This is a genomic window from Paenibacillus sp. FSL L8-0333 (assembly GCF_037965665.1).
Lineage (GTDB): Bacteria > Bacillota > Bacilli > Paenibacillales > Paenibacillaceae > Paenibacillus_AQ > Paenibacillus_AQ odorifer.
Map to the genome: position 1 here is coordinate 6054681 of NZ_CP150186.1, position 115343 is coordinate 6170023.

The 115343-nt window shown below is 43.6% G+C and carries 101 protein-coding genes, 14 tRNA genes, 4 rRNA genes, 1 riboswitch and 1 other annotated feature (2 of these 121 cut by a window edge); of the genes, 16 read left to right on the top strand and 103 right to left on the bottom strand.

Features of this window, described 5'->3' with window-relative positions:
• Positions 1-1861, top strand: partial view of an S-layer homology domain-containing protein gene (locus NYE72_RS26945; protein WP_339210818.1) — the 3' portion only. The gene continues 1256 nt to the left of window position 1, outside the view; the window shows 1861 of its 3117 coding nt (coding positions 1257-3117); the start codon falls outside the window, past its left edge; its stop codon occupies positions 1859-1861.
• Between the two features lie 430 nt (positions 1862-2291).
• On the opposite strand, the gene NYE72_RS26950 is transcribed toward NYE72_RS26945, so the two are convergent.
• The 3 genes from NYE72_RS26950 to NYE72_RS26960 form a co-directional block, all read right to left on the bottom strand.
• Complete coding sequence (locus NYE72_RS26950; protein ID WP_339210819.1) at positions 2292-2429, bottom strand: hypothetical protein; 138 nt, start codon at positions 2427-2429, stop codon at positions 2292-2294.
• Between the two features lie 63 nt (positions 2430-2492).
• Positions 2493-3776 carry an ArsB/NhaD family transporter gene (locus NYE72_RS26955; RefSeq protein WP_036680299.1) on the bottom strand — a complete coding sequence of 428 codons (1284 nt, stop codon included), beginning with the start codon at positions 3774-3776 and terminating at the stop codon, positions 2493-2495.
• A 163-nt stretch (positions 3777-3939) separates the two neighbouring features.
• Positions 3940-5292, bottom strand: coding sequence for a PQQ-binding-like beta-propeller repeat protein (locus tag NYE72_RS26960; protein WP_339210821.1), 1353 nt, complete (start codon positions 5290-5292; stop codon positions 3940-3942).
• A gap of 245 nt (positions 5293-5537) precedes the next feature.
• On the opposite strand from NYE72_RS26960, the gene NYE72_RS26965 reads away from it, so the two are divergent.
• Entirely contained in the window at positions 5538-6623 is a 1086-nt protein-coding gene (locus NYE72_RS26965; RefSeq protein WP_339210822.1) for an LLM class flavin-dependent oxidoreductase, read from the top strand.
• A 61-nt stretch (positions 6624-6684) separates the two neighbouring features.
• Here the strand turns inward: NYE72_RS26965 and NYE72_RS26970 are convergent, their stop codons facing one another.
• On the bottom strand, positions 6685-6924 hold the full coding sequence (locus NYE72_RS26970; RefSeq protein ID WP_076273497.1) for a hypothetical protein: 240 nt from the start codon (positions 6922-6924) through the stop codon (positions 6685-6687).
• Positions 6921-7928 carry a TIR domain-containing protein gene (locus NYE72_RS26975; RefSeq protein ID WP_175617364.1) on the bottom strand — a complete coding sequence of 336 codons (1008 nt, stop codon included), beginning with the start codon at positions 7926-7928 and terminating at the stop codon, positions 6921-6923. The genes NYE72_RS26970 and NYE72_RS26975 overlap by 4 nt, the downstream gene beginning before the upstream one ends.
• A gap of 149 nt (positions 7929-8077) precedes the next feature.
• Between NYE72_RS26975 and NYE72_RS26980 the strand changes: the two genes are divergently transcribed.
• On the top strand, positions 8078-9226 hold the full coding sequence (locus NYE72_RS26980) for an N-acetylmuramoyl-L-alanine amidase (protein ID WP_339210824.1): 1149 nt from the start codon (positions 8078-8080) through the stop codon (positions 9224-9226).
• Positions 9227-9322: 96 nt separating this feature from the next.
• On the opposite strand, the gene NYE72_RS26985 is transcribed toward NYE72_RS26980, so the two are convergent.
• The 4 genes from NYE72_RS26985 to NYE72_RS27000 all read right to left on the bottom strand — a co-directional run bounded on the left by NYE72_RS26985 (position 9323) and on the right by NYE72_RS27000 (position 15357).
• The gene (locus NYE72_RS26985) at positions 9323-10615 is read right to left on the bottom strand and encodes an Nramp family divalent metal transporter (RefSeq protein ID WP_051491117.1); all 1293 of its coding nucleotides are present in this window, start codon (positions 10613-10615) and stop codon (positions 9323-9325) included.
• Positions 10616-10823: 208 nt separating this feature from the next.
• The gene (locus tag NYE72_RS26990) at positions 10824-12503 is read right to left on the bottom strand and encodes a glutamine--tRNA ligase/YqeY domain fusion protein (RefSeq protein ID WP_339210827.1); all 1680 of its coding nucleotides are present in this window, start codon (positions 12501-12503) and stop codon (positions 10824-10826) included.
• A gap of 81 nt (positions 12504-12584) precedes the next feature.
• Positions 12585-12845: a binding site (T-box leader), on the bottom strand.
• Positions 12846-12890: 45 nt separating this feature from the next.
• The gene (locus NYE72_RS26995) at positions 12891-14447 is read right to left on the bottom strand and encodes an SAM-dependent methyltransferase (RefSeq protein WP_339210829.1); all 1557 of its coding nucleotides are present in this window, start codon (positions 14445-14447) and stop codon (positions 12891-12893) included.
• Between the two features lie 55 nt (positions 14448-14502).
• Entirely contained in the window at positions 14503-15357 is an 855-nt protein-coding gene (locus tag NYE72_RS27000) for a copper amine oxidase N-terminal domain-containing protein (protein ID WP_076128771.1), read from the bottom strand.
• A gap of 164 nt (positions 15358-15521) precedes the next feature.
• On the opposite strand from NYE72_RS27000, the gene NYE72_RS27005 reads away from it, so the two are divergent.
• Positions 15522-16706: an oxalate decarboxylase family bicupin gene (locus NYE72_RS27005; RefSeq protein ID WP_339210831.1), complete on the top strand. Its 1185-nt coding sequence runs from the start codon at positions 15522-15524 to the stop codon at positions 16704-16706.
• A gap of 18 nt (positions 16707-16724) precedes the next feature.
• Here the strand turns inward: NYE72_RS27005 and arsC are convergent, their stop codons facing one another.
• The 13 genes from arsC to NYE72_RS27070 all read right to left on the bottom strand — a co-directional run bounded on the left by arsC (position 16725) and on the right by NYE72_RS27070 (position 31378).
• Entirely contained in the window at positions 16725-17144 is a 420-nt protein-coding gene (arsC, locus tag NYE72_RS27010) for an arsenate reductase (thioredoxin) (RefSeq protein ID WP_036680313.1), read from the bottom strand.
• A gap of 21 nt (positions 17145-17165) precedes the next feature.
• Positions 17166-18455, bottom strand: a complete 1290-nt coding sequence (locus NYE72_RS27015; protein ID WP_076128777.1) for an arsenic transporter — start codon at positions 18453-18455, stop codon at positions 17166-17168.
• Between the two features lie 128 nt (positions 18456-18583).
• Positions 18584-18910 carry a metalloregulator ArsR/SmtB family transcription factor gene (locus tag NYE72_RS27020; protein WP_076128778.1) on the bottom strand — a complete coding sequence of 109 codons (327 nt, stop codon included), beginning with the start codon at positions 18908-18910 and terminating at the stop codon, positions 18584-18586.
• 338 nt (positions 18911-19248) lie between these two features.
• Positions 19249-20592: a HAMP domain-containing sensor histidine kinase gene (locus NYE72_RS27025; RefSeq protein WP_076277125.1), complete on the bottom strand. Its 1344-nt coding sequence runs from the start codon at positions 20590-20592 to the stop codon at positions 19249-19251.
• Positions 20593-21261 (bottom strand): response regulator transcription factor, encoded by a 669-nt coding sequence (locus NYE72_RS27030; protein ID WP_076128780.1) that lies wholly within the window; start codon positions 21259-21261, stop codon positions 20593-20595.
• A gap of 28 nt (positions 21262-21289) precedes the next feature.
• Positions 21290-23251, bottom strand: coding sequence for an ABC transporter ATP-binding protein/permease (locus tag NYE72_RS27035; protein ID WP_076146287.1), 1962 nt, complete (start codon positions 23249-23251; stop codon positions 21290-21292).
• Between the two features lie 367 nt (positions 23252-23618).
• Positions 23619-24137: a DinB family protein gene (locus NYE72_RS27040; RefSeq protein WP_339212116.1), complete on the bottom strand. Its 519-nt coding sequence runs from the start codon at positions 24135-24137 to the stop codon at positions 23619-23621.
• A gap of 169 nt (positions 24138-24306) precedes the next feature.
• A complete protein-coding gene (locus NYE72_RS27045) occupies positions 24307-24963 on the bottom strand; it encodes a response regulator transcription factor (RefSeq protein ID WP_038573390.1) in 657 nt (218 codons plus the stop codon).
• Entirely contained in the window at positions 24941-27322 is a 2382-nt protein-coding gene (locus tag NYE72_RS27050) for an ATP-binding protein (protein ID WP_339210833.1), read from the bottom strand. The genes NYE72_RS27045 and NYE72_RS27050 overlap by 23 nt, the downstream gene beginning before the upstream one ends.
• Positions 27323-27459: 137 nt before the next feature.
• Entirely contained in the window at positions 27460-28260 is an 801-nt protein-coding gene (locus NYE72_RS27055; RefSeq protein WP_339210835.1) for a CPBP family intramembrane glutamic endopeptidase, read from the bottom strand.
• 771 nt (positions 28261-29031) lie between these two features.
• Positions 29032-30264 (bottom strand): glycosyl hydrolase family 8, encoded by a 1233-nt coding sequence (locus tag NYE72_RS27060; protein ID WP_256715445.1) that lies wholly within the window; start codon positions 30262-30264, stop codon positions 29032-29034.
• 237 nt (positions 30265-30501) lie between these two features.
• Positions 30502-31038 (bottom strand): DUF2812 domain-containing protein, encoded by a 537-nt coding sequence (locus NYE72_RS27065; protein WP_036681393.1) that lies wholly within the window; start codon positions 31036-31038, stop codon positions 30502-30504.
• Between the two features lie 16 nt (positions 31039-31054).
• Positions 31055-31378: a PadR family transcriptional regulator gene (locus NYE72_RS27070; RefSeq protein ID WP_339210837.1), complete on the bottom strand. Its 324-nt coding sequence runs from the start codon at positions 31376-31378 to the stop codon at positions 31055-31057.
• Between the two features lie 137 nt (positions 31379-31515).
• Here NYE72_RS27070 and NYE72_RS27075 point away from each other — a divergent pair, with 137 nt between their 5' ends.
• Positions 31516-31686, top strand: a complete 171-nt coding sequence (locus NYE72_RS27075) for a hypothetical protein (protein ID WP_155288200.1) — start codon at positions 31516-31518, stop codon at positions 31684-31686.
• 84 nt (positions 31687-31770) lie between these two features.
• On the opposite strand, the gene NYE72_RS27080 is transcribed toward NYE72_RS27075, so the two are convergent.
• The 14 genes from NYE72_RS27080 to NYE72_RS27145 all read right to left on the bottom strand — a co-directional run bounded on the left by NYE72_RS27080 (position 31771) and on the right by NYE72_RS27145 (position 56401).
• The gene (locus tag NYE72_RS27080) at positions 31771-32814 is read right to left on the bottom strand and encodes a globin-coupled sensor protein (RefSeq protein WP_306019577.1); all 1044 of its coding nucleotides are present in this window, start codon (positions 32812-32814) and stop codon (positions 31771-31773) included.
• A 174-nt stretch (positions 32815-32988) separates the two neighbouring features.
• On the bottom strand, positions 32989-33318 hold the full coding sequence (locus tag NYE72_RS27085) for a four-helix bundle copper-binding protein (protein ID WP_076296881.1): 330 nt from the start codon (positions 33316-33318) through the stop codon (positions 32989-32991).
• Between the two features lie 106 nt (positions 33319-33424).
• Positions 33425-33745 carry a metal-sensitive transcriptional regulator gene (locus NYE72_RS27090; RefSeq protein WP_036681383.1) on the bottom strand — a complete coding sequence of 107 codons (321 nt, stop codon included), beginning with the start codon at positions 33743-33745 and terminating at the stop codon, positions 33425-33427.
• Positions 33746-33819: 74 nt separating this feature from the next.
• Positions 33820-34851: a cation diffusion facilitator family transporter gene (locus NYE72_RS27095; protein ID WP_339210839.1), complete on the bottom strand. Its 1032-nt coding sequence runs from the start codon at positions 34849-34851 to the stop codon at positions 33820-33822.
• 230 nt (positions 34852-35081) lie between these two features.
• Positions 35082-41894, bottom strand: coding sequence for an S-layer homology domain-containing protein (locus NYE72_RS27100; protein WP_339210841.1), 6813 nt, complete (start codon positions 41892-41894; stop codon positions 35082-35084).
• Between the two features lie 301 nt (positions 41895-42195).
• Positions 42196-42912 (bottom strand): purine-nucleoside phosphorylase, encoded by a 717-nt coding sequence (gene deoD, locus NYE72_RS27105; RefSeq protein WP_036681380.1) that lies wholly within the window; start codon positions 42910-42912, stop codon positions 42196-42198.
• Between the two features lie 116 nt (positions 42913-43028).
• Positions 43029-43850 carry a methyl-accepting chemotaxis protein gene (locus NYE72_RS27110; protein WP_076099899.1) on the bottom strand — a complete coding sequence of 274 codons (822 nt, stop codon included), beginning with the start codon at positions 43848-43850 and terminating at the stop codon, positions 43029-43031.
• Positions 43851-44117: 267 nt separating this feature from the next.
• A complete protein-coding gene (gene ahpF / locus NYE72_RS27115) occupies positions 44118-45647 on the bottom strand; it encodes an alkyl hydroperoxide reductase subunit F (RefSeq protein WP_036681374.1) in 1530 nt (509 codons plus the stop codon).
• Between the two features lie 14 nt (positions 45648-45661).
• A complete protein-coding gene (ahpC, locus tag NYE72_RS27120; protein ID WP_036681373.1) occupies positions 45662-46225 on the bottom strand; it encodes an alkyl hydroperoxide reductase subunit C in 564 nt (187 codons plus the stop codon).
• Positions 46226-46474: 249 nt separating this feature from the next.
• A complete protein-coding gene (locus NYE72_RS27125) occupies positions 46475-47353 on the bottom strand; it encodes an aminoglycoside phosphotransferase family protein (RefSeq protein WP_339212117.1) in 879 nt (292 codons plus the stop codon).
• 93 nt (positions 47354-47446) lie between these two features.
• Entirely contained in the window at positions 47447-50998 is a 3552-nt protein-coding gene (locus NYE72_RS27130; RefSeq protein WP_339210843.1) for an alpha-amylase family glycosyl hydrolase, read from the bottom strand.
• A gap of 253 nt (positions 50999-51251) precedes the next feature.
• Positions 51252-52238 carry a phosphotransferase gene (locus NYE72_RS27135; RefSeq protein ID WP_339210845.1) on the bottom strand — a complete coding sequence of 329 codons (987 nt, stop codon included), beginning with the start codon at positions 52236-52238 and terminating at the stop codon, positions 51252-51254.
• A gap of 85 nt (positions 52239-52323) precedes the next feature.
• On the bottom strand, positions 52324-54066 hold the full coding sequence (gene thiC, locus NYE72_RS27140; protein WP_339210847.1) for a phosphomethylpyrimidine synthase ThiC: 1743 nt from the start codon (positions 54064-54066) through the stop codon (positions 52324-52326).
• A gap of 102 nt (positions 54067-54168) precedes the next feature.
• Positions 54169-54278, bottom strand: a riboswitch (TPP riboswitch).
• 71 nt (positions 54279-54349) lie between these two features.
• Positions 54350-56401 (bottom strand): beta-galactosidase, encoded by a 2052-nt coding sequence (locus NYE72_RS27145; RefSeq protein WP_339212118.1) that lies wholly within the window; start codon positions 56399-56401, stop codon positions 54350-54352.
• 170 nt (positions 56402-56571) lie between these two features.
• Here NYE72_RS27145 and NYE72_RS27150 point away from each other — a divergent pair, with 170 nt between their 5' ends.
• Positions 56572-57405, top strand: a complete 834-nt coding sequence (locus NYE72_RS27150) for an AraC family transcriptional regulator (protein ID WP_111505655.1) — start codon at positions 56572-56574, stop codon at positions 57403-57405.
• A 55-nt stretch (positions 57406-57460) separates the two neighbouring features.
• On the opposite strand, the gene NYE72_RS27155 is transcribed toward NYE72_RS27150, so the two are convergent.
• The 10 genes from NYE72_RS27155 to NYE72_RS27200 all read right to left on the bottom strand — a co-directional run bounded on the left by NYE72_RS27155 (position 57461) and on the right by NYE72_RS27200 (position 63749).
• Positions 57461-57985, bottom strand: a complete 525-nt coding sequence (locus NYE72_RS27155; RefSeq protein ID WP_339210849.1) for a hypothetical protein — start codon at positions 57983-57985, stop codon at positions 57461-57463.
• Between the two features lie 30 nt (positions 57986-58015).
• The gene (locus NYE72_RS27160; RefSeq protein ID WP_052097341.1) at positions 58016-58516 is read right to left on the bottom strand and encodes a hypothetical protein; all 501 of its coding nucleotides are present in this window, start codon (positions 58514-58516) and stop codon (positions 58016-58018) included.
• A gap of 40 nt (positions 58517-58556) precedes the next feature.
• Positions 58557-59420, bottom strand: coding sequence for a hypothetical protein (locus tag NYE72_RS27165; RefSeq protein ID WP_339210851.1), 864 nt, complete (start codon positions 59418-59420; stop codon positions 58557-58559).
• A 24-nt stretch (positions 59421-59444) separates the two neighbouring features.
• The gene (locus NYE72_RS27170; RefSeq protein WP_038573402.1) at positions 59445-59966 is read right to left on the bottom strand and encodes an AAA family ATPase; all 522 of its coding nucleotides are present in this window, start codon (positions 59964-59966) and stop codon (positions 59445-59447) included.
• A gap of 102 nt (positions 59967-60068) precedes the next feature.
• Positions 60069-60521, bottom strand: a complete 453-nt coding sequence (locus NYE72_RS27175; protein ID WP_339210853.1) for a hypothetical protein — start codon at positions 60519-60521, stop codon at positions 60069-60071.
• Positions 60493-61473 carry a phosphotransferase gene (locus NYE72_RS27180; protein ID WP_076273175.1) on the bottom strand — a complete coding sequence of 327 codons (981 nt, stop codon included), beginning with the start codon at positions 61471-61473 and terminating at the stop codon, positions 60493-60495. The genes NYE72_RS27175 and NYE72_RS27180 overlap by 29 nt, the downstream gene beginning before the upstream one ends.
• Before the next feature lie 249 nt (positions 61474-61722).
• Positions 61723-62094, bottom strand: coding sequence for an iron chaperone (locus NYE72_RS27185; protein WP_036681355.1), 372 nt, complete (start codon positions 62092-62094; stop codon positions 61723-61725).
• Positions 62095-62152: 58 nt separating this feature from the next.
• Positions 62153-62587 (bottom strand): hypothetical protein, encoded by a 435-nt coding sequence (locus NYE72_RS27190; RefSeq protein ID WP_076105562.1) that lies wholly within the window; start codon positions 62585-62587, stop codon positions 62153-62155.
• Positions 62571-62789 carry a helix-turn-helix transcriptional regulator gene (locus tag NYE72_RS27195; protein ID WP_038573407.1) on the bottom strand — a complete coding sequence of 73 codons (219 nt, stop codon included), beginning with the start codon at positions 62787-62789 and terminating at the stop codon, positions 62571-62573. The genes NYE72_RS27190 and NYE72_RS27195 overlap by 17 nt, the downstream gene beginning before the upstream one ends.
• Before the next feature lie 471 nt (positions 62790-63260).
• The gene (locus NYE72_RS27200; RefSeq protein WP_076225266.1) at positions 63261-63749 is read right to left on the bottom strand and encodes a DUF2199 domain-containing protein; all 489 of its coding nucleotides are present in this window, start codon (positions 63747-63749) and stop codon (positions 63261-63263) included.
• A gap of 234 nt (positions 63750-63983) precedes the next feature.
• On the opposite strand from NYE72_RS27200, the gene NYE72_RS27205 reads away from it, so the two are divergent.
• Entirely contained in the window at positions 63984-65186 is a 1203-nt protein-coding gene (locus tag NYE72_RS27205; RefSeq protein ID WP_339210857.1) for a polysaccharide deacetylase family protein, read from the top strand.
• A 176-nt stretch (positions 65187-65362) separates the two neighbouring features.
• Here the strand turns inward: NYE72_RS27205 and NYE72_RS27210 are convergent, their stop codons facing one another.
• Together NYE72_RS27210 and NYE72_RS27215 are read right to left on the bottom strand one after the other, a co-directional pair.
• Positions 65363-65767 (bottom strand): GNAT family N-acetyltransferase, encoded by a 405-nt coding sequence (locus tag NYE72_RS27210; RefSeq protein WP_339210858.1) that lies wholly within the window; start codon positions 65765-65767, stop codon positions 65363-65365.
• 425 nt (positions 65768-66192) lie between these two features.
• On the bottom strand, positions 66193-66987 hold the full coding sequence (locus tag NYE72_RS27215) for a MerR family transcriptional regulator (protein ID WP_339210860.1): 795 nt from the start codon (positions 66985-66987) through the stop codon (positions 66193-66195).
• 256 nt (positions 66988-67243) lie between these two features.
• Between NYE72_RS27215 and NYE72_RS27220 the strand changes: the two genes are divergently transcribed.
• Positions 67244-67918 (top strand): DUF4097 family beta strand repeat-containing protein, encoded by a 675-nt coding sequence (locus tag NYE72_RS27220; protein WP_339210862.1) that lies wholly within the window; start codon positions 67244-67246, stop codon positions 67916-67918.
• A gap of 475 nt (positions 67919-68393) precedes the next feature.
• Here the strand turns inward: NYE72_RS27220 and glmS are convergent, their stop codons facing one another.
• The 8 genes from glmS to NYE72_RS27260 form a co-directional block, all read right to left on the bottom strand.
• Complete coding sequence (gene glmS, locus NYE72_RS27225) at positions 68394-70226, bottom strand: glutamine--fructose-6-phosphate transaminase (isomerizing) (RefSeq protein WP_036681297.1); 1833 nt, start codon at positions 70224-70226, stop codon at positions 68394-68396.
• A 640-nt stretch (positions 70227-70866) separates the two neighbouring features.
• Entirely contained in the window at positions 70867-72207 is a 1341-nt protein-coding gene (gene glmM, locus NYE72_RS27230) for a phosphoglucosamine mutase (protein WP_036681292.1), read from the bottom strand.
• A gap of 88 nt (positions 72208-72295) precedes the next feature.
• Entirely contained in the window at positions 72296-73756 is a 1461-nt protein-coding gene (locus NYE72_RS27235; RefSeq protein WP_051491181.1) for a CdaR family protein, read from the bottom strand.
• Positions 73749-74579, bottom strand: coding sequence for a diadenylate cyclase CdaA (gene cdaA, locus NYE72_RS27240; RefSeq protein WP_036681290.1), 831 nt, complete (start codon positions 74577-74579; stop codon positions 73749-73751). Before cdaA ends, NYE72_RS27235 begins: the two co-directional genes overlap by 8 nt.
• Positions 74580-74793: 214 nt before the next feature.
• On the bottom strand, positions 74794-75408 hold the full coding sequence (locus NYE72_RS27245; RefSeq protein WP_036681404.1) for a zf-HC2 domain-containing protein: 615 nt from the start codon (positions 75406-75408) through the stop codon (positions 74794-74796).
• Positions 75409-75529: 121 nt separating this feature from the next.
• Entirely contained in the window at positions 75530-76096 is a 567-nt protein-coding gene (sigW, locus tag NYE72_RS27250; protein WP_036681288.1) for an RNA polymerase sigma factor SigW, read from the bottom strand.
• A gap of 514 nt (positions 76097-76610) precedes the next feature.
• The gene (gene ppc, locus NYE72_RS27255; RefSeq protein ID WP_036681287.1) at positions 76611-79403 is read right to left on the bottom strand and encodes a phosphoenolpyruvate carboxylase; all 2793 of its coding nucleotides are present in this window, start codon (positions 79401-79403) and stop codon (positions 76611-76613) included.
• Positions 79404-79637: 234 nt separating this feature from the next.
• Positions 79638-80531 (bottom strand): LysR substrate-binding domain-containing protein, encoded by an 894-nt coding sequence (locus tag NYE72_RS27260; RefSeq protein ID WP_036681285.1) that lies wholly within the window; start codon positions 80529-80531, stop codon positions 79638-79640.
• A gap of 165 nt (positions 80532-80696) precedes the next feature.
• Here NYE72_RS27260 and NYE72_RS27265 point away from each other — a divergent pair, with 165 nt between their 5' ends.
• The 4 genes from NYE72_RS27265 (at position 80697) to NYE72_RS27280 (ending at position 85827) form a co-directional block, all read left to right on the top strand.
• Positions 80697-81665: an ABC transporter ATP-binding protein gene (locus NYE72_RS27265; protein WP_076099886.1), complete on the top strand. Its 969-nt coding sequence runs from the start codon at positions 80697-80699 to the stop codon at positions 81663-81665.
• A 90-nt stretch (positions 81666-81755) separates the two neighbouring features.
• Complete coding sequence (locus NYE72_RS27270; RefSeq protein ID WP_339212119.1) at positions 81756-82835, top strand: ABC transporter substrate-binding protein; 1080 nt, start codon at positions 81756-81758, stop codon at positions 82833-82835.
• Positions 82836-82840: 5 nt separating this feature from the next.
• Positions 82841-84520, top strand: a complete 1680-nt coding sequence (locus NYE72_RS27275; protein WP_339210864.1) for an iron ABC transporter permease — start codon at positions 82841-82843, stop codon at positions 84518-84520.
• Positions 84517-85827 carry an MBL fold metallo-hydrolase gene (locus NYE72_RS27280; RefSeq protein ID WP_339210866.1) on the top strand — a complete coding sequence of 437 codons (1311 nt, stop codon included), beginning with the start codon at positions 84517-84519 and terminating at the stop codon, positions 85825-85827. The genes NYE72_RS27275 and NYE72_RS27280 overlap by 4 nt, the downstream gene beginning before the upstream one ends.
• Before the next feature lie 104 nt (positions 85828-85931).
• On the opposite strand, the gene NYE72_RS27285 is transcribed toward NYE72_RS27280, so the two are convergent.
• The 24 genes from NYE72_RS27285 to NYE72_RS27400 all read right to left on the bottom strand — a co-directional run bounded on the left by NYE72_RS27285 (position 85932) and on the right by NYE72_RS27400 (position 102175).
• Positions 85932-86213, bottom strand: coding sequence for a holin (locus NYE72_RS27285; protein ID WP_339210868.1), 282 nt, complete (start codon positions 86211-86213; stop codon positions 85932-85934).
• 12 nt (positions 86214-86225) lie between these two features.
• Positions 86226-86918 carry a M15 family metallopeptidase gene (locus tag NYE72_RS27290; RefSeq protein ID WP_036681277.1) on the bottom strand — a complete coding sequence of 231 codons (693 nt, stop codon included), beginning with the start codon at positions 86916-86918 and terminating at the stop codon, positions 86226-86228.
• Positions 86890-87279, bottom strand: coding sequence for a hypothetical protein (locus NYE72_RS27295; protein WP_036681275.1), 390 nt, complete (start codon positions 87277-87279; stop codon positions 86890-86892). Before NYE72_RS27295 ends, NYE72_RS27290 begins: the two co-directional genes overlap by 29 nt.
• On the bottom strand, positions 87272-87472 hold the full coding sequence (locus tag NYE72_RS27300) for a hypothetical protein (RefSeq protein ID WP_036681274.1): 201 nt from the start codon (positions 87470-87472) through the stop codon (positions 87272-87274). Before NYE72_RS27300 ends, NYE72_RS27295 begins: the two co-directional genes overlap by 8 nt.
• A 2-nt stretch (positions 87473-87474) precedes the next feature.
• Positions 87475-87756, bottom strand: a complete 282-nt coding sequence (locus NYE72_RS27305) for a hypothetical protein (RefSeq protein ID WP_036681272.1) — start codon at positions 87754-87756, stop codon at positions 87475-87477.
• Positions 87757-87850: 94 nt separating this feature from the next.
• Positions 87851-88069, bottom strand: coding sequence for a hypothetical protein (locus tag NYE72_RS27310; protein ID WP_036681268.1), 219 nt, complete (start codon positions 88067-88069; stop codon positions 87851-87853).
• 25 nt (positions 88070-88094) lie between these two features.
• The gene (locus NYE72_RS27315; RefSeq protein ID WP_036681266.1) at positions 88095-88535 is read right to left on the bottom strand and encodes an XkdW family protein; all 441 of its coding nucleotides are present in this window, start codon (positions 88533-88535) and stop codon (positions 88095-88097) included.
• 18 nt (positions 88536-88553) lie between these two features.
• A complete protein-coding gene (locus NYE72_RS27320; RefSeq protein ID WP_036681265.1) occupies positions 88554-90050 on the bottom strand; it encodes a hypothetical protein in 1497 nt (498 codons plus the stop codon).
• Positions 90051-90061: 11 nt separating this feature from the next.
• Positions 90062-90673: a putative phage tail protein gene (locus tag NYE72_RS27325; RefSeq protein WP_076105556.1), complete on the bottom strand. Its 612-nt coding sequence runs from the start codon at positions 90671-90673 to the stop codon at positions 90062-90064.
• 3 nt (positions 90674-90676) lie between these two features.
• On the bottom strand, positions 90677-91012 hold the full coding sequence (locus NYE72_RS27330) for a hypothetical protein (protein ID WP_076099872.1): 336 nt from the start codon (positions 91010-91012) through the stop codon (positions 90677-90679).
• A gap of 11 nt (positions 91013-91023) precedes the next feature.
• Positions 91024-92046 carry a DUF2793 domain-containing protein gene (locus NYE72_RS27335; RefSeq protein ID WP_339210871.1) on the bottom strand — a complete coding sequence of 341 codons (1023 nt, stop codon included), beginning with the start codon at positions 92044-92046 and terminating at the stop codon, positions 91024-91026.
• Position 92047: 1 nt separating this feature from the next.
• Positions 92048-92461: a hypothetical protein gene (locus NYE72_RS27340; protein WP_036681259.1), complete on the bottom strand. Its 414-nt coding sequence runs from the start codon at positions 92459-92461 to the stop codon at positions 92048-92050.
• Between the two features lies 1 nt (position 92462).
• Complete coding sequence (locus tag NYE72_RS27345) at positions 92463-93521, bottom strand: baseplate J/gp47 family protein (protein WP_038573430.1); 1059 nt, start codon at positions 93519-93521, stop codon at positions 92463-92465.
• The gene (locus tag NYE72_RS27350; protein WP_076147401.1) at positions 93514-93945 is read right to left on the bottom strand and encodes a DUF2634 domain-containing protein; all 432 of its coding nucleotides are present in this window, start codon (positions 93943-93945) and stop codon (positions 93514-93516) included. Before NYE72_RS27350 ends, NYE72_RS27345 begins: the two co-directional genes overlap by 8 nt.
• Complete coding sequence (locus tag NYE72_RS27355; RefSeq protein WP_036681399.1) at positions 93942-94238, bottom strand: DUF2577 domain-containing protein; 297 nt, start codon at positions 94236-94238, stop codon at positions 93942-93944. The genes NYE72_RS27350 and NYE72_RS27355 overlap by 4 nt, the downstream gene beginning before the upstream one ends.
• A gap of 5 nt (positions 94239-94243) precedes the next feature.
• Positions 94244-95206 carry a hypothetical protein gene (locus NYE72_RS27360; RefSeq protein WP_036681255.1) on the bottom strand — a complete coding sequence of 321 codons (963 nt, stop codon included), beginning with the start codon at positions 95204-95206 and terminating at the stop codon, positions 94244-94246.
• 9 nt (positions 95207-95215) lie between these two features.
• The gene (locus NYE72_RS27365; protein ID WP_076147399.1) at positions 95216-95968 is read right to left on the bottom strand and encodes a LysM peptidoglycan-binding domain-containing protein; all 753 of its coding nucleotides are present in this window, start codon (positions 95966-95968) and stop codon (positions 95216-95218) included.
• Between the two features lies 1 nt (position 95969).
• A complete protein-coding gene (locus NYE72_RS27370) occupies positions 95970-98015 on the bottom strand; it encodes a hypothetical protein (protein WP_339210875.1) in 2046 nt (681 codons plus the stop codon).
• Positions 98016-98209: 194 nt separating this feature from the next.
• Positions 98210-98632, bottom strand: coding sequence for a phage portal protein (locus tag NYE72_RS27375; protein ID WP_339210877.1), 423 nt, complete (start codon positions 98630-98632; stop codon positions 98210-98212).
• Between the two features lie 126 nt (positions 98633-98758).
• Positions 98759-99229, bottom strand: coding sequence for a phage tail tube protein (locus tag NYE72_RS27380; protein WP_339210879.1), 471 nt, complete (start codon positions 99227-99229; stop codon positions 98759-98761).
• Between the two features lies 1 nt (position 99230).
• On the bottom strand, positions 99231-100553 hold the full coding sequence (locus NYE72_RS27385; RefSeq protein ID WP_339210881.1) for a phage tail sheath family protein: 1323 nt from the start codon (positions 100551-100553) through the stop codon (positions 99231-99233).
• Entirely contained in the window at positions 100553-100732 is a 180-nt protein-coding gene (locus NYE72_RS27390) for a hypothetical protein (RefSeq protein ID WP_036681241.1), read from the bottom strand. The genes NYE72_RS27385 and NYE72_RS27390 overlap by 1 nt, the downstream gene beginning before the upstream one ends.
• A complete protein-coding gene (locus NYE72_RS27395) occupies positions 100729-101142 on the bottom strand; it encodes a DUF6838 family protein (protein ID WP_038573440.1) in 414 nt (137 codons plus the stop codon). Before NYE72_RS27395 ends, NYE72_RS27390 begins: the two co-directional genes overlap by 4 nt.
• Positions 101143-101674: 532 nt before the next feature.
• Positions 101675-102175 carry an ArpU family phage packaging/lysis transcriptional regulator gene (locus tag NYE72_RS27400; RefSeq protein WP_094902361.1) on the bottom strand — a complete coding sequence of 167 codons (501 nt, stop codon included), beginning with the start codon at positions 102173-102175 and terminating at the stop codon, positions 101675-101677.
• A 285-nt stretch (positions 102176-102460) separates the two neighbouring features.
• On the opposite strand from NYE72_RS27400, the gene NYE72_RS27405 reads away from it, so the two are divergent.
• Both NYE72_RS27405 and NYE72_RS27410 read left to right on the top strand, forming a co-directional pair.
• Entirely contained in the window at positions 102461-102892 is a 432-nt protein-coding gene (locus NYE72_RS27405; RefSeq protein WP_076147395.1) for a transcriptional regulator, read from the top strand.
• A gap of 28 nt (positions 102893-102920) precedes the next feature.
• Positions 102921-103334 carry an ImmA/IrrE family metallo-endopeptidase gene (locus NYE72_RS27410; RefSeq protein ID WP_036681396.1) on the top strand — a complete coding sequence of 138 codons (414 nt, stop codon included), beginning with the start codon at positions 102921-102923 and terminating at the stop codon, positions 103332-103334.
• A gap of 100 nt (positions 103335-103434) precedes the next feature.
• Here NYE72_RS27410 and NYE72_RS27415 read toward each other — a convergent pair.
• From NYE72_RS27415 to NYE72_RS27510, 20 genes are all read right to left on the bottom strand, one after another.
• A tRNA-Pro gene (locus NYE72_RS27415) sits at positions 103435-103508 on the bottom strand.
• Positions 103509-103522: 14 nt separating this feature from the next.
• Positions 103523-103596: transfer RNA gene (locus tag NYE72_RS27420), tRNA-Gly, on the bottom strand.
• 11 nt (positions 103597-103607) lie between these two features.
• Positions 103608-103681: transfer RNA gene (locus NYE72_RS27425), tRNA-Pro, on the bottom strand.
• A 32-nt stretch (positions 103682-103713) separates the two neighbouring features.
• Positions 103714-103790 (bottom strand) — tRNA-Arg (locus NYE72_RS27430).
• Positions 103791-103797: 7 nt separating this feature from the next.
• Positions 103798-103872 (bottom strand) — tRNA-Gly (locus NYE72_RS27435).
• A gap of 6 nt (positions 103873-103878) precedes the next feature.
• A tRNA-Leu gene (locus tag NYE72_RS27440) sits at positions 103879-103962 on the bottom strand.
• Positions 103963-103978: 16 nt separating this feature from the next.
• Positions 103979-104051 (bottom strand) — tRNA-Lys (locus NYE72_RS27445).
• A 5-nt stretch (positions 104052-104056) separates the two neighbouring features.
• Positions 104057-104131, bottom strand: a tRNA-Gln gene (locus NYE72_RS27450).
• Positions 104132-104174: 43 nt separating this feature from the next.
• Positions 104175-104250 (bottom strand) — tRNA-Val (locus NYE72_RS27455).
• 40 nt (positions 104251-104290) lie between these two features.
• Positions 104291-104365: transfer RNA gene (locus tag NYE72_RS27460), tRNA-Glu, on the bottom strand.
• Positions 104366-104376: 11 nt separating this feature from the next.
• Positions 104377-104452, bottom strand: a tRNA-Thr gene (locus NYE72_RS27465).
• Position 104453: 1 nt separating this feature from the next.
• Positions 104454-104529: transfer RNA gene (locus NYE72_RS27470), tRNA-Asn, on the bottom strand.
• A 6-nt stretch (positions 104530-104535) separates the two neighbouring features.
• Positions 104536-104652, bottom strand: a 5S ribosomal RNA gene (gene rrf / locus NYE72_RS27475).
• A gap of 73 nt (positions 104653-104725) precedes the next feature.
• A 23S ribosomal RNA gene (locus tag NYE72_RS27480) occupies positions 104726-107651 on the bottom strand.
• Positions 107652-107821: 170 nt separating this feature from the next.
• A tRNA-Ala gene (locus tag NYE72_RS27485) sits at positions 107822-107897 on the bottom strand.
• A gap of 24 nt (positions 107898-107921) precedes the next feature.
• Positions 107922-107998, bottom strand: a tRNA-Ile gene (locus NYE72_RS27490).
• A 46-nt stretch (positions 107999-108044) separates the two neighbouring features.
• Positions 108045-108161 (bottom strand): 5S ribosomal RNA (rrf, locus tag NYE72_RS27495).
• Between the two features lie 124 nt (positions 108162-108285).
• Positions 108286-109843, bottom strand: a 16S ribosomal RNA gene (locus NYE72_RS27500).
• Together the 16S, 23S and 5S rRNA genes with 14 tRNA genes alongside form the textbook arrangement of a ribosomal RNA operon.
• A 360-nt stretch (positions 109844-110203) precedes the next feature.
• Positions 110204-110434 (bottom strand): hypothetical protein, encoded by a 231-nt coding sequence (locus tag NYE72_RS27505; RefSeq protein ID WP_036680631.1) that lies wholly within the window; start codon positions 110432-110434, stop codon positions 110204-110206.
• A 252-nt stretch (positions 110435-110686) separates the two neighbouring features.
• A complete protein-coding gene (locus NYE72_RS27510) occupies positions 110687-111298 on the bottom strand; it encodes a stage II sporulation protein M (RefSeq protein WP_036680630.1) in 612 nt (203 codons plus the stop codon).
• Positions 111299-111406: 108 nt separating this feature from the next.
• On the opposite strand from NYE72_RS27510, the gene pdaB reads away from it, so the two are divergent.
• Positions 111407-112210: a polysaccharide deacetylase family sporulation protein PdaB gene (pdaB, locus tag NYE72_RS27515; protein WP_036680629.1), complete on the top strand. Its 804-nt coding sequence runs from the start codon at positions 111407-111409 to the stop codon at positions 112208-112210.
• A 50-nt stretch (positions 112211-112260) separates the two neighbouring features.
• Here the strand turns inward: pdaB and NYE72_RS27520 are convergent, their stop codons facing one another.
• Entirely contained in the window at positions 112261-113082 is an 822-nt protein-coding gene (locus tag NYE72_RS27520) for a PPK2 family polyphosphate kinase (RefSeq protein ID WP_339210883.1), read from the bottom strand.
• 243 nt (positions 113083-113325) lie between these two features.
• Positions 113326-113916, bottom strand: a complete 591-nt coding sequence (locus tag NYE72_RS27525) for a KinB-signaling pathway activation protein (RefSeq protein WP_038574906.1) — start codon at positions 113914-113916, stop codon at positions 113326-113328.
• 131 nt (positions 113917-114047) lie between these two features.
• Between NYE72_RS27525 and gerD the strand changes: the two genes are divergently transcribed.
• Entirely contained in the window at positions 114048-114734 is a 687-nt protein-coding gene (gene gerD, locus NYE72_RS27530; RefSeq protein WP_036680627.1) for a spore germination lipoprotein GerD, read from the top strand.
• A 59-nt stretch (positions 114735-114793) separates the two neighbouring features.
• Here the strand turns inward: gerD and NYE72_RS27535 are convergent, their stop codons facing one another.
• Positions 114794-115343, bottom strand: partial view of an Mrp/NBP35 family ATP-binding protein gene (locus tag NYE72_RS27535; RefSeq protein ID WP_036680625.1) — the end only. It continues 560 nt past the right edge of the window; only the last 550 of its 1110 coding nucleotides appear in the window; its start codon lies off the right edge, out of view — the gene reads right to left on this strand; its stop codon occupies positions 114794-114796.

Genomic DNA, 115343 nt, shown 5'->3' on the forward strand with positions numbered 1-115343 from the left:
ACCGACTCCTAGTCCGACTCCGGTGCTGACTCCGAGCCCTACTCCGGTGCTGACTCCTGAGCCTACTCCAGTAGCGACTCCTGAGTCTACTCCGGTAGTGACTCCTAGTCCTACTCCGGTAGCCACTCCTGAGCCTACTCCCGTAGCGACTCCTAGTCCTACTCCGGTGACGACTCCTGAGCCTACTCCGGTCGCGACTCCGGAGCCTACTCCAGTGACGACTCCTAGTCCTACTCCAGTAGCGACTCCTAGTCCTACTCCGGTGACGACTCCTAGTCCTACTCCGGTGACGACTCCTAGTCCTACTCCGGTGACGACTCCTAGTCCTACTCCGGTGACGATTCCTAGTCCTACTCCGGTGACGACTCCTGAGCCTACTCCGGCGCTGACTCCTGAGCCTACTCCCGTAGTGACTCCTAGTCCTACTCCGGTCGCGACTCCTAGTCCTACTCCTACTCCAGTAGCGACTCCGGAGCCTACTCCGGTCGCGACTCCTGAGCCTACTCCCGCAGTGACTCCTAGCCCTACTCCGGCGCCGACTCCGGTGAACCATGCACCAGTCGTGCAAAATAATATTGATCCAATGTCTGCTCTGATCACAAGTGGTGTCCAAAACGTCGACATCAGTAATGTGTTCATTGATCCGGACGGCGACCCGCTTACATTCGCAGCTGCATCCTCTGACGCTAGCGTTGCCACTGTATCTGTAAATGGGAATCATCTCAACCTTGTGCCGGTCGATTCAGGTACAGCCATGATTACAATAACAGCAATGGACGGCCAAGGTGGCGTTAACACTGCTACTTTTGCATTCACTGTAACGTCTAATCAGCCACCAATTGCGATATCTGGAATCACTACTCAACTCTTAACACCAGGTATCACGGCACCACGTACATTTGATCTGGCCCAGCTTTTTCAAGATCCAGACAATGACATGCTTACTTATTCAGCTTCTATAGATAACGTAAATGCTGGTACACTTAGCCTTAATGGCAACACTCTGACGATAACTCCGGCAGCTAATAGTTCAGCGAGTGGTTTAGTGACCCTCACAGCAACGGATGATAAAGGAGGTTCAGCTACCTCAACTTTCACCTTGATTACAGCCCAGCTTGTAAACAACGGCTTTGTGCCAATAACCACCAAGCAAGGTGTATCCAATATTTCCTTCGATATTTCCAAGCTGATTCCTAATCAGAGTCAATTTAAAGTGTATACAGAAAGCAGCACAGGTTCATTGAGCGGACCTGTAACTCTGAATGGAGCTATATGGAATGGTCCTACAAGTCCAGGAACGGTATGGATAGTAGGTTCTGATGGCAAAGCGGTTGTATTATCTATAAGTGTGGCTTCACAGGGTACCTCCGAGCTATTCTTCTCAGAGTATCTGGACGGCGGTGACGGCAGAATCGCAGTTGAGCTGTACTATAAAGGAAATGGTAATCCCGCAGGAAAAGCAGAAGGTTACACCCTTGAAGTCCACCAATTTATGAAAGCCACCCAAACCAAACAGGTTTATTCCCGGCCATTATTTCCTGTACCTGTAGCAATGCCGTATATGTTTATAGATTCTACTTTTGGGGACGCATTTGATTTAATGAATATCTCCTATTACAATGATGAGCTGAGTCTATATAATCCAAAAACATATAATATTACAGCATTAGTACTGAAGAAAAACGGCCAAATCGTGGATGTTCTCGGTGACCCTACCTCTACTCAGCAATTCCTCTCCACAGGTGGAACTATTGTCCGTAAATCTGGTATATACACTGGATCACAGCAGTATTCACTTGAGGGCGAGTGGAATCAATATCCCAAAGGAACTTACCAGTATTTTGGAAGCCATACTCCTTAAACAGCCCTTTCTAATGTAAAAAACAAGCAGGCAGTGAGCCTCCAGATATTGGAGAAACACTGCCTGCTTGTTTATCTGCATTGCGTAGGGTTAAGTCGACTTTGGGTAAACCTCGGAATAACTCCTCCGGATCCCCCCCGTATATTTTAATTACCGAATCTATACCCAATCTTTGATTTAGTTGCATTCTGTACACTTATTTCGTATAAAAAAGGGGTTGTCCTGAATATAACTGTATTCTATACAATTAAAATCCAGAAAAACCACCTTTAGCTGATGAAATCATGAAAATAAGTGTACTGAATACAACTATTTTTCTTAGCGATTTATTCGATGAGTTATAACTGTACAAAATACACTTATATGCCCCCACCGTCACTCCAACCTATGTCTACCGCTTCAAAATCTGCATTTTGCCTCCACTTGTTACTTATACTTCTGCATCTACTCCCTCTACTCCCACTACTTCCTCTACTTCCACCACTTCCTCTACTTCCACTACTTCCACTACTTCCACTACTTCCACTACTTCCACTACTCCTACTACTTCTACTTCTACTTCCTCCACAACTTCTACCGTTTCAAAATATCACTTCAAGCATATCGCTCCCCCGGCTCTTAGTAACGCTGCTTACATCAGATATCTTAAATATAAATACACGCTGGAGATCACAATGGACAACAGCATTAAAGGAAATCCGACCTTCAAATACTTCATGAATGTAATCGGGTACCCCTCTTTTCCTGCCAAACCCGCCACGATCAAATTAGCACTCGCACCAATCAATGTGCCATTGCCACCCAGACAAGCGCCTAAGGCCAAACTCCACCATAACGGCTCCAAATTGCTGATCCCCATATTGCCCATCTCCTGAATCAGCGGGATCATAGTTGCTACAAAAGGGATGTTATCCAGAAATGCCGAGGTAATGGCGCTGACCCATAAAATCATCATTGAGCTCATCAGCACATCACCATTCGTTATTTCAATCGCTTTTGCTGCCAGCTCTGCAATCACACCTGTCTCTACAAGCCCTGACACCAACACGAACAGTCCGATAAAAAAGAAGATCGTAATCCATTCCACGCTGTGAAAAGCTTTTTCCAGCATATGTTCCCCTCCGGTCAGCAGCAGCAGTAAAAATGCACCAGCCAGCGCAACCGTAGCGGACTCCAAATGTAACGCCTGATGTAAAAAGAACCCGGCAATCGTAATTGCCAGTACGATCAAACATTTTCGCAGCAGCTTATGATCCGTAATCATAACCTTCTCATCCATGTCCATGATGCTCTGCTGCAGTTCAGGTGTAGTTTTAATTTGTTTACCGAACATCAATAACAGCAGCGGGATATACGCCAAAACAATGATGATAATCACGGGTGTCAGATTGCTAATAAAAGCCATGAAGGTCAGCTCCTTAACCGCACTGCCAATCATGATATTAGGCGGGTCTCCGATCAAGGTTGCCGTTCCGCCTACATTAGATGCGATAATTTGTGACATCAAAAAAGGCAGCGGATGTATGCGCAGTTGTCTTGTAATACTGAAGGTGACTGGCACCATAAGCAGCACTGTCGTCACATTATCCAAAAAGGCTGAAGCCACTGCGGTAATCACAAACAAAGCAATCAGTATTCTCTTCGGCTTCCCCTTCGCCAACTTGGCTGATTTCACAGCTGCGTATTTAAAAAGCCCCGTCTCAGCGGTAATCCCTACAATCATCATCATTCCTACAAGCAATCCTATAGTATTAAAATCGATGTGCTGCAATGCCGTCTCCTGATCCACAATGCCCATCGCTATCATGACGATAGCTCCTAACATCGCCAGAATGGTACGGTGAATCTTTTCGGAAATAATAAGTCCATAAATCAGCAGAAAAATGCCTATCGCCCAAACCGCTTGCTGTTCCATAATATCCCTCGGTCCTTCTATGTAATTTCGTTAACTTACAGTCTACTCATCCTATAACCTTATTATCATAAAATAGATTTGTATTTTTCGCACTGGGATTGTGGATCATTCCACTAAAAAACGACTCTGCCGGATGTTTATCGGAGAGCCGTTGTGGATTCGATTATTTCATTTTCAGAGCCTGAGGCTCCTTGAAAGCAGTTAACTTCCCTTTACTCTGCACAATAATCATCCCATCCTCCAGCAAGGTTGGGCCGAATACTCTACCTGATGTTTTGAGCTGCACGATCGGTTTGGCGGTAATTAGATCAATAGCAACCAATTTCCCATCGGTCTGGGCAACATACATGCCATGTCCGAGCAGATCGAAGCGGGCAATCGGATTGCTGATTCCTCCGTACTGGAACACAGATTTATTAGACATTTTAACACCATAGATGCTCTGTTCGTTACTAAAAAGAACTCTTCCATCATAAGGACCCGCCGCGTAGGATAACTTAGCTCCGATGGATTCATACGAATAATTATCTCGTGTTACGGCAGCTGGATCAACATTTACTGGGTAGCCATAGACTCCTTTTTGTCCCCCAATATATATCCTGTCCCCAATGATCCAGGCTCTGCCTCCGCTAGTCATATATTCTTCTTCTGGTTTCGGATGATTAGGATCTATATGAGTGGGGTTATACTCTACAGCCTTTATAAGCTTACCTGTCTTCACATCCAAATGATCGAGTGTCGTCAAAGGAAGAGGGTCTACCAATGTAGCTTCCCGTTGTGAGATAAGCGTAGTCCCATCTGCTGCAATCGGAAGACTATGATTACCACTATTCCAAAGCTCTTTACCTGTTGTTCGATCAAACGCATGTAAAATGTCATACGTATACGCTCCGGATTCTGAGTTTTGAGCTAGCACCAGATTTCCCTCAACCATAAATGGTTCAAACAGCATTTCGCTGAAATTATCGCGCCACTGCAACTTGCCATCTTTCAGATTGTAGGCTTGAATATCGCCATTAGCAGCGAATAGCTGCTCTTTATCAATTAACAATTTACTGACACCTTTACTGGTTGCCGATGAGCTCCATTTATTTTTGCCCGTAGCCGCGTTAACTGCATAGATCGTACCTGCCTCCGAAGTGACGTAAGCCACGCCATCCTGATAGAGCAGCGGCGTTGTTAATTTGGAGCCGTATTTCCACATTACTTTTCCAGTCTGGACGTTAATCGCTAAAAGCTGACTCTTTTGAAGGACAAAAGCTTTGCCCGCGCCAACTGCAACAACACCCTTACCCATGATATAATCCGACGGCACATCTTTCAAAGCTGGCAAATCCATTGTTGTTGACCATTCAACCTTCGCAGCAGGCAGGTTTGCATAGTAATCATCACCATTCGAGCCTATAAAAGAGGTGTGTGGATCAACCGCAGCTGCTTGTACCGGATTTACCATAAGCAATACCCCTAAACCAATAACTGCAGTACGAAGATAAGATTTCAATATTGTTCCTCTCACCACCAAACTCCTCCTCATATAAGTAACTGCCTCATTTGGATAGCTTCTTAAAATCAAATATAATAATATTGGACGAGCAGGACATAATCCTTATGGATTATTATTCCATTTTGTCAAAAACAACAGAAGAAATCAAAACATTTACTCACAAACTTACATTTTGTAAGTCATTGTGTTATAATAATCACATTCTCCATACACGGACAGGCTTTAGCAAATATATGAATAACAAGGGGTTTGTGAGCATGAGTAACGAAGCAACCGCAGCACCAGCATCCGATTTTGAATTTGGTATCTATACCTTAGGTGACATCGTAGCGGATTGTCATACTGGGAAGAAGATCAGTCCAAAACAACGTCTCGACGAAGTTGTAGCTGCAGCTAAGCTGGCAGATGAGGCGGGACTTGATGTATTTGGTGTAGGTGAGCATCATCGTCTTGATTTTGTAATTTCTTCGGTGCCAGTGGTGCTGGCTGCCATTTCTCAGGTTACTAACAGAATTAAACTAACGAGCGCAACAACCGTATTAAGCACCATTGATCCTGTACGGGTGTTCGAGGATTTCGCCACACTTGATTTGCTGTCGAATGGACGTGCAGAGATTATTGCGGGGCGTGGTGCTTTTGTGGAGTCTTTTCCGCTCTTCGGGTATGAGCTTGAAGATTATCACCGTCTATTCTCCGAGAATATCAATTTACTCTTGGAGCTTAACAAACATGAAGTTATGAACTGGGAGGGCTCCTTCCGTTCATCGCTGAAGGATTCGGAGATTGCTCCACGTCCATTGCAAGAGAATCTTCCGCTCTGGATTGGTGTAGGCGGTTCTCCAGAAAGCGCGGAGAAGGCCGGGATGCTCGGGACCGGAATGGCTATCGCCATCCTAAGCGGCAGTCCAGAGCCTTTTCAAGAGCTTGCCGCAACCTATCGGCGTGCCGGAATTGAAGCAGGACATCCACCTGAGGATCTAAAGATTGCGATCACTAGCCACGGCTACATTGCTGAAACCTCACAGCAGGCGTTGGATGAATATTACCCTTACTACTATAGTTACCGTAACTCTATCAGTCCAAAACCGGGTCAAGAGTACAAGGTGTCTCGTGATGACTTTGGGCAATATGTATCTGCTGATAACACGATGGCTGTAGGCAGCCCGCAGCAAATTATCGAAAAAATTCTCTATCAGCATGAGCTGTTCGGTCATAGCCGCTTTATGACTCAGCTCGATATCGGCGGCCTTCCTTACGCTAAGGTAGCCAAAGCCATTGAACTTTTGGCAACAGAGGTTGCACCTGTCGTACGGCGCGAGATCGCCAAGAAGAACAGCCGTTAGAATGGAATACCAAAAAGGGGCCCTCAAGCCAACGGCTGAGGCCCCCTTTTTATAAAAAAAATCACGCAAAGGATGGTTTATTATTATCTACTTTCCCGCTGATAAGCTTCTTATATTCGTCGTCTCCGCCGTCCAAAGAAGGTGCAGTATAAATCTGAGCTGAAGCTGGCTGCTGAGTAGAATGACTCGAGCCTGCTTTTCTTTTGGTGCTTTTGTCATCGCCGCCTGCACTCCTGCTCCCACCACTCGCAGATCGGAGAACAGCATCGGATAAGCTGTTAATACCTTTTATTCTCTTCATGCTGAATCCTCTCCTACTAAATGATTGATGGTACGGAATAAATCCTGATTATTCCCAACTACCGCCTTAAGATCATCTGCAGATAATCCATCACTTCCTGAGAAATGAACGGAAAGAACATACTTCTTACCTAGAGGATAGCATAGGATATATACCTCTGCAACTTCCGTGCGTTGAAAAAAAGTCCATTTACTCGATAAAAATGCATCTACCACACTAGGCTGCTTCTCATTCCCTTTCGTTACAGACAAGGGATAGGAGTGACCACGTCCGACATTCCCCCCCACCTGAACAAGTTGTTCCTTCTCTTGTGCCTGCCAGATGGCTGCACCGATTACACGACAATGCTTCGGAGGTAAAAAGGAATTGCGTATCGCCTCACTAAGTGCGTGATATTTATCTCCATTCTCGGAGATGGTCACATTACTATTATATTGCCAAAAAAAATGAAGGATACTTTCCTTGCGCCTTAAATCCATCTTTAGCTGCTCTAAATCTTTAAGCGGGTCACGGAATCTTCCACGTTCTTGAATACTATCAATAATCTTACCACAGCTCACATCCACAGCAGCCGTAGGATTATCGTGATGCACTTCATACTCTAAAGATGTAATTCCCGCTAAATCAGATAGCAGATGATATTCTTCTACATTTTCTCCAGGGATGAGATCATCACGCGCAGTTACCTGATCAGGCACTAGACAAAAAACACGGCTGCGCCGTAATCTAGCCCAAAACAAACCCATTTCAAACCCCGTATTATCGCGGGTCACATAATAATATTTACCACGGATTTTGGCGACATCATCTGGCGAGAACACAAATACGGCAAAATCGCTCTCATCCAAATTTCGCTCCAACGCCTCCATAGTGTATTCATTCGCCCGAAAAGCGTTGGCATACCAAGGATGCACTTCAGCATCCCTCTTCAGCTGCTCATGAATCGCTCTTGCATAACGTATAGACTCCCTGGAAGATCCAATGAATAGCTTTGGTTTAGTCACGGCAATGCTCCTTCATCCTCTTTCCCGATATGTAATAATTATACAAGTCTTTAGACCACCAGAAAAGAGGCCATATTCTCAAAAAATATTATTCTAAACCTCGTAAATTGGGTAAGGAATTACGACTACTCTCAAAAAGCGAGGATACTATGAACAAAATGATAGGTGTCACCCTGCTCACAGCTTGCCTTTTGGGTATAGCAGCGCCACAGTCTGCTGAAGCAAAGACAGCAGCGGGAAGTTATACCGCACAGGTATATGCGAGTTCTTTAAATGTACGCGATGAACCGGCTAAGAATGCAACTGTTGTAGGATCAATTAAGAATGGGGCTCGGGTTACTGTGACTGATGAGCAGCATGGATGGTTAGAGGTTAAAGCGGGGAGCACCTCTGGCTGGGTAGCGGGTTATTACCTAAAAAAGGTGAACAGCAACTCCCTGCAATCCAGCGCTTCTGGAACGTCTATTGCTACTAAAACCAATACTGCCTCGTCAACATCAGCCAATGCTTCTAGTAGAACTTCAAAGGCTACAGTCACGGCTGATTCTCTACGCATCCGAAGTGGCCCAGGAACACAATATAAGGTGCTCGGTTCTTTAAAAGCCAAGGATACAGTCACTCTCCTTCTTCATCAGAACGGCTGGGCTCGAATTCGCACAGCCAGCGGTGAAACTGGTTGGGTGGCAGAGCAATATATCCGAAGCGGAAGCACACCAAGCAGTACAAGCAGCATAAGCACCGTCCAGCATAAAGGCGGACTACGAGGAAAGCTGATCGTCATCGATCCTGGTCATGGCGGCAGTGATCCGGGCATGCTCGGCACTACATATAACACCATGGAAAAGGATTTGAATCTGCACACTGCACTTTATGTCCGGGATGCTCTTGTTGCTAAAGGAGCACGGGTAGAGATGACTCGCACCCGAGACGATCAAAAGCCCACGTTAGCACGTCGTGTTCAGATGAGCCAAGCCTTGCGTGCTGACGCTTTTGTAAGCGTTCATTATAATTCTTCACCTAAAAATGTGTCCGGAACGTTGACCTTCTTTTATTCAGAAGCGGATGATTTGAAGCTCGCGCGGGCGATTGAAACCCGGCTGGGGCAAGGCATCGGTCTGAAGAGCAACGGGTTGTCCTTTGGCGATTATCACATCCTAAGGGAGAATCGGATTCCAGCTACCTTGGTCGAGCTTGGATTCCTTACCAATCCTATAGACGAGTCCATTGTCCGCAAGACCTCCTATCAGAAAAAAGCGGCTAAAGCCATCGCCGAAGGCGTAGCAGATTATTTTAAATAACTGGCTGGAACAACACTCCAAAAAAAAAGCCCGACCCATGTATCTCTCAGGTATGATCTGAGGAGATTTGTGGGTCGGGCTCTTTTGACTGCTTCCTTATACGAGCATTTGATAGACCAAGAACAAGTTCAACGATACAACCAGACCGGAGATAATCCAGCCCAGAGTGGCTGTCATTTTGCGGTTCACTAACCCGCCCATAATCTGGCGGTTGCTTGTAAACACAACCAGTGGAATCAACGCGAACGCAATCCCAAAGGACAAAATCACTTGACTTATTACGAGTGCCTTCGTTGGATTCACACCAAAACCAATGATCGCTAGTGGGGGAATGATGGTAATCGCACGGCGCAAGTACAGGTTAATTCTTTTGTTGATGAAGCCTTGCATAACCACATCACCAGCCATAGTTCCTACGGAGGAACTCGACAGTCCCGCAATGAGGAGTCCTAACCCAAACGAGATAGCCGTTACTGGCCCAGCTAAGTGACCAAATTGTTGAAACGCGACATCCAGATCCTCAACCACGAGACCATTTTTGAAAAACAATGCCGCAGAGACAATAACCATAGCCATATTTACTGCACCTGCGATAATCATCGCAATTATAATATCTATAAATTCCAGTTTGAAAATCTGTTTTTTCTCCGATTCATTTACTCCGACAATACGATTCTGTGTAAGTGATGAATGCAGGTAAATCGCATGTGGCATCACTGTTGCACCTAGTATTCCTGCGGCCAACAGGATGCTGTCCACCCCTTCAAACTTCGGTGTAAACATGCCTACAGCAACAGCTCCCATATCTGGTTTAGCTACAATAACTTGAAAAGCGAAGGCTAATACGACTATAAGAATCATTGCGGCAATCCCTGCCTCAAGGGAGCGGTATCCCCGGCGTTGCAGCTCTAAGATAGCAAATGAACCCACCGCAGTAATCAGTGCTGCTGGCAGCATGGGAATATCAAATAAGAGATATAATCCTAATGCCGCCCCGATAAACTCTGCCAGATCCGTAGCTATAATCACCAGTTCACTTTGAATCCATAAGAAGATAGATACACTCTTCGGAAAACGATCATGAGCGATCTCAGGCAAGTTCTTGCCTGTCGCAATCCCCAGCTTGGCGGATAACGCTTGGATTAATACAGCCATTAGATTCGAGGCTACGATCACCCACAATAAAAGATATCCATATTTGGAGCCTGCCGTAATATTGGTGGCAAAATTACCCGGATCCAGATAAGCAACTGCAGCGATAAAAGCTGGGCCTAGGAAAGGAAGTAATCGTTTAATCCCTTTGATCTCCCCGTTAAGTACGGCTTGTGCTGAAACAGAGTTCTTATGTTGTTTTATATGTGGTTGTTCTACTAAAGTTTGTTCGAGCATTTCAATTCCTCCTCTTGCCCTGAAAAAGTTGTCTATATACACGAAAGTTTCCCCTGTGCAACTTATATTTAAAGTATATGCTTATTTCTGAAAAATGTAAATATGTTTCATATGGAATTTTCATTTGCTTATAATACTTATGACCAATAACAAAAAAAAAGCTAGACGATGATCAGAAATTACCCGATCTTCGCCTAGCTTAAGCTGCTTATGAATTTTTCTTCCATGTGTCCTTCAGCGGTACTATCCGATTCAGCACCAGCTTATCTGCCGTGGTGTACTTCGTATCCACACAGAAAAATCCATGCCGGATCAATTGAAATTTATCTTCTGGCGTTGCGTTGCCCATCGATGGCTCCAGCAAACAATCCTTCAGGATTGTCAAGGAATCCGGATTAAGATACGCATCCCAGCGCTCACCGTCTTCTTTAGAACCGTCGTTATCTTTCAGCAGCCGCTCATATAGATGAACATCAGCTTTGATAGCATGATCTGCCGATACCCAGTGAATGGTTGCCTTAACCTTCCGTTCATTAAACCCGCTTCCGCTCTTCGTTCTCGGATCATAGGTGCAGCGAAGCTCTAGGATTTCTCCGGTAACTTCGTCCTTGATTACTTCGTTGCATTTAATGAAATAAGCACCCTTTAGCCTTACCTCGTTCCCCATAGTCAGCCTGTGATAACCTTTTGGCGGCTCCTCCATAAAATCTTCTTGTTCAATATAAAGGGTCCGTGAAAAAGGAACCTCTCTTTCCCCAAGTGACTTATCTTCACTGTTATTCTCAATCGTCAGCCCTTCATTATGATCCTCAGGATAATTAGTAATGACCACTTTTAAAGGCTTAAGAACAGCCATCACACTTGGAACCTTTGCCTTCAAATCTTGTCTAAGCGCATGCTCTAACATGGCAATATCCACAATGGTGCTATTTCTGACAAAGCCAATTTCCTTCACAAAATTCCGGATACTCTCCGGTGTAAAACCTCTTCTGCGTAAACCGCGAAGCGTAGGAAGTCTTGGGTCATCCCAACCGTCCACATAATGGCCTGTAACCAGTTGCCTGATATACCGTTTACTCGTCACAACTCCGGTGATGTTCACCCGTCCAAACTCTCTTTGCTTGGGAGCTTCAGGGGTATCCAGCTCATTCAGTACCCACTCATAGAGCGGCCGATGATCCTTGAATTCAATCGAGCATAAGGAATACGTAATCCCTTCGATAGCATCTTGTATAGGATGGGCAAAATCATACATCGGATAGATACACCATTCGTTACCCGTTCTATAATGCTCCGCATGAATGATTCTGTAAATCACCGGATCACGTAAGTTGATATTAGGTGAGCTCATATCTATTTTAGCCCGCAACACTCTGGCTCCCGTCGGATAATCTCCAGCTTTCATCTCCGTAAATAACCGCAAATTCTCTTCTACAGAACGCTCCCGGAACGGGCTGTTTTTTCCCGGCTCCGTAAGCGTCCCTCTATAGGCTGTCACCTCTTCAGGTGATAAATCACAGACATAAGCCTTTCCTTTTCGGATTAACGTAACTGCGCTATTGTATATTTTCTCAGAATAATCTGATCCATAAAAAATATGGTCCGGTGGATAGCCCATCCATTGAATATCTTCGATGATGGCATTTACATACTCCAAATCCTCTTTTAAAGGATTGGTGTCATCAAAGCGCAAATGGAACTTCCCGCCATACTTTTTCGCAGTCGTATAGTTCGTGTGAATAGCATACGCACTGCCAATATGCAGATACCCGTTAGGCTCAGGTGGAAATCTCGTGCAAATATCTCTACTGTAAGTCCCTGCTCCCAGCTCTTCTTGAATCAATCTGTCGATGTAGCTCTCTGCTAATACTTCCGGTTCCTCGTTCATTGGTGTTACCTCCTGTTTATAAGTGATATCCGCCTGCTTAATCTGCAAAATAAAAAGAACCTCACCTCCAAGACTTATGGTCTTGGGGACGAAATTCTCGCGGTACCACCCCAGGTTCATTAATATGTCACCATATTAATCTCATCAAGTACGGCAAAACATCTTACGCAGTGCTTATACTCTAGCTCTATAACAGGAGCTCCCGTCATACCATCCCCTTAGTCCGGTTCCGATATGCCGCTCAGAGGCTTGTTTCGATAAAATCCCCCTTACCCTGTTCTCATCATCCAGGGCTCTCTGTGAAGGAATGATTTCATGTACTCTTCTCGTCATCGCGTTTGATTATTTTGTATAGGATACCAAAAAGATAACCCTATGTAAATGTGCTTATTCCTCGCTCAGCGCCGTGAGAAGCTCCAATACTACTTCATTGTCAGGCTCTGCAGCCAAAGCTCTACGCGCGTATTCCAATGCAGCAGCTTCAGCTCCTAGCTCGTAGTTACAAATTGCCATGCTATAAAGCACTGATGCTAATGGTTCTTCCGTATTGGCATGCATAGAGCGTTCTAAGTAAACCAATGCTTCCGCGAATTTATCCATTTCATACAGCAGTAACCCCGCATCTAGCGACAGGTCATAACTCTGTTCCATCGGATAATAGCCAGTCCACATCAACTGTATTCCTCGCTGTAAATCCAGCATTTCTTCATCACTGGCACTGGGCAGTAGCTCCGAAATCTGTTCAGCACTATGGATAAACCATTCAGCATCATACCCACCCAAACGCCAAAAGGCCAAAATTTGCTGCAGCCCCATCGTATCTAATTGCTGATCCATCCATTCCTTCATACTAAAGAAATCATCGGGACCAAAACGTTCTATAAACCGCTTGTAACCCAGCCGAGTATTTGTATAGCTCAACGGAGTTGGAAGCATAAGAATACAGCCGATGTTCAGGTTTTTATAGTGATGACTGGTGAATATTGAATGCGCCCCTTTTTGTTTCAGCACATGTTCTATCGCATGATAATTCGCAGTCAAAGAGAAGCTTCCGTGATGAATCAGCAATGGAGGTTCTGCAAATTCCCAGTTCTCTAAGCGATGGTCGCCCTTATCCGCTGTAAGCAGCACGAATCCCTCTGTAGAGAGCCGCGCAAGCCGCTCCAGACAAGTGAACCCCACCACCGGAAAGAGTATATGTGAATCCTCCAGCTTCTGCTGATAAAGCGCTATAACGTCATGATAGGGATAAGTCTCCTCTTCATAACTAGCCGCACGCCGATAATGGTACTGCGGGATGATTTTGCCGAGCGCATCGGAGGGGTTATCCGGATCAACTTCCGCAGAATACTGGATCGAAACCTCACATTCATATATTTTTCCTTCATCCACATAAATTAATTCTTGCGGAATGCTGTCAAAAAAATAATTTGCCACAATCACCAATGGCTGCTGTAAATCACCCGGCCGAATGCTGAGCTTAGCGTGTACTAAATGTAGTTCTACATCCTGCACAGCATCAAAACGTGCGAAGTCCAAAATACCCTGCTCTACGTAAGGAAGTAGGCTCGGGTGCTGCTGCCAGCTGGATATATTTTTGGAAGGCAAATCACTCATCACATAACGAAAAGGAGGAAGAGGAATATCTGCGTAGTCTACGATTTCACATAACTTTTTAAGCACATGGAATGCTAATCGGCCTGCTCCCGCTCCAAGTTCTAGAATCGTAACGGTCTCTGAGAGATGCCCTTGTCCAGCCCGGTCTTGCAGGAATCCAAAGATCATCTCTGCGTATGCTGTCGCAATCATAGGGTTACTCGTGATGTACTGCGGGACCTGATCATTATTCCAAGCCTTTAATCCCTGCTCTTCATAATATGTTCGTTGCAATTCCCAAATCGGTGCTTCGCTGAAGCGATATTGCTGTTCTTTGTTACCTGTCATCTGTTTCTTTACCCGCTCTCTGTCTAGCTTGTTTGAATAATCTATAGCAATTTCCTTATTGCGCTCTCAATGTGCGTGACCTGAAAATGACGTATTCAGCCTCTGTTGGAATGGTAACGGAAAATGATAATAATGCCGCCTTGGAAGTTGAGGAATCAGGTCCTTTCAACGTTTGATAAAAAGAATTCCCTTTACTGTCCACACTCACCAGCTCTAATTCCGCGTTTCCTTTAGGGATGATGAATCCGGAGGTATTTTGCACGCCTAAGGTTAATCTATATTCTTTCCCGGATTGAGCCTGTGTTAGCATAGTAGGATATAACGGATACGGATGTGCTGTCGTTTCGAGTGGATAAGGAGCAAGCGCACGATCTGCCTCAGGCTTCACCCATTCCTCCCCTTTTCTGGCTCCAATGCCAAGGGTTAATTTATTCACATTATTAAATTGCACTTCCCAGCGAAAAGACTTAAGCCCTTCTAAAATGGGGGACGCCGGAACAAACAGAGTGCCATCCTTTATCTCTGGAGCAACGCCTAATGAATCCACGGTCTCCCCATTAAAATCTGCCTCTAGCTGCCCTGCTTTAATATTTCCTACCGATCGGTCCAGCAGTGAAACAGTAATACTCTTGCTCAGAGCGTCATAGAGCAAATCTGCGCCAATCGCATTGGAGAAGGCTCGAATCGGCACCATTAATTTACCTGCTTTGAAATAAGGGGCTAGTTTACCTGGAAAAAGCACGTAATATCCCCCGTATGACAGTGGCATTACCTGTGTCCCTAACTGGACAGCTGCCGACACCGATGTAGGTGTAACCGCAGATCCCGCGGCGAACATAATCACTAATAGACCTATTACATAAGCTTTTATTTTCCCTAATCGTTGTAAGGACTCCTTGATGTGAATCATCACAAACCCCTCTCCAGTTCATCTAGAACCTTAGCCTCTATTAGTAATAATCAATGATGACCCTACACATGTCAACTTGTACCACTTCTGCTATCCATCATAAAAGACAGCATTCCGCATATATTTTCATTGAACTCTTAAGGAACAAGAAAGGAGAACATCTTATGACTTCTGCTGGACAGGATTCGGCAAACAAAACAAACATCCCCCAGCCCATCCGAAGCGATGGCACAGGGGGATTAGATAAAGGACCCCGCGATGTTATGCGGGATCTTGAGAACCCGGATATGTTCGTACCTCCGGTAACTGATGCGGGCCTGGTTCCCAATTTGAAATTTTCTTTCTCCGATGCGCATATGCAGCTTAATCATGGTGGCTGGTCCAGAGAAGTAACCGTCAGAGAACTCCCTATCGCAACTACACTGGCAGGTGTGAATATGAGCCTGACCCCCGGTGGAGTACGAGAGCTTCACTGGCATCAGCAAGCGGAATGGTCTTATATGCTGTTAGGCCGCGCTCGGATTACTGCTGTGGATCAGAATGGACGGAACTTTATAGCAGATGTAGGACCTGGTGATCTATGGTATTTTCCGCCGGGTATTCCTCACTCTATACAAGGTCTTGAAGAAGGCTGCGAATTCCTCCTAGTCTTTGACGACGGGAGCTTCTCCGATCTGAATACCTTGTCTATTTCCGATTGGTTCGCCCATACGCCCAAAGAGGTTCTTTCAGCTAACTTTGGAATACCTGCCGAGACCTTTGACTCCATCCCCACTGAACAGGTTTACATTTATCAGGATCAAGTTCCCGGCTCATTACAAAGCCAAAAGGTGCAGTCGCCTTACGGAGAAATTCCACAGAGTTTCAAACATTCGCTATTGGCACAGCCTCCATTGAAGACTCCTGGCGGGAGCGTCAGAATCGTTGACTCCAGCAACTTTCCGATCTCCAAGACCGTGGCTGCTGCACTGGTAGAGATTGAACCTGGAGGAATGAGAGAACTCCACTGGCACCCCAACAACGATGAGTGGCAATATTATCTTACCGGCAAAGGACGGATGACTGTGTTTGCCGGAAACGGTGCAGCACGTACCTTTAATTACAGGGCTGGCGATGTTGGGTATGTTCCTTTTGCATTTGGACATTATATTCAGAATACAGGAGAAGAATCGTTGTGGTTCCTCGAAATGTTCAAAAGTGACCGTTTTGCCGACGTCTCTCTGAACCAATGGATGGCTCTCACTCCCCATGAATTGGTTCAAAGTAATTTGAACGTTGGGCCCGAAGTGACCGATGCCTTACGGAAAGTGAAATGGCCAGTGGTGAAATACCCTAAGTTAAAAGAATAGGTTACTTCCTCCCTTTGCTTATTCACCAGTCTCCGCAAAATGTTTGATTCTATCTCCAATCTGGTCACGCACACGCTGGAACACTGCCCACTTCTCTTCATCCGTCCCTTGCGCTTTTGCCGGATCATCGAAGCCCCAGTGTTCCCGTTTGACCTTCGGAGGGGTCATTGGACATTTATCCGCAGCATCTCCACATAAGGTAATGACCAGATCCGCGTTGTTCAGCAGATTAGCATCAATAATATCCGAGGTCTGGCCCGTGATATCTATGCCTACTTCGCTCATGGCTTGTACAGCTTTTGGATTTAGACCGTGAGCTTCAATACCTGCACTGTACACGCTCCATTCTTTTCCTAGATATTGCTTAGCCCAGCCTTCAGCCATCTGACTTCTGCAGGAATTCCCTGTACATAAAAAATAAATTGTTTTCTTGTTCATCTTGATCTTCCCCTATTCAAATTAGTTAATTAACAACCACATATAAAGACCTAAAAGCGTAATAAATAACGTTGGAATGGTTAAAATAATACCTGTCTTAAAATACGTTCCCCAAGAAATCTTCACGCCTTTAGCCGAAAGTACATGCAGCCACAGCAGTGTGGCGAGTGAGCCAATCGGAGTGATCTTCGGTCCTAAGTCCGAACCTATAACATTCGCATATATTAAAGCCTCTCTAATGATTCCAGTGGTATGCGTCGCATCAATGGCAAGCGCGTCAATCAGAACGGTAGGCAGATTATTCATCAGCGATGAGATCAATGCAGCTATGAAGCCCATACCCATCGTTGCGGCAAATAAGCCCTGATCAGCAATAGACCCAATCATCTTAGCAAGTAAATCCGTCAGCCCAACATTTCGAAGTCCATATACTACGACATACATTCCGATAGAAAAGAACACAATCGCCCAAGGCGCTCCGGTAATCACTTCTTTCACCTTGACGTAAGGGCTTCTTCTCGCGAGAAGCAGGAACAAAATAGCTATGATCCCCGCAACCACAGATACCGGAATACCCAAAAATTCGCTGACAAAATACCCTACCAAAAGAACAGCCAATACAATCCATGACAGCTGGAACATTTTTTTGTCTTTAATCGCCTCATGCGGATCTTTTAGCTGTGAATCGTTAAAGTGCTTGGGAATACTTTTGCGAAAAAAGAAATAGAGCACCACGATGCTCGCCACAAGTGAGAACAGCGTAGGTATGATCATCTTGCCTGCATACTCCATAAACGTAATCCCGAAAAAATCCGCTGATACGATATTGACCAGATTGCTGACCACGAGCGGCAATGAGGTGGTATCGGCAATAAAACCGCTGGCGATAATAAACGGAAATACTTTTTTCTCATCAAAATGCAGCGCCCTTACCATCGCAAGCACAATAGGCGTAAGAATCAGAGCCGCTCCATCATTCGCAAAAAATGCAGACACTAACGCACCAAGAACGATGACATACACAAACATTCGTCTGCCATTCCCGCGGGCAGCCCGCGCCATATGTAAAGCAGCCCATTCAAAAAATCCGATTCGATCCAGAATTAAAGAAATCAGAATAATAGCCACAAACGCTAAAGTAGCATTCCACACGATCTGCGTTACATCCAGAACATCATTAAAGCTGACTACCCCAGCTAGCAAAGCTATAATCGCGCCACCGCAGGCTGACCATCCAATCGATAAATTACGGGGCTGCCAGATTACAAGGATTAAAGTTACTAAAAATATAAGGATAGCTACAATAGCCAAAGTGCCATCCCCCTTTTACTGCCAATCCACATCTTTTTCAACACTCCTATATAAGCATGTGACTTCAATCCAACATCATTATATAACTATATAGTTATATATAAGTCATAAAAATTCTTACCTGAAATTTAGTCGCAGCATGGCTCTTTAGCCTCTTTATTCAGTTCAGCCAATATCGATTTGGAACTAGGCATCTGTTGAAGAACAGCCTTAAGATGTGGTTTATCCTCGACATTTAACGAATAATGTACCCACTGTCCCCGCTTGCTTTCCCTAACGATTCCTCTACTTTTCAATTTCCGTAAATGCTGGCTAATCGCCGGCTGGGAAATGTCAAAGATATCAACGAATTCACACACGCACCATTCCCGCTCTTTCAGAAGAGAAAGCATTGCCAATCGGGTCTTATCTCCGAACAGCTTCAAGTCTTCAGCAATTTCCGTTAGTGTCTGCATTCCTTCTCTCCTCCTCTTGAAAGTATATAAGCTAATACTTATATTCTAGTGAACTTACCATTGGGAAGCAAGAGTTAATTTTTAGCGGGCTACCGTCCACTCATGCTCCAACATACTGAACATCAAAGAATCCAGGCATCAGGATGGACAATATAGCCGATTTCGCCGCTTCTGTCCGTATGGCTTCTAATATTTAATTCAATCATGCCGATCAAATGTTCAGTTCCTACTGCAACTATGGCTTGCGCGAACCGAGTTCTGGGAACTTTTTGAGAGTCTCCTATTGCTTGGTTCACAAATGAAAGGGTCTGCGTTTGCCTTAAGCTTCAGCCCGTTAACTATTCATAGGGTTGAGAGACAGGGATCCAGACGATAAACTGGGTTCCTTCCCCAACCTTGCTCTCCACTTCTATTTTACAATCATGCATTTTTAGAATTTTTAATACAATAGATAATCCAAGTCCATTCCCTTTATGAACGCTGCTCCGCGCTTTATCCACCATATAAAAACGATCAAAAATGCGGGGCAATGCTGCCTCTGGTATGCCTTGACCAGAATCTTTAATAGAAACCTTCACAAACGCTATAGAACGCTCGATTTCGACATGAATGATACCCTCTTGGCTTGTATATTTTATAGCATTATTGATTAGGTTTTGCCAGACTTGATCAAACAAATCTTTATCCACCGTAATTTGGCAGGGTAATAAATCCAATTCTATCTGAATGTTTTTCTGTGCCCATTGTGGCTCCGCCAGAACGATCGCTCTTCTTAACTGTTCATCCAGCTGAAAAGTGGTGAGATTAACCGGATGATGTTCTGAATCAAGCGAGGCTAATCTAAGCAGATTGTCACTTAGGCGGGATAAGCGCAGCGTTTCCTGATAAATAATATCCAGATGTTCTTTTTGCTCTTCTACTGGAACGACACCATCTTGCAGCGCTCTAGTAAACCCTCTAATGGACGTAAGCGGAGACTGCATTTCATGAGAGACATTGCTGACAAAATCATCACGAACAGAGTCTATCTTTTGCAGCTCACTAGCCATATGATTAAAGCTTTCCATCAGTTCCCCGAACTCATCTTGATTTTTATGCGTCAAGCGCACAGATAAATCGCCTGATGCCATTTTTTTAGCTGCTTCCGTCAGACGTTTGATAGGCTTAACAATGAATCCGGACATCAAGAGAATCAGTAAACTTCCAATGACTAAAACCGTTAGAAGTGTAAAAAACACGTTGCGTCTGAATGTGATCAAGCTCGACGAAAAATCAATTTTAATGATGAGCGCAGCTTTCTCCTTATCTACGATGGGAATGCCAACAATAGCAACACCAGACTTATCATTAAGCATCACTGCGTCTGTGGAATCTGGCTTAAATAGAGCGGCAACCTTCTCCTTATCCACTGAAAAAACAGCATCACTCCACTCATTCACTCTCACTTTCGCAATATCGACCCCATATTTATTGAGCAGTTTAGTAAATGCCTGTGCTTTTTCCGGATCATCGATTAGGGTAAGCACTTTGGCTACGTCTCCAGCTACTCTAATGAAGATATGGTTTGGGGTCACATTATTTTCGGAAAACCGTACATTTAGCAAAAAAGAGATCATTAAGCTGACGATCACAATCCCAATGAACGTAATGACAATACGCAGACGCAGGCTTTTTTTCAACATTTAGGCCAACTCCAGACGGTATCCAAGTCCTCTTACCGTAGAAATAATTAGCTCGGGAATCGATTCAAGTCTTTCTCTCAGACGTTTGATATGTACATCTACCGTACGCTCGTCGCCTTCATAATCGACACCCCAAATATTTTCTATGAGCTGAGAACGCGTGAATATTTGCCCTGGCGAACCCGCCAGAGCAAATAACAACTCACATTCCTTTTTCTTCAACTCCACCGTTCTCTGAGCCGTAACAACGTTCAAATTCCCCAGATCAATCATCACTGCGCCTAGTTGAATCACACTCGAGGAGGTTAAATGATATCTTTTTAATAGTGATTTTACCCTCAGAACCAATTCAATGGGATCAAACGGTTTGACTAAATAATCATCTGATCCGGCATTAAATCCTCTGACTTTGTCCTTAGATTCTCCTCTAGCTGTAACCATCAGAATTGGAATATCGATATAAGATCGGATATCTTCGGTCAATTCAATACCATCTACATTTGGCATCATCACATCTACAATCACCAAATCGATCTTTGTATGCGCTAGAATGTCTAATGCCTCTTGACCGTCTGCTGCTTCCACTACGGAAAATTGGTTTTTTTCAAGATATAATCGTATTAATCTACGGATATGAGAATCATCATCCGCCACTAGAATCGTGTTCATCTCTCAATTTTCCTCTCCGCTAACCTATTTATTCATATCGTAGAGATTCCATTGGATCCAGTTTGGCAGCCTTAGAGGATGGCATCAAACCGGCGATAATACTAATCAGGGTACTCACAACGATCCCAAATAACACATAATAACCGGATAGATTAATAAGTTTCACTCCAAAAGCATTGTCCAAGAGAATATTTAACACATAACTAATGACAATGGCAAAGAGTACCGCAAAGATACCGCTGAATACACCTAATAAAGCTGATTCAGAAAAGAATATACGTTTGATATCTTTTTTCCTTGCGCCAATTGCCCGAAGAATCCCAATTTCCTTAGTCCGTTCCACTACACTGATATATAGCACAACCAATATCATGATCCCTGATACGAGAAGTGAAATCCCGGCAATACCAGAGAGAACTATAGTAGCCATATTCACATAAGTTGTGATTCGCTCCATGATTTTTGTCGATTGAGAACCTGAGAATCCAGCATCAACAGCGGCTGCATTAATATCATTCACATATTTCATATCGGTTGCAAAAGCATTAACTTGAATTGGACCTATTGTAATCCCCTTGTCAACATACATTTGCTCCAAAGTCTGCGCTGGAAGATAACCCGTGGGTTGCATTTGCGCTCTTGGATCAGTGCTTTCATAAATACCAGAGATAGTGACTTCTTGTTCCAATGTGATCGGTTTATGCTTAGCATCCATTTCATTAATATATAGATAAATCGATTTCCCTACTAAAGACTCTGGACTGTCATTTCCGCTTAATTTACTTGCCGTTTTCACGGGTAATAATATCTCTTTGCCCTCTGGAAAAGCCCCTGCGGTAATCGTCTCTTTAGCAAAAGCATCCGTTAAGGTTGTTAATTGTGTAAGACTAACCGTCTGATCTGCATAAACCATAGTAGATTTGCCCGAAATGGAAGTGATGGTTTCTACATAATCAACATTTGGAATATTTCGGATGGTTTCAATATCGGCAGCCGTAAACGTTTCGCCGGGCAACATCATTGCCTCTGGACCTTGCATGCCTTTAGCTTCTTCACTGGGTTTAGTTATATCCACGAGTAAAGGATCCATACTTGAATTAATTTCGTCATTCATATAGTTCGTAATTCCATTCCCTAAGGAAAGCATCAACAGTACGCTTAAAATACCAATAGACCCACCCAAAGCTACCAATACATTACGTTTGGCGTTGAGCTTCATATTCTGCAGAGCCATTTTAAAAGATGCAAATAAACTGAGATTTCGGGATGACCCCTCTCCTCCATCGTAACTAATCAAGGAGCGGTCCTTTAACTGAATATCATCTTTAATCCGTCCTTCTTCAACCTTTACGATACGGGTACCAGAGTCGGCTACTTTCTGTGAGTGGGTCACGGTAATGACCAATATCCCTCTTTTGGCTATGCTGTCCAATAAGACTAAAATTTGATCGCCGGTATCCTTGTCCAAGGCCCCTGTAGGTTCATCTGCCAAAATAATATCAGGATTATTCGCTAGCGCGCGGGCAATGGACACTCTTTGCTTCTGTCCACCGGACAGCTGATTGGGGCGTTTTTTCAGGTGCTCTTTCAAGCCTACCTCAGTCAAAATATCTATAGCACGTTTATTGCGGTCCTTCTCACTGGTATCCGTCATCTGCATCGCCACTGTAACATTCTCCAAAACTGACAGATGTGGGATCAGATTGAAATTTTGAAAAACGAAGCCAATATTGTTCTTGCGATAATCATCCATTTCCTTTTCGGTCATCGTGCTTAAATTCTTTCCGCGAACAAGGACCTCGCCTTCATAATCGGAGTCCATTCCCCCAATGATGTTCATCAGTGTGGACTTTCCGCAGCCAGACTCACCTAGAATAGAGACGAATTCACCTGTATCAAAGCTTAGATTCACATCATGGAGTACTGGCACCTTTTCTTTACCGTACAAAGTATATGATTTCTTTACATGTTTAACTTCTAATATTTTCATTTGTTTCTCTTCCTCTCCTGGTCATGCTCTATATCTCTTTTGATGTTTCATATCCTAACAAATTTGTGTGAACTGATAATGAACTGGATAGCCACATGGAAGAGTCAGAGCTATAGCACATATTTAGGTTAAGCAATATAAAAAGGCGAATTCACACTCAAAATGAGTGGAACTCGCCTTCTCTATTCGGCTTATTTTCAAAAGAAATTAGTGCATGAGGTAATAAGCTAATCCTCCAACTTGTTTTCCGGCGTAATAAACGATGTCTATAATCACCACTGTTAATACAAATTTCGAGAGCAGCGGATATTTCTTAAATAAAGGCTTTATAGTTTTCTCTATGTACTCCATTCGCGCGCTTCCTTTCTTAAGCTAGTGCTCTTTTTCGGATCAGCCTAATCTGGCCTCTATGATTGATTTCATCCTCAAAAACGTGAAACCACATAAAATAGTAGTTCGCAGGTTTGTTATGCCAGAATTCCTCTTCAGTATATAACCAATCATCATCGACGGTTGCGAATAATTCATAAGTCTTTTGTCTAACTTCATTTAGGCGATCTAAATAATAGCTTAGGTCATTCCCCTTAATATTGGCTCGTCCTTCGTCGCCTAAATTTAATGCTGGTCCCCATCTTGTTAGCTCTTCTTCAGACAAATCTCTTTGCTCAAACGTTGCCACTTGATATGCATATTCTACAGCAGCGTAGTGCAATAATAACGCTCCAATAGAGTTACTCTGAGCATCCAATAAATAATCCAGTTGTTCCACAGTTAGACCCTTAACGGCTTCTAATGTTGTATATCTTGCATAGTTCATCATGGATAAAAGTCGGCTGATTTGCGGCGAGTAACCTGGGATATCTGTAATCAAAAATAGTTGGTTCATGTCAATCATATGGATGTTCCTCCTTGATTTTTTCAGAATAATACATCTAAATACCAGAATGGTTCAGAATTATGAATTACAGGTAATGACGATCAAGATGTCAAAGTGAGGTGCTTAACAACATGAATAAAACTAACAAAACTATGTATTGGGTTGTATGGGCTTCAACTTAGAAAGTCTCCATCCTAACAAGACCTAGTCGTTTACCCTCAACAATAGCCTCGGATCTGGAATGTACACTAAGCTTCTCAAAGATTCTCGTCAGGTTATACTCCACAGTCCTTTGTGACATTAAAAGCTTGCTGGCTATGTCTTTATTGCTTTTTCCACTAGCTACTTCTTGGAGTATTTCCTGTTCTCTTTGATTAATGGACACTTCTTCAAGCAGCCGATTATCCCGGTGATTAGAAATCTTGATATCATTTCTTCGTAGCTGTTTAAGTAAAGACACCGGAATGACCGCCTCATTCCTCAGTGCACAACGAATGGTATTTAACAACTGTTCTCGGGAAGCTGTCTTAGAGATAAATCCTGTGACCCCTGACTCCATCAAAAGATTATAATGAGCACTGATCTCATATCCGGTATAAATCACCACTTTAGATTCAGGATCACGTTGAACGGCTCTTTTGGCGAATTCAAGTCCGCTGATCGTAGGCATGTTGAGATCGCATAAGATCACATCAAATTCTTGTTGCTCCAGCCTATCCAAAGCTTCCATCGCTGACAAAACAAAAGTAACCTCCATATCCGCGTCCTGCTCAATCATAGTTTTGGTTCCTTCTCCGACTGAAGGATGATCATCAACCAACAAGATACGTATCATCGTCATCGCCTCCTCTGTGCTTTTCTTCTACAAAAGCCATTGTCGGTAAATAAATAATAACCTCCAGTCCCTTCCCTTTCTCCGAGTTAAAAGTGCATTGCCCCTCTAAGCTCGCAACACGTTCTTTGATGCCGGACAGGCCCATATGCTGAAAAGATTCCCTGATATCAACTATATTCATGCCAATCCCATCATCCTTATATCGGAAATAGAGATGCTCTTGCTGGTCCAGCTCAATTTCAATCTGATTCGCCTTGGCATGTTTCCCGGCATTCCGCAGGAGCTCCTGTACTATTCGATACAACGCAATCACCAGATCATCACTTAGCTCACCAATCGGACTGGATGTAAAGGTGATAATGTAGTTAGACTGCAGCTGGGCATACTCAAACAATAGTTCCAGTGCCTTCACAATTCCGGTCTCTCTTAGCAGCGGCGGACGCAGTTCATTGCAGGTCTCCCTAATCTGATATATCACATCCAGAAGTCCCTCTTTAATCTGAAGCAGCTCTGGCAAAATATCCGCCTCAATATCATGATCGGAGATCAGTGTTTCCAGCCTGCGAAGCCAAATGAGCTGATCCTGAAGAGCAGAATCATGTAAATCTGCCGCCAGCTTTCTGCGTTCTTTCTCTGATAAGTTAAAGATCAGGCGTAGAACCCATGGTGCTGCATGTAACTCTTTTTTCATCTCTGCTTCAAGGTCTTCAATCAAGCCTTCAATAAGATATAAATTCTCATAAACAATACTCGCATAATTTGCGAGGGTATTTAACCAATTAAGCTCATCCGAATTAAGTTTTGTATGATTCTTCTTATGATCAATCCAGAGGAGATTAAATTTTTTTTGGTGACGTCCGATTACGAGTAAGATCCCCTGTTTGAGTTGAACTACTTCTCCTACCTTAAAAACTGGAGATTTCGATACAAATTCTATGTTGATCTCTTGGCCCGAATTGTCGACTATTTGTTCGAGGTTACTCATATCCTCATCTCTCTCAAAAAAAGCAGACCGACTAACCGGTAAAATCTCATTGATTTCCTTGTAAATTGCAGCCTCCAAATCAGACCGCTTCATCACCTTGGAGATTTGCTTCGAGAATCGCTCCAGACTACCTTGATAATGATAAAGCTCACGGAACAATTTAGGCCGGAAATAATAATCTATTTTCTCCTTAAAGAATAAAAAGATTGTAATAGATAAATATACAACCAAAAACATCTGAATCCATTTGATCCAATCATACTCTTGCCTGCTCTGAATGATCGCAAGTACGGCTACAATCATTAGCGCCGGAAAAAAAGCAATTAATAAATAATATTTAAACCGATTAAAAGCGAAATCAATGTCAAATAGTTGCCTAGCCGTCAGCAGATAAAAATAAGTAACTGGCATCAAAAACAAAAAGATCGTAGTAATTTCGTAAGGAATCAAGTTGACCCCAACAGCAATGGGTGCAGCTGAGAAGAGAACAAAAGGTGTAAACGCAAGGATTTGTCCGGTAAGCATAATTTTAAACATCGATTTAAGCGCTGTGCTTCGATAAGTAATGTATAAATATAGCAGCTTAAATATGCTGTAAAAAATCCCAAAAACAAAGAACCCAATAATAATTAACCTTATAAAGGAATACAAGGATCTATCCCATGAGTAAACCATTAGACTGGAGGTAGAAAATAGGCTTAATAAAATAACCAGGCCGTAGTATATTTTGATTACAGTAGTAGATAAAACTAATACATCAAATCGTTTCAGATATACTTGGAGAAAGTGAATAAAAACCAGTGGAATTAAAGGCAACACGCAACCCATCGCGATTCTACCTATAAGATCAGATCTACTTGAGGCATATCCCGCAAAGTAAGTTATTCCGACTAATAAAAAGAATAAAATCAGCAGCTCTGCTGAGCGCTCCCCGCTTCTCCTGCGGTATAATAGAAGGCCTAACACTGCCAAAAAAACAAATGTCGCTCCAGGGACTACAAGCTGGGTAAACGTATGATATATGGAGGATTTATTCTCAATATCATAATGCAAAGCAAGTGGAGCACCCCCCTTGGAGTTACGAAGAAGGTCAACGGATTGAACCTGAGTTAAGCTTCCATATCTAACAGCTTCATCCACTTTGTCAATCGGTTTCCCATTAACCCGTAATAAGATATCCCCTTCCCTTAAATTCTGTTTATACCCTTCGCTTGAAACGTCTGCCTCAGCAATATAATATTGCCCTCGTTCATTCTGCTCCAGACCAATGCCAAGCAAGATATTAGAGTGAATGACCCCCACAAAATGAATAATAAGAAAAGCAAAAATGCAAAGTAACCCTGATATGAATAACTGGCGGAGTTTTACTGTCATTTCAAATCCCCCGAACGAACAAAATTATACATATCTCTATTCTTAGTTGGTATTCCCCTACCATTTTATATGAATCACACAGGAAATTATATACTTTTATGCATGATATTCCTTCCCTTCTAAATGTCCGCATTGAATTATAGCTCTATTCTGGCTTTTTGCTGTTCCACTCTGTGGTTTCGATTCAGAATCCATATCGCTGCGCACCCATATAAAATCATTGGAACCCAACCGCTCTCCCCGGCCACATACTCCAACATAGGTGAAGAACTGACAGTAATATTGTGCAAAACACTATCTACAGCATTATTAGTTCCGTGTAAAAGCACTGCCGGCCAAATACTACCGGAGGACAGACGCAGTTCATTTATAATGATGCCCGCAAACATAACAGATAAGGTAAAGAGCACCACCACGAGCCAGCGGCTTCCAGAGGAATGATAAGCACGCGGCCCAAGAATCGCCGGATAATGCCATATAGCCCAGATTAAGCCCATTGTTACACTAGAACTTACTCTTCCCATCCATTGAAAACGCGGGAGCAGCCAACCCCTCCAACCGATCTCTTCCCCCAAAGCAGATAACGAACCAAGGACAATGTAAACGAGCAAATATATAACAGTCTCGATCCATGAATCTGGAGGAATTAAGCTTGAAGTCCATTCCATCCAATAGACAGCATAACCCGCTCCCAGTGAACCTAAGGGAATAACTAAAGCCAATATGTATTCTTTGCCTCCCCTAAATTTGAAGCCCAACCTTCTCCATCCCTCAGCACTGTATCCATCTCTCACAATCAGAAACATCATGATACATACTGCGAAAAAAGGAGTAAAACCATACAGACCCTGTGCCGATTCCGGAAGCAGCAACATCCCTAACGCCATTGCCCATACGATAATAATAAATAGTAGAGATTGTTTCTTGTCTGAGAGCAATATTATCACCTGCCTTTTTTAGATATAAGGAACTACATTTTCCTATTTAATCCAATTGTATATAAACTGGCAGGACGTTTCACCGAAAACAACGTTCGCTAAAACCACAATTCTTTTGCGGTACTGCTTATCTGTATGCCGCAAAGTCTTCAGAAAGGTTGTCCCAAAAATAGGGAAATGGTGTGCGATGTGCAGCGTAAGTGTAAACTAATTAGGGAAATACTCCCTGAAAATAGCCGATATTCGCTCTAAAAGGACAAAATCAGGGAATTCCTCCCTAATAATCAGGGAGATTTCTTTATTAGTTACTGAATCGGCCAAAATTTAGGGAAGTTTTCCCTAATTATAAGTCTGATGAACAAAATTCTCTGAATTTTAGGGAGAAATTCCCTAATTTCTGTATAAATGCTTCGCTTATTGCATCATTTGGAGCATCACTAGGTACGCCCCTTGATTCAATTGGTTATCAAATAAAGGATGCTCCGCCGTACGCCGAATGATGAAACCGGAAAGTGTATTTGGATAACCGAAGAACAAACGAAGATTGCGGGGATCTCGGGGATTACAGGGTTTTATGCATTGCAGCACATAAAAGTGACATTAGAGATCAGGTGTCTTTACTTTTGCCCATAATCTACTGAAGCAAGCTGCAGTTGACCAAAAATGCAGAACAGCGATTCTCCAATATTAGGAGAATCGCTGTTCTGTTTGGCTTTTATGGCTTTGGGCATGAACGTTTTGGGGGCAGCCTTTTTCTACCTAAATATTCTCTTAATAGGTCCACCAGTTGCCAGACATAACGATCATCGAAAATAGCTTGATGCTGTCTTCATAGTAATCTTCTGCAGCACTGCTTGCTGTGTGGCTCCAGAGAGAATTCAACCAGCTTTGGTAAGTTGATGAGGTCATCGCACTGACCCCAAATGGAGCATAGAAAGCACCGCTATTGTAACTTCCAAATACGGTTCCGTTTAGCTTGTACCCATCTTTTATACTACCAGGTGTACTGCTTACTTTAGTCTTAATCCAGCTATTCATCTTATTAAGCTGCGTAAGCGCCCTGCTGTCTCCGGTAATCAAATAATCTGTTGCGATCCGCCATGGGGTACGACAAGAATTGTAATTGTAATTCCCGTCATTGGCATCTTCAAGGAAATTCGCCGCAGCAGGTTTATACACACCCCCAGAGTAAACTACGAAATCAGGCAAGAGTCCAGTGCTAGAGCTATAACCCGTATAAAGGCTATTTATAATCGTGTACGTTTTATCGATAACATTCGTCCAGCGGGTATCTCCTGTAGCCTGTTGGAATGCTTTTAAATGATTTAGCATGAAATCCGAAGGTCTAGTTGCTGTATTATACGAGCCACTATTCGCCCAGTCACCTAGACGGATCGTCCACTGTGTCTGGTTAATCTCATTGTCCATAATCGCATTAATGATATCTTTTGCAGCTTGTAAATAATTGATCGTACCACTACTTCCCCACTGCTTGTCCGCAAGCAGCAATGAGAAAGCTATATCCATATCTCCATCTGTAGCCGAATCCTCGCCTTCAATGTTTTGAAAGCTGCTATTTTGCTTCCAGGACATCAAATAAGGGTTAATTGTACTTGGATGAGCCTTGTAATAATTATATAAGCCGTCAAAATAAGTCTGAGCATTACTGTCATAACCAGCCATCAAAACTGTGAACAACATCCCGTAACCATGTGCTTCAGATACCGTTTCTCCATCTGAATTATACTTAACGTAATATTTGCCAGTGCCAGCTGGTTTGAGATAGGCCGTTTTCCACGCATCCCATTTGGTCTTCACTGAATTATCCATACTGGTCTGGGTTACATTGTTCGGCTTGATAGATCCACTCGTGTAGGTGGTGTGTTGCGGAAAAGGTTTGTTCACTGCTGCAAACGCGGAACCGGCAGGAAGAATACTAATTATCAAACATACGACAATAAGGCTTCTCCAACTCAACCTAAGCTTTGCATTCTTCTTCATCATTCATTGCCTCCTCTTCAATTGTGGTAATAAATTTGAAAGAAAACAGCAAGCTAATTCGTATTCGTCATCATTGTAATACAGAATATGGAATTAATATATAATAAATCCCATTAATAGATCATTAGTACTATATATCTGAGACTTAGATTTGTTCTCACTCCTCAACTAAAAAAGGATGATCCCACAACCAACTTCATTCATGGCTGTGCAAACATCCTTTAGATAAAAATTCATTCGCTATTCTCGTAATTTATTTAATTTAAGTCGATACGCAATGTATGGAAGACCCGGAAAGACCAACATACAAAGTGTGACCACTACTAACACTAGGCTGATATTCCTCACCATCTCAGGTAACCATCCATTAACGCCCAAGATCGCTAGGAAGATAAAAACAATCAAAGCTATAAGCAATGGCAAGGCTGCTTTGCTCATCGTTTTCTTTTCACGTTCATATTTGTCAATGAGGGTCCCAGTGTCTGAGTAGATAGGCGCCGTACCTGCAGCTGCCCGAAAGATATGAAACCCATTTCCGGCAGAACAGACATAGGTCCATCCGGCATCTTCAAAAATCAAATAATACTCCTCATCCACATTCGTGTGATAATCTACACTGTACTCAAAAGTCTGGGGATCTCCCTTTCTTAACTTATAACCAAATGGTGCAAAGCTTTCCAGGAGCCAGCCCCTTTTGGCATACTTACTCAATTTCTGCATATCACCTTTTTCAGTAAAAGCTAAGCCCCCGCTGGTCACATATTTTGTATTCTTCATGCCTATTCCCCACCTTTTATTTGAGAATTTGTTCTGCATGTCTAATCATTTCTTTTCGGCGCTCTACTTCTTTTCTTAGCAATCCAATCCCTTTTTCTGTTGCAATATACGTTTTTCGTTTGTCATCCTCTTCTTCTTTATACAACTCAATAAATTCAGCCGCTAACAGCTTCTTAATAGTTGTATACAAGGAAGCAGGCCCAATTGAAAATTGATTGTTCGTCATCGTTTCGATCGATTTCATAATTAGATATCCGTGTTTGGCTTCGACTAAAGATAAGAGAATATAAAATGCAGTGTCTGTGAGCTCTCCCATTTCCAATGAGTCCGTTCTTGACACTTAATCACCTCCTCATATGTATCATTAAAAGATATATCATTAAATGAACTATATCTTTTAATGATACACTTGTCAACTGCTGGCATAAAATTCAAACTACCTTCTCATACTAGGTGAAGAATATGGAGGTGACTGTCATGCCCAAAAATAGTGCCAATCCCAAAGAAGCTCCAGGTAAACATCAACCAAGTAAGAAAAACAATGCGGAGAATAACAACAATTTCAATGAAGCCGCTCAGATGGTGAACATCGATAAGGCTGCTGATTATGTGCCCAGCTTAAACGGTGTCTCCAAAACTGATGTCTAAGCTAGACCGCTAATAACTTCTTATATTTCAAACAAAAAACACTCCTCAGAATTTTCTGAAGGAGTGTTTCAATCCGTGGCAGCTTCATTTCAAGCTCTCTAACTCAGCAGTCACTTTTTCAATTAAGTTCACGAAGGAAGCCAGCTCTTGAGAGCTTTTGACCTGATCCTTGGAATACATGGAGTTATGTTCTGATTCTTTTTTCACCTTGGAAAGGGTGGCATTGATATTGTCTAGTTTCTGGTCAATGGTTACCAATGAATCCTTTGAGCGGCGGGCTAGCTTACGAACCTCATTAGCCACAACTTCAAACCCTCTTCCAAACTCTCCAGCTCTGGCCGCTTCAATAGCCGCATTTAAGCCTAAAAGATGCGTATGATCAGCCACTTCTCTAATCATCGTACCCACTTGATGAATAGACTCCACCTCTTTGTCTAAATATAATACCGTTTGATGCGTTTTCTCTTGATAATCAGCATTTTTACTAGCTAAACTTTCTATCGATTCACTGCTATCCTTTAATTGAACCATCAAAGATACCAGCTCCTGAACGGCTGAACTCACTCCTGTAAGCAGGTGATTTTGCTTCTCCAGCAAGTTTTCAATTTTTGCTTTTTCATCCACTTCATAGGCTTCAAGAACGAGCTGTGAATCGAGATTAAACATCTTGGTTAAGGCATGAATAACAGGCTTCCACTCGTTTGGTAATATCCGTTCAAAATAAGCAGTAGCCAGATCCAGATATAATATGTACGTCCCCAAATACCAATTCGTTGTTAATCCAATACGAGAATGGATTTTCCCGATAAGCAAACGTCTTTCAATAAATGCTTCATCGATCACACCAGAGGCCATGGATAAAAAATACCACTGCTGTGTTTCTTTTAATCGATCCAGTGTACTGTGCTGCTCAATGATGTGGAGCAATTCTGGCTCCATCGTCATCTGTTTATACAGTTCCTCAACCAATGAGCTAACGATTAAGTTGAATTCTTTCTCCTTGCTTTTTAATAATTCTAAATCAGCCTCAGTAATCCCTATGTAGCTAACTTGCTGGAGTCGTTCTGGACTAAGATTGATCATAACGTTGTTAACATCCCCCTCATTCTGTTTATTTTTCTCAGCCATCCCCTACGGCATCTATATCTCTTGATTATAAAGGTATTATTTCAATAAATTTTAACACTATATTTACCTATATTGCTTAATAATTTTACAAAACCTCACTAGTGCCCTTAGATTTGGCTTCCTATTCATGAATAAAGGACTGCCGCGGCAGCCCTTTCAGTTTCAAGCTTTAATTTATGCCGCCATTTCACGGCAAACTTTTGCACAAGCAAAACAAGCTTCTGCACATTGCTGGCAATGTTCATGATCATGCTTTTGGCATTCGTTGCCGCAGGCTTTACAAGCTTCTGCACAAGCCAGACAAATTTCTTTTGCATATTTACTGTTCATCGACATCGCATGAGCTGCGAACTCGCATATATCTGCACATTCACGATCCAGGCGAATGCACTCCTTCATCATCCCCACATGATCCTCATCCAAACAAGCTGAGTAACAGTGATTACAAGCTACCATACATTTCAAACACTCTTCAATACACTCTTTGTAGTTTTGATGTGCCATAACACATACTCCTCTCGAAATCATAAATTAGGGTAGTCCCCTACTCTATATATACCCAATTTGAGCAAATAAAAAAGGATTCCAAGGAATCCTTCCGATTGATCAATTATCTAATTAATTTATTGATGGTAACTAATAGCTCATCCAGTACCTCGTTCTCACCATCCTGGATACGTTCCACTACACAACTTTTCATATGATGCTCCAGCAAAAGCTTGCCCACGCCGTTCAATGCAGATTGGACCGAGGAGATTTGATGCAGCACATCATCACAATAGGTGTCTTTTTCAATTAACCCTTTTAGCCCTCTAACTTGACCTTCAATTCTATTGAGCCGGCTAATCAAATTCTTTTTAGTTTTATCTGAGTGATGACTTTTCCGCTCATCCGTACTGCATGATTCATGCTCGTGAGTCAGATTATCCATGCACCGATCACCCCTTTCCTCGTATTTTTATTATACTATAGCCCCCCTATTCTATTCAAAAAATAAATCATTGATTAGATTTTCAATTCTTCATGAACTATAGCGGAAGTTTCAACCTGAATGGTTGTATGTTGAATTTTGAAATGATCGGCAATTAACCGAATCGCTTGCTGCAAAATGCGTTGGTCATCTGCTTCCTCTTCAATTAAGATATGACAGCTGAGTGAATCTAAGCCCGAAGTTATGGTCCAGATATGCAGGTCATGAACATTTTTAACCCCTTCAATGCTTTCGAGGATTTCCTTTACTTGAGCTGGATTGATTGTAATCGGTGTGCCTTCCATAAGGACGTGAACGGTATGTTTGATAATTCCCCACGCCCCTCTAAGAATCAGTAGAGCAACCAATACGCTTATGATAGGATCTGCAACATACCAGCCAAAAATCATCATAATTAAACCGGCAATAATCGCCCCTACTGAACCTAAAGCATCACCAAGCACATGGAGATAAGCACTACGGAGATTAATGTTATTTTTCACATCCCCTTTTCTCATAAGCGACCATGCACTAGCCACATTGGCTAAAAGACCAATACTTGCGATCAGCATCATAGAACCACTGGCAACCGCCGGCGGCTCAAAAAATCGCCCATAAGCTTCTACAATGATAAATCCAGCAACTACAAATAAAGTAACTCCGTTTAAAAGTGCCGCCAAAATTTCAAATCGATGAAATCCGTACGTTTTGTTCGGAGAAGCAGGTTTGGTTGCGAACCAGACCGCTACTAGGCTTAATGCTAGAGAGCTTGCATCGTTTAGCATATGCCCACTGTCCGATAACAGGGCTAAGCTGTTGGTAATTAACCCTCCAAAAAACTCCAAAAACATAATTCCAACCGTAATGATTAACGCAATCATAAGCCCTTTTTTATTTCCACTTGGATCAAAATGATGATGCCCGTGAGCGCCATGCGAGTGATTGTGTCCTTCATGAGAGTGACTGTGTCCTTCATGAGCGTGGTCGTGGTTACTGTGATCGTGATTGGCCTGTTGCCTGTGTGCATTCTCGACCTGATGATTGTGTCTTTTCTTCTTGTTCATCATGCTTAACCTCCTATTACCTTCAGCTAGATAGTATTCGTAGCCCTGCGCAGTTACATTCAAAAGCTCCAGTTAATAATAACATATGAACATGTGTTCATATGTTATTATTAACTGGATTTTTCTTCTTGTCAATAAAAAAGCAACAAATGATTGTCTCTGACCTAATAAAATAAAGAGGACCCTCCGCAGCTCTTCCTGCATGAAGGATCCTCTCGAATCAGAACCGTGTATTAAATCAAATCTGATTGTTGCAGCAATCTTTGGATGATAGCCGCAACTTCTGCTCTCGTAATGAAGGCTTGTGGGGCAAGTACATTTCCGCTTCTGCCCGTGATGATTCCTGCTTGCAGGCTGTCTGCAATGCCACTCTTCGCCCAGCCTGATGCTTCATTCGCATCCGTGTAAATGCTCAGCAGCTCGCTTGCTTCTTTGGCAGGAAGTTTTGTCTTCAAATCGGTAATCACCATAGCTTTAGCAATAATACTCATCGCTTGTTCCCGAGTAATCTTGTCTGTAGGATGGAACGCTCCATCCTCAAAACCGTTGATTAGCTTATAGGAGTAAGCTGTCTGCACCGCATCATTATACCAATCTGAGACCTTCACATCCGTAAAGGATGTTGTTCCGCTCTCCAATTTCAATCCCAATCCACGTACGATAATCGCCGCAAATTCTGCACGTGTAATCTCCTGATTAGGGTTAAACAAATCGTCACCGACTCCATTAATAACCTTACGGGAAGCCATCTCATTGACAATGTCCTTAGCCCAGTGGGTGACGACATCCTTGAAGTTCTGTGGATCTTGAACTACAAAATACGTACTGTTCGTTAAACTGTGTATTTTCGCAAAGTTTTTGCCATCAATGGCAACAATCTGTGTGGGTACATGGCGGATCGTCCCCCCTGCTTCAAGCACTAGCCCAGTCGTAATCTTCTTAAGGTCTACACCATCCGCAAGAGGAATAGTTCTTTCCACATAGGTATTAAACTTAGTGAGTTCAACAGTTTTCCCAGCGTAAGTAACTTTCACCGTGAAATCTAATGGCTGAGCTACCAGCGTTAGCTTTTCATTGGCTGCCAGCATTTCTATTCTTTTCAGTACATCCGCAGTCGGAACAGAAATTGAAATTTGCACCTTCACATCTTGTAGAGCAATGTCTGTGCCAAACTGTTTTGAAATTGCACTGATATCAATCTGTGCTGCTGATATTGTATAAGTACCCTTTGGAGTACGAATGATTAACAGCGCCTGCTTCTGCTCCATATCTTTGATGATTTGACCATTAAGCTCGCCAATAATCACATCTGAAGTCGCAGTCACAGGGATAGTTATAATTGCATTCTGGTCTTCCTTTTCGATGCGTTGCTCTATTTTTGCCTGATCTACAACAATCGTGGTAACCGTCTGCCCGTTATGCTCAGATATCGTTGCTGTTCCGGCATTTTCAACCTTACCGTTCACCAATACCTCAACCATGCTGCTAGATGGTGTAGCTGTAGCTGTAGCAGTGGATCCTGCTGTTGCAGTTGGTGCAGTTGTTGCAGGTGGTGCAGTCGGTGTTGATGTCGGTGATTCTGTTGGTGTTGGTGTTGGTGTTGGCGGTGTAGGTGTAACCTCAACCTCCGTTGATGACTTTGGTGTCACGGAGTTCGAAACTTCAGAAGCTACACTACTACCAGCGCTATTAATCGCTTTAACTGTAAACGAATAAGTTGTTCCATTCGCTAGACCTGTTACCGTTATTGGACTTGTTGCCCCAACTGTTACGATATTACCCGGAGAAGCAGTAACCTCATAATTCGTAATTGGAGTTCCCCCGTTCGAATCAGGAACTGCAAATGTCACAGTCGCCTCGCCATCTCCCGCTACTGCTATTAAGCCCGTAGGTGCAGATGGTGATGTTCTTGGTTTCGTGCTGACTTCGTTAGAAGCTGCACTCTCCCCGCCCGGATTAGATGCCTTAACTACGAAATAATAAGATTGGCCATTAGTTAACCCTGTCACATCATAGTTGTAGACGGACTCGCTTACTGTAGCCACTTGTGTCTCATAGATTCCGGAAGTGATACCTTGATATATAGTGTATCCAATCGCACCCTTCACCGGATCCCATGTTAAGCCGATGATGCCATTACTTGCCACAGGTGAATGAAGTATTGGCGCACCCGGCGCTGGAACCTGAGGCGTTCTAGTTACTTCATTGGAAGCCGCACTGATACCATCAGGATTAACAGCTTTAACAATAAAATAATAAGCAGTTCCATTAATTAGTCCTACAGCATCGTAACTGTTCTCAGAGCCACTTATAGTAGCTACCTCAGCTCCATAAACACCTGAAGCTGTAGACCGATATACAGCGTAACTATCGGTACCATATACGGGACTCCAAGTAATTCGAATATGTCCGTTTCCTGCCGTTACAGACTCAATACTTGGCGCAGCAAGTTCAGGCCAGGTAAGGTCAATAACTGCACTAGTGATCTCTGCAAGACCTGTCGCATCAAATGCCAGTTGGGCTCCGGTGATTCCAGCTGCATTCGTAGCTCCCAGATCCGTAAAGGAAATGACACCTGCTACTGCCGTCAACGTCGTATTCCCCGTCAACGTCCAGCTTCCTGCGTCCTTCTTCGACACAGTAACAACCGAACTGTTGTCGCCAATGTTTAGATTCCCAAACTGATCCAGCAGTGTTATTACTGGCTGCTGCGCGAAGCTGCCACCGTTGGTCTGCGGGGCACTTACGCCCGTAGTGAGCTTCATTGTCGCTGTGCTACCTGCGACAGGTGCAATGTTCAGCGCCGTTGCCGCTGGCGTGGCTACGCCTGCTTGGCTGAACACAACAGCCTGTGCTCCCGCTTTGTTCAGCTTCAGATCCACCTGAGCTACACCCTCAACGAAATCAACGTTGATCTTGCTCGGTGAAGCTGCCAAAGCGATACTTCCTAAGCTTCCGTACGTTCCGTCCGGCGCAACTTCATAACCCGTTACCGTCACTTCTTTTGTTCCGGTAAACAGAGTGTCCGTGTCGCCCAGCGAGTTCTTCACGGTCAGCGTAATGCCATTATCTACACCTACAACTGGTGTCAAAGTCGCTGCTGAGGCGGTGATGCTTTGCGCTCCCTGTGGTTGTGGAAGATTCACGGTAGCGCTAGTGATCTCTGGAAGACCTGTCGCATCAAATGCCAGTTGGGCTCCGGTGATTCCAGCTGCATTCGTAGCTCCCAGATCCGTAAAGGAAATGACACCTGCTACTGCCGTCAATGTCGTATTCCCCGTCAACGTCCAGCTTCCTGCGTCCTTCTTCGACACAGTAACAACCGAACTGTTGTCGCCAATGTTTACATTCCCAAACTGATCCAGCAGTGTTATTACTGGCTGCTGCGCGAAGCTGCCGCCGTTAGCCTGCGGCGCACTTACGTCCGTAGTGAGCTTCATTGTCGCTGTGCTGCCTGCGACAGGTGCAATGTTCAGCGCTGTTGCCGCTGGCGAGGCTACACCTGCTTGGCTGAACATAACCGCTTGCGCGCCAGCTTTGTTCAGCTTCAGATCCACCTGAGCTACACCCTCAACGAAATCAACGTTGATCTTGCTCGGTGAAGCTGCCAAAGCGGTACTTCCTAAGCTGCCGTACGTTCCGTCAGGCGCAACATCATAACCTGATACCGTCACTTCTTTTGTTCCGGTGAACGTTGTATCTGTATTGCCCAGCGAATTCTTCACGGTCAGCGTAATGCCATTATTCACACCTACGACAGGTGTCAAAGTCGCCGCTGAGGCGGTAATGCTTTGGGCTCCTTGTGGCTCTGGAAGATTCAACGCTACACTGGTGATCTGTGTAAGTCCTGTCGCATCAAATGCCAGTTGGGCTCCGGTGATTCCAGCTGCATTCGTAGCTCCCAGATCCGTAAAGGAAATGACACCTGCTACTGCCGTCAATGTCGTATTTCCCGTCAATGTCCAGCTCCCTGCGTCCTTCTTCGAAACAGTAACAATCGTACTGTTGTCGCCAATGTTTACATTTCCAAACTGATCCAGCAGTGTTATTACTGGCTGCTGCGCAAAGCTGCCGCCATTGGCCTGCGGCGCACTTACGCCTGTGGTCAGTTTCATTGTCGCTGTACTACCTGCGACAGGTGCAATGTTCAGCGCCGTTGCCGCTGGCGTGGCTACGCTTGCTTGGCTGAACACAACAGCCTGTGCTCCCGCTTTGTTCAGCTTCAGGTTCACCTGAGCTACACCCTCAACGAAATCAACGTTGATCTTGCTCGGTGAAGCTGCCAAAGCGGTACTTCCTAAGCTTCCGTACGTTCCGTCCGGCGCAACATCATAACCCGTTACCGTCACTTCTTTTGTTCCGGTAAACAGAGTGTCCGTGTCGCCCAGCGAGTTCTTCACGGTCAGCGTAATGCCATTATCTACACCTACGACAGGTGTCAACGTCGCCGCTGAGGCAGTGATGCTTTGCGCTCCCTGTGGTTGTGGAAGATTCACGGTAGCGCTAGTGATTTCTGCAAGACCTATCGCATCAAATGCCAGTTGGGCTCCTGTGATTCCAGCTGCATTCGTGGCTCCCAGATCCGTAAAGGAAATGACACCTGCTACTGCCGTCAATGTCGTATTCCCCGTCAACGTCCAGCTTCCTGTATCCTTCTTCGACACAGTAACAACTGTACTGTTGTCGCCAATATTTACATTCCCAAACTGGTCCAGCAGCGTTATCACTGGCTGCTGCGCGAAGCTGCCGCCGTTGGCCTGCGGCGCACTTACGCCCGTGGTCAGCTTCATTGTCGCTGTGCTACCTGCGACAGGTGCAATGTTCAGCGCTGTTGCCGCTGGCGAGGTTACGCCTGCTTGGCTGAACACAACAGCCTGTGCTCCCGCTTTATTCAGCTTCAGGTTCACCTGAGCTACACCATCAACGAAATTAACGTTGATCTTGCTCGGTGAAGCCGCTAAAGCGGTGCTTCCTAAGCTTCCGTACGTTCCGTCCGGCGCAACACCATAACCCGTTACCGTCACTTCTTTTGATCCGGTAAACAGAGTGTCCGTATCGCCCAGCGAATTCTTCACGGTCAGCGTAATCCCATTATCTACACCTACGACAGGCGTCAAGGTCGCCGCTAAGGCGGTGATGCTGTAAGCTAGAGTAGGACCTAGGTTCAAGGTCATTTTAGTGAAATAATCCCCCACGACCTTAAAGTTAGTACCATCGTAAATAATGCCATTAAGATTAGAAGTAAGATCTGATGTTTCCTGAGTCCACGTGGATCCGTCTGCCGAAGAGAATAACTCCCCCTTCAATCCAACAGCCAGAAAACTTCCATTACCAAAGCTGATATTATTTAGTGCGCTAGCTGATATTGTAACCTTCGTAAAAGTTACCAAATCCTCAGTGGTTAGAATTACTGCCTGCTGGCTAATTGTATCTTCTCCAACCAGAATATAAGCTCTGCCATCATAGGCAATTCCCTTTAAAGAAGTATTGGGGAACCCAATCTCTAGGGGCACATTCCACTGTATTCCATCCGATGATTTTGCGATAACAACGCTCTCTTGCTCATAAGTAGTACTATTGTATTTTATCCCAAGAGCTACAAATTGATTATTCAAGTAAGCTACTGTATTAAATGCAAAATCCCCATTTTTAAATCTCTCTGTCCATGAGGTTCCGTTAACTGAAGAATAAATTCCGCCATAATCGGAAACTGCAATATACTGATTTGTGCCAAAAGCAATACCTGTCAGATTGTCCTGCACTCCGGTATCTGTCGTAGTCCAAGTGTCACCGTTGGTCGAGGTCACCACTTTGGCGTTAAGATTGTAGTTTTCTTTATCTGTAACTGCAATAAACTTCCCTGCTCCATAAGTGACCGCATTCATTCCCGGCAGCTTAGAGGGTGTGACATCGTTCCATACTGCGGAGCTAGTAGATTTGTAAATAGAGCCATATTCCCCGGATGAGACGGCAACATAATTGCCATTATCATCCTTAGCAATACTTTTCAGATTACCGCTGACATTACTCCACGCCGAGAGGTCAGAAGAAACCAGCAAGCCGCTGCCCCCTGAGGCAACATATTTGCCATTTCCGTAAACCATATTGTTCACCATCATTGTTGTATGGGTATCCGAAGATGTCCACTGGCTGCTGTCCAGCGGAGCCGCAGGAGATTTATAAATTACGCCCTGCCCAAACAACAAATAGCTCCCATTTAAAGAACCTCCCCCATAAAATTGCTTATTATCCCATGAGGCATCAACGGTCCAGTTAACACCGTCTGTAGAGGTGAATATTTTTTTAGCATAAGGAGTCACGATATAACTAAAGAAACGATTATTTAAATAGATTACATTCGTAACATAAGGCCAGCTAGAATTATAGTGGTTGATCACAAGATCGGTTAAGGTAACCGTTGTCCAATTGATCAGATTCGTTGAGGTATAATAGACAGCATTGTTAGCAGAGACCACATATTTGTTGTCGCCATAAGCAATATCCGTTAAGCTTTGCATTCCGAATATTGCATTGGTAGAAGTGATTCCTGTGTCTGTCCAGTTAATTCCATCCGAGGATTGTAGAAGAGTTACATTATAAGAAGGTGGATTGGTGCCAGGTTTATATACTGACTGCCATACAAAAAACTTTCCATTGACCGCTTTCAACCTTTCCGGTGTGATAGCTAACGTTTTTTTTGTCCAATTTTCACCATCGAGTGAATTGTATACTGCCTTTTCGCTACCATCAATAGCTAAGAACAGCCCATTAGCGAACACAATAGAAGTTAGTTTGGGGTTCCCCGCCTTATTGGAGATAGACCAATCTACGCCATTTGATGATGTAGATATCCCTCCTTGGCCCACCGCTACAAAAACATTGTTACCAAATGCAACACTGCTCAAATTTCCAGCTGATGTGGAGCTTTGATCTATGATATTGCTATTGCTGGGTGCTGCATAAATTACTGCAGGCATAAACAGAGAACTGACGATAGAGAATACTAAACTTATTGCTAATAAAAGATTGCCACTCCGCTTAATCACAATTTTCCCCCTTTGGCATTACACCAAAATATAAATACTTCCACCATATGGAGATTAGATGTCTTTTCTAAGATTTGTAGCCATTTGGTTTGATTTTTATATCGGTATAATCCGAGAGAATTATTACGAATTTAACATTAAATTTTGATTAAAAACAACAATAATTTACACGCTTCACCTATCCATTTCCACAACCTTACAAATGAGAAAAAAACCTATTAAATATCAGGACTTAATCCTGAATTTAATAGGCTCTCAAGCTTTTGCTCGTAGAACTTTTTAAGCTACTTAATCTTTTTTATTAAATAGAAATCGCTGCTTCTAAAGCTACTTCCATCATGCCGTTGAAAGAATTTTGTCTTTCTTCTGCCGTGGTTACAGCATGAGTAACTAACGAATCAGAAATGGTAAGAATACATGCAGCTTGTTTACCTAACACTTTCGCATTATGGAACAACGCATAACTCTCCATTTCTACACAAACACAGCCATGTTCATTGTAAAATTCATTAACTCCAGGCACATTGTCTTCATGATAGAATACATCGCTGGAATGAATTCTCGCCGTCAGAACTGGCTTGTTAATACGTGTAGCCGCTGCTTCAATGACTTCGTTCAATTCTTTACTTGGCAGCTGGATATCTCCTTCTACACCGCTTTGCACATAGGCATATGTAGATTCACTCCACGCGCTATCCGCCAACACCACGTCAAATAAATTCAATTTATCTGTGTATGCTCCAGCACTACCGATACGAATGATGTTTTCCACACCATAGTTTTTGTATAGTTCATAAGAATAAATACCGATACTTGGCATTCCCATTCCCGAACCCATTACCGAAACCTCTTTGCCTTTATAAGTTCCTGTATATCCAAACATATTACGTACCGTATTAAATTGGGTTGGGTTCTCCAAATAGGTTTCTGCAATATACTTCGCTCTCAAAGGATCTCCTGGCATTAATACTGTTTTGGCGATTTCACCATTTTGTGCTGCATTGTGCGGCGTTGACATAATTTATTCCTCCTATGTTGATTACTCATTACTATCTTACTATACCATTCATCATTTTAAATATACGTTTAAAATTTTCTTTTATTGCGACAAAAATACTGCTACTGAATCTCTTTTTATAATTTATTAGCAAACTCGTTAAGTTTTTGGGACATTATCTTTATTTCCTCAATAAATGTAGAAGTATGCTGAACAGACGCCGCCTGTTCTTGGCCGATAGCTGCTATCTTCTCTATCGAATTAGCCATTTGATTCGTAATTCCCTTGATCTGTAACATGGTTTTATTTATGTTTTGCGTTGAGGCAACGGTTTCCCTTGAAAATTTCCGGATTTCCTTGGCTACGACTTCAAAACTTCTACCTTTCTCACCTGCATGCGCTGCTTCTATTGCAGCATTCAGCCCAAGTAAATTCGTTTGATCAGCAACCCTGTTTATAATTGATAGGACTTCTGTTGTATTCTCCACATCTTTTCCAGCCTGCTGAGATTGAATGAGTAGTTCCTGAGAGTGATCCGAAAGTGAACTTACGCCATAGGAAATATTATTAATTTGCTCATTGGCTTGGGATAATGATTCCGAGATTTGTTCTACAATGGCTTTTAATTCACTTTGTCTTCGAATCTGAACTGCAATCCCGCCAATGACTTGTCCCGTTTGATCGTGAAGAGGTGTTGCTGTACCTGTAAACTCAAATCCATAAAAGTGGGCTGGAACATCGGACTTCAAGGTACGATTCTCTTGTATCGCTAAGTAAAGCGGTTCTTCTTTGTTTAAAGATTGTCCTTCGTTAATGTTTAAATTTATGGTGTCGCCAGGAAAATAAGCAACGAACCGTTCCAAATCACATATCGCTATTGATAAATCAGCCGGGATCGATAATTTTATAATAGGTATAAGTGAGATAAATTTGTCTAAAGATTCAATGTTGTTAATCACAGAAATATAGTCTCCATTCCAGCAAAACGTTATTTATAGCGCACCAAGTCTAAGCAGATCATGCCTTACATACATGCATTTAATCTAAATATTTAATTTTGCTTAATTCATATTTTAGATATGTATTCGCGAAAATCTTCATAAAATCCTCCAAAAAAGTTTACAAATCCCCATTTTCCTCTCACAAAAGACAGATAACATAAAAAAAAGCCCCCACTTTGTAAAAAGTGAGGGCTTTCGTTCTCTTGCTGTTACTAACAATATCGGTTAGTTACGGATCAGATAATCAAATGCTCCTAGCGCTGCAGTTGCACCGGATCCCATCGAGATAATGATTTGTTTATAAGCACTATTAGTGCAGTCACCAGCAGCAAATACTCCTGGTAAGCTAGTAGCACCATGGCTATCTACAACAATCTCACCTACGCGAGTACGTTCAACTGTGTCACCTAGCCATTCTGTATTTGGAACCAGACCGATCTGTACAAATACACCCTGCAATTCAACATGGTGAGTCTCTTCTGTCGCACGATCAACATAAGAAATACCATTTACCTTATCAGTTCCGGTAATTTCTTTAGTTTGCACGTTTTTAAGAACAGTAACGTTAGGAAGGCTGTAAAGACGATCTTGCAGTACAGCATCAGCTTTGAGCTCAGGAGCAAATTCCAGAACCGTTACATGCTTCACTATACCTGCAAGGTCAATAGCTGCCTCAATACCTGAGTTACCGCCGCCAACAACTGCAACATCTTTGCCTGCAAACAAAGGACCATCACAGTGTGGGCAGTAGGCTACACCTTTGTTCTTGAATTCAGCTTCACCAGGCACACCCATATTCCGCCAGCGAGCACCTGTAGACAGAATGACCGTCTTACTCTTTAGAACAGCGCCGTTCTCGAGTTCAACTTCAATTAAGTCATTTTTGTCTAGACGTCTGACACGCTGCAATTTCATCACATCAATGCCATACTCTTTTACTTGCTCTTCAAGTTTAGCTACGAGTTGAGGACCTTCAGTGTACTTCACACTAATAAAGTTCTCGATACCAAGCGTGTCGTTAACCTGTCCGCCAAAGCGTTCAGCAACAATACCTGTACGTATACCTTTACGTGCCGCGTAAATGGCTGCACTTGCACCAGCTGGGCCGCTGCCGACAACAAGCACATCATATGGAGCTTTATTGTCAAACTCTGATGCGTCCACACTGCTGCCCATTTTAGCTAAAATTTCTTCAACCGTCATACGACCACTTTCGAAAAATTCACCATTAAGGTAGACGCTTGGAACAGACATAATTTCTTTGCTTTCTACCTCTTCTTTGAATACTCCACCGTCAATCATCGTATGGGTAATGCCCGGATTAAAGATACTCATAAGATTCAGTGCTTGTACAACATCAGGGCAATTATGACAGCTCAGGCTAACATAAGTTTCAAACTTATATTCGCCACTAATGCCTTTGATCTGATCAATTACACTTTGCTCAACCTTAGGAGCTCTTCCGCTAACCTGCAACAGAGCCAATACTAATGAAGTAAATTCGTGTCCAAGCGGAGTTCCGGCAAAGGTTACGCCCGTATCTTCACCCACACGATTTACACTAAAGCTTGGGGTTCTAGATAGTTCGGTTCTTTCCACCGTAATCCTAGCTGACATTTTGGCAATTTCATCAACTAGTTCAGTCATCTCTTGTGATGCCTCGTCAGCGCCTGCACTGAGTTTCAGTACTACATCGCCTTCCAAGAGTTCTAGGTATTGCGCTAGTTGAGCTTTTATTTCTTGATCTAGTTTCATTTAGCTTTCGCTCCTTAAATCTTACCTACAAGATCGAGACTTGGTTTAAGAGTTTCTGCACCTTCCGACCATTTCGCTGGGCAAACTTCACCTGGATGATTGCGTACATATTGCGCTGCTTTAATTTTGTTAACAAGAGCGCTAGCATCACGGCCGATACCACCAGCATTAATCTCAACAGTTTGAATAACACCGTCTGGATCAATGATGAATGTACCACGATCAGCAAGACCGTCAGCTTCGATCAATACATCAAAGTTGCGGGAAACCACATGGGAAGGATCGCCGATCATAATGTACTTCACCTTGCCAATTGCTGCGGAGCTTTCATGCCATGCTTTATGTGTAAAGTGTGTGTCAGTAGAAACGGAATATACTTCAACACCTAGTTGTTTGAGGGTTTCATATTGGTTCTGCAAATCTTCTAGTTCAGTTGGGCATACGAATGTGAAGTCAGCTGGGTAAAAGCAAACTACACTCCATTTACCTTTGAAGTTTTCTTCTGTAACATCGATAAATTTCCCATCTTGAAATGCGCTTGCTTTGAATGGTAGTACTTCTGTTCCGATTAATGACATATTGTTTAATCTCCTTTGGGTTTAATTTATGAATAGAGTGGATACTATTTATAATTATTATAATTAACCAAATTAAGGCCTGTCAAGTTATTTATAATAATTCTAATATGATAATCGTTGTCAGTCGCTAAATGTTCATACAAATTCCTTTCTTTCAGATTTAAATACAACACTTTATCATCTGACTGATGCTCATTCGTGCTTATTGACTATTATGGTTTAGTTTACATGTTTTATGTAGTTCAATTTCTACAATTCGATGTCTTCTACTATTAGATTGATAATATTCAAGGATTCTTCCGCTACTGTTGGATTAGAATATCGATTTCCATTATAGGTGATCAGTGCTTTCCATAAAGCCCACCCTCTTGCTCTATTCCAAGTTTGTGCATCCATGTTTAATACCTTTTTAAAGATCTTTCTACTAGTCTCATCAAAAAAAGTCCAGGCCATTGCAGCATCACAAGCAGGATCACCTACCCCTAATATTCCAAAATCAATAACTGCACAAAGCTGTCCGTCTTTGACTAATATATTTCCAGGTGCGACATCACCATGAACCCAAACTGGTTCTGACTCCCACTCAGAGTCTAATGCCAGTTCCCAGATCTTTTTCAATAGAACCTCATTTAAAATATCTTTATTATGCTCAATCGCATTTCTAGATTCCTCATCATATACAGCTAAGGACCCACCTCTATAAAAATTATGATCTCCGGCTAAAGGTCCCCCACTAGCATCAATAGACTGTAATTCAATTAAAAAGCTCCCCAAGTCTCTCGCAAATTGATTGAGATCATTAATGTTCTCATGGGATAAAGTCTCTCCCTCTAGCCACTTATTAATAGACCAAGGCCAGGGATATTCTTTGTTAGGTGTCCCTTTCGCTAATGGTGTTGAAATAGGTAACGTAAGTCCTTTCCTTAAAAAAGGTAACCATAGTTGTTCTTTCTCCACTTGGGGAACATAAGCGGCTGCACTTGGTAATCGCACACTCATCTGTTCACCTAAATGAAAAGTCCGATTATCATGCCCACTGAATTTTACAGGCCTGATCTCTAAATCGGACCATTTAGGAAATTGATCATTTATTAATCTTGCTACTAAATCGACGTCTATAGTATGCATAATATCTCTCCACATATATGAAATTGAAGCAACATCAGTTGCGGAATCCAAGCTGATGTTGCTTCTTTTTAACTATGAAATGGATACAAGGGTCTACTTCAGATAGGTTCCTGACTCTCCGATTCCACCACTACCGTTCAATACATATACACGCGCATTTCCTTTACCGGAGCAGTTGATTGTGATCACACCGTTGGTAACGGTTTTGGTATCACCAGTGACCGCATCCACATATGTTCCGTTAGGAATTCCGGTGAATGTTGCATTTCCTGAGATCGTAACCAAAGCAAAGCTATCGATTCCTTTGCTACTATCAGTGTATCTTCTTTTAAATGCCAAATCACCTGATACATTTTCTGTAGAATATTGGCCCTTTTGCAATGCAGGAACAGCTCTTCTGATTAAATTAAGTTGTCTGATATGTTTCGCCAGAGGATAATTTAACGAGTCTGCAAGTGTGCCAGTAGCATTGGTATATTTACCGTAATCTTGAACAGTAACACTACCCTCAATATGATCGCCAAAGTAAGCACGGCCTGTTGTACTTAACGGTGCATTTGGACCTACATCGATGACTGATCCTTTTTTAAACTCAATTTCAGAACCATAATAGATCGCAGGTATTCCTCGGAAGGTGAACATCAGAGCGAGATTCTCAGCCCAAGTGTCCTGTGTGCCGGCAAATCTTTGATTTTCTGGTGCCTGGTCAGGTGCATAGTCATGAGAGTCAATATAAGTTACATTCCAGGTAGCATCATTATAGAATTGATCACCGCTTCTCATACTGAATGCTTCCTGAGCAGTCTTGAAGGCCCAGTGCATTGGAAAATCAATAACATCCATACCCGATTTCATCGAATAGTCAGGCGTATGATAAGTATTTCCTGTTAAAAAAGCATTGTTCGAGGTAGGCTGTCCTGCTGTAGTAGAGTTATCTGCCCACTCTTGTTCCACCGATAGCTTGTTGGAAGCGTAATCATTTTGACCGTCACCCGGATAGGATTTTGAGCTTTTCCAAGTATAAAATGGTGTTGATATCGCCGGGATTCCACTGTTCCACACATCTCTGTACCGAGTAGCCACTTCCCCAAAGACAAAGAAGTCTGAGCCCCCTCTTGTTTTCCATGCCGGCACAAAATATTTGTTAAAAATATACCGGCTTACATGCTTTACAGTATCGACCCGGAAAGCATCCACACCCATATCAATATATTGATTATAGCTGTCGATTAGATACTGATTCACTAGAGGATTTTCTGTGTTTAAGTCCACACAGTCTCCCGCAATCTGTCCTGTCTGGACGGTATAAGACTCCCAAGAAAGACTTTTTTCCGTATGGTAAATGTTATTGTTAGTCTCCGCAGTCTTCATTAAGGCAAGTCTTGCCTGATATTGCTGATCAGGGGTCATGGAATCATAGTTAGCTGGCAGCTTATCCGTAATTTTGAGCATGTTACTCACGGTGTCCGCCGCCGCCGGATCTTTTTTGAACATCGGGAACAGATTTTCTTCTCCAAAATTACCGGTATGATTGACGACAATATCTTGAATAACCTTTATCCCTCTAGCGTGCGCCGCATTGATCAAATCCTGATAAGAAGCCCCTGCGGATTCATATCTTGGATCTATTTTTGCAAAATTAATTGCATGGTACCCATGATAATCATAACCGCTGGCATTCTGCACCACAGGTGTAATCCAGATGGCACTGAAGCCTAGGGCTTTAATGTAATCGAGCTTTTGAATCAGTCCTTTAAAATCCCCTCTCCAAGCTGGATCTGAGTCCGGATTTCCTGCCTTGGCATCCTCCCATGCATGCTCGTTGTTACTCTGATCGCCATCATAGAACCGGGAAGTAATTACAAAATAAATCGTATCTTCACGAAAATCGCCCTTATTACCAATGTTATAAACAAAACTCTGTTTAGTTTCATTTCCGGCACCATCGATCACAAGGAATTTTAAGGTTGTCGTCTTGTTAATCAAGATAGACGGTCCCGCAAGAGAAGTCAGTGCATTGCCTGAAATATAGACTTTTGAACTCGTTGTTGGTTCCGTACCATTATCTGTGTAATATGCTGTAGTTGTTGCCGCCTTGTTGTCTTTTATATTAAAAGATACGGAAACCGCTGAGCTCGAATTCCCAACAGGCAGATTCGCGGTGATAATCGGAGCTTGCAAATCGGCATTCAGATCAATCACATAAGCAAAAGAGCCTACATTACTCGCTTGCCCTATAGAGTTAACGCCGAATGCTTTGATAGTCAAAGATGAAGGTACTTGGATTGGAGTCGTATACAACGTTGAGGTTGTCGTAGGTGTCGATCCGTCGGTCGTATAATAAATTTTATCACCGCTGTTTGTACTGGATAGTGTCACCGTTTGGGCAGAATCATAGGTTTTGGGCGCAGGAGAGACGGATATCACCGGAACCTTGGGAACGTCTGGATTGACGTCATACCATACGTTATCTGAGTTATACCAGCCCTCTTTTACGCTGCGAGATAAGTCGCCCGTTTGTTTGCCGTTACCGTCATTAAAGATCAGGCTTGCACCTGTAGCATTTGGAACAGTATAGCTATACCAATCGTTTCCGTCCGATTTCATCAGTATTCCCGGCCATGCTCCACTAGTCGGAACGGTTGCCGGATTCAGATTCCAGTAATGGATGCGGATCGCTGCATTCCAACTTGCTGGTTTCTTAAAGTGAACGGTTAGCCCCGCTGAAGTTGGTGTAGGAGTTACGGTAGGTGTTGGTGTTATGGTAGGTGTTGGTGTTGGCGTTGGTGTAGGAGTTACGGTAGGTGTTGGCGTCACCGTTGGTGTAGGAGCTACCGTAGGTGTTGGTGTCACCGTTGGTGTAGGAGTTACCGTAGGTGTTGGCGTCACTGTTGGGGTAGGAGTTATCGTTGGTGTTGGGGTAGCTCCGGCCGAAAGGGTCACATAGTCGATATTAATATTCCCGCTATCATCCGAGTCATATTTATAAGCAAGCGTGTTATTTCCTGCCTGTAAGGAGAGTATTTCTATTTGGTCTGCCCATGTATCCCAGTTGGCCAGGTTTGCTAATGTTGTCTGTGTAACCTTTATTCCATTGACATAAATGGACACCTTTTTTGCACTGCCAGATGCATTAGCATAGTGAAGTGTGGCATTATAGGACCCTGCTGCGGAAGACTGGACGTTAAAAGTGGTGGCTGCTCCTGTAGTTGTATATCCATCAACAAAACCGGTGCCCGAATATCCGGTGTGATTCGTATTTACTTTTGCACCACCAGACAGGGATGCACTCTCTGCTTCGTATTTCCCGGCAACCGGAATAACCACCGTCCAGTTCTTCCCGCCGTTATTGTCCCAACTATCCGTTGGAGCCGTGATGTGATAACAATAAATTAGGGTGGCGCCTTCCTGAACATTGAGGTTGGCGGTGAACGTAGTTCCATTTTTGGTCATCACCGTGTCCGTAGTATTAGCCCAGTTATTCGTAGTCCAATGTAAGGTCACAGCTGACGCTGTGGGATTGGTGTAGGTGACTGTATGATCCGTATTACTGGCCGATGCTCCACCCGATAAACCAAATAAACTAAAAATGAGCGAAAAAATAATTAACCACGAAATATAACGCCTGGATTGTTTGGATACCAAGTAAATAACCTCCTCATAATTTTTAGTGCAGCTACGATTTTTATGCTTATCGCGTGGTGCAAACGTTTGCAAAAATGAGAAAAAAAGAAATACTTGATAGTTTTGATCTCCTCCTTCCATGATAAATAAGGAAAAAGCTCATTGAATGCGTTTACAAATAGCTCTATATGTGGTGGATTTTCCTTGTTAAGATTATAGGCGCCAAACTTTGGCTGGTCAATGCATCTTTTAGGCTATAATTCAATCGTTTTCACTATAAGTTGCCTAAGATAGCATGCAAGTTATTCAGGTTCTTAGCAAGCCAATTCATTTCTTTTGCAAAACGTTTTGGAGGTACACTATGTTTGTCCATCTCGGCATTAATCCACCATGGGCTTTCCATATACCACAACAACTGCAATGATTTTGTTAAATCCCCCTGCTCCACCGTTCGTTCCTCACGATATCCGTCAATAAATGCTGAGGCTAGTGCTCCATCTAAATCTTCATCTAGAGCACATGACATCACTGCTCGCGCTACATCTAGCTGCGGATAATCATATTTGAACCGATCAAAATCTAGAATTGCAGACAATTGGCTATCTTGAAATAAAAGATTATCAACCCATAAATCACGATGTGCCCATCCAGCTTCAAGTCCTTCGAATATTTCCGGATCTATTTCTTCAGTCGCTCTTAGTTGTATCTCTAGGTCAGTGATAAGTGAGGTTTTGCCCATTTCCTTTGATTGTTGTAGGAGTACATTCCAATGTTCTAAACGTTCCTCAGGGCTTTGTGGAATAAATTGTGGGGTTCTTTTCAAACTAATGGTCCCATCATTTAATAAACGATGCATTTTACCTGTGGCACGACCCAAATCAAACATTTGATGGATATTAATCTTACCCGGCTCTATGACACGGCCTTCACAATATTCCATTGCCATAAACGTTTCTCCCTGATCTGATTCCAGTAAAACATTATTGTTATAAGCCAACAATCCGGGACATGGGAGCCCCTGTAGATACAATCTTTTCTGTTGAGAAAAGGCAAAGTTCAGCTCTTCTGGGTTATACAATTTATATCTTTTTTTGTTGTATTGTTTAAGTAGAAATTGCCCTGAATCCGTTGTGATTTTCCATTTAAGATTTAACCAGCCACGTTTTATTGGGGTAGCATGAAGGACTTTCAATCCAAAAAAATGATAGAAACTATTACTTAAATCCTCTAAAATGGCTTCCTCTGAACGAATCGCTTCCATTTCATCAACTCCTATCTATTCAAAGTATAAAAGAAGAAGCCGCCAATGACGACTTCTTTTAGATATTTCTTTTTAGCAGAAAAAGTTATCTATAAATGAGGCTCCCGCCTTGGAGAAATTCTTGTGCCTTCTCTTGCATTCCTGATTCAATTCTCGTCGTATTCCGGATATTATGAGAGATCTTCATACTGCAAAATTTCGGCCCGCACATGGAACAGAAATGAGCTGTTTTAGCGCCTTCCGCAGGCAATGTCTCATCATGATATTCGAGCGCTCGCTCAGGATCTAACGATAAATGAAATTGATCACGCCAACGAAATTCAAAACGGGCTTTCGAAAGAGCGTTATCCCGGTCTTGTGCTCCTTTATGCCCTTTCGCCAAATCTGCGGCATGTGCCGCTATTTTATAAGTAATGACCCCTACACGTACATCTTCCTTATTAGGCAGGCCAAGATGCTCCTTCGGAGTTACGTAACATAACATTGCTGTACCGAACCAACCAATCATCGCTGCACCTATAGCAGAGGTAATATGATCATACCCCGGTGCAATATCTGTAGTCAGTGGACCTAACGTATAAAAAGGGGCTTCGTTGCAAGTTTCAAGTTGCTTATCCATATTCTCTTTAATCAAGTGCATCGGCACATGTCCTGGACCCTCTACCATCACCTGTACATCATGACTCCAAGCCATAGCTGTTAATTCACCTAACGTCTCTAACTCGGCAAATTGTGCTTCATCATTCGCATCAGCAATCGAACCCGGACGTAATCCATCGCCTAGGGAAAAAGAAACATCGTACAGCTTCATGATTTCACATATCTCTTCAAAATGTGTATATAAAAAGTTCTCTTGATGATGCGCAAGACACCATGCCGCCATAATGGAGCCACCTCTTGAAACAATACCTGTCATACGTTGTGCCGTCAACGGGATATAACGAAGCAGAACTCCCGCATGAATGGTAAAATAGTCCACCCCTTGCTCCGCTTGCTCAATGAGCGTATCACGGTATACTTCCCACGTTAAATCTTCCGCTTTCCCATTCACTTTTTCCAAAGCTTGATAAATAGGCACCGTTCCAATAGGAACAGGAGAATTACGGATGATCCACTCGCGTGTCGTATGGATGTTTTTACCTGTGGAGAGATCCATTATATTGTCTGCACCCCAGCGGGTAGCCCATCTCATTTTCTCCACCTCTTCCTCTATGGATGAGGATACTGCGGAGTTTCCAATATTGGCATTGATCTTTACCAAAAAATTACGCCCAATAATCATTGGTTCACTCTCTGGATGATTGATATTCGCTGGAATGATGGCGCGGCCCCGGGCTACTTCATCTCTTACAAATTCCGGTGTCACATTCTCACGAATCGCAACGTATTCCATTTCCGAAGTAATAATCCCTTTGCGTGCATAATGCATTTGAGAGACATTACGCCCCTTTTTCGCTCGCAAAGGTTTTCTATGGAGCGCTGGAAACACTTCCGCCACAGCTTTTCCCGTTGCATTCCCGTTATCTTCAGGCTTCACGGTTCTTCCTTCGTACGCTTCCACATCCCCTCGTTCCTCAATCCAGCTTAGACGATTGGGCTCTAACCCCTGACGAATATCAGTATGAATATTAGCATCCGTGTAAGCCCCACTTGTGTCATAGACATGAATTGGGGCATTCTCCTCTTCGCCGTCTATGCCCGCAGTTGGACTAAGTGAGATCTCCCGCATAGGCACCTGAATATCAGGCCGTGAACCCTTTACATAGACTTTTTGACTTGCTGGAAAAGCTGATAGATTGATTGGATCGTTGTTCAATTCGCTTGTCATCTCAATTCCTCCTATAAGGTGATTTGATCAAGCGGAGACGGTCTACTCCCCACACATAGAAAAGGCCACATCTGTATAAGATGCGGCCTTAGAGTAGACAAATAGAAATAGAGCTCCATTTCCTCCGCTGGCATTATCCAGATCAGGTTAGACGGTCGATAGTTATAACTATCCTCTCAGCCTGGTCCCACCAAGCTCCCGTAACTATATAATTGCTACTTCAAAGTATAACCGAAAAGAGATAATTATCCAAATGTACTCAAATGTGAGATCAATGTGTACGTTAGTATAACACCAATACCCCAAATCCTTCCAGAAGCACCTCGCCCGACAATGTTGTGCCGCTCAGTAAATCTGTTTTGGTCTCATGAAGATGGATCGTGACAGGAGTCTCACTATAATTAAGCAAAAAAGCATAACTGGAAGAAGCTCCGGTACGGACTTGCAGCTCTACCTCTTCTGGGAGCTCCAGCCAATTTGCTGGCGATTGTAGATCAATTAATTTTATGATCTCAGCCGCTGCCTGTTCGTTAAATACGGCTCCGTAATACCAAACCTCACCCTTGCCGCGACGCTTTCTAGTTACCGCCGGTTTTCCCGCATAATAATCAGAGGCGTAAACCGCCATCACTTCAACCGAAGCTTCCTCTATTTTAAGAATATCATTAAAGTCATCTGCTCCTGTAACGACTTCGGTCGCGCCCGACCAGCTAATTGTTGTTGGCTGACGACTGCCCTTAACCATTGTGAATTCTTCAACTGTGATCCCGCATAGATCCTTAGCAGCACCTGGGAAAGGACGCATATAACATTGACCGCGCTCATCCTTATAGCCAGTTCTACAGCCGAAGATCAGTTTGCCGCCTTGTTGAACATATTCATCCAGCAGAGACGCTGTCTCATCTGTCATAATCGCTGGGTGAGGATAGATAAGCACGTCGTACCTTGCAAGCTCCACCAGCGTTGTTTTTTTGCGCAAATAGAGCACGTCATTAGGGATATGCTTCCGCTGAAGAGCCTTGTACCACTCCTTATTGCTCTTCCACATAAACGGGCCATGCCAAACATCGTATTCTCCATCCCACTCATTGTCATAATCACGAACAATAGCAACGTTAGCCTGATTATGAGTACCGATAAACGCTTGACCTGCTGCTGCCAGCTCCTGACCGATCTGCCCCGCTTCCCGCACTCTCCGGTTAGGCTGATTATGATAGTCATTGATTCCATGCCAATAAATTTCATTGCCCATCGTAGCCGTCCGCCAGCGGAAATATAACACCATATCTGCCCCATGAGCGATCGACTGATAAGTCCATAACCGCATCTGCCCGGGCTTTGGAGAAGGCATATCCATCCGGTTCACCCAGCCACCCGGGCCCGACTGCTGCTCCATAATGCAGAAATTCGGGGATATCGAACGAACAACAGATAACGACAGTCCCCAGCCTCTATCATTCAGCGGATTCCGCTCATTCGGGTCATAAAAAATAGTAGAGAACTGAGGATAGGAATCATAGCTGAAGAAATCCAGCAGTTCATCCGTCATTTCATGGCTATCGAGATGACCGAACAGACCGTTCGTGGTTACCCATTGCTTAGGGGCAAGTTTACGAATGATATCCGCTTGGTTTTTGGCAAAAGAAATTGTATTGTCCGAAATAAACCGTTTTTCATCCAATGCCTGATGAGGATTGGGTTGCTTCGGTACTGGAGTCGGACGTGGAAGATAGACCTGAGACCAGTCACTATAGCTTTGATTCCAAAAAACAGCTCCCCATGCCTCGTTCAAATGCTTAAGCGTAACATATTTCTGCTGTAGCCATTCCCGGAAGGCCTTATGGTCACTCTCCGAATAAAATTCACTGATCTCACAGTTGAGCTCATTATCAATTTGCCAGCCAACTACACCCGGATGATTGCCGTAATGTTCAGCCATTTGTTCTGCAATACGTGCACACAGTTCCCGGTATTTAGGACTGCTGTAATTATAATGGCGGCGCATGCCATGCTGAAGTGTAACACCTTCGTAGGTTACATTTAATACTTCTGGATACTTATCAGTCAACCAAGCTGGAGGCGTTGCCGTCGGAGTACCAAGTACAACCTGAAGACCATATTTATGTGCTAGATCAATCGCCCGATCAAAGAGCCCGAACTGAAACTCCCCTTCTGTGGGTTCAAAAATAGACCAAGCAAACTCCCCCATCCGAATGATCGTAAAGCCGAGTTCACGCATCCGGCGATAATCGTCCTCCCACATGTTTTCTGGCCAGTGCTCCGGATAATAACAAACGCCAAGCTCGAATTTTTCAGTTGCGACAGGTTTCTTCATCATTACCTCCAAAGTATTAAAAATATGCTTTCAATATTTTATAATTCTATTGTAGTATCAATGATAAGAGGTCTTATATAACAAAATATTGCTATCATATAACAATCTTGCGTTTATTGCCTTAATCCAACTTGCGCTCTGTTGCGCTACAGAAATGGGTGCTGCCAAACATGAAGAAACAATGGTATTTGCCGACACCGGCTTTTTCAAAATATGTCTGTTATCCTGAATTTTTGGGACATTACACTCACTTTCCACAACATACAGAGAGAAGAAGCGAAGGGTTTCTTGGGAGTTATAACCTGCATTTGATTTTTGGTGGGGAGGGTTATGTATTCCATGAGGGCGAACGTATTCCGATGAGTAGAGGACGAGGTTTTCTGTACCCAAAAGGGGCTTATCAGCAATACGGCTCTGACCCAGGCGAGCCTTGGGATGTCCGATGGGTTCATTTTAATACTGAAATTGTCCTCCCCTTATTAGAAGAAGTGGACCAGTCTCGTGCATACCTGTTCACTTTTGATTTGGATGCTAAGCTGGACGAGCTATTCGAGGAAATGTACCTACTGAGCGCTTCCTACGTGACCCGTAGCGAGCCAAGACTATCTGCTCTGCTGTATGAGCTTCTAGTTAAATTGCTGCAGAACTCCGAGCCGCTTCACGGCTCAGTACCGCACGAGGTTAGGCAGTCCATCCGGAGTGCTGCAGATATCATTCATGTCGAATGTGCCAGCCCTTGGTCTCTGGAATCGATGGCAAGATTGACCGGGTACAGCAGCTATCATTTTCTAAGGCTGTTCCGGGTGGTTATGGGCAAAACTCCAAACCGTTATTTAACCGATTGTCGGCTGGCTAAAGCCAAGCTTTTACTGGTTTCCACAGGACTCTCCATTGCTCAGGTTGCGACTCAGTCCGGTTTTGCCCAGTCCAGCTATTTCATTAAAGTGTTCAGAAGGTTTGAAGGCATGTCTCCTGTGAAATACCGGCAGGCTTTTGGGGCGTAGACGATCTTCCTTCAGTCCGTAGAGATTCAATCTTAGTCTCTTGGACTTATCACCCTTAAAGATCATCCTTAAGAGAAATTTCACTCTCAATATCTAAACTTATTGTTTCGGAATGAATCTCCCCTTCATTATCATTCCATGTAATAGATAAAGTGGTGTTTTCATAATTTTGTCTATTTTTATTTAATTCGTCATATAAATATGGACCAGTTATAGACCCGATATCAGTGTTACTTAATATTGAAACGGGTCCATCCGTTGACCTAGCTTCATTTACAAGAACTGTTTCATCCTTATTATTAGTGTTTTTTTCATTAACTTCATACTTATAATAGCTACTATTCACTAAAGAGCTTGGGTCTCCCTTGAACACTAACTTCCCATGTCCCCGTAAAATTTTGCTAGATGAAATTATTATTTTGTAATCTAAAACATCCCATGTATCCCCTGTACCCTTAAGCGTATATACTTGAACACCAGTGTTTAAATTTGTTTCGAACTCTTTATTGAAATATAAATAACTCCATATCGCATTCGAAATAATAACCACAGCTACAAGCACTAGGATTAGTTTTTTCATATCTGCTCCTTTATAAATACTCCCCAGCCATTATTTATATCTTAAATTCCACTCCTTTGACCATTTTGGGAATGCTTCTCCGGTCAATTCTTCGAGTGTTTTTCCATCAATGGTGTAAACCCAGCCCATATGTAATTCATCGAAATCAGGAAAACTATAGCCTCCTATCACTTCATCGTCTGCTTCTAGCAGAAAAATCAGGGTTTGTTTTTTTGTATTATCCTTCTCATTATCTAAGGGGTGGTTTTTAACGATTAACTTACTTGTAGTTATTTCCTTACCTATATAATCGATTGGATCAACACTTTGAACACTCCAATATTGTATGTATGGCATTTCCGTCAGCAGCTTTTTATCTAATAAATATTCAGAAACAATTCCTTCATTACTAATGATCAGATAGCCCATATCGGTAATAAATTGTTCAGCTTTGCTATATTCTTTTTTTGAATTATCGCTAATTTCCTCATCACTACATCCCAATAAAAAGATTAAGAATAACGGAATTATGATTCTCCTTAATTTTTTCATAGGTTCTCTCCTTGCATTGTTTATTATCTCCGCGCTCAATTTATAGATTAATCTTATTGTATGAATTTAGTATCATCAAACTCTTTAGCGTCTTATAGGCTCTCCATTCCAACCTCGCTGTTTCACCGGGAGGCTCCCATTTTATCTGCCATCCTCCATCATCCTCCTGTTGGTATTCTAATACTTTTAAATGATCAAGAATGGTTTCATCAGAAAATATGCTGCTACAGTAAGAAGTTGGTGATGGCGAAAATTCTAGAGGAGAGAGTCCATAACTGTGGGATGCGGCATCCAAGCAAAAAAAGTTGGCAGTAATAAGCTCCTTAGATAATTTTTGAAATAATCCTTTGATAAAATCCGATTGAGGTAAGCTTTCCAATAAATAAAATGCAGTTAAAATTGTATGCGCATCATCATAGGCTTGTGAGTGAATATCTCCCAAACAAATTTCCGTCGCTTTATCAAGCCAGGAATGTTCTATCCCTTGCCACTTAAGAAGCCCAACAAGACCAGTTAGTCTGCTAAATGATGGCTCTGTAGAAAGTGGGTTATTCCAATGTTTTGCTCTTGGATAGTTCAATGATGAAGAAAATATTGTTGGGATCCCTTTTTTTAAGTCAGCATGTTTTGAAATATAACCACATGCTTTTTGAGAGAGTTCCTCGTCTTTTATGTTACAGTCATATAAAAAACGTAGTGCAAATTCCATGAAAAGTGGCTGACTACCGGGTGCCCGTAAATCTGGCTCTATTGCATTTCCAAACCCACCATCTTCGTTCTGGTAGGCTATTAGAGAAGTCACAACATTGCTTATTGATCCACCGTGGAAAATATATTCAAAAACCCTTCTTTCTAATAATCTGCCATGTGTCCAAATGAAATGGGCTGCTTTTTCAAAATCCATCTGTTCCCCTCCTCAAAATTTACGCTAAGCATTTAAGTATTCAATGACACTTTTAATATAGGATTCAATCGGTTCCTTTGTATTAACAATATGTATTCTGACATTAGAGGGCTTTTTAGCATTTTCAATAGTTTTAAGTAATGTCTCTTCAGAAGGCACTCTTTCAATCTGGCTAATCATTCTTTTTCTATTTCGCAGTCTATTATTGAGCTCGTCATAGTCATTTAATAAACATTCTACATATTTATATTCCGCATTATATTTCTGGGTCAGATTCAATCCTCTCTCTATCATTTCAGAATATAAACAAGGGCTATCGAGTATAACATTATGACCTTGAGATAAGTGAAAATCTATCAAGGCCCATTCAATATCATACGAAATTTCCCCAACTTCCTTGAACCCAAAGTTTGCTCCAAGTGATTCCATAAGAGAAGACTTTACAATGTCGTGATCAAGAATAACAGCAGAAGTATGCTGCGCTATTACTCTGGCTAATGAAGACTTCCCTGATCCGGGGTATCCAGACATCTGAAGAAAAAACAACGAGGGCCACTTCCTTTCAGCATAGTCTTGGGTCTTCCACAGACATAAATGAGCTCATAGCGTGAATTCTATGTTAGCTGATATGTATTCTTCTTCGAAAATCTATTCGAGTATTATCTCTTCTGCTTTATTGTTCCATGTTAGCATTAACTTTATTGTCTGTTTATTTAAATCCAATTCATTTGAAAATTCAGTCATTTTCATTTTCAAACCACCCTCTGTCTTACTCTTACCGAAACCTCCCTTAGTATTAAAATACTCACTTGAATACTCAAATATAAAAATCTTTATGGTAGGTTCAGTCCCTATATAATTGATTTCGTAATTTATCTCACCTGTTGATTCATTATGCTCAATAATCGTTTCCCAATAATCACCTTTTCCGTACTTCTGAACCCAATGGCTATTGCACCCGGAGACTAAAGTTATACACAGAACGAATAGAATAACTAAAGATATCTTTGTATGTTTTATTATATTCACCTCTATTCTAACAACAGAATTCCAACTATCTTTTAAGTTCAGGCTATATTTCGACGAGATTCTTATAAGCATTTATCGACTTCCATATAAGCTCCTCATCCTTAATTCCTTCATGAACAAATAACTTTATTGGAAAAAAGAGTCCTTCCATAATCGATAATCTAACGTCCTCCACAAATTGTGTGTACGTGTATGCGCTCCTGATTTTATTGTTAATTGAATGAAAATACAGATCAAAAATACGTGTAGTCTCCTCACTGCCATGAAACAAATCGTGGATAAATAACATAACGAGATCCTCCGTACAAAGCCCCACCTTCACAGCTTCAAGATCAATGATGCACGGCCTTGAACTGCTAAACATCGGATATAATAAATTGCCAACATTTAGATCACCATGAATGCATGTGGTATTTTGATATCTGGATATACGACTAATATGTTTCTGGGCATTTTCACGCAAGCTAAGTAAACTCTTCTCGTAAATACTAAACTGTTCTTCCCCAAGGTTATAAGTCTGGTGCTTTCTAAAAGCTAGATAATCTCTCTCCAAATACGAAATATGCTTTAAATAATGCTCTGTACTTTTCAAATGCTCGGGATGAGCTAACTCGCTTGTCCCCCAAGAAGCAGAATGAAACTGTACGATCACATCAATAATGTTTGCTAATTTATCAGAATCAATAGGTACTTCCCAGTCAGCTAAATTGGTATGTGTCGGGGTCAGATCTTCCATCAACAATATCCCCTCTTGTCCGACTGTATCATATTTATTAAAAAAGACTCTCGGAATAGATACATCCTTGGTATAGTAATGATTATAAATCATATTTTCATATGGAATATGATCTGACTTTGTGATTTTCTCTAATAACGACAAAACCTTATTGTCTTTCGTATACACTTCTATTTTATTGAGTGCTGCTCGATTGCGTATTTCTTGTTTTGTTCTTTTAATCTCAAGAATCTCAGGAACACCCTGACCTCTTAATAGCTCTAATAGTTGATCATCGTTTAGTAGCATTTTCATCCTCCAATCTGAATTGGCTCTCGCCTACAGTAGCCATTTGTCTCACTTCCATTTTTCAGCATTCATCAGGTTGAACTAACGTGTATAAATTCGCTTTCAACATTCCATCCACCTTCCAAAATATTGAATATTTCACGCTGAGAATTTAAATAAAAAAGACAAATCACGTATTAAAGTGACTTGTCCTCCGGTGCTTCCACATATAAATTTGCTTAAAATGAATTGAACGCTAAATAATACGTTTTATTTCCGCCAAAAAGTTGAACAGTCTGCCTTATCCAAAATATTAAACTCGATCATTTTTTCAAGTAATGAGAAATCAACTGGACTTTCCCATCGGATGCGTAATAACTGCTTGGTATGATCATAACCTGCCTGCACAATTTCATCAGAAAAACGATTAATTCCTGCAATTTCAGGGGCAACCGCCAAATGATGTTTGGATACACTGAAGCCAATAATAAAAGTCTCGTGATCGGTAAACATAGGCTGATTCCACGCAACTTTTGGCTTTAAATCAGTAAATTTTCCAGCTACCCAAGCCAAAACTTCTTCCATTCTTTCCCGATGTTGCGGGTTATCAATCTGCGCTAAATATTCTGCAAATACTTCCATGTCATTCTCTCCTAAAAAAATATTTTCGAATAGTCTATTTGATGTTACGTCATATCAACTACATTCTCTTAGCATAATAATTAAACAGGAAGATTCCTAAGGAGATTTGAAAAATAAAAACACCACATAACACAGTGACTACAGTTTGATCTACTCCCATTAAACTAAATACAACAGTTAGAGCCATTAGGATGTAAAAGTTAACAATATTAGTTTTCCAACCGGCTTTTTCTCTTATTCTTATTTTCCGTTCGTCATTAGCCTCAATTTTACTCATTCTAACTTTCTCATCATTCTTTACTTTGTTCTGAGGCTTATTAAGCCATAACGAATACCCCATATTTCCTACTCCAAGCACTGCAAGGACTGAACCCACACCAATGAGCAAACCGGAAATTCCTTTTAGCTTCTCGTCGATTAAAATAAATCCACCCATATAAACCATAGTAGCACCTGCAATTGTTAAGAACACCCATTTACTCGCCGTTTTCATTACCCAGCTCCTCCTCGTAAATGAAAATATCTTCAATACTCATTTCAAAAAATCGCGCAATCTTAAATGCAAGAATGATGGATGGGTTATACCGGCCATTTTCAAGTGAACCAATCGTTTGCCTGGATACTTCCAATTTATCCGCTAGTTCTTCTTGTTTAATACCTTTTTCTTTTCTAATCTCTTCAAGCCTGTTTTTCAATATCTTACCTCCTGAAGCAATTATGGAAAGTTAACTTTCCGTAAGAATAACACATTGAAGTATGTATGTAAAGCTAACTTTCCATCAGCTGAAATTGATTGCAATTTAACCCGTGATCTTTATAGGTGTAATGATTTAGGGCACGCCTTGTTGATACTACATCTGTAGAATTGGGCATGAAAAAACGCCACTCGTTAACTCCTTTATAGGAGTACGGGGTGACGCTGAGTGTTTCACGGGCGACAACTTATGAAAGAAAAGTTCAGTTAGCTTAGCCTGTTTCAAGAATATCCCATCCGAAAGTTTGCCTTTTGGATAAAAAAGTCCCGATGATTATTCACATCATCGGGACTAACCGTATCATTGTCAGCAGAAAATAAAGTCTTAGACTTAGCAGACCAAGGAGAGCGGCGTAGATATGATTTAGTAATCTGCCGGCAGCTTCTTCGACTATACATTCAAATTCTTCTCTTACTGACTATGATTTATTAAATGAGCAATTTCTTTAACTCTCCCCATTGTAATTCCTTCTCTTTGTTCAACTGCAAGTGGATGATTCGTTTGTTCTAATTCTATTAACGGAACAGCACCAACCTCTTGTGTATGTACCATTGTCTTTAACGATAATGTAGTTATTGGATATATTGAAAGTTCAGTCGATAACCAACCAAAATAAGGTTCTTCCGTTTTCCTTCCTTCTACGTGCAATAATTCATTAGACTTCAGAAAGTTTTCTTCACTAAGAGAAACCCAAACACTCCATATAAATTTCTCTTTGCTATCAATTATTGGTATTTCAATATGGCCTCTAATAAAGAAATGCTGTTCATCAATTACACAAAAATCTCTAATTAATTCTGTTCTCTTCTCTTCTGGTACAGTGTAAAAATAATATGGTGCTTCACTTCCGTAACATAAAGGAAGTTCACTTAATTCGTTGTTACAGTGAGGGCATTTCATGTTTTCTGCTCCTTATAGTTTCTCGCCGATTTCTTATAACGTCTTATTCGGGAACTTTGTGATAATTCCATCTTTTGAATATTCGCGAAATTACTGAGTTATCCTGCCCTTTACTTCTATAAAAAGGGCAACTCTGATCGGCTGAAAAACTGTCCAAGAAACCCTGTCACATTTTTTGGTGTCTGAAGCGTTATATATATATTAATGCAATCAGGATGCAGGGAGACTTGAACATTGAAACTAAACAAACTGAAACTAAAAAAATATTATATCCTCGTTATTTTATCGCTAATGGTCTGCTTGTCTACTTTTCTTACGTATAAAACTATGTCTAAGCTGGAAATCACCAGTGTTGACGGATACAAGATCACAACAGATGCCTATGTTCTGAATCCGGATCATGAATTTATGCTTGCTATAGACGTAGCTGAGCAGGTTCTTAATGCCCGTATCGGCTGGGAGAAGCAGAATCCACTTCCCGAGGGCATTTACTACAAAGATCAGGTGGCGGTACTCATGTACCATCATCTCACAGAAGAATCGTTATCGCTTTATCCCGGTGTATTATCCGCAGAACAGTTTGATGAACAAATGCGGCTGCTGAAGCAGGAGAGCTTTCAGGTCATTACGATGGAGCAATACCGGCAGTTTATGCTGGAGAATGCTCCGGTTCCCGATAATGCAGTTCTGCTGACTTTTGATGATGGTTATGAGAGCTTTTATAAGCTGGCGTTTCCTATTCTGCAAAAGCACGGCTACACCGCAATTAACTTCATCATTGTTTCTGATGTTGATAACCCGGATGGGCGGAAGGTACCAAAACTGACCTGGGAGCAGATGAGGGAGATGAGACGTGCCGGAATGGGCTTCTATAATCATACGTACAATCTGCATTATTATGGCGTTGTCGATGCAGAAGGAGGTACCCGTCCGTCGGCGAGTGCCTTGTTGTACATTGATGATGAGAACCGCAATGAGCTGAATGAAGAATACTACAGAAGGGTAACCGGGGACCTGGCTCTGGCGGAACGCAGGCTAAAGGAAGAGCTAGGCAATACGGATTCAGCTATTGCTTTTCCCTATGGTTCCTATAATGAAAAGCTGCTGGATGCAAGCGATTCACTCGGAATTAAATTGAAATTCAATACCCGGGAGGGCTTAAGCTCCAGAACGAATCTGAACGCACCGCGGATTAACGAAGGAGACGAAACCCTCACCGCGGCTTTATCCATAGAACAGCTGAAGCATACTGAGCCTCTGATGGAGTTGACTGTGAATTCCAGAAAGGTCCCTCTTATCGGGACTCAGCCGCAGTTGAGGAATGGGAAATTGATGGTTCCGTTAGCCCCGCTAAGCAGATCACTGGGGATAGAGATGCATTACGACCGCCGCAGCCGGACATTGAAACTGACACACAGCAGCTTGAACAAGGCTTGAGTGATAGCTCAAATTTCGCACCATAGATATCAGAGGGAATACGAACGGTATCAAGCGAGTGATAATCGGACGCATGGAGGAATCTTTTACCCACGTGGCTGAAATCGTCAAATTCATAAAAAATAAGTATTTGACTACCGCTGTTGTTGTTCAGTTATCGTGACCCGTTAGTTTAATCATATCAACTCTGAGATAAACATTGGTGTAGCTCCATCCTCTGTATTAAAGCCAATTTTATTATAGAAATTCACTGCATGAGGATAAGAAATTAATACTTTTGTTTTACACCCTTTATATCTATCAAGCATTATATTCATCATTTCCTTTCCTATACCTATACTCTGATAACTCGGATTAATAAGCATATAATGAAAATATACCGTTAAAACACCATCTGACAAAGCATTTATTAAACCGACAAGCTTTCCTCCTTCCCAAGCGGTAACAATTGAATGAGACCCTCCGATTGCTTGTAAAAGCTCGTTTGGATACTTGCCAGACTCCCATTCTACCGAAAGAAATAACTCTTGGAGTGCATCCTTAGTGATATCCTCTTTGCTTGAAGCGTAATAAATACTCACCCCTATACCTTCCTTTCATAAAACTAACTACGGCACAGCATCTGTTTTAAACTCCCATATTTCGATGGTTTTGCAATCCTTACGAAGCCATAAAATAATACCAACAAAGAAATTTCGGATTTATCAAAGTGAATAATCACTTTATTTACCTCAATATACTATTAAAAATATGTATAGAAAATGGATTAACTGAAGTGGAATTTGTATTTATTCACATTAGAGAATTCATGATAATACTTTTTTCACTTAAGCATACAAATCCTAAGAGGCATATAGCGTTAATCTGCCAGTTAGCTAAATAGATAACATTGAACAATAGTTAAATATTTAGCTAATCGGCGAAGTATAACGTTCTTGTCCTCAGCCTGGGGCAAGAAACGTGATTGCTTAATCAAAAAAAAGCCGCTAAATTAGCGACTTTTAATCTAACATGTGCTTTTCTTAATGAACAGTTGTATCTGATAATCCCACTGCAATATTCCAGTCACAATAATGTTATGAAGAACAAAATCTGGACACACATCGTATTCCGTCTTTGCCCTTTCAAGTAAATTTTGTAATACAGCATTCTTATTCTCTTCGGTACAGTTTGCACACAGATAGTCCCCTTCTGGTAGCACAGTTAACCCCTCTAAAGACGGATATTTCAAGCAAACAGCAAATAACCGTGTTATTCCTTCAGTCGTAAACATTCCCGCCATATCTTCAAACAGAAATTGTGAATGCAGAGAAGTCTCAATTTGTTGATAGAAATGTCTGTGATAGTCCCATAAATTCTTAAGTGTGGGGCTTTCCATTTTATTCGAAAACATAATTACCCTTTCCTCTATGTGTCTGACAAAGTAATTTTCATTTTGACTATAATCGTTGTGGAACTTATTTTCATAATGTAGATAGGCACGTTTAATTTTCGATTTTGCATACTGCAGACGAGCAATTTTATCGTCTGCTCTTTTTTCTGCCTGTTTTAGAAAATCAATTACTTTAGAGAGATCATTCTGCTGCAATATATCTTTAATATCCATTAAAGTAAGATCCATTGCTTTGAGCAGTTCAATGGTTTGCAGCTTTACGAGCTCCTGCTCGGAATAGTATCGATATCCCGACAATTCATCTTTATGGCATGGCTTGACTAACCCAATACGATCATAGTGCCGCAAGGTCTCACTGGTCATCTCTACGATTTCTGCTGCTTGCTTAATTGTAAAATAGTTGTTCATATCTACCCTCTTGACCTTTTTGTAACACAAAAGTTTATGATGATTAAAACATATGCGACTGATAAACGCAACGAAATACAAAAATGATCCGATCCAACTCTTGCAACATATTTGGGTAGACTTTTTCAAGATCATTATGTTTAGCTCTAATGCTTAGTTGCATATCGCAATTTTTTTTGCAGAGCAGCTTAGGATTGGTATTCGTAGGACTGGCTATATTAAAAAGAAAAATGATTTAAAAAAGGAGCATTTTATAATGAAAAGTACTGCAAAAAAATTACTAACTACTATAGGCATATTGGTGACACTATTGATATCATTGGCAGGATGCTCCTCCCACTCCACTTCCATGGAGGAAAAAAATTACATCATCCCTGCCCAAAAGATTGATACCTTAACAATTGATGTAAAGGACAAAAAAATAACTATCCTCCAATCTAAAGATGAACAAATTCATATTGTTTACTATGAAAGTGAGAAAGATTTTTACAAGATTGATCTATCTGATGATAAAGAACTATCAATGGTAAGTGACAGTAATAAGGAATGGAACGACTATACCGGAGGAAAAGGCTCGCAAGTAACCAGAACTATTCAGGTATGGATACCTGATGCAACTTTAAAAAATTTGACTTTAAAAACATCAAATGAAAGTATTGTATTACCAACAATCGCGTTTTTGGGGACAGTGGAAGTAAACATAAATAACGGAAATATCCAACTGGACAAATTGAATGCAGGGACGGCTATAACCCTTGAAACAAAAAACGGAAATATTAGCGGTTCAATTCTAGGGTCATATGATGATTTCGCGATCTTAAGCAAGGTAAAGAAAGGAGATAGCAATTTGCCTGCCAATAAAGAGAATGGTTCAAAAAAATTATCTGCTTATACAAATAACGGAAATATTAACTTGCAATTTTCTGAGTAGCCAGTAGTTAAATATTAGCTCGTATGAAGTCAGATACAATATTGAAAGGGATAACCCCTGTTTCACTTTTGAAACTTCTGGCCTACCTCTTCGACTATTCCACCGGCCTATGACCGATACAATATCCCTCCCTCTTGTAATGGAAAATCACCTTGATAAAGTTGTTAATCCAACCCGTAAATCGATTATCTTATGATGTACCCGAGGGCCAAAATTAAGCTTGATCGTGAATTCCATCAAAATAAGGTATAAGCCGCATTACAGCGGCTTATACCTTCATGATTTTGTTTGACTGTTTTGAACCATCCTTTGGAAATGAATGTATCCGATGCATATAAAAAACACTACTAACGATATAATTTAAATAATACCGTATATTGGATATTTAAACTATCCTGCCAGTTAGCTTAATGAAGCATCTCAGTCTAATACTTTATTTTCTTTTGACAACAACTATACTTTTACATCACCAATCCTACTCCACAGTAACACTCTTCGCCAAGTTACGTGGTTTATCCACATCATGACCCAGCGCAAGAGAAGCATAATAAGACAATAATTGCAGAGGCACTACGGACAAAGCTGCTGTCAGCATTGGAAGTGTCTTTGGAATCACGAACACTTGATCAACTGATCTAAGCAGGTCAGTCAAATGCTCTTGGTGAGTGATTGCCAGCACGTCTGCGCCACGAGCTTTCACTTCTTTGATGTTGCTGACGGTCTTCTCAAGTACAGCTTCCTGAGTTGCCAGGGCAATAACTGGAACACCTTCTTCGATCAGAGCCAATGTACCGTGTTTCAATTCACCTGCAGCATAAGCTTCGGAGTGAATATAAGAAATTTCTTTCAGCTTCAAGGATCCTTCTTGAGCAACTGCATAGTCTACACCGCGGCCGATGAAGAACAAGTTTTTGTGCTCAGAAATTTGTTCAGCATAACCTTTGATCGCTTCTTTTTGAGCTAGGATCTCTTCCACTTGCTCTGGCAGAGATTGCATAGCTGCAAGAATCTTAGTAACTTGTGCTTCGGTTTGTGTTCCACGAACTTCAGCCAAGTAAAGAGCAAACAATCCAAATGCGATCAATTGTGAAGTGTAAGCTTTGGTCGAAGCTACTGCAATTTCCGGACCCGCCAAGGTTACCAACACATCGTTCGCTTCCCGAGCAATAGAGCTGCCCACTACGTTAGTGATCGCCAATACGTGTGCCCCGTTAGCTTGTGCTTCACGCAGAGCTGCCAAAGTATCTGCAGTCTCACCGGATTGGCTGACTACGATAACCAAAGTTTCTGGAGTCACGATTGGTGAACGGTAACGATATTCCGAAGCAATATCATTCTCAACCGGAATACGAACCAAGGATTCGATCATAGTACGTCCTACCACACCTGCGTTGTATGCTGTTCCGCAAGCAACGACTTGAATGTTACGGATGTTCTTAATTTGTTCTTCAGTCATGTTCAATTCAGGCAATACAACCTTGTTGCCTTCCGCATTGATGCGACCACGCATTGTGTCGCGGTAAGCCTTAGGTTGCTCGTGTATTTCTTTCAACATGAAATGCTCGTAGCCGCCTTTTTCTGCGGTAACTGCATCCCAATCGACAGTAATCATTTCCCGAGAAATAAAATTGCCTTCAATCGTCATCAATTCGACAGCATCTCTTGTCAGCACAGCCATTTCGCCGTCATTCAAAATATATACGTTACGGGTATATTCAAGCAGTGCAGGAATATCTGACCCGATAAAGTTTTCTCCTTCGCCAAGACCGATAATGAGCGGGCTAGCTTGACGCACAGCCACCAGTTTATCTGGTTCATATTCAGTCAGGACGCCTAATGCAAACGCACCGCGCATGAACGTAATCGCTTTTTGTACAGCCTTCACGATATCCCCGTCATATTCGCGAGCAATCAGATGTGAAATAACTTCTGTATCTGTTTCAGAGACAAAGTGGCATCCGCCAGCGATCAGCTCTTCTTTCAGATCCAGATAGTTTTCGACAATACCGTTGTGAACTACCGAGAATTTCATGCTGTTATCCGTATGTGGATGTGAGTTCTCATCGGATGGTTTACCGTGAGTCGCCCAGCGTGTGTGTCCGATACCTGCGCTACCTGCCAGCGGGCTGTCTTGGAGCTTCGACTGCAGATTCGCCAAACGGCCTTGAGCTTTCACTACTTGCAGTCCTTCTTGGGTAAATACAGCAATACCAGCGGAATCATATCCACGATATTCCAATTTCTTCAAGCCCTCAACCAAGATCCCCTGCGAATTCTGATTACCAATATATCCTACAATACCACACATTATAATTTCCCCCGTCCGAGTTATCGTAATGTGGCGGCATAAGGAAAGAAACGTGCCGTGCGGCATGTTTTTGAGAAAAAGCAAATATTCTGTTGTATTTTAGGATCAACAAAATAAACTGTCACTTACATTCTAATGTTCATGAAATGCACAGCCTTCTCCTCTGCCGTGGCAGAAATAACGTGTTTCCTTCTGATGCGCGCACACATGAATAATATAATTTGTTGCACCCATGAAAACGTTGTGTGAAAGGTCGCCCTTTCATTTTCCGTATCCATTTACGGCTCTGGTGCATCACCGGGAGGTCCCCGCCGAACATTTCGAACACCTCCACCTCGTCAGCTTACGTCTGCCGTGATCCGTTCAAGCCATAGCCTACATAACAAGTAAGCAGCTTTCCCTTCTCCCCCGCGCTAGACCAAGCTCTGGCGCTTGCTATTGCTAACCTCACAATCCCCGCTTTCCTTCTAGAATGACACTTAATCTATTATATGCACCTTGTAGTACTTTGGCAATGGCGCACCAACCTAAATTTTACAAAACCAGTTCAAACGATCCAATCCTAAAATAAAATAACACTGGTGCAACGAGTCCGAATCGCTCTCGCTCACTGCACCAGCCTTATAGTTAAGGTAATGGATTATACCAATTCGCGTTGAACTACTTCCACAATTTGATTCACATAAAGATCCAGATCTGCCTTATCCGGTCCCTCTGCCATAACGCGGATTAGAGATTCCGTACCTGACGGACGTACAAGCACACGGCCATTGTCGCCTAGCTTGCCTTCTACTTCAGCGATAGCCGCTTCTATAGCTACGTTATTAGGGTAATTAGTCTTATCCTGTACACGAACATTGACCAGCACCTGCGGGTATTTAGTCATCATACTCTTAACTTCGCTAAGCTGTTTGCCTGTAGCCTTAAGTGTGTCTACCAGCTGAATAGCTGTAAGAATACCATCACCAGTAGTATTGTAATCCAGGAAAATAACATGTCCAGACTGTTCTCCACCTAGATTAAAGCCTCCACGACGCATTTCTTCCATAACATAACGATCCCCTACAGCTGTCTTAGCGGTATTCAGGGATAATTTCTCGGTAGCTTTATAAAATCCGATGTTACTCATAACGGTTGATACAATCGTGCTATCCTTCAGCTTACCTGCACGGTTCATCGCATCGCCACAAATACAAAGGATAAAGTCACCATCGACTTCATCACCATTATTATCAATAGCGATCAAGCGGTCTGCATCTCCGTCAAAAGCAAGTCCCAAATCAGCTCCATGACGTAAGACTTCTTCACGCAAAGTCTCTGGATGTGTCGAACCAAATCCATCATTAATATTCAATCCATCTGGCTCAGCCCCGATAGAGATCACCTCAGCGCCAAGCTCTCTGAACAGTCTTGGAGCAAGCTCATAAGCTGCGCCATGCGCACAGTCCAGTACAACCTTGATTCCCTTAAAGTCCTGAGAAATGGTAGTTTTCAAATACTCCAGATAAAGATACTTAGCATCATTATCTACGGTAACCATACCTAAACCTGAACCGATAGGACGAGGCAATTCATCTACCTCCGCATCCATAAGCTCTTCAATTTGCAGTTCGGTTTCATCTGTTAGCTTGAAGCCATCCCCACCAAAGAACTTAATGCCGTTATCCTCTACCGGATTGTGAGAAGCTGAGATCATGACGCCTGCGTCTGCTTTTAACAATCTCGTAATATAGGCAACAGCAGGTGTACTAACTACGCCTATACGGATTACATCAGCTCCAATAGACAATAAGCCCGCAATCAGCGCGGATTCCAATAAAGGACCGGAAATACGTGTATCCATTCCGATAACAACCTTCGGTTTATCCAAGTTACCCGCTAGTACATATCCTCCACAACGGCCAATGCTATAAGCCATTTCTGCAGTCAATTCACGGTTTGCTACTCCCCGCACACCGTCTGTTCCAAAATACTTCCCCATTATTTTTCTCCTTTGAATACGCTACGTTAGCTTAATGTACTATCATATGATTTGCATACTATTTTGGTGTACCTCTGGGCTCAAAAGATTACGTCCCGCCCGTACCTACAGGATTTTCGGAATTCGTACTTGTGTTAGCTGTGCCGTTATTCTCCGGATTGGTATCCGTTGGTACAGGCGTTGGTGTTGCTCCAGCCTCTCCGCTATGAGTGGGCTTCTCCGTAGGTTCCTCATCACCTATAACAGGTTCAGAACTTGGCTCAGGAGTAGTAGTTACCCCCCCCGTATCTGGATGAGGTGTAGGAACTGGCGCTGCAGGTGATAACAGCTGCACGGTCACAGTAAGAGGCACCCCTGAATTGGCTAGTGCGATAAACTGGGGCAGCGATACCCGCAAAGAAACCTCGTGAGTTCCAGCCGAAAGACCGCTAACATCAGCCACAACCCCTATATCTTTCTTATCAAGTTGATCTAGTAAAGCAGGCGCACCCTTTAAGGTAAGCGCTATTTCCTTGCTTGAAGGATTAACAATACTTCCTTCCAGATCATCCCCCACACCCTGAAGCTTGACAGGTACCGCCTCAATCGTCCGCTCAGCAATTTCTGAGATGGTTAATGAAACATTCACAGCTTCGGGCATGACTTTCTCCGTTCCAGCCGGAGGCTTCAAATCGACCTTTACTTGTTTCGTTCCAGCAGAATCTATTGCACTAAGGTTAACAGTGGCTTCATAGGCTGATAAAGCTGCCAAAGCCTCTGCTTGTCCATACACTACGACTGCTTCCTGCTCAGGTGTCAATTTGGATAATACGAGAGAATCCGGAAGTTGTCCAGTAAAGCCAATCTCCAGCGGCAAACTCTTAAACGGTAAGGTAATCGGCAATTCCACGGATACAGTAGAAGGCTCAATTACAGCATTTTTAATTTCATTTCCATCCTTATCATAAGCGTGTAGCTTCAATTTTTTCTCTTTAAATGTCTCATTTTCACCGTTAAGCTCAATGGTTCCTTGTATCTTAGCTACCTTGCTCAGTTCATTATCAGCAAGTGTGACTTCGACAGTATCTGTAGGCTGCAGGACCGGGGTGCCTATTTGGTAGCCCTCTGCAGGTTTCCCCTTCGTAACCAAGGATATGGGAAAAGACTTTGTATTCCGTGATTCTACATGTACGGTAACCTCTTTAGGATTCATTCTTACCAGGGATACACCTTTTGGCAGTTTATAATAAAGTGGCAACGTGGTATCTCCAGGTTCGACCTTAGTCAGATCAAGCATTACTTTATAGTCATCCGAGAACTGAAAGGAGATATCGGAATTTTTACCCGCTACCTCCAGACTCACACTGTCGACAGCCAAAGGTTCAAGGACATATTTATCCTCGTCAAGGCCGGTCACTTCAATCTTCACATTCTCAATAGTTTTTGTTTTAATATCCACTGTTGTCTGTCCAGAAGGCGCAGTATCGACATGAACCATCGTAAACAAAATGATCCCGAACACAAGGGCCAGAATCTTATTGAAATTGTTATTGTTCATCCACTTATCCATGATTCTTGTCCCCCTTCCGTTTCCAGAAAGTTGAACCCTTCTCCTTCAGCGATGAACTTACACTAAGCTCTTGATGGAGCTTCGATATCATGGATTCTTCCTTAATGTCTCTCACGATCTGGCCATTAATTGCAAGGGAAATCTGCCCTGTCTCCTCTGAGACAATGACAGACACCGAGTCCGCAACCTCACTTATTCCTATAGCAGCGCGATGACGGGTTCCCAGTTCTTTGCTGATAAAAGGATTCTCGGACAAAGGCAAGTAACAAGCAGCCGCAGCAATCTGATTTCCCTGCATAATAAGGGCTCCGTCATGCAGAGGTGTATTGGGGATGAAAATGTTAATGAGCAATTCTGAGCTGACCAGGGAACGCATGGGTATACCTGACTCTGTATATTCGTTTAGCCCCGTCTCCCGCTCAAAAACGATTAACGCCCCTATTTTTCTGCGAGATAAATAATTCACGGCTTTAATCACTTCGCCGATTAACTTACTGATCTCTTCGTCACTTTCTCCAGCCCGTCCGAAAAATCTGCCCCGTCCAAGCTGCTCCAGTCCCCTTCGTAGTTCCGGCTGGAAAATGATAAAGACAGCTAAGACCCCGAATGTAAACATTTGATTCATTAGCCATTTAAGTGTATACAAGTCCAAGATTGTGCTTACCGCCCAAATCAAGACCAGAACCAGTATCCCTTTTAAAAGCTGAATCGCCCGCGTCCCGCGTACCATATTAAGCACTTTATAAATAATGTAACTGACGATTAGGATATCAATTATATCTTTAATGGAATCTTTCCATGTTAGCTCAGTAAAATAACTCATTGCCTAAAACCCCCGTCATTTCAAATTAGCTGGGTTTATGTAAAATGTCTGTTAGCTCTGTATCATATCTAGGTTATAACGTTCGGGCTTCAGTTGCAAGTTTAGTCCCTCAATCCTTTCCGAAACCACCCAATTTAAGGAAACAAAAAAGCGCCATCTTTCCGGAAAAAGAGGCGCTAATTAATATTCCTGCTCAAGGTAACCACTGCCCGCATTAACGGTAGGCAACTTCAGAGAACATGTTCGTCACTTTATACCAGAACCAGCTTACTGCCTGGTCTATGCTTTTGACTTGCCCAGAAATATGAGCTGTTGAAGCCTGATATAGAGATCCGTCAATGACTGTCACGTTGCCGTTCACTTCTCCATATACCTGTGCTTTACCGTTCTCTATGGTAAGGTCTCCGGTAATTATTTTGCCGGAAGGTACAATTACAGTATCCCCTTTGATGACCACTTGATCCAAATCAACACCTCTAACTACAAGCTGTCTGTCTGGACTCCAAAAAGTTACGGTGCTCATCAGCATAACGACAAGGAATAGAGATGCCGCTGTAAGTGCAGGGTGTCTCTTGATCCAGGTAATAAAGGCTTTTTCTTTCTTAGTCTTTGGCAATGAACTCATTATCCGGCTCACAAGATCATCTGAAGCTACAGGATTCTGATGCATTAGGGAGAACATCAACATATCTGTCTGTTCCAATTCTTTAAACTTTGCACGGCAATCTGGACAGGATAGAAGATGCTCCTTCAATTCCCTCTGCTGCTGTTCGGGCAAGTCGTCATCCAAGTAGTCATGCATCATAGAGACGGCCAGTTTGCATTCCATAGGAGCCAATCCTTTCATGAGTGCTATTTAATTATCCTAAGACAAAGGGTCAGGACACATAAGACTTGCTTAACTTACATACGTCGCTCTCGAAAAGATGTTTCATAAAAAAAATCTATTTTTACATTTTTGGGCCTAATTTTTTACGCAAAAATTCACGGCCTCGGTGTACACGCGTCTTAATCGTGGTCACGGGCATATCCAGGACATCACTAATCTCCTGAAGTGACAGATCCTGCAGGTACCTCAGAATCATCACCGACCTGTATTTCACAGGCAGACTGTCAATCGCCTCATAGATTAGCCCCTGCGTCTCAGAGAGCAATAGTTCGGTCTCAGGTGTCACATTATCGCTCGGAATCAACGAGTATCCATCAAGGCCCTCCTGATCGTTCATTTCAGCATCCAGCGAATAGGTTGGTTTTCGTTTACGCAATCTATCAATACAGAGGTTCGTTCCAATCCGGTAAATCCATGTGGAGAACTTCTGTTTATCATCATAACGATCCAAATTCCTATACACACGCAAAAAGGTCTCCTGAACAATATCCTCCGCCTCATGGCGATTGTTCAACATCCTGTAAGCTAAATGATATATTTTGTCTTTATATAGTTCCACAAGCTCGGCAAATGCCCTTTGGTCGCCCTTCAAGGCGAGCTTTGTCAATCTGCCTTCCAAATTCTCCACCTGTTAACTCCCCCAGACTTGCCGCCCTTGGTATTTCTTCGCAAATATCCACGGTACAAGCAATTAAATCGTAATTCAAGTTTGTGTAAAAATCAAGGATTGTATTGTAACCTTCTATGTAAACTGAGTTAAAAACTGGACAACTTGGTATAGGCGATTAAGTGCGGCTCCGAGAAATATTTGGACTTCCGGTCGCTGTTATCCTCACATTTCCTGATTATAAACCGCATATAGCGGTCGAAATCTGAGGATAAAGGCGAACGCTGGCGCTCCTACAGTTCCAAATATTCTCTACGCTGCTCCATCACCGAAGTAATAAGTGCCACTTTATTTACCTCCGATTACATCTCGGTTACTTGGGTAGGGTAATAAAAAAAATATCGGGTTTGACTCTCCAATATTTAGGAACAAGTAAAGTTCACAGCAGCAATATACAGTTTATGATCACAACAACTTGTATTAGGCAAAAAAAGTCCGCCCCAAATAGGGCGGACTTTTTGTTGTTAAGACTATATCAGCCGGTATTCCGAAGACCGGCGGCAATGCCGTTGATGGTAAGCAATACTTCGCGAAGCAGTTCGCTATCATCTCCATCGATTTCACGGAGCGCTCTAAGCTCGGATAGCAATTGAACCTGCAGGTAGCTAAGCGGATCAACGTATGGATTACGGAGTCTGATCGACTCTTGAATCACAGGAACGTTATCCAGAATATCCTGCTGGCCTGTAATCTTCAGGATCAGCTCAGAGGTCAGATTAAATTCATCTTCAATCTGGCCGAATATCCGTTGACGTGCTTCCTCGTTCTTGCCCATGCTGGCGTATTCCTTAGCAATAATCAAGTCCGCTTTTGAAATAGCCATTTGCAGCGTATCTATCAGTGTAGTAAAGAATGAGAAGTTCTCATACATATGTTGCATTATCTTCAGATTCTCTTCCTTACCCTCATAGAAACTCTGCAGTCCGGTTCCAGCAGCGTACCAGGCTGGGAGCAAATAACGGCTTTGTGTCCATGCAAATACCCAAGGAATTGCACGCAGATCTTCAAAACGGTCGCTGTTCTTCCGCTTGGAAGGACGGGAACCGATATTAAGCTCTCCAACCTCAGGCAGAGGTGTTGATTCTTTGAAATAAGTCAGGAAATCTGGATCACGGAAGATCAAATCCTGATATTTGTTCAGCGAGACTTCAGAAATCCGGGCAACAATCTCTTCCCATTTCTCTTCATAAAGATCCGCTTGTGGCACTCTCGCACTAATTGCTGCAGTTACAAGCGCAGATGTCGCTTGCTCCAGACTGCGGTAAGCAATCCCCTGCATCGAGTAACGGGAGGAGATCACTTCTCCCTGCTCGGTAATCTTAATCCCTCCGCCAATTGTCGAAGCTGGCTGAGCAAGAATACTGCGGTTAAGTGGCATACCGCCACGGCCGAGCGCTCCACCACGACCATGGAAGAACTTCAGCTTGATTCCGAACTGATCGGCTGTCGCTGTAATTTCTTTTAGGGCAACACGCAGTTCCCAGTTAGCAGTAACCACGCCGCCATCTTTATTACTATCTGAATATCCAAGCATGATTTCCTGCAAATCATTCATTGCTCTTACCGCATCACGGTAGATCGGCATACTGAGCAGTGTGTGCATAATTTGCGGTGCTTCATGCAAATCATCAATCGTTTCAAAAAGTGGCACAGCTTGCAGGGTACATACAACTGTACCGTCGTTATCCTTGCGGAATAGTCCTACCTCTTTGGCGAAGACCATAACCTCCAGAATGTCGCTTGCAGCTTCCGCCATACTGATCAGATAACTTGTGATACATTGTTTGCCGTACTCTTCCTGCGATGCGAAGATCGTCCGGTAAACCGCCAGACACTCCTCTGTACTTTCAGTGTAAGTCTGGTAAGAAGAGGTCAACGGACGTGGATCATTCAGCAATTTCTCCAGCAGATCAATCTTCTCGATCTCCGTCAACTTAGAGTAATCCGGCGAAATGTTCATCTTCGCCAAAATTTCTGTCATGGCATTTTCATGTTCTTGACTGTGTTGACGCACGTCAAGAGTTGCTGTATGGAATCCGAACAGCTCCACTTGGCGGATAAGCTTTTTAATATAGGTATCGGCCACATAGTCGGCATAGTGATGCCGTAGACTGCGGTCAATGACATTCAAATCATCTATGAACTCCTCAGGTGTAGCATAACGCTCAGGAGTATCTTTTTTCTCATCATCCAAAACATTTTGTGTCTTAGAGATCATGTAGCTAAGTTTAATTCGGTAAGGTTCGTTGTCATTGCGCCATTCTTCCATCTTGCCTAGGTTAATGATCTCACGATCAGCTTCGATGGATTCTACTAGCTCAGGCGTCACTTTAACAATACTTGTGCTAAAGCTTAGATATTTCATGAGTTCACGCATAATCCGCTGATATTCACGAATGGCCAGCTTACGCTGCATGCGTAAAGTCTGCGCAGTGACTGTTGAGGTTACCGATGGGTTACCATCACGGTCTCCACCAATCCATGATCCAAAACGCAAGTAGGTTGGCACATGCCAATTCTGTCCAGGATAGTATTTGCTCAGACAGCGTTCAAGCTCTTGATACACATCCGGCAATACATGGAAAATAGTCTCATGGAAATAGTACATTCCATTGCGCACTTCATCGAGTACTGTCGGCTTGCGGTCACGTAGCTCATCCGTTTGCCAAAGCGTAATCACTTCATTCAATAGCTTCTCGCGAAGCTGTTCACGTTCACGGAAAGTTAGAGTAGGGTTATCAAGACCCATAACATCATCGGATATCCGTTTATGAATATCGAGAATCGCACGGCGCATGGCTTCCGTTGGATGTGCCGTCATTACAAGTTCCAGAGACAATCCTTCAATAATCTCGTTGACTTCCTCATGAGAGAAATCACGTTCACGAAGCTCTTGAATAGCGCTTTCTATAGAACCGGGTTGAACTGTCTCCCCAGCTGAACGTTCATAGTCACGTTTACGGCGAATCCGGTGGTTCTGTTCGGCAATATTCACCAATTGAAAATAAATGGCGAACGCTCTTATTACCTGATGACGGTTCTCCGGATCCAAAGAATTGATTAACTCCTTAAATTCACTATGCAGTTCAGGTAAAAATAGTGAGCGTAGCGATTTACTGGTCTCGCGGATCTTCTCCACGATCTCTAGCAGTTCGTTACCGCCTTGGTGAACCAAGACCTCTCCTAAAATGTTCCCCAAGAACCGTACGTCCCGTCGCAGCAGATTGTTAGAGTTGCTTTTGCTGACGGTAGTCGTAAGTTCGGTCATGCTGCTCCCCCCATTCTCTTCCGGATCAATGTGTTAAGTTTGTCTGTCTAAATATCGTCTATTAAAGCTTCCTCATATCATACAATAAAACCGTTTGAAAATCTGCAACTTTTTTGTGCTGTAAAGCGACACAGCACCTAAGATTATACACCAATTTCTGAATTTATACAGTCCTTATATTTTATGTATTCTTTCATATATATAATGGCTCTATCGTATATTCTCTATGTATGCTTATATTCGGATTGTGCGGAGCTGGTCAATGAACAGTCCAATTAAAGGAGAATAATGACGATCACGGTTATACGAATAATAAATATGTCTTTCAAAATTATAATCCGGAATGGCTCGCATTAGCAATCTTCCTCTGGCTACCTCGTCCTCCACAGCAAGTCGTGAAATAAATGAGACATGCTGTCCACTCATAAGCGATTGCTTAATCGCCTCCAGTGAATCGAGCAAAATATGCGGTTTTGATTCTTTTCCCTCTCGTTCAAACCATTTATCCGTCAAATGGCGTGTGCTTGATTCCTTGTCATGCAAAATAAAGCTCGCTGAAGCGATCATCGCCGAGTTTAAATTAGAAAATCCGGCAAAATCATGTGTAGGTGCAAAAACAAGGACAAGCTCATCTTCACATAAGGCTTGAGTATGCAGATCAGGCAGATAAAAAGATTCCGTAGACAAGATACCAAGATCAATCTCATGACTGGCAAGCATTTCTTTGATCACCGGTGAAGGCTTAACCGATAAAGAAATGGTAATCCCCGGATGTTGTTCGCCAAACAGCCCCAATATTTTTGGAAGAATATATGTAGCTGGAACATAACTGGCACCAATTTTCAGCGTCCCCCGGCCTGCCTGACTGAACTCTTTTACCACCCGCTCCGCTTCCGCTGCAAGCGCATTGATTTTAATCGCATAGTGAAGAAACGCTTTGCCACTCTCCGTAAGAATCATTTTATCCATTCTGGATTCAAATAACTTCTCCCCCAATTGCTGCTCTAAATTCTTCAAATGATACGTAACGGTGGGCTGCTTTAGTCCGAGTTTATCTGCTACCGTGGTAATTTTTTTATGTTTATTCAGCAGTTCTACAATTTCCAGCTTCATTAGATTAAGGTTCATTCTCTTCCACTCCCTCGCCTTTTCCTAAACGGTAACATAGAAGAATTCTATGAATGTTAAAATAAATCGGCAAAAAAGTTAATATCACAGTTACATTCAGCAAATATAGCGGGAATTCTTTACCTTTACACTAAGAACAAGCTTAAGAACAGGCAGGTAGATAGAATGAAGGAAATTACAATCCACAGATTGGAAAAGAAATTCGGAGATGTGCATGCCTTGAAGGCTGCAGATCTGAAGATTCCCGCTGGAAGCTTTACGACATTACTCGGTCCTTCAGGTTGTGGAAAGACGACACTACTCCGTCTGATTGCTGGGCTGGAAACACCGGATGCAGGAGAAATTCTGATCGATGATGAGTTTATTTTTTCAGGCAGCAAAAGAATTAGCCACCCCATTCATCGCCGTAACTTTGGCATGGTTTTTCAAGATTTCGCCCTCTGGCCGCATCTGACTGTGTTCGAGAATGTAGCCTTCGGACTTCGAGCTTCCAAACAAAAAAAGAATTTACGGGTTCGGGTACAGGAGGCACTTCGATCGGTCAAGCTGGAGGGGTTAGAGCTGCGTTTTCCACACCAGCTGTCCGGTGGACAACAGCAGCGGGTTGCTTTTGCCCGAGCCGTAGTCATGCGCCCTCAGCTTGTATTATTCGATGAGCCATTAAGTGCGCTAGATGCGGTCTTGCGAGATGAAATGAGGCTGGAGTTAATCTCCTTGGTGAAAAACATGGGCATTACAGCCCTGTATGTGACGCATGATCAAACCGAGGCGATGTCTATGTCAGATGAAGTAGTTGTAATGCAAGGTGGCACTATTTTACAGAGTGGTTCTCCTGAGGACATTTATCGTAAACCGAGTCATCCCTTTGTGGCACACTTTATTGGAAAATCCAACTGGATCGTTCCGGATAAACAGATGCTGCGTCCAGAACATTTACGCTGGTCTCAGGAGGATGCTTCCTTTCTTCCTTTTACAGGGACTATTCAGCATGTGAGTTATATGGGGGATCGCTATGAGATCATTCTGAACATGGAGCACAATGGGACTTGGACCGCTTATCATGATCGGCGCCTACCTGTAGGGGAAAAGATTCAGCTGTACGCTTCAGAGCACCAAATCCATCATCTGAATTAAGCGTCCACTGCATGGAATGGCTCTATATGATGCTGTTCCATGCAGCAAGATGCACACAACAATATTAGGGAGGCAATTACATTGAATCAAATGAAAAAGACAAAAGGGTTAAGTTCACTTCTTCTAACAACTGCACTTGGTATTACTCTAGTGGGCTGCGGCTCCTCGAACACCCCTGCGGCTAACGCAAGCGACAACCAAACCGATACTGCGGCGGCGACGCAAACTGAAGCCCCACAACCAGCAGAAAAGACACTAAGCGGCAATCTTGTCGTTTACAGTGCAGGCCCTGAAGGTTTAGCCAATAAAATCAAAGACGGCTTTGAAGCCAAAACTGGCGTTAAGGTTGAAATGTTCCAAGGCACTACAGGAAAAATACTTGCCCGCATGGAAGCAGAAAAATCCAATCCGGTCGTTGATGTTGTTGTCCTCGCCTCTCTTCCGTCCATGCAAGGAATGAAAAACGACGGATTATTACTTCCATATAAAGAAGCGATTAATGCAGACAAGCTGGTTAGCGATTGGTCAGATACAGATGAAGGTAACTATTTCAGTTACAGTGCATCCGCACTCGGTATCGTCTACAATACCAAAAAAGTAAGCTCACCGCCGACCTCCTGGGATGACCTCAGCAAAGCGGAATGGAAGGGTGCAGTCAATATCCCCGATCCTTCACTTTCCGGCTCGGCTCTTGATTTCATGACTGGGTATTTAAGTGCTAAGGGGGACAGTGGCTGGGATCTTTTTAAACAATATAAAAGCAATGAAGTAGCTATGTCAGGCGCCAATCAAGAGGCACTTGATCCGGTGATTACCGGTGCTAAATCCGTCGTTGCTGCTGGGGTAGATTACATGGCTTATAAAGCAAAAGCTGACGGAGAACCTGTGGATATCGTCTATCCTGCTGAAGGAACTGTAATCAGCCCTCGTCCGGCTGCGATCATTAAGACAAGCCCGAATGTAGATAACGCTAAGGCTTTTATCGACTACCTTCTCTCCGATGAAGCGCAAGCCCTTGTTGCCAAAGCCTATTTGCTGCCAGGCAGAACTGACGTGAAGGCAGAAAATCGTGCCAATCTTGAAGAAATCAAAACATTTGATGTGAATTGGGAATGGATGAATGAGCACAGCGATGAAGTTTCCTCGACCTTCACACAAATTTTTAAATAAGCGTAATGAATACTAACTCTTTGCGCTCATTTAAATGGGTGAGCGGTGGACTGGCCTTATTTATACTAACCGTGCTCGTGCTGCTGCCACTCCTGCTCATTTTCTGGACCAGTATTTATCCAGAGGGGCATCTCGACATAGCCGCACCACTACGAACCATTATGAGGAGCAATGACCTAGTAGAGGTGCTGCTGAATTCTATCGGGCTTGGGGTAAGCGTTATTCTGCTAACTACGTTGTTTGCGCTACCTCTAGCCTGGATTATGGCAAAAACCGACTTAGGGCGCCACAACTGGCTGGATGTCGTGCTGTTAATTCCATTTATGACGCCGCCTTACATTGGTTCTATGGGTTGGATGTTGTTTATGCAGACGGGCGGGTATATGGAGCAGTTTCTGCCCTCCTCCTCCGTGCTTACACCGTATTTCTTTAGTTATGGGGGTATGGTGCTGATCATGAGCCTTCACCTGTTCCCCTTCCTGTATCTGCTGCTGCGCAATGCGCTTTTGCAGATCGGGGGCAATCTGGAGGAAGCAGCCTCGGTTCACGGCGCCCCCTTCTTTTACAGATTTAAAAGAGTGATTATTCCTTTACTGCTCTCTAGCTATGGGCTTGGAGCACTGCTCATCTTCGTCAAAACAATTGCTGAATTCGGTACCCCTGCGACCTTTGGCCGTAGGATCGGCTTTTACGTTCTGACCTCTGAGATCCATAAATATATCTCCAGTTGGCCGATTGATTTCGGTAAGGCTACTTCACTAGCCTCCTTGCTGCTCGGAGTTTGTCTTGTCATGTGGTACATCCAAACTGTAATTAGCAGCCGCTACTCTTACCGTCTGATCGGTGGAAAAGGAACTCGTACTAACCGTTATAAGAGTACAGGAATCGTAGGGTTTCTTAGCTGGGGTTATGTTCTTCTATTGCTTCTGGCATCCATCGGCATTCCTTATTTCTCTATCATAACAGCCTCATTATTGAAGCTTCGGGGAGAAGGTGTATCCTGGAGCAATCTAACCTTAAAACATTATGCAGAGCTGTTATCCCCGGGTTCGCAAGGACTTGAGGCCTTATTAAATAGCTTTACATTAGCTATCGTTGCTTCCAGTATCGCTGTTATTCTCGGGACTTGGTTTGCCTTAACGGTAGGAAAAGGGGCTACATTCAAGCAGAAAATTACAGATTTATTCAGCTTGCTTCCAAATACAGTCCCGGGAATTGTAATTGTAGTAGGGCTAATTCTGCTGTGGAATGCCCGCTGGATGCCTATCCCGCTCTATAATACCTACTGGATGGTTGTACTGACTTATGTCGTACTTTTCCTTCCTTATACTGTTCAGTATGTAAAAGCAAGCTATGGGCAGATCGATTCCTCTCTGATGCAAGCGGGACAAGTATTCGGAGGAAGTAAGCTGTATGTGTTCCGCCGTATCCTGCTTCCCCTCATCCTTCCGGGGATGGTAGCTGGCTGGATGATGACCTTCACCATTTCCAACCGGGAACTGGTAGCCTCATTACTCATTCTGCCACCTTCAATGCAGACCTCGGCAACCTATATTTTTGCCCAGTTTGAACAAGGTGCGGTAGCCATGGGGATGGCCATGGCTGTAATCTCTGTAGGCATCACTACCCTATTACTATTAGTCTTAGAATATTTAAGCCCAGATAGAAAGCGGAGACAACAATGAGCACACTAACGATTTGGGGAGGGGCCGGAGAGCATGGCCGTTCCTCCTATCTTTTGCAGGGCAAGGATTCACGAAATGGCATCCTGCTCGATTGTGGCGTAAAAAAAGAAGGCCCCGGTGAATACCCCCTACTTGATACGGATATTATTCCACATTTGCAGGCAGTATTTCTGTCTCATGCTCATGAGGATCATTCCATAGCGCTGCCCTTACTTTATAAACACGGATACAGAGGTAAGGTATGGACTACTAGATCTACCTCATTACAGCTTCCTGATTATTTCGAGGCCTGGGATAAATATGTGGCGGCTCAATCCGCCCCGCTCCCCTATGAGGAAACGGATAAAGAAGCTATTCAATTCAAGTATTTAGAGGAGTATGTCTCCCCTCAAACTTGGCTGACGCTTGCGCCTAACCTTCGAGTTCAATGGGGACGTAGCGGGCATTTAGCAGGTTCGGTTTGGCTGGGCTTAGAATGGGAGGACAAAACTGTATTTTTCTCGGGGGATTATACGGAGGAGTCGCAGCTGCTCACGGCAGACACACCAACAATTATAGGAGCCGATGCTAAAGTTGTGGCTGATCTGTCCATTATCGATGCTGCTTATGGGGCAGATCCTGATGAGCAGCTTGTAAAATTACAGCAATTAGAGATAGCCATCCACAACACCTTGCAAAAAGAGGGTACAGTCCTCTTTCCTGTGCCTATCCATGGCAGAAGCCAGGAATTGATCGTATGGGCAAATGAATGTTTTCCAGATCATCAGTTGATCGTTGAAGAAGCACTCGTCGCTCCTTTACGAGCATTAAGCGACAAGGTGGAATGGCTGAAAGAGGATGCTATTCAGCGCGCAAATGCGCTTTTTAACAGAAAAAACTTGTGTGTTGTATCTAATTCGGACGAACGCGCGAAGGCAATGTTGAATCTTAAGGGAGCTATCGTATTCACCGATGACGGGATAATGCAGTCGGCAAAAGCGCAAGAATACTTTTATCAACTCTCTGTTTCTCCTGACAACCATGTGATTTTTACGGGACATTTAGCGGCAGGAAGCTTTGGACATCGTCTCGTTAAGCAAGCTATGATCGGAGAATCTAGCAGCGTGCGCTGTACAGTCTCACTTATCCGCTATAAAGTCCATCAAGGCTTGCCGGACATTCGCAAAATGCTCCAAACGATTCCCAGCCACCGGACAGTGCTCGTCCATGCTCCCAAACCACATATCGACCAAGTAGCTTCTATATTAAAGGGAGAAGGTTTCACAGGACTATATTCTTTACAACCCGGCAGCACGCTTTCGTTCTGAAACTTATTTATGTAATATCATAAGAAAAACAATGGGGCTCTTCCTTAGGTCTTATTCAGACTTTTTGGAACAGCCCTTTTTTATGATTCGTACCTATTATCCACTTACTCTTTCGTCGTGCCCGGGCGATCCTTAAAAGCTAGTTCAAACAACCCGGTTGCAGATAAGCCTGCAAGACCCCCAGCCCAAAGGCGAAGCACTAAATCAAGTTCGGTAAAAGGATACGCTACTACGCCGATGAGCAAACCTATCACCAGTCCGATAATCGGTACTGCATTACGCGGGATGTTGATACTATTTTTGACCAACTGAACCAGTGCCAGTACGAATACCGCTAATATAGAGGCGAACGCCATAACATCATCTAAAATTGTTCCAATTTCCATCCTTTTCCCTCCTTAGCGGGTACTTGTAATCTCAACCGTTCGAGTCGCTGAATCATAACCTACCTGAGCACCCAGCGCTTCTGCAATAACACGTACAGGGACGTAGGTGATGCCTTTTTCAAGCACTCCATCTGCAACTTTAACCCCGTTAACCTTTACGACAGCAATAACATCACTCTTCAATTCTTCCTCCTCCTTCCGATGGATGACCTTATACGCTGACTCCACCGCAGATGTTGAGGGCTTTGTCCCTGCTCGTAACTGTGTGAGTGTTAACCCAAACGCCATTTGAAAATGGGGGTAATCCTTGAAGCTTGTCCAGTCGCCTCCCCACTCGAAGCCCAGCCCTTTTGCCTCCTTCACAACCTCCTGCCAATCTGCGATCTGGTTGTTATTGCCGTCCCGGCACATATCCCAAGACACACCAGATCCATTCGGCAGCAAAAGAGCAAAATCTACAGCCAATCCAAAATTATGATAGCTATATCCGCCACGTGCATTGGTGACAATCGCTCCGGGCTTGGTGCGGCCTTGGGCATATAGAGCATCCTGCTCGTCAATTGTGCGAAGTCCCTGCGTAATGAGAATGGGGATGTTGAGTTTGTAGCAACGTTCGATTAGAGCAGTAGCAGCGGAACGGACTACGGGGTGTAGGTTGGTTAGACGTTGGGCTGATTTATTTTTCACCTGAGTTATTGTCAGCATGAAGTTCCTCTTTTCTGTCTATCTTTTTCAGATAAATAAATTGGTCGTATTTCCCGGAACGTGTCAGTATCGCTAATATTATAATTCCACCAGTTGTACCGAATTGGGCAATAGCCCAGCTACAATTAAGCCAAGTCAGCCATGTTGCCATGTCCACTCCTAGTAATTCTGCCAAACGGAATAGTAGAACGATAAGCATATTGAATGTATAAGCCAATAAGAAAAAAAGCATAGCCAGCATAAACACGCTGACCACACCTTTTTGGAATCTTTCGTAAAAATATTGCCTGTGGCGATGAATAATGTATAATCCGCAAGCCGTATTAGTGCCATATAGCACCAATAATAAAAATTCAATCATGTGCATCATGATCCCCTCGATCATAAACTAAATATTTGGCGAACCGGTTACGATCAATCTCCTCCTGAATTTCCTGCGAGACATTTTTATAATGACTTATGGTCAGTGTAACGCTGGTAGAGGCTCTACGGAGCTCCATCTCTTTATCAACATGCCGGGGGAGAAGCAGCCGCCGAATCCATTGTGACAGCATTCCTAACTCCCCCTGTCTTCCGTATGGTCAATCTTCAGTTTCTTTAAGACGTCCAGTGTGGGCTGCATAAACTCCGAGCGCTCCTTATCCAAAATCGCTTGCAGACGATCCCGATCCTCCTCTGCCCGATCCAGCATTTCTCGCGGTACAAGGTTCCCTTTGACAATCGCACGCAATAACACCATCAGCACGATCATCAAAATGAAAGCAACAATATAAGCCAGCCCATACTTATCTGCCAGCGGCAGCAGCTTCTCCAATTGCGCAATATCCCCTTCGCCCATTCGTCCGCTCCTTTCTGTAATGATGTTGATGCGTAATAGCCCCCGGCACCACCGAGGGCACAAAAAAACACGCTCCTGTGTGGATGCGTGCTAATTATTTGGCTGATGAAGCTTGCTCAGTCGAATCGTTTTCAGCAAAATGAAATTCTGATCGTTTCTGGATAATCTGATCCTTAACCAAAATCTCATTATCCGGCTGCATGTTATAGGAAGAAATGATATTCTCTATCGGACCCTCCTCACGATCAAAACGAGTGATGCAGGCATTGGCCATCAAGCGGATTTTGGCGGCTGTTATTGAATCCATTGTCATAATTACAACTCACCTCCTTTTGGGTTTATATGCTGAGTAATTCAGCCATAATGACTTCGACATCTTGAAGCCTGTCTTGCAAAGCAGTATTCTCAGCACGGAGTTGCTCGACTTCGCTTAATTCTGGTGGTTTGTTAGCTTCTGCTTCTAGATATGCTTCCCACGCCGCTTCCAGTTCTTCTTCCGTTGGTTGCGGGGCGTCTAGGTTCCAAGCTGCGATGTATGGGCCACGTTCTACAATGTCATAGTCTTCACCCTCGACTAGTCGATTAAAATCCACTACATAACGATAGTGTACACCTTCTATATACTCGGTTTCGTCTTCATCTAATGGTCGGATTTCGTAGCGTGTCCGTCCGTGTACGCCTTCGTGTAATACGGGTTCAGCTCCATTATCTTGCACTATGAAATCTTTTATTGGGTCGGCGTTTGGGTATAGATACATAATTGCTTGTGCTATATTCATTGTTCCTCATCCCCTTTTCTATGCAACTTTAACTATTCTCAAATGACTGAAAAGACCGTCACCAGTTACCCCAACGTTAGATGTTCCGTAATGATAAATGTAAAATTCAAGCGTATGCCCAGCGCTAAGATCTGTATTAGAAACCCCAAGGACGGAAACGTCTTGCCCACTAGCTGACGCAACGGTTCTTCCAATGCACTGATCCCGCGCTCCGTTTTTATAAATTTGAATCTGAACCACAAATGGCAAGGGTACGGATGTGCATGTAGCCATAACATCAATAGCGTATATACCAGCAGCTTTTGCAGTGAAAACCCCGGTGGTCGCATTCCATTCACCTAAACGATCATAGTAAACCGATGGGAATAAAAGTTTAGTGAATGTGTTCGGTACGATTGTTTGTGTAGCGCTACCGCCGCACGCAATATTACTTCTGGAATTCGTTGTATTATCTCCCCATGGGTTAAGAACTCCACTTGTGATGATACCATTTAATGAGCCTTCGGGAGTTATTCCTGATGGCTGTGAGCCATATTTATAGATTGAACCGCCATGACTAGTGTAAAGACCTACGCCATTCGCTTGCCCCGTGTTTTCGAGTGATGTAACAATCGAAGCACTTCCGACTATTATTCCAAAGTTTCGTCCAGATACCGAAGAATTTCTAATGTCTGCGTTTTGACCTGCAATATTAATGCCCGGATAATTAGCGGTAGTTCCACAGGAGCAATTTTTAATGTCGATGTTTCCACCGTCATACGCATTAAAACCCATTGAGGTTGTGGTATTAGCAGAAAAACCGTCTATAACAATACGATTGCACCGTTCAGCCACGAAGGAGCGGATAGTTACAGAAGTACCCATAAATTGAACATGACCACCGCCTACTTTGCCGCTAATCCTCACATCTTCGGCATAGGTTCCAGATGTAACATTTATAGATGCAGTATGATTAACAACTTGAGGAATCATGCCGATAGCCCTATTGATTGTTTTAAATGCCCCTGCTGCCGTATTGGCTAAACCGTTGTTTATGTCATTCCCATCCGTCCGTACATAGTACGTAATATCCGCTGTCGTCTGCTGAGGCGTAGTAACCAACGGCGCCTTACCATTCAACTGCCCCTGAATCCCACTAGTCACCCCATCCAAATACCCAAACTCTGCGTTCGAGACCACGCCAGTCCCAATCTTCGAAGCATCAATTCCGGCTGAAGCATTAACATCGGCGTTTACAATCACCCCAGCCGCAATAGCCGTAACTCCATCACCAGTACTAGTGACATCCCCCGTGTGATTAGGATGCACATAATTATTCGCTCCCGTAGCAATCCCCGCCAGCTTCGTTTTCTCGGCAGCGGTGTAATCGTTCGTGGACAGCTGTTTGCCTGTTACTTTATCGACCTTACCATTCACTGCATTATCCAAAATGTCCATATTCCCGTTCAGATCGGCAATATCAACGATATCTGTTCCCTCTGGCTTCTTTAAGCCCAAATTTCCTGTGGTTTGCATATGTCACTCTCCTATCTATAAGTTCTTAATTCGTTCCATGTTTTACTGTGAGCACTCTCCCAAGTCAAAGCCTTAACAGAGTCCCACCAGGTATAGCTGAACACAAATTCATAAGCTAAATGCGCAGGTTTAATCTCTTCGATGATTTGAATCAACCCTGCCATATTCGGAGGAATCCCCAGTGTACTCACAAAATGAATCTCAAAACGGTACTCTTCAGGCACTTCCTTTACTTCAACCACTCCACCTGAAAAAGCTGACGCCGTCCGCTGAATCATTTCCGGTGTGGTCGTTCCATTTCCACGCAGCTTTGCCTTAATCATCTCTCGACGAGTGGCATAAGACTTGGATGGATCGCTGCTGAGTCCAAGTTCGGATTCCCAGCGCCCAAGGCTCACTGTAGCCGTTTCAATAAACGCCTGATCCAGTACATCTATAGTACCTACCTTCAGTCCACCAATTTCTAGCCCGATGGTCTCCTGAAGCTTCTCCATTTCGCGGACATCCTTATAATAATCCGGTAAATACTGCATTAGATCAGGCGCCTCGACTTCACCCGGATGGCTCGAATCTTTATCTGCGGAATATAACAATTCGCTGTATAAAGAGCTGCCGTAACTCATCCTCTACACCCCCTTCAGTTGATTCCAGGTTAGGGGGCCTTTGGGCAAATAATCATGTGTATGCGCCGCCGGAGGAAATACCACTGGTTTACCTGCTACCCCCGCCCAAGCTACACTATCCGCTTGTTGCGCAAAATCCACCTTGCCATTGTTATTCGTATCGTAAATGCTTTTCAGCATATCCCCGGTACTCTGCGCGGCTACCAGTAAGACATTGCCAGCGGCAGAACCAATGTACAGCTTGCCACTGTCTGTACAATACCCAAGCTCACCAATAGCCAGCGCTCCAATGGCGCTTTCCAAGCCGCGGCGTATTTGAATCAATGTTTTTAGAGCCATTGTCCCGCCCCCTAGAATGTTCCGCCATCAATACTGGCCACGGTAAGTTTATTGCCATTCGCAGCATCATAAACGATACTGCTTCCATCCACACTTACAGCTACACCGGCTGCATCCACGGTGATTCCTTTTCCAGCGGTAACCGCAATCGCGTCTGCAGTGACCGTGATCCCATTGCCCGCACCAATGTTCAGCGTCACAGCATCGGCTTGACCCCCACCAATCAGCCCGTTCCCGGCTGTAATGGTCTGGAGTGCACCACCGGTACGTACCCATGCGCTGCCGTTCCAGCTGTAAATCTTCTGCTCATCATCGACGTAAGCGGTCCAACCGACGGCAGGAACATAAAATACCCAAGCGGCAGATTGGTATTCAACAATTTGATTCGTTTTGCCCGCCCATACCCCGGTTGCCCCTGCTGGAATAATATAACGATCACCCTCAACCGGACTGGCAGGTGGAGCCAGCAGGTTCTGGTCTTTTACCGATGCTTGCGGTTCGATGTTATGCTTAGCCAGCTCAATTTCATTTTTAATCTTTTGCGCAGACCACAAGTCTGTAATCGTAGTCCCTGCATCATTGATTGTCCGGTGCTTGGCCACATCATCAATGTGAGTCTTGATCTCAGCGGCAGTCTTTACGTTTGTGCCATCCGATACTTTATTGATATGTCCCGCACTAATATCCGCTTTAAGCACCTTCGCATAGGTTGCTCCATCAGCGATATCATCAATTGTACCTGTCAGATCGGTAAGCTTCTGCGCATTCACCCGCCGCCAAGCTGCCCCATCATCAAAATATAAATATCCGCTATTCGAACCCGTAGTCACGTAATACAAACGACCAACGGATCCTGCAACCGGACGCGAAGCTTCTGGCCCTGACAGCGCCCTGCCGACCATGGAATTGGACGTGCCGTCACCAATATAAACTTCCTTAGTATCACTGCAAAAACCAAGCTCACCTGCCTTCAACACGCCATAACTCGTTAGCTCAGCCTTTGTACCCCGCTTTATTTGTATGGTCTGTGCCATTTTACACCTCTCTTCTAAATGATCCTCCGTCAATCTGGCCCTTGTTCTTATAACGCTCTATTTCAGTTTGGACAGCGGTAAGACTCACCTGCAAACCGTTAATATCCTCTGCTTCAACCGTATCACCGGGGGTTTCGTAAGTAACATATACCTCAGGCACATCGGCAAAAATCTTAATCAACCGCCGCCAGGGCGCCTCATCCGGAAAAGACACAGTGAAATTGCGTAGCTCGATCCCGGAATACTGTGACCCTGTGTACACCGCAATGGTCTGATTATTAATATTGTCATGCGCTAGAAGACCACTGTAAACGCCATTTACAAGCGGTAATCTCTCTTCGATAACATAGCTGCTACCGTTTGCTTTTTTATTAAGTTTTTCTTGAAAAATATCAATTTGCTCTGGATAACCCATGCTACACCTCCAGTAGAACGTTACCGAACAACGGTACTTCTTCTTCGTTCAACATCACATTGCCCGCTCCACTGTTCAACTTCAGCTCTGTGTAATCCGCGACTCCTTCAGTAGCAAGCAATAATGCCCCGATGACAGACTGACTGATATAGGTTGCTGAAAAAGCCTTCTCCTTGCGATATTTCTCAAGCATCACCTGAAAGCCTTGGTTTACAGCTTGCAGTGCATAGCCAGAAGCAAGGGTTACCTTGGCACTTATACTGATGTTTTTGCCCGCAGCCGGCGCCACGGTCACAACAGCCCCTACCGGTGCTTGTCCCTCACCAGCTCCTGAGACCGGATCAATATATTGCTGCACCTGAGCCGCCAACAGCTCGGATGCGGGTTTTTTTTCGGCGTCCACAATAATCACCTTCACAGTTTTAGGACCTTTCCATAATGGAAAAACACGTGCGCCTCCCACACCCGAAACTTGCAGTGCCCACTCCATATAGTGATATTTATTTCCGCTAGTAGCTGGGCGTCTGGCTGAATCCAAATAACGCTGGCGTAACGCATCATCCGTTTCAATGTCCTCCCCAGGGATCAGAAGAGAGGCTATTTCTCCTCGCGCTAGATCTGAAATATAATCCACTGGCAGTAAAGAGCCAAAATATCGATTTCCTTCTTCTCCAGCGGTTTCACTTTCCAAGCGATACACTCCAGGAGATAACTTCTCCACAGCCGTATAATTCAGCATTTCGAGTGAGAAGCGGCTGCCGAGTGGAACATCCAACAATCCTCCATCCGCCTTATAAAAAATCCCTTTCAGCTGTGCCTTGCTGGCTTCACGCCTTACAATGCCTGACCAGGAGATGCTTCGCTCCAAGTACTCTCCGGTAGCCGTATCTGCAAAATACAGATTATTATTCACATCCAGCTCAATATACATCTGTGTCAACTCAGCGGCTGCTGGAGCCAACGCGTCATAAATGATGCTGCCCTCGCGTTTATCCAATCCTGATGGAATCCGGTCCAGCATCCGCTCCAAAAGAGCCTCATACGTCTGATCCTCATACATCCTCATTCCACTCCTTTCTCAGCTGAAAATTTCCGTAACGTGTGACGACCTTGCAGTCAAAAGTTAGATTATCTCCGGTAAACGAAACAACAATATTCTCTAAGCTAAGGATTCGTTCATCCTGAAGTAGTGCCTCACTAACGATACGTCTGATTTCAGCTCTAACCAGCAGCCGATCCTTGCCAAGCACCAACCGCCACTCTGTTCCGTAATCCGAACTGTAAATCAGATGTTCAAACCGATCGGTTCGCAAAATTTTTGCCACTGCCTGTTGAACTGCTTCCAGTCCATCCGTTTGGCCTGTAATCCTTTTTCTCTCCCAATCCATTCGGTACGTAAGACTAGGACTTTCCCCACGCTCAAGGTTGACCTCCCCCTCAAGCAGGGCCGTTATCGGTCCAGCTTTTCCAATCGCCGGGATCATATCGGACTCACCAGCCGATCCAGAACAATGTAGCTTTGTCCGCCCTGCATTCGAACCATTAATACGCGGTCCCCACTCGCTAATCCTCGCCGAAGTATTACTTCTTTGCCCTCGATGTCGATCTTGCTTTCCATTACCGATTCAGGCAGCACTAACGCATTCCCCGATAAAACAAACCGCTGATCCACCTGAATCTGCAAAGGAGCTGCCACCGTTACCGTTCCATAAGAAAAAGCCACGGGATTTGTACTTCCCACGGCTCCTAGACTTGCTTTTTTAATAATATCTAACATCATTTCTACACCACCTTAATATCGAGGGACATTGTATGCTCCCCTCCAGAAATCTTATGGCTGCATTGGTCCACCAGAAACAATTGAGTCTCGAATTCATCCAATAGGACATAAATGAAATTGCCTGCTCTTACACGCATATCACCAATCGCCTGTATGGAGAGACTAAGCTTTTCACGATTGTGCATTTTCAGCAGATTGTTTGCCTTCTCCTGAATTTGTGCAGCATTCGCTTTGTCATCAGCCTTTTGATACAAGTGCAGGATACCCCAGCGTTTCACATTGTCCTTGTCACTGACCGGATAGAAATCGCGTTTGCCCGATGCCTCGTTGTCCTTGTACAGAAAAATCGTGTTGTACGTATCGTCATCAATACTTTTTTTGAGCGAATAATCGTACAGATAATGCCCCGCTCCCAGCACCAAGTTAAGCAGCATAGAATCCGGTTTACGCAGCGTCAGCTTCCCAAAATCATCGTAAAAAGCCATCAGCCGCCCCTTAAACTGAAGCTCACTGCCGATGGCTCCCATAATGATGTCCAACAGCTTTTTGTCATCTTCAATTAAAGAAGGAATCCGGTACTCTGTCTCCTCCAGCACACCTGTCTTTAATCCGTAGTCCGTTGTTATTTTCTTGATCACATCACTAGCCGTAACATCCTGCAAAACATAACTACCATTGCCCAGCAAATAACGAATCTGATCATAGGCAGTCAGCTTAATCTCCTGATCCGAGCCCGTATCAATGCTGAACACAAATCCGTAAAATACATCTACATTATCTTTACTGAACTGAATAATATCACCGTTGCTGATCCCGAACTTGGGGAGCTGATAAATTCCGTTGTCCACAAGCGTTAACTCTAGCGTTGACGGTTTACCTGACCGTGCAGTTTTCCAAGAAATATCTGAGACGATGCCAGAAATATCCCATAGATTCCCTTCCTTATTCTTCACTAGCAGTTCCATAACGTCCTCCTACGGCAGCTTGATGACTTTACCGATGGGCAGCTTTTTCAGCTCACTATCCGGAATGCCATTAAGCTTCTGAATGGCTTTGTACTTCGAGCCATCTCCTAGGTTTTTTTGAGCGATGCTCCATAGACTGTCTCCAGCTTTTAAGGTATAGGTAGTAGGCTTTGCCTTTTCATTGGCCCGCTTCTGCTCCGCCTTCACTTCACCTTTAACAACCTTCACAGCTACCGCCTGATAGAATACGTACTTTTTGAGAGATAACGAATATTCAATATCCCCTGACGTACCCGCACTAAGCTTCCAAGTGAAACCTTCGATGCTCATAGCCATATTCACAGCAAAATCAATTTCTAAAGATGCATCCTCACTAATTGAAGATTCCTCTAGCCATTTCTGTGGTTTGTTTAACTTCTTTTTATCCTTTTTCGTATCATCGGGATACCTCACACCGGAGAACACAAACCGAATGGGTCGACGACTCGTCATCCATTTCTTAATAAGCTCCACATATTCAAAAGGTCTCTTCAGCCCGTCCTCCTGCACCAATACGAACGGATACCTTTGTGCTGGAAAAATACTTTCAATCGTGATCTCCGTAAGCTTCGGATAAGCAATCGTATTGATCTCACCCAGATCGATAATGGTATAGCTTTTTCCATCTCCACTCTCCTTGATTTCCAAGGTCTCTGGATTGACTGGCAGCCGGATTGCATCCTCCTGATTATTAAAACCCAAAAAAATCCCGTACTCTTCCACGTTACGTATACACCCCCTGCGCCGTAGAGACAAACTCCTCGTTCAGCTTTTGCCCGATCTTGTTGATAATCGTATCAATGTCTCCGGCATTGTTAATATTTCCAGTCGTCACCTGCACCGTCGGCGTAAGCTCCACAAAATTCTGGATCGCCTGAATCTCGGCCAGCTCGCGGAGCATTTTCAGATCATCACTGGAGATGTCTACGGTGTCGTTGATGGAGCCGAGCTCGTTCACACGGTTGACGGTGTTCAGATTACCAGGTACTCCTGCATTTTGAAAAGAACCTGCAGCGGAAGGCGTATTTAACGCAGGAGTCTTCGTCACAGGAACTACTGGAACCTCAGGAATGGTAGGCGATTTCGGAGATTTCGTTGAATCATCTTGATGAGTAGTATTCCATTGATTGATTGTAGTCTCGTTATTCGTATTCCCCCCTACGTTTAGGCTTTCTTTAAATTTGTTAACATCAAATTCTTGCGTATATTTCGCAGCCGTATCAAAAGTATTTTCAATGCTCATCTCCACGTTCTGTTTAAATTGACTGCTGTCAACCTGTTCAAGATGAAGATTAATCTCTGATTCTATACCTATAAATTTACCAACAGCCCCAATTACTTTATTAATACCACCTAATAAAAAATTGGCAGCATCAATGATACCATTAATAAACCCGGTCCATAGATCAATCACATAACCTACAAAATCTGCAACGATCTGTCCGAGAGCCCTGAACATATTGGCAAGAAAATCTCTTACTGGCTGAAGAGCTGCAACAATTCCTAAAAAAGCCACAATAAGTGCAATAACAAGTCCAATTACAAGCGCAATAGGATTGGCATTTAACACAGCGTTGTAAATCCCTTGCGCTGCGGTAGCGATCCCAGTCGCAATTGCTGACATATTTGTTGCGATTGCTGCTGCACCCATAGCAATTTTATAAGCAATAATCCCAGCAACAATTCCCAAAAGAATGGGTACTACATAAGGCAACGTGCTGCTAAGAACACTCCAAAGGAATAAGGCTCCCTGTACAACTTGTGAAAAACCTTGTGCTATAATAGCCAATCCAATGGCCATCCCATCGATAATAGGCTGAAAGGTTCCTTCTGAGAACGCATCGTTAAGAATGCTTAACAGCGGAGAAAATGCTGCAAGTGCCCCTTGTCCCATGCCAGCTAAGGAATTGTTATAGTTTCCAAGAAGTGTCTGCCACTGATTTACGGGTGAATCCATCATGGTTTGCAGCGAAGTACTCGTCATACCTGCCGTTGTCATGATATCTCCCAAAGTACTTAAAAAAGCGCCCATGTTCCCCGTACTGGCTACTAGGTCGAGTCCACCAAGCTCCTCTTCATCTACCTGAAGCATCGATGCTAAGTCACTAGAGTCTCCATCAAATGCAGAATTAATAGCTGATGAAGTATCGCCAATATCCTTACCTTCTGGAGACATCATACTAAGCCTTGTGGAATAATCCATTAGCTTATCTAGCTGGTCCGTATTTTGTGTTTTAGGATAAAACGACAAGACACTTTCCATAGACTTGCTGACGTCCTGTCCGGTTTCTAGCGCTCTCTTCTTGAATTTATCAAACATAGCTACACCAACATCAGCATTTCCGGTTTTTGCTTTGAAAAGATCTTCCCACTTTTGCTGCTCAGCAGCTGGCACAAGCACCTTCTCCATGACACCCTTAACTTTTTCCACCATACCCTTAGCCTTTTCAAAGGCCCCCGTAAGCTTTTCCCAGGTTCCTGCTTGCTTTTCAGCTCCTCCAGCCCCTCTATCAGCCGCATCATTCAGTCTCTCCTGAGCCTGAACCGCACCTCCAATAGAAGCTTGAATTCTGGTATAAGCTGCACTGTAATTATTAGTGATGTTGTACACGGGTTTATTGACTATTTTCATACTGATACGGTTTAAGGTTGCTGAAAAGGAATTTGAAATATTTGCCGAGACCTGTGTTGTAATCTGATTGGTTATATCATTGATCCATTGATTGGAAACTTGCTGTATTCCAGCTATATTATTTTGTACACCTGCCATTCACTCACCCCCTAACTATCTCTTCCTCGCCTTACTCCGTGCCTGATCCCGCTTCTCCTTCTCCACACGAACAGCAATCATCGCATATATTGCGGCGCGTTCGCGGGAAGACAGCTTCATCAGCTCATGGGGTAAAATGTGCAGCTCATGGAGGGCGTAATAAGCAAAATTGGCTTCACTATCGCCCTCGTTGATTAGTTTTTTACTTCATCCACCAGATCGTTCATGTCCGTGCCAAAACCATTTAAGGCCTGCACCCGCTCACCCAACGCCGCGAATTCACCCGGAAGCAGCATTTTACGCAGCAGTGTTTCAGCGCCAAGTACGCCATAAGAACGCTGCAGTTCAGCATTTTTTAGATCCGGATGCATTACACTTGAGGTCATCAGCTTCGCCATATAATCGTTAGGCTCAATTTCAGAGGTATACACTCCGTTTTTCCCTTTGACTTTGCGGGTTGCGGCCTTGCGGCATTCCTGATTCTCATCCTCAGTCATACTGCGCAACTTCCAGGCCACCGCATTTCCTTCCTTATCCTTAAAACGCTGGGATACTACAAACTCCTCGGTCGTGTCACATGCTACATTTTGGGCAAAAAACAAACTTAATTCGCTCATTGTCTTCCTCCTAGAATTATTTATTAAGATACTTCTCCTGCTACTAGCTGCCAATAGACAGAGAAGAGACCCGCCGCTCATTCTACGTTCGGGTCTTGCTTGCTCCAATCTATCTAGTTGTCTTAATTAAAGCCCGGAACCTGCCGGAGCACCAAAAGCTTGCACAATCTGCACATCTTCAAAGGTAAAGCTAACTTCTTCTTCCAGAGCGTCTGACTCTGTATCGAGTGAGGCCATGATGACACTATCGAGGTTCACCCCTTTTAGAATAATCCGTTGTGCCCCCACGCTGGACGATGGATCCTCGTTCGTAACCTCAATATCGAAGTACTGATCAATACCCGTATTCATATAATCGAGCATCATCTGGCGGAAACGACTAGTCATATAAAAAATCGTCATCGAACCGCTGCCCGACCATCCAGTCGCTTTATGCTGAACACCCCGGCGGCCCAGTGTTTTCACTTCTGCTTTTGTTTTTTCTACTGTAGCTTCAAGAGTTTTCACATAGAACATCTCTTCAGTTTGCGTACCAATCACAGCATAAGCACGGCCCTCCTGGCCGGAAATCGTATCACTAGCTTTTAAAAATGCCATCTTAAACCACCTTCACTTTCATATATACTTTTTCTACGGAATCTACCGGTTTCACAGCCACATCCAGCACGATACTGTCACTATCTGCACCAGCCACAACTACAACATCTGTCTGCGCGTTAAAGCCCTCAATCGCACCCATATCCTGCAAATCATTCATATAAGTCGCACACTGTGACCAGAAAAGAGCACGGCCATCTTCATTATTCGCGACCTTACCGATATAGTAGTTCTCAAAAATACGCTTCATATCATTCGCAATTCCATCCAGCACGCGCAGCACACGATTTTTGGAGAACGCTTTGCCTTTGTCCGGTGAAAATGCGGTAAATGTATTAATATCCTGTTCCACCACAGCCCGTCCGCCACTGTAAGTAAAGATAAGCTCTCCTTTTAGCAACGCAGCTGTAGTCTCAGAATGGCTAAGTCTTACATCAGCATCCAACGAATCATCATAACCCTGATAAGTCAGCGATTCATTAACAGCTGCTGCTGCTGTAGCACCAGCTACCCAAGCAACGGCATTGACGTTATCAATCGTAGTTCCGTCGCTCAGTACTACCCCATTATTCACGCTAATCACACCTTCATGACCTGCAGCCGCATAATCGGATAGTACGGCCTGTACCTTTTTCCCTTCTGTATCCCGAAGCCGTCTCACAAAAGAACTGTAGAGTGCCTTGAGAGCACTATCCTGCGATATTAGACCCACTGTTTGGAATTCTTGCACCTCAAGAGCAGACAGGAAGTCACTATGTGCTCCATTCGTCACGGTTCCGTTAGCCCCCCCTGTAAGCGGCATGCCTGCAATTAGCTTCAAGCCTTCTGCACCATTTTTCTGGAATTGAACATAATCGTTCGCGACCAACTCCTCAGCCGTTCCAACCGTTTGCTTGTTCAGTTCTGTTCCATTAAGCAACGTCTTTACATCAAAAAGAGCAGCATTCTCTATATTTTTCTCAATCACAATCGAAAGATCATTTCCGCGTACACCGCCATATTTAGCTGTTACCTGAAGACCGTTATTTGTGACTGCCGCTTTAACGCCTTCATTCAATCGATAGAGCAGCAAGGTTCCCGCCCGTTTCAGCGCTTCACGCACTGGCAGTAGAGTTGGATGTTCCAAATCAACTCCTAGCAGCTTATTCACATCATCCTGCGGGGTAATCTTCATGATTACTCCCGGTTCTCCCCAAGATAGGGCAAGCGCCAATGCCGTAATCCCGCGTTCTCCCATTTTGCCGATGGCACCTTGATTTGATGCTACATTTACGTATACCCCAGGGCGCACCTTATTTTGCGTTGTCCATGTTCCGCCTGCCATTAGTTCATTACCTCCTTATTTTTGAACAATCCCATAGATTGCTTTGCTTCTTCGAGCGTATAGTTCTTGCCATCCTGCAAAATAACGTTCAATATATCCTTTTCCCTCGGCGTAAAAAGTGAGGAATTCACAATCTGTTCCTTACTGAACCCATTCCCGTTACTCCCTTTAGTACTCATTTCAATCGTTCTCCTCCAATCATTTGTCCCATCTTAATGCTGTCAGGCTTGTCGTTTTGCAAATACAACATATAGTCAACTGTAAACAGCGGCCCATGCCCTTCAGTTCCAGCTTCCCACGCTTGCCTAACTACACGAAAAGCTCCACCATCCTGCTCCATTCCTGCCATCGCCTCACTTAGCTTATCTGCCATTCTCTCAGCTTCCAGCAAATTGCCTTGCTCATAACGGATGCCAAAACGGTAGACCGCTAAATACCTGCCCTCCCGCTGCCGATCCAGTGTTGCTGAGATCAGTCCGGGATGAAAATAGGCTGTTTGAGGTTTTTCTCCTTCTACATATACAGGCACATCAGGAAAATACCGTTCAAGTGTACTTGTAATGTGTTCTCGCAATTGTTGTACCGACATCACTCCATTCCTTTCTGATCTGCGATCGTTCGTCGATCCTTGATGGTGTTAACCTTCAACTGCATGAACATTAAGCAGACACCCCCTCAACTAGATTTAAGAAAAAAGGATACTATCCGAGGTTGGATAATATCCCTTCTTCATTAGGCAAATGCGAGAAGAATCTTTCACCGCTAGGTTTGTTCTCATCACCCTTAGGGCGGAACTATTAGCAGAGCATTCATGCTCTTGCGGTGTTCTTTTGCTTCATTTGCCATGTTATAATCATACCCCCATATTTTCCTTGCGGAGAGGGTAAACGGACGAGGTTTTGGCTAGCTTTTGGATGGTATAGAGCGGTTTTTCGGAGGAACATAATTGAAGACAAGCTTAAGAGCCCTCGTCCCTCCTTTTATGGACGGCAAGCATTTGTGCGAGGATTATAAGGATAAAGTACATCCTGAAACTTATACTTTCTTATAATTCAAAAAAAGACCGCATCATCCACTCGGACGATACAGTCTTCTTTACTAATCACACTATTCTATTTCTATTAAGTAATACTCATTTTCTCTTTCTTTACCCTAGGCGCTGTTGTTACTAAAGTTTGCAGAGATAGTAAACCGAGATCCGTTAACGCTAATGCCATCTTGTAAAAAGCCTTCGAGCGTATCTTCACGTAAGTGTCCTTACTTACCGGTGGATCAAACACATGATTGTAAATCGTATAATCGTACATCTCGTCTCTTCTCATATACCTTTCCCGTACCAGCTGCTGTTCTCTTGTATCGAGTCTCTCTACCACAGAGTCTATTGCGGAACAATAAGCTCTCCTTGCGGCGGGGATGTCCACATTATAAGAAGCTATCGCAGCAGTCTGATCAGTTACAGTGTTAGTAGGACCATGGAATCTTTCTGTGTATGAATAGGTTGTGCTTGCTTCCTTAGCTTCAAATGTAACGGTCTTAAAAATACGGTATTTCTCCAACATGCTCTCTATAGCGACCTGGGTTCGGCGACGGTCCAACTCTGGTAAAGTTGATATGTTCATCATTTATGCACTCCTTTTGGGTTTAACTGAATGAGATTTAATTTGCGGAATTTTCCAGCCCAATGTGATAAAATAAATCTTGTTCGTATTCTGTTCGTATTTTTCTATAATATACCACTTCTTTACCAATCTCGTAAAACCCCGTTTTAGGCTGTTTTTATCGAAAAAGAGCGTATATCCCTCCATTATCTTGCCTTTTGGCAATAATATACGCTTTGTTGTTTACCTATTGGCAAAAATGGCTTATATTATTATCATAAGGTTACAGCCAATAAGGAGTGAGTTGAGATGAAACAGGAATTCGGGGATTATATGAAGCATCTTCGGGAAACAAAGGGACTCACCATTAATCAATTAGCAGCAGCAGCCGGAATTAGCGGTTCGCAAATTTCCCGGATTGAGAATGGATTAAGAGGGGTTCCTAAACCAACCACGTTACGCAAAATCGCCGAGGCTACTGGTGTCCCCTACGAGGAGCTAATGGATCAGGCAGGGTATTTGCAGGACCAGACTCTTTCAAGCGATGAGGCTGTCCCAGATTGGGCTACAAGCAAAGATAAACGAGACTTTCGAAAAATGCTAGAGGATGATGGAGAGCTGATGTTTGATGGGATTCCATTAGACAAAGAAGATAAACAGAGGATAAAAGATGTACTAACCGGATTGTTCTGGGAAGCCAAACATATGAATAAGAGAAAAAAATCCAAAGACACTAAATAACTATACTAACATGCTGCAGGTGAAGAACATGGATGAACTGATCAATAGTCTGATTAAAAAATATAAAACCAACTGCCCGTTCGAGCTTGCCGCAGCACTAGGCATTCAAATTCGCTTCATGAACCTGGGGACTGGCACAAAGGGATTATATTATCGAAAACTAAGAAGAAGGTTTATCGTCATTCATAATGAGTTGCCTGTAGAATGGCAGCGCTTCGTTTGTGCGCATGAATTAGGGCATGATCGGCTTCACAAGGGGATCAATCGCTTTTTTCTGGAGGAAAGCTCCTATTTCTCTCCTGGGAAGCTTGAACGTCAAGCTAATGTCTTTGCTGTAAAATTACTTTCTTCGGGCAGAAGCCCCGAACAAGAGGAATCATGGAGAAACTATTATCTACGGATTGGAATTCCACCGGAAGTCCGATTTTTTTTGGAGGAATAATAGAACATACGTTCTTCGACTGTATTTATATGTTTATTCAATACATAACAAAAAAGCCCTTACCGAAGTAAGAGCTTTTGAGCAGCGATTAAGCTGAGTATCGGGATGACACGATTTGAACATGCGACCCCCTGGTCCCAAACCAGGTGCTCTACCAAGCTGAGCTACATCCCGTTACTATAAAATTATGGAGCGGGTGATGGGAATCGAACCCACGCTATCAGCTTGGAAGGCTGAAGTTCTACCATTGAACTACACCCGCAAAGGTGAAAATCGGGATGACACGATTTGAACATGCGACCCCCTGGTCCCAAACCAGGTGCTCTACCAAGCTGAGCTACATCCCGTTATAAATACTATAATTGCTTAATAATAAAAATGGCGCGCCCTGAGAGATTCGAACTCCCGGCCTTTTGATTCGTAGTCAAACGCTCTATCCAGCTGAGCTAAGGGCGCAAAATTATGGAGCGGACGACGGGAATCGAACCCGCGACCCTCGCCTTGGCAAGGCGATGCTCTACCGCTGAGCCACGTCCGCAATAAGTGGTGCGCGTGAAGGGACTTGAACCCCCACGTCGTGAAACGCCAGATCCTAAGTCTGGTGCGTCTGCCATTCCGCCACACGCGCATGATAATAATAAAAGTGAGCCATGAAGGACTCGAACCTTCGACACCCTGATTAAAAGTCAGGTGCTCTACCAACTGAGCTAATGGCTCGCACTTGGCTGGGGATATAGGATTCGAACCTATGAGTGACGGAGTCAAAGTCCGTTGCCTTACCGCTTGGCTAATCCCCATTGATGGTACCTCTATGTTGCCCACAATCTCTTAGGAAGATTATGGTGGAGGCTGAGGGGATCGAACCCCCGACCCTCTGCTTGTAAGGCAGATGCTCTCCCAGCTGAGCTAAGCCTCCATATCTATGGGACCCTCTAAGGGTAAGTACAAGTAAAAGTTGGTGACCCGTATGGGATTCGAACCCATGTTACCTCCGTGAAAGGGAGGTGTCTTAACCCCTTGACCAACGGGCCTTGCAAATCTGTGGAGCTCTCAACCGGATTCGAACCGGTGACCTCTTCCTTACCATGGAAGCACTCTACCTGCTGAGCTATGAGAGCATGGCTCCCCGAACAGGACTCGAACCTGTGACAACTCGATTAACAGTCGAGTGCTCTACCAACTGAGCTATCAGGGAATATCCGCTTGGCAACGTCCTACTCTCCCAGGACCCTTCGGTCCAAGTACCATCGGCGCTGGAGGGCTTAACGGTCGTGTTCGGGATGGGTACGCGTGGAACCCCTCCGCTATCGCCACCAAACGGGCATTTACAGCGTAAATGCTCAGGCTTGATGCCTGAAAACTGAATCCGAAACGAATTTGCATTCTAAGTATAGGATAAGCCCTCGACCGATTAGTATTGGTCAGCTCCATGCATTACTGCACTTCCACCTCCAACCTATCTACCTCGTCGTCTTCAAGGGGTCTTACTAATTGGGAAATCTCATCTTGAGGGGGGCTTCACGCTTAGATGCTTTCAGCGCTTATCCCGTCCGTACGTAGCTACCCAGCCATGCTCCTGGCGGAACAACTGGTGCACCAGCGGTACGTCCATCCCGGTCCTCTCGTACTAAGGACAGCTCCTCTCAAATTTCCTGCGCCCACGACAGATAGGGACCGAACTGTCTCACGACGTTCTGAACCCAGCTCGCGTACCGCTTTAATGGGCGAACAGCCCAACCCTTGGGACCTACTTCAGCCCCAGGATGCGATGAGCCGACATCGAGGTGCCAAACCTCCCCGTCGATGTGGACTCTTGGGGGAGATAAGCCTGTTATCCCCAGGGTAGCTTTTATCCGTTGAGCGATGGCCCTTCCATGCGGTACCACCGGATCACTAAGTCCGACTTTCGTCCCTGCTCGACTTGTAGGTCTCGCAGTCAAGCTCCCTTATGCCTTTGCACTCTGCGAATGATTTCCAACCATTCTGAGGGAACCTTGGAACGCCTCCGTTACTCTTTAGGAGGCGACCGCCCCAGTCAAACTGCCCGCCTGACACGGTCCCCGTACCCGGTAAGGGTACTAGGTTAGAACCTAGATACGATCAGGGTGGTATCCCAACGGCGCCTCCACCGAAGCTTGCGCTCCGATTTCTACGGCTCCCACCTATCCTGTACAGATCGTACCCAAATTCAATATCAAGCTGCAGTAAAGCTCCATGGGGTCTTTCCGTCTTGTCGCGGGTAACCTGCATCTTCACAGGTATTAAAATTTCACCGGATCTCTCGTTGAGACAGCGCCCAAGTCGTTACGCCATTCGTGCGGGTCAGAATTTACCTGACAAGGAATTTCGCTACCTTAGGACCGTTATAGTTACGGCCGCCGTTTACTGGGGCTTCGGTTCATAGCTTCGGGTTACCCCTAACCACTCCCCTTAACCTTCCAGCACCGGGCAGGCGTCAGCCCGTATACTTCGCCTTGCGGCTTCGCACAGACCTGTGTTTTTGCTAAACAGTCGCTTGGGCCTTTTCACTGCGGCCCCCTCGTGCTATTCACACTACCGGGGCACCCCTTCTCCCGAAGTTACGGGGTCATTTTGCCGAGTTCCTTAACGAGAGTTCTTCCGCGCGCCTTAGAATTCTCTTCTCGCCTACCTGTGTCGGTTTGCGGTACGGGCACCTTCTCCTGGCTAGAGGCTTTTCTTGGCAGTGTGAGATCATGACCTTCGCTACTACAATTTTCGCTCCCCATCACAGCCCAGCCTTAATGATGTGCGGATTTGCCTACACATCAGCCTCACTGCTTAGACGGACATCCATCAGTCCGCGTCACTACCCTCCTGCGTCACCCCATCGCTCATAGCGGATTACGGTGGTACAGTAATTTCAAACTGTTGTCCTTCGACTACGCCTTTCGGCCTCGCCTTAGGTCCCGACTTACCCTGAGCGGACGAGCCTTCCTCAGGAAACCTTGGGCTTTCGGCGGATCAGATTCTCACTGATCTTTTCGTTACTCATACCGGCATTCTCACTTGTGTAGTGTCCAGCGCTCTTTTCAGTACACCTTCAACCCCTACACAACGCTCCCCTACCCCAGATACATAGTATCTAGCCATAGCTTCGGTGGTGTGTTTAGCCCCGTTACATTTTCGGCGCAGAGTCACTCGACCAGTGAGCTATTACGCACTCTTTCAATGGTGGCTGCTTCTAAGCCAACATCCTGGTTGTCTGTGCAACTCCACATCCTTTCCCACTTAACACACACTTGGGGACCTTAGCTGATGGTCTGGGCTGTTTCCCTTTTGACAATGGATCTTAGCACTCACTGTCTGACTCCCGGCAATAAGTATATGGCATTCGGAGTTTGACTGAGCTTGGTAATCCTTGCGGACCCCGCACCCAATCAGTGCTCTACCTCCACTACTCTTATACCGAGGCTAGCCCTAAAGCTATTTCGGGGAGAACCAGCTATCTCCGAGTTCGATTGGAATTTCTCCGCTACCCCCACCTCATCCCCGCACTTTTCAACGTACGTGGGTTCGGGCCTCCAGTGCGTGTTACCGCACCTTCACCCTGGACAGGGGTAGATCACACGGTTTCGGGTCTACGTCCACATACTAATTCGCCCTATTCAGACTCGCTTTCGCTGCGGCTCCACCTTCTCGGCTTAACCTTGCATGTTAAACGTAACTCGCCGGTTCATTCTACAAAAGGCACGCCATCACCCATTAATAGGGCTCTGACTTTTTGTAAGCACACGGTTTCAGGTTCTATTTCACTCCCCTTCCGGGGTGCTTTTCACCTTTCCCTCACGGTACTGTTTCACTATCGGTCGCCAGGTAGTATTTAGCCTTAGCAGATGGTCCTGCTGGATTCATACGGGGTTTCACGTGCCCCGCACTACTCGGGATCCGTCTCGGAGAGAACACAGTTTAGGTTACAGGGCTTTTACCTCTATCGCGGGCCTTTCCAGACCTCTTCACCTACCATATTCCTTTGTAACTCCATGTGAGACGTCCCACAACCCCAAGAGGCAAGCCCCTTGGTTTAGGCTGTTCCGCGTTCGCTCGCCGCTACTGACGGAATCACTATTGTTTTCTCTTCCTCAGGGTACTTAGATGTTTCAGTTCCCCTGGTCTGCCTCTACACACCCTATGTATTCAGGTATGAGTAACTGCGAATTACCACAGCTGGGTTTCCCCATTCGGACACCCCCGGATCAAAGCTTGCTTACAGCTCCCCGAGGCAGTTTCGTTGTTCGCCACGTCCTTCGTCGGCTCCTGGCGCCTAGGCATCCTCCGTGTGCTCTTATTAGCTTAACCTTGATTTTTCCGCAGGAAAATATCATACGATGACATTCTCTTTTGGAATCATCTCACTAATAACATTTACTTGTTTGCACAAGTTGCTAAAAGATGTTCTAAAACGCAAATTCGTTTCGGTATCCAGTTTTCAAGGATCAAGTTAAAAAAGTTATTCATTTAAAAATTTATGGTGGAGCCAAGCGGGATCGAACCGCTGACCTCCTGCTTGCAAGGCAGGCGCTCTCCCAGCTGAGCTATGGCCCCATAAAATTACTCTATAATGTTATATGGTGGGCCTTGGTGGACTCGAACCACCGACCTCACCCTTATCAGAGGTGCGCTCTAACCAACTGAGCTAAAAGCCCATATAACATATATAACATTGTGAATCAACCAATGAATTGGTTGTCCGCTTGGCAACGTCCTACTCTCCCAGGACCCTTCGGTCCAAGTACCATCGGCGCTGGAGGGCTTAACGGTCGTGTTCGGGATGGGTACGTGTGGAACCCCTCCGCTATCGCCACCAAACGCATGCGAAAGAGACTTGCTCTTTCAAAACTGAACACGAGTGAGTGTTCGAACCCGAAGGTTCTATTATGGAAGTTAAACTTCCGATTTGAATGTCCTCATTGCAGAGAACGATTCTCCATAGAAAGGAGGTGATCCAGCCGCACCTTCCGATACGGCTACCTTGTTACGACTTCACCCCAATCATCTACCCCACCTTCGGCGGCTGGCTCCCTTGCGGGTTACCCCACCGACTTCGGGTGTTGTAAACTCTCGTGGTGTGACGGGCGGTGTGTACAAGACCCGGGAACGTATTCACCGCGGCATGCTGATCCGCGATTACTAGCAATTCCGACTTCATGCAGGCGAGTTGCAGCCTGCAATCCGAACTGAGACCGGCTTTGATGGGATTGGCTCCACCTCGCGGCTTCGCTTCCCGTTGTACCGGCCATTGTAGTACGTGTGTAGCCCAGGTCATAAGGGGCATGATGATTTGACGTCATCCCCACCTTCCTCCGGTTTGTCACCGGCAGTCACTCTAGAGTGCCCAGCATTACCTGCTGGCAACTAAAGTTAAGGGTTGCGCTCGTTGCGGGACTTAACCCAACATCTCACGACACGAGCTGACGACAACCATGCACCACCTGTCTCCTCTGTCCCGAAGGCCGCTGCTATCTCTAGCAGATTCAGAGGGATGTCAAGACCTGGTAAGGTTCTTCGCGTTGCTTCGAATTAAACCACATACTCCACTGCTTGTGCGGGTCCCCGTCAATTCCTTTGAGTTTCAGTCTTGCGACCGTACTCCCCAGGCGGAGTGCTTACTGTGTTAACTTCGGCACCAAGGGTATCGAAACCCCTAACACCTAGCACTCATCGTTTACGGCGTGGACTACCAGGGTATCTAATCCTGTTTGCTCCCCACGCTTTCGCGCCTCAGCGTCAGTTACAGCCCAGAAAGTCGCCTTCGCCACTGGTGTTCCTCCACATATCTACGCATTTCACCGCTACACGTGGAATTCCACTTTCCTCTTCTGTACTCAAGCCACCCAGTTTCCAGTGCGACCTCAGGTTGAGCCCAAGGTTTAAACACCAGACTTAAATAGCCGCCTGCGCGCGCTTTACGCCCAATAATTCCGGACAACGCTTGCCCCCTACGTATTACCGCGGCTGCTGGCACGTAGTTAGCCGGGGCTTTCTTCTCAGGTACCGTCACTCCGATAGCAGTTACTCTACCGGACGTTCTTCCCTGGCAACAGAGCTTTACGATCCGAAAACCTTCATCACTCACGCGGCGTTGCTCCGTCAGGCTTTCGCCCATTGCGGAAGATTCCCTACTGCTGCCTCCCGTAGGAGTCTGGGCCGTGTCTCAGTCCCAGTGTGGCCGTTCACCCTCTCAGGTCGGCTACGCATCGTCGCCTTGGTGGGCCGTTACCCCACCAACTAGCTAATGCGCCGCAGGCCCATCCCTCAGTGACAGATTGCTCCGTCTTTCATTCTTCTCTCAGGAGAAAAAAGAAATTATCCGGTATTAGCTACCGTTTCCGGTAGTTATCCCAGTCTGAAGGGCAGGTTGCCTACGTGTTACTCACCCGTCCGCCGCTAAGTTACTTTGAAAGCAAGCTTTCAAAGTAACTCCGCTCGACTTGCATGTATTAGGCACGCCGCCAGCGTTCGTCCTGAGCCAGGATCAAACTCTCCAATTAGTATTGAAAAGAGCGATATGCTCATTTTGAAACATCTGACGAGAAAATTAATTCTCTAATTTTGGACCTCACTTGCGTGATTTCCTACTCACTCGTTGTTCAGTTTTCAAAGATCAATGTCTCTCATTTCGTCGTCGTTGTTTATCAGCGGCGACCTTTATAATATATCACAGTGTTAAGCTGTTTGGCAAGTCTTTTTTTTGAAAAATCTTTTTTTTCAATTTTTCTTGCCTTCCGCTTCCCTTTTACACAAGCAAAAGGAGCGCGAGATATAATTTATCATGAGCACTCCTTTTTAGTCAAGCTATTTTATTAAATAATCTGAAAACTTTATAAAACTGTAGCAATTCTCGTATATCTTCAGTGTTTATACTGAGAAGAACGTCCACCCCATGCATACTTGGAAAGCTCTTTCTGAGGAGCGAAGCGAGCATACATCCGGAATACAGTCTTATATCTATTAGCGATGGCGTGCCTGATATTTTGGTCCAAGCGCTGATCACTCAAATCTAACAGCATCTCATCTAGTTCTTTTCTCAAAACATAATCCAGTTCCTTGCATTCCTTTTCGTTAAACAACATTCCCAACATATGCTTGGCCTCCTTCATGAAGTTGCAATTAACACCTTCTCTAAACCCCCAAAACCTTTTTGCATAATCAGTAAGTACATCTCATGGAGAAAGCTGCCTTAAGATCCTCTTACACTAGATTAACCGGAGTCCTCTTTTTATAACCATAATTATTAAAAATTCCCTTTATGGTTTCGTCTCGATTATATACTCCTTACCTTTAGGCAATCCTTGGATGAACGCCCTTAATGTTATGCTCTATTCCCGGAAGTTTTATGATAAAAGTGAAAAAGTAATTGTACTTTCAATAATGGCTGCAACAAATAACAGGATTACAGTCCATATGGAAGCCGTAAGTGTTTGACGCATGAAAGCAGACCAGTCTGCGCTTCTCTCCTCTTTTCTATCTGTAGATCGAAATAAACTTGAAATCACTTTCCCGCCAAAATGCAGTCCAAAGGCACAAGCGATAATGATTGCCGGAATCTCTATAATCCCGTGTGGCAGTAATCCTTTTACGATTAAATCGAACAAATCCTGTCCTTGCAGTGCGGATAAATGTATCAAGTAGCCAATTACCGCTCCGTTTATAAATAAGAATATAGCTGGCAATATGCCGAACAACGCTCCCAGGAAAATAATAACCACGCCCTTGATGGCGTTATTCAAAAATATAAATACAAAGAAGTTCCATTGCGGATTAGAGGTGTCTCTTAAGTTTCCGCTGATCTCACTTAGCCCTTCCAATTGCTGAACCAATAGTTTTTCCAGACTACTTGTGGCTACCCAGCCAACAACCGCTCCTATTACGAAGAGCAGACAGGACAGCAGCAAAGCCTTGCGGATCGATTTAATATCTTTAACAAACGTGAAGAACGACAACATAAATACCTCCTGAAATTGTGATCTCTGTTTCTTAGGTCATAACCGTGCGGTACGAGCATACATTTAGAACAAACAAGCATTTCGCATGGGAGAGGAGCGCTGTCATTAATGAATTCTTTTTATGTATTCAGCGGCAAAAAGATCAAAAGGTTCATCTATATCTTCGCCGCTGTGCTTCTTGCTGCTGGAGTTGTCTATGTCGAGAGGGGTAATATCACCGTTTTTTCTGAGGCTGGACCTTCTGCCATTTACAGTGTGCCAACAGAGAAGAAGCTGATTGCCCTAACCTTCGATATTAGCTGGGGGGAAAAGAGACCCGAACCAATTTTGAAGGTACTTGAAGACAAGAAAGTGGACAAAGCCACCTTCTTCCTATCGTCACCATGGAGTAAGACTCACCCGGATATTGTAACAAGCATCAAAAACGCAGGATTCGAAATTGGCAGTCATGGCCATAAACACGTCAATTACAGCACTCTAAGTAACGAAGAGATTCGCACTCAGATCACAACGGCTCACACTGTGCTTACAGAATTAACCGGTAAAGAACCCAATCTAATTCGTATGCCTAATGGTGATTTTGACAAAAGAGTTCTGCAAGTGGCCAATGATCTTGGTTACAAAGTCATCCAGTGGGACACAGACTCTCTAGACTGGAAGAACATAGGTGTAGACAATATCGTGAAGCGTGTAACTACTAAAGCACATCCTGGTGATATCGTTCTACTGCATGCCAGCGATTCCTGCAAACAAACTCACGAAGCTCTTCCGCAAATTATCGATGAGCTCCGCAGACAAGGTTATGAATTCGTTACCGTCTCTGAGCTGATCAGCCAAAGCAACGCAGAGGGTAAAGAGGTTCGTGACTCGGCCTCACTAAATAGTGCCTTAGAGGATGCTGCTGGGCTGTAACGCTCCTCCCAATCTTAGGTACCGCAATAGATGTTGGTCTTATCCAAATATTAATGACGCGGGGAAATGAGCTCCGATATGTCGGGTGTGGGGGTATTCAGCTTCGGATAGCTCAGATCCAGACTCTCCAGTGTCTTTACAACGATGGATAAGGCCAAATAGTTGCGGTACCATTGATGATTGGCTGGTATCCAGTACCAGGGTGCTTTATCAATACTAGACTCCTTAAAAACATCTACATATGCCTCTTGGTAATCATCCCAAAAATCCCGCTCCTGTAGATCACTTGCGTCGAATTTCCAGTGTTTTTTGGGATCTTCAAGCCGTTCTTTGATTTTCTTAAGCTGCTTTTCTTTTGAAATATGCAGAAAAAGCTTGATAATTGTCGTTCCCTCTTCCACCAGCATCTCCTCAAACTGCCGTATGTAACGAAAGCGGCGCTTCAAGTCATCCTTTTTCAGTCCCCCATGTACCCGCGGTACCAATACATCTTCATAGTGTGAGCGGTTAAATGCAGAGATGTAGCCTTTAGGGGGGGTCTTTTGATGCACTCTCCATAAGAAATCGTGAGCTTCTTCCTCCAGAGAAGGTTTCTTGAAGCTGGTCACTATAAAGCCTTGTGGATTAATCCCTGAAAAAATATGTTTAACTGTTCCATCCTTACCGCTGGAATCCATCCCTTGCAGAATTACGAGCAGTGAGTGCTTTTTCTGTGCAAAAAGAATATCTTGAAGTTCTGCCAACCGTTCCTTTAACTGCTCTGTTTTGGCTTCTGCTTCTTTTTTTGATTTAAAGTTACCTGTATCGTCCGGGTCCAGCTTGTTAAGCTGGATTTCATTTGTGTCTTTTATCATATAGCGCTTGATGTCCATATATTCCCCTCCTGAAAGTTTTGTGAGCGATGCTACGCTTTGTATTACTACGTACAAAACTCGCTTCGGAAGCATCTACTTAGTTTTGTGAGCGTTGCTACACACAAAGAATCCGCTCTATTGTTCTTTAAGATTAACCTCCTCCAGCGGATTTTAATCGTTAGGATACATTCTAGAGCAAAAAACCCCGTCTTCTGAAGGCCAGAGCACGGGGTTCATGATTTGCTGAATTCGCCCCAGCCTTTATCCGGCTGCCGGCTTGAGAATACGGTGAAGCATCAAAATTTGGAATGCATTACAGGCGATGAGCGGAACAACAATAAACACTGTCGCACTATCAACACCTATACGGAGCACGCCGATAATTTCCACAATTGAAATAGCTGTCATAAAAAAGAGGGTGGGAATCCAAGCTGAGATGTTTGTACTTTTCACTTTGAAATAAGACACAATAATGGCAGCTAACAAAATAAAGATTCCTAATATTAGATCAGACAAGACACTTCTTTCCCCGCCAACGACGGTACGCAAAAAAATCAGTTCAAGCAATGCGAGCACAGAAAGAACCAGTTGTATGTATTTCCAAATTTTTGGTGGGAAAACACCATTGCCCATGTAATTCAAAATTAGATAAGCAAAAAAACCAAGTTGCGCATAAACACTGACAAGCATACCGTAGCCGAATAGTATCAGCGGGTATAAAAAGAAATCAGCGACACTTTTGAAATCAATTCGACCGTTCACGAATTGCAGTGCCAGACCTGCGATTACTGCTCCACCCGCTCCTATTAGAAGGGTTGTCCAAAATAAATAAAACCATTTTTTTATACTCAGCCACTTCACCTCCCCTATGTCAGATTTATTTTACCAAGGATACCGACAAAACACCATTACATCAGCAACATAAATGTGTGTTAATGCGGCATAATACAACTGGAGAATCCTAATAAAGGAGGGCAGCGCCAATGAAATGGAGATTTATCGGATCTGTGGGTTTGGCTTTAAGCTTTGTTATGGCCTTAACGGCTTGCGGAAGTGAGCAGAGCAGTTCTTCTTCTGGTCAGGGCAGTTATAAAGAAATGAAGACCATGGTTATTGATATATTAAAAAGTGAAGATGGAAAAAAAGCAGTTGAGGAATCATTATCAAATTCCAGTTCTGGAGGCACCAGCGGAATGAGTATGAAAATGATGCCACTTCAAACAACAGAGGATATAAAAACCGCTGTTAAAGATACCCTCACTGCACCGGAATATCAAAAGGAAATCGAGAAAATTATGACTGATCCCAAGTTCGCAGGCGATTTTGCTAAAGCCATTCAATCACAAAGCAAAGAATTGCACCTGCAACTAATTAAAGATCCCACATATCAAAAATCCGTCGAAGAAATCATGAAGTCTCCAGAAATGATGACCATGTTTCTTAATCTAACCAAAACACCTGACTACCGAAAGCAATCCATGAAGACCATCCAGGAATCTATGCAGACTCCATTATTCCGGATGGAGGTATTGAATTTACTTAAAAAGGTCGTTCAGGACGAGCTCGAACCAAAGGAACAGAAAAAGGGCGGCGAAAGCGGCGATAAACAGGAAGGCAGCGGCAGCGGTGGTGAAAGTGGCAGCGGTAGCGGCGATGATTCAAGCACATAACAAAAAAGAGGCCTTATCCCACCTAACAAAGTGGGACGGCCTCTTTTTATGCACAATAATTAGTGCTCATATTTCGCAATCAGCTTTTCGGCGATATCAGCAAACAACAAGGCAGTTGGTGTGTCTTCCTTGTATACAGAAGGTGAGAAATCCGGTTCAGAAATATGGTTGTCCGGTGCGCCCAATGGAACTTGTGCAAGCAGCTCCGTATGGAGTGTCTCCGCAAGCCGCGCGCCTCCACCTCTGCCAAAAATATAATCTTTTTTACCACAGTCTTTACACTCATAATAAGCCATGTTCTCAATGACTCCAATAATCTCATGTTCTGTCTGCAGAGCCATAGAGCCCGCTCTAGCCGCCACAAACGCTGCGGTAGCATGAGGGGTCGTAACAATAATCTCTTTGCTGTGAGGGAGCATCTGATGTACGTCAAGCGCCACATCACCTGTACCTGGAGGAAGATCAAGCAGCATATAATCAAGTTCTCCCCAGCCCACATCACCAAAGAATTGGCGCAGCATTTTGCCAAGCATAGGTCCCCGCCAAATTACCGGACTATTCTCACGGATAAAGAAGCCCATAGACATGACCTTCACTCCGAAACGTTCC

Excerpts from the sequence above, each read along its gene's own strand:
- NYE72_RS27050 (WP_339210833.1), bottom strand. The coding sequence starts at position 27,322 with ATGACAGTAAAACTCCGCCAGTTATTCATATCAGGGTTACTTTGCATT.
- NYE72_RS27125 (WP_339212117.1), bottom strand. The coding sequence starts at position 47,353 with ATGCATACTATAGACGTCGATTTAGTAGCAAGATTAATAAATGATCAA.
- NYE72_RS26995 (WP_339210829.1), bottom strand. The coding sequence starts at position 14,447 with ATGACAGGTAACAAAGAACAGCAATATCGCTTCAGCGAAGCACCGATT.
- NYE72_RS27085 (WP_076296881.1), bottom strand. The coding sequence starts at position 33,318 with ATGGCACATCAAAACTACAAAGAGTGTATTGAAGAGTGTTTGAAATGT.
- NYE72_RS27375 (WP_339210877.1), bottom strand. The coding sequence starts at position 98,632 with ATGAGCGAATTAAGTTTGTTTTTTGCCCAAAATGTAGCATGTGACACG.
- NYE72_RS27325 (WP_076105556.1), bottom strand. The coding sequence starts at position 90,673 with ATGAGTTACGGCAGCTCTTTATACAGCGAATTGTTATATTCCGCAGAT.
- NYE72_RS27080 (WP_306019577.1), bottom strand. The coding sequence starts at position 32,814 with ATGGCTGAGAAAAATAAACAGAATGAGGGGGATGTTAACAACGTTATG.
- NYE72_RS27060 (WP_256715445.1), bottom strand. The coding sequence starts at position 30,264 with ATGATGAAGAAGAATGCAAAGCTTAGGTTGAGTTGGAGAAGCCTTATT.
- pdaB (WP_036680629.1), top strand. The coding sequence starts at position 111,407 with ATGAATTCTTTTTATGTATTCAGCGGCAAAAAGATCAAAAGGTTCATC.
- NYE72_RS27510 (WP_036680630.1), bottom strand. The coding sequence starts at position 111,298 with ATGTTGTCGTTCTTCACGTTTGTTAAAGATATTAAATCGATCCGCAAG.
- NYE72_RS27135 (WP_339210845.1), bottom strand. The coding sequence starts at position 52,238 with ATGGAAGCGATTCGTTCAGAGGAAGCCATTTTAGAGGATTTAAGTAAT.
- NYE72_RS27235 (WP_051491181.1), bottom strand. The coding sequence starts at position 73,756 with ATGGATAAGTGGATGAACAATAACAATTTCAATAAGATTCTGGCCCTT.
- NYE72_RS27185 (WP_036681355.1), bottom strand. The coding sequence starts at position 62,094 with ATGGAAGTATTTGCAGAATATTTAGCGCAGATTGATAACCCGCAACAT.
- NYE72_RS26965 (WP_339210822.1), top strand. The coding sequence starts at position 5,538 with ATGAGTAACGAAGCAACCGCAGCACCAGCATCCGATTTTGAATTTGGT.
- NYE72_RS27215 (WP_339210860.1), bottom strand. The coding sequence starts at position 66,987 with ATGAACAACTATTTTACAATTAAGCAAGCAGCAGAAATCGTAGAGATG.
- NYE72_RS27355 (WP_036681399.1), bottom strand. The coding sequence starts at position 94,238 with ATGTTAGATATTATTAAAAAAGCAAGTCTAGGAGCCGTGGGAAGTACA.
- NYE72_RS27145 (WP_339212118.1), bottom strand. The coding sequence starts at position 56,401 with ATGAAGAAACCTGTCGCAACTGAAAAATTCGAGCTTGGCGTTTGTTAT.
- NYE72_RS27360 (WP_036681255.1), bottom strand. The coding sequence starts at position 95,206 with ATGGAACTGCTAGTGAAGAATAAGGAAGGGAATCTATGGGATATTTCT.
- NYE72_RS27505 (WP_036680631.1), bottom strand. The coding sequence starts at position 110,434 with ATGTTGGGAATGTTGTTTAACGAAAAGGAATGCAAGGAACTGGATTAT.
- NYE72_RS27190 (WP_076105562.1), bottom strand. The coding sequence starts at position 62,587 with ATGAAAACGGCGAGTAAATGGGTGTTCTTAACAATTGCAGGTGCTACT.
- NYE72_RS27160 (WP_052097341.1), bottom strand. The coding sequence starts at position 58,516 with ATGAAAAAATTAAGGAGAATCATAATTCCGTTATTCTTAATCTTTTTA.
- NYE72_RS27155 (WP_339210849.1), bottom strand. The coding sequence starts at position 57,985 with ATGAAAAAACTAATCCTAGTGCTTGTAGCTGTGGTTATTATTTCGAAT.
- glmS (WP_036681297.1), bottom strand. The coding sequence starts at position 70,226 with ATGTGTGGTATTGTAGGATATATTGGTAATCAGAATTCGCAGGGGATC.
- NYE72_RS27245 (WP_036681404.1), bottom strand. The coding sequence starts at position 75,408 with ATGGAATGCAAACTGGCCGTCTCTATGATGCATGACTACTTGGATGAC.
- NYE72_RS27350 (WP_076147401.1), bottom strand. The coding sequence starts at position 93,945 with ATGATCCCGGCGATTGGAAAAGCTGGACCGATAACGGCCCTGCTTGAG.
- glmM (WP_036681292.1), bottom strand. The coding sequence starts at position 72,207 with ATGGGGAAGTATTTTGGAACAGACGGTGTGCGGGGAGTAGCAAACCGT.
- NYE72_RS27065 (WP_036681393.1), bottom strand. The coding sequence starts at position 31,038 with ATGAAGAATACAAAATATGTGACCAGCGGGGGCTTAGCTTTTACTGAA.
- NYE72_RS27165 (WP_339210851.1), bottom strand. The coding sequence starts at position 59,420 with ATGGATTTTGAAAAAGCAGCCCATTTCATTTGGACACATGGCAGATTA.
- NYE72_RS27340 (WP_036681259.1), bottom strand. The coding sequence starts at position 92,461 with ATGGGTTATCCAGAGCAAATTGATATTTTTCAAGAAAAACTTAATAAA.
- NYE72_RS26970 (WP_076273497.1), bottom strand. The coding sequence starts at position 6,924 with ATGAAGAGAATAAAAGGTATTAACAGCTTATCCGATGCTGTTCTCCGA.
- NYE72_RS27335 (WP_339210871.1), bottom strand. The coding sequence starts at position 92,046 with ATGGCACAGACCATACAAATAAAGCGGGGTACAAAGGCTGAGCTAACG.
- NYE72_RS27265 (WP_076099886.1), top strand. The coding sequence starts at position 80,697 with ATGAAGGAAATTACAATCCACAGATTGGAAAAGAAATTCGGAGATGTG.
- NYE72_RS27285 (WP_339210868.1), bottom strand. The coding sequence starts at position 86,213 with ATGGAAATTGGAACAATTTTAGATGATGTTATGGCGTTCGCCTCTATA.
- NYE72_RS27405 (WP_076147395.1), top strand. The coding sequence starts at position 102,461 with ATGAAACAGGAATTCGGGGATTATATGAAGCATCTTCGGGAAACAAAG.
- NYE72_RS27390 (WP_036681241.1), bottom strand. The coding sequence starts at position 100,732 with ATGAGTACTAAAGGGAGTAACGGGAATGGGTTCAGTAAGGAACAGATT.
- gerD (WP_036680627.1), top strand. The coding sequence starts at position 114,048 with ATGAAATGGAGATTTATCGGATCTGTGGGTTTGGCTTTAAGCTTTGTT.
- arsC (WP_036680313.1), bottom strand. The coding sequence starts at position 17,144 with ATGAACAAGAAAACAATTTATTTTTTATGTACAGGGAATTCCTGCAGA.
- deoD (WP_036681380.1), bottom strand. The coding sequence starts at position 42,912 with ATGTCAACGCCGCACAATGCAGCACAAAATGGTGAAATCGCCAAAACA.
- NYE72_RS27330 (WP_076099872.1), bottom strand. The coding sequence starts at position 91,012 with ATGGCTCTAAAAACATTGATTCAAATACGCCGCGGCTTGGAAAGCGCC.
- NYE72_RS27370 (WP_339210875.1), bottom strand. The coding sequence starts at position 98,015 with ATGGCAGGTGTACAAAATAATATAGCTGGAATACAGCAAGTTTCCAAT.
- NYE72_RS27150 (WP_111505655.1), top strand. The coding sequence starts at position 56,572 with ATGAAGAAACAATGGTATTTGCCGACACCGGCTTTTTCAAAATATGTC.
- NYE72_RS27220 (WP_339210862.1), top strand. The coding sequence starts at position 67,244 with ATGAAAAGTACTGCAAAAAAATTACTAACTACTATAGGCATATTGGTG.
- NYE72_RS27315 (WP_036681266.1), bottom strand. The coding sequence starts at position 88,535 with ATGAATATAGCACAAGCAATTATGTATCTATACCCAAACGCCGACCCA.
- NYE72_RS27300 (WP_036681274.1), bottom strand. The coding sequence starts at position 87,472 with ATGCTGTCACAATGGATTCGGCGGCTGCTTCTCCCCCGGCATGTTGAT.
- NYE72_RS27520 (WP_339210883.1), bottom strand. The coding sequence starts at position 113,082 with ATGGACATCAAGCGCTATATGATAAAAGACACAAATGAAATCCAGCTT.
- NYE72_RS27045 (WP_038573390.1), bottom strand. The coding sequence starts at position 24,963 with ATGATACGTATCTTGTTGGTTGATGATCATCCTTCAGTCGGAGAAGGA.
- NYE72_RS27200 (WP_076225266.1), bottom strand. The coding sequence starts at position 63,749 with ATGAAATGCCCTCACTGTAACAACGAATTAAGTGAACTTCCTTTATGT.
- NYE72_RS27090 (WP_036681383.1), bottom strand. The coding sequence starts at position 33,745 with ATGGATAATCTGACTCACGAGCATGAATCATGCAGTACGGATGAGCGG.
- NYE72_RS27310 (WP_036681268.1), bottom strand. The coding sequence starts at position 88,069 with ATGACAATGGATTCAATAACAGCCGCCAAAATCCGCTTGATGGCCAAT.
- NYE72_RS26955 (WP_036680299.1), bottom strand. The coding sequence starts at position 3,776 with ATGGAACAGCAAGCGGTTTGGGCGATAGGCATTTTTCTGCTGATTTAT.
- NYE72_RS27180 (WP_076273175.1), bottom strand. The coding sequence starts at position 61,473 with ATGCTACTAAACGATGATCAACTATTAGAGCTATTAAGAGGTCAGGGT.
- NYE72_RS27400 (WP_094902361.1), bottom strand. The coding sequence starts at position 102,175 with ATGATGAACATATCAACTTTACCAGAGTTGGACCGTCGCCGAACCCAG.
- NYE72_RS26990 (WP_339210827.1), bottom strand. The coding sequence starts at position 12,503 with ATGAACGAGGAACCGGAAGTATTAGCAGAGAGCTACATCGACAGATTG.
- NYE72_RS26980 (WP_339210824.1), top strand. The coding sequence starts at position 8,078 with ATGAACAAAATGATAGGTGTCACCCTGCTCACAGCTTGCCTTTTGGGT.
- NYE72_RS27410 (WP_036681396.1), top strand. The coding sequence starts at position 102,921 with ATGGATGAACTGATCAATAGTCTGATTAAAAAATATAAAACCAACTGC.
- NYE72_RS27320 (WP_036681265.1), bottom strand. The coding sequence starts at position 90,050 with ATGCAAACCACAGGAAATTTGGGCTTAAAGAAGCCAGAGGGAACAGAT.
- NYE72_RS27305 (WP_036681272.1), bottom strand. The coding sequence starts at position 87,756 with ATGGGCGAAGGGGATATTGCGCAATTGGAGAAGCTGCTGCCGCTGGCA.
- NYE72_RS27395 (WP_038573440.1), bottom strand. The coding sequence starts at position 101,142 with ATGTCGGTACAACAATTGCGAGAACACATTACAAGTACACTTGAACGG.
- NYE72_RS27035 (WP_076146287.1), bottom strand. The coding sequence starts at position 23,251 with ATGAAAATATTAGAAGTTAAACATGTAAAGAAATCATATACTTTGTAC.
- NYE72_RS27095 (WP_339210839.1), bottom strand. The coding sequence starts at position 34,851 with ATGATGAACAAGAAGAAAAGACACAATCATCAGGTCGAGAATGCACAC.
- NYE72_RS27280 (WP_339210866.1), top strand. The coding sequence starts at position 84,517 with ATGAGCACACTAACGATTTGGGGAGGGGCCGGAGAGCATGGCCGTTCC.
- NYE72_RS27040 (WP_339212116.1), bottom strand. The coding sequence starts at position 24,137 with ATGAACCAACTATTTTTGATTACAGATATCCCAGGTTACTCGCCGCAA.
- NYE72_RS27030 (WP_076128780.1), bottom strand. The coding sequence starts at position 21,261 with ATGAACACGATTCTAGTGGCGGATGATGATTCTCATATCCGTAGATTA.
- cdaA (WP_036681290.1), bottom strand. The coding sequence starts at position 74,579 with ATGAGTTATTTTACTGAGCTAACATGGAAAGATTCCATTAAAGATATA.
- NYE72_RS27025 (WP_076277125.1), bottom strand. The coding sequence starts at position 20,592 with ATGTTGAAAAAAAGCCTGCGTCTGCGTATTGTCATTACGTTCATTGGG.
- thiC (WP_339210847.1), bottom strand. The coding sequence starts at position 54,066 with ATGACAAGCGAATTGAACAACGATCCAATCAATCTATCAGCTTTTCCA.
- NYE72_RS27270 (WP_339212119.1), top strand. The coding sequence starts at position 81,756 with ATGAAAAAGACAAAAGGGTTAAGTTCACTTCTTCTAACAACTGCACTT.
- NYE72_RS27020 (WP_076128778.1), bottom strand. The coding sequence starts at position 18,910 with ATGCAGACACTAACGGAAATTGCTGAAGACTTGAAGCTGTTCGGAGAT.
- NYE72_RS27260 (WP_036681285.1), bottom strand. The coding sequence starts at position 80,531 with ATGAACCTTAATCTAATGAAGCTGGAAATTGTAGAACTGCTGAATAAA.
- NYE72_RS27295 (WP_036681275.1), bottom strand. The coding sequence starts at position 87,279 with ATGATTGAATTTTTATTATTGGTGCTATATGGCACTAATACGGCTTGC.
- NYE72_RS27075 (WP_155288200.1), top strand. The coding sequence starts at position 31,516 with ATGCCCAAAAATAGTGCCAATCCCAAAGAAGCTCCAGGTAAACATCAA.
- NYE72_RS27275 (WP_339210864.1), top strand. The coding sequence starts at position 82,841 with ATGAATACTAACTCTTTGCGCTCATTTAAATGGGTGAGCGGTGGACTG.
- NYE72_RS27345 (WP_038573430.1), bottom strand. The coding sequence starts at position 93,521 with ATGTATGAGGATCAGACGTATGAGGCTCTTTTGGAGCGGATGCTGGAC.
- ppc (WP_036681287.1), bottom strand. The coding sequence starts at position 79,403 with ATGACCGAACTTACGACTACCGTCAGCAAAAGCAACTCTAACAATCTG.
- NYE72_RS27385 (WP_339210881.1), bottom strand. The coding sequence starts at position 100,553 with ATGGCAGGCGGAACATGGACAACGCAAAATAAGGTGCGCCCTGGGGTA.
- ahpC (WP_036681373.1), bottom strand. The coding sequence starts at position 46,225 with ATGTCATTAATCGGAACAGAAGTACTACCATTCAAAGCAAGCGCATTT.
- NYE72_RS27175 (WP_339210853.1), bottom strand. The coding sequence starts at position 60,521 with ATGCTTATAAGAATCTCGTCGAAATATAGCCTGAACTTAAAAGATAGT.
- NYE72_RS27380 (WP_339210879.1), bottom strand. The coding sequence starts at position 99,229 with ATGGCATTTTTAAAAGCTAGTGATACGATTTCCGGCCAGGAGGGCCGT.
- NYE72_RS27000 (WP_076128771.1), bottom strand. The coding sequence starts at position 15,357 with ATGATTCACATCAAGGAGTCCTTACAACGATTAGGGAAAATAAAAGCT.
- NYE72_RS27290 (WP_036681277.1), bottom strand. The coding sequence starts at position 86,918 with ATGCTGACAATAACTCAGGTGAAAAATAAATCAGCCCAACGTCTAACC.
- ahpF (WP_036681374.1), bottom strand. The coding sequence starts at position 45,647 with ATGAAACTAGATCAAGAAATAAAAGCTCAACTAGCGCAATACCTAGAA.
- NYE72_RS26985 (WP_051491117.1), bottom strand. The coding sequence starts at position 10,615 with ATGCTCGAACAAACTTTAGTAGAACAACCACATATAAAACAACATAAG.
- NYE72_RS27005 (WP_339210831.1), top strand. The coding sequence starts at position 15,522 with ATGACTTCTGCTGGACAGGATTCGGCAAACAAAACAAACATCCCCCAG.